The organism is Microbacterium croceum, from assembly GCF_023091245.1.
Lineage (GTDB): Bacteria > Actinomycetota > Actinomycetes > Actinomycetales > Microbacteriaceae > Microbacterium > Microbacterium croceum.
In genome coordinates, this window is record NZ_JAHWXN010000001.1 from 2435195 (window position 1) to 2550537 (window position 115343).

At 68.0% G+C, this 115343-nt stretch carries 102 protein-coding genes and 1 tRNA gene (2 of these 103 running past the window's edge); 23 read left to right on the top strand and 80 right to left on the bottom strand.

The genetic code is table 11. The annotated features are described in order from the left end of the window. Positions 1–162 carry the 3' portion of an HAAS signaling domain-containing protein gene (locus KZC51_RS11530; protein ID WP_247630109.1) on the top strand. 366 nt of this gene lie to the left of the window's left edge, so 162 of the gene's 528 nt are visible here — the last part of the coding sequence; its start codon lies beyond the left edge, outside the window; its stop codon occupies positions 160–162. A gap of 235 nt (positions 163–397) precedes the next feature. Continuing rightward, on the top strand, positions 398–1531 hold the full coding sequence (locus tag KZC51_RS11535; RefSeq protein WP_247630110.1) for a hypothetical protein: 1134 nt from the start codon (positions 398–400) through the stop codon (positions 1529–1531). Positions 1532–1721: 190 nt separating this feature from the next. Here KZC51_RS11535 and KZC51_RS11540 read toward each other — a convergent pair whose 3' ends face one another. From KZC51_RS11540 to polA, 5 genes are read right to left on the bottom strand one after another with little or no spacing between them, the layout of a single operon-like run. Next, on the bottom strand, positions 1722–2480 hold the full coding sequence (locus KZC51_RS11540) for an SGNH/GDSL hydrolase family protein (protein WP_247630111.1): 759 nt from the start codon (positions 2478–2480) through the stop codon (positions 1722–1724). A gap of 42 nt (positions 2481–2522) precedes the next feature. After that, on the bottom strand, positions 2523–3875 hold the full coding sequence (locus KZC51_RS11545; protein ID WP_247630112.1) for an MFS transporter: 1353 nt from the start codon (positions 3873–3875) through the stop codon (positions 2523–2525). Between the two features lie 41 nt (positions 3876–3916). Continuing rightward, the gene (locus tag KZC51_RS11550; RefSeq protein ID WP_247630113.1) at positions 3917–4951 is read right to left on the bottom strand and encodes an LLM class flavin-dependent oxidoreductase; all 1035 of its coding nucleotides are present in this window, start codon (positions 4949–4951) and stop codon (positions 3917–3919) included. A 54-nt stretch (positions 4952–5005) separates the two neighbouring features. Next, complete coding sequence (locus tag KZC51_RS11555; protein ID WP_247630114.1) at positions 5006–6682, bottom strand: DUF885 domain-containing protein; 1677 nt, start codon at positions 6680–6682, stop codon at positions 5006–5008. Between the two features lie 40 nt (positions 6683–6722). Further along, on the bottom strand, positions 6723–9356 hold the full coding sequence (polA, locus tag KZC51_RS11560) for a DNA polymerase I (protein ID WP_247630115.1): 2634 nt from the start codon (positions 9354–9356) through the stop codon (positions 6723–6725). A gap of 45 nt (positions 9357–9401) precedes the next feature. Here polA and KZC51_RS11565 point away from each other — a divergent pair, with 45 nt between their 5' ends. Beyond that, positions 9402–9827 (top strand): hotdog fold thioesterase, encoded by a 426-nt coding sequence (locus KZC51_RS11565; protein WP_247630116.1) that lies wholly within the window; start codon positions 9402–9404, stop codon positions 9825–9827. Between the two features lie 110 nt (positions 9828–9937). On the opposite strand, the gene KZC51_RS11570 is transcribed toward KZC51_RS11565, so the two are convergent. Continuing rightward, entirely contained in the window at positions 9938–10540 is a 603-nt protein-coding gene (locus KZC51_RS11570; RefSeq protein ID WP_141873184.1) for an ANTAR domain-containing response regulator, read from the bottom strand. 114 nt (positions 10541–10654) lie between these two features. Here KZC51_RS11570 and KZC51_RS11575 point away from each other — a divergent pair. Then, positions 10655–10737: transfer RNA gene (locus KZC51_RS11575), tRNA-Leu, on the top strand. Positions 10738–10770: 33 nt separating this feature from the next. Here the strand turns inward: KZC51_RS11575 and KZC51_RS11580 are convergent. Further along, a complete protein-coding gene (locus KZC51_RS11580) occupies positions 10771–11829 on the bottom strand; it encodes a zinc-dependent alcohol dehydrogenase (RefSeq protein WP_247630640.1) in 1059 nt (352 codons plus the stop codon). Between the two features lie 161 nt (positions 11830–11990). On the opposite strand from KZC51_RS11580, the gene KZC51_RS11585 reads away from it, so the two are divergent. Together KZC51_RS11585 and KZC51_RS11590 are read left to right on the top strand one after the other, a co-directional pair. Next, a complete protein-coding gene (locus KZC51_RS11585) occupies positions 11991–12680 on the top strand; it encodes a response regulator transcription factor (protein WP_247630117.1) in 690 nt (229 codons plus the stop codon). Then, positions 12677–13651 (top strand): sensor histidine kinase, encoded by a 975-nt coding sequence (locus tag KZC51_RS11590; protein ID WP_247630118.1) that lies wholly within the window; start codon positions 12677–12679, stop codon positions 13649–13651. The genes KZC51_RS11585 and KZC51_RS11590 overlap by 4 nt, the downstream gene beginning before the upstream one ends. Here the strand turns inward: KZC51_RS11590 and KZC51_RS11595 are convergent. From KZC51_RS11595 to KZC51_RS11625, 7 genes are all read right to left on the bottom strand, one after another. Continuing rightward, a complete protein-coding gene (locus tag KZC51_RS11595; protein WP_247630119.1) occupies positions 13629–14441 on the bottom strand; it encodes an FAD:protein FMN transferase in 813 nt (270 codons plus the stop codon). The genes KZC51_RS11590 and KZC51_RS11595 overlap by 23 nt on opposite strands. Next, entirely contained in the window at positions 14441–14923 is a 483-nt protein-coding gene (locus KZC51_RS11600) for an FMN-binding protein (protein ID WP_247630120.1), read from the bottom strand. The genes KZC51_RS11595 and KZC51_RS11600 overlap by 1 nt, the downstream gene beginning before the upstream one ends. Before the next feature lie 13 nt (positions 14924–14936). Further along, the gene (locus KZC51_RS11605; RefSeq protein ID WP_247630121.1) at positions 14937–16358 is read right to left on the bottom strand and encodes a ferredoxin reductase family protein; all 1422 of its coding nucleotides are present in this window, start codon (positions 16356–16358) and stop codon (positions 14937–14939) included. Positions 16359–16517: 159 nt separating this feature from the next. Continuing rightward, positions 16518–17909: an MBL fold metallo-hydrolase gene (locus KZC51_RS11610; RefSeq protein ID WP_247630122.1), complete on the bottom strand. Its 1392-nt coding sequence runs from the start codon at positions 17907–17909 to the stop codon at positions 16518–16520. Continuing rightward, positions 17906–18508, bottom strand: a complete 603-nt coding sequence (locus tag KZC51_RS11615; RefSeq protein ID WP_247630123.1) for a flavodoxin family protein — start codon at positions 18506–18508, stop codon at positions 17906–17908. The genes KZC51_RS11610 and KZC51_RS11615 overlap by 4 nt, the downstream gene beginning before the upstream one ends. A gap of 165 nt (positions 18509–18673) precedes the next feature. Further along, positions 18674–19333: a response regulator gene (locus tag KZC51_RS11620; protein ID WP_247630641.1), complete on the bottom strand. Its 660-nt coding sequence runs from the start codon at positions 19331–19333 to the stop codon at positions 18674–18676. After that, positions 19330–21027 carry a GAF domain-containing sensor histidine kinase gene (locus KZC51_RS11625; RefSeq protein WP_247630124.1) on the bottom strand — a complete coding sequence of 566 codons (1698 nt, stop codon included), beginning with the start codon at positions 21025–21027 and terminating at the stop codon, positions 19330–19332. The genes KZC51_RS11620 and KZC51_RS11625 overlap by 4 nt, the downstream gene beginning before the upstream one ends. Before the next feature lie 130 nt (positions 21028–21157). On the opposite strand from KZC51_RS11625, the gene KZC51_RS11630 reads away from it, so the two are divergent. The 8 genes from KZC51_RS11630 (at position 21158) to KZC51_RS11665 (ending at position 30476) form a co-directional block, all read left to right on the top strand. Beyond that, a complete protein-coding gene (locus KZC51_RS11630; RefSeq protein WP_247630125.1) occupies positions 21158–21916 on the top strand; it encodes a universal stress protein in 759 nt (252 codons plus the stop codon). A 64-nt stretch (positions 21917–21980) separates the two neighbouring features. Then, positions 21981–22478 (top strand): universal stress protein, encoded by a 498-nt coding sequence (locus KZC51_RS11635; RefSeq protein WP_247630126.1) that lies wholly within the window; start codon positions 21981–21983, stop codon positions 22476–22478. A 111-nt stretch (positions 22479–22589) separates the two neighbouring features. Next, positions 22590–23252, top strand: a complete 663-nt coding sequence (locus KZC51_RS11640) for a response regulator (protein ID WP_247630127.1) — start codon at positions 22590–22592, stop codon at positions 23250–23252. 25 nt (positions 23253–23277) lie between these two features. Further along, positions 23278–25923: a magnesium-translocating P-type ATPase gene (mgtA, locus tag KZC51_RS11645; protein ID WP_247630128.1), complete on the top strand. Its 2646-nt coding sequence runs from the start codon at positions 23278–23280 to the stop codon at positions 25921–25923. 110 nt (positions 25924–26033) lie between these two features. Beyond that, positions 26034–27446, top strand: a complete 1413-nt coding sequence (locus tag KZC51_RS11650; protein ID WP_247630129.1) for an amino acid permease — start codon at positions 26034–26036, stop codon at positions 27444–27446. 23 nt (positions 27447–27469) lie between these two features. Then, complete coding sequence (locus tag KZC51_RS11655; RefSeq protein ID WP_247630130.1) at positions 27470–27907, top strand: pyridoxamine 5'-phosphate oxidase family protein; 438 nt, start codon at positions 27470–27472, stop codon at positions 27905–27907. 99 nt (positions 27908–28006) lie between these two features. Then, positions 28007–28468 (top strand): universal stress protein, encoded by a 462-nt coding sequence (locus tag KZC51_RS11660; RefSeq protein ID WP_247630131.1) that lies wholly within the window; start codon positions 28007–28009, stop codon positions 28466–28468. A 76-nt stretch (positions 28469–28544) separates the two neighbouring features. Further along, a complete protein-coding gene (locus KZC51_RS11665) occupies positions 28545–30476 on the top strand; it encodes a heavy metal translocating P-type ATPase (RefSeq protein WP_247630132.1) in 1932 nt (643 codons plus the stop codon). On the opposite strand, the gene KZC51_RS11670 is transcribed toward KZC51_RS11665, so the two are convergent. The 45 genes from KZC51_RS11670 to KZC51_RS11890 form a co-directional block, all read right to left on the bottom strand. Further along, positions 30443–31360 carry an amino acid kinase family protein gene (locus KZC51_RS11670; protein ID WP_247630133.1) on the bottom strand — a complete coding sequence of 306 codons (918 nt, stop codon included), beginning with the start codon at positions 31358–31360 and terminating at the stop codon, positions 30443–30445. The two genes, KZC51_RS11665 and KZC51_RS11670, sit on opposite strands and share 34 nt — an antisense overlap. A gap of 1 nt (position 31361) precedes the next feature. After that, positions 31362–32387, bottom strand: coding sequence for an ornithine carbamoyltransferase (gene argF / locus KZC51_RS11675; RefSeq protein ID WP_247630134.1), 1026 nt, complete (start codon positions 32385–32387; stop codon positions 31362–31364). A gap of 13 nt (positions 32388–32400) precedes the next feature. After that, on the bottom strand, positions 32401–33663 hold the full coding sequence (locus tag KZC51_RS11680; protein WP_247630135.1) for an arginine deiminase: 1263 nt from the start codon (positions 33661–33663) through the stop codon (positions 32401–32403). A 164-nt stretch (positions 33664–33827) separates the two neighbouring features. Beyond that, entirely contained in the window at positions 33828–35279 is a 1452-nt protein-coding gene (pyk, locus tag KZC51_RS11685) for a pyruvate kinase (protein ID WP_247630136.1), read from the bottom strand. Positions 35280–35338: 59 nt separating this feature from the next. Beyond that, complete coding sequence (locus KZC51_RS11690) at positions 35339–36805, bottom strand: glutamate synthase subunit beta (protein WP_247630137.1); 1467 nt, start codon at positions 36803–36805, stop codon at positions 35339–35341. Continuing rightward, positions 36798–41321: a glutamate synthase large subunit gene (gene gltB, locus KZC51_RS11695; protein WP_247630138.1), complete on the bottom strand. Its 4524-nt coding sequence runs from the start codon at positions 41319–41321 to the stop codon at positions 36798–36800. Before gltB ends, KZC51_RS11690 begins: the two co-directional genes overlap by 8 nt. Positions 41322–41461: 140 nt before the next feature. After that, on the bottom strand, positions 41462–42499 hold the full coding sequence (gene lgt, locus KZC51_RS11700; protein ID WP_247630139.1) for a prolipoprotein diacylglyceryl transferase: 1038 nt from the start codon (positions 42497–42499) through the stop codon (positions 41462–41464). A 10-nt stretch (positions 42500–42509) separates the two neighbouring features. Continuing rightward, positions 42510–43313, bottom strand: a complete 804-nt coding sequence (trpA, locus tag KZC51_RS11705) for a tryptophan synthase subunit alpha (RefSeq protein WP_247630140.1) — start codon at positions 43311–43313, stop codon at positions 42510–42512. Then, positions 43310–44530: a tryptophan synthase subunit beta gene (gene trpB, locus KZC51_RS11710; protein ID WP_247630141.1), complete on the bottom strand. Its 1221-nt coding sequence runs from the start codon at positions 44528–44530 to the stop codon at positions 43310–43312. The genes trpA and trpB overlap by 4 nt, the downstream gene beginning before the upstream one ends. Next, a complete protein-coding gene (trpC, locus tag KZC51_RS11715; RefSeq protein WP_247630642.1) occupies positions 44527–45333 on the bottom strand; it encodes an indole-3-glycerol phosphate synthase TrpC in 807 nt (268 codons plus the stop codon). The genes trpB and trpC overlap by 4 nt, the downstream gene beginning before the upstream one ends. A 2-nt stretch (positions 45334–45335) precedes the next feature. Further along, entirely contained in the window at positions 45336–45581 is a 246-nt protein-coding gene (locus KZC51_RS11720; protein WP_141872003.1) for a DUF6704 family protein, read from the bottom strand. A gap of 46 nt (positions 45582–45627) precedes the next feature. Next, positions 45628–46218 carry a Trp biosynthesis-associated membrane protein gene (locus KZC51_RS11725; RefSeq protein ID WP_247630142.1) on the bottom strand — a complete coding sequence of 197 codons (591 nt, stop codon included), beginning with the start codon at positions 46216–46218 and terminating at the stop codon, positions 45628–45630. Beyond that, complete coding sequence (hisI, locus tag KZC51_RS11730) at positions 46215–46574, bottom strand: phosphoribosyl-AMP cyclohydrolase (RefSeq protein ID WP_372491774.1); 360 nt, start codon at positions 46572–46574, stop codon at positions 46215–46217. Before hisI ends, KZC51_RS11725 begins: the two co-directional genes overlap by 4 nt. Beyond that, on the bottom strand, positions 46571–47365 hold the full coding sequence (gene hisF, locus KZC51_RS11735) for an imidazole glycerol phosphate synthase subunit HisF (protein WP_247630143.1): 795 nt from the start codon (positions 47363–47365) through the stop codon (positions 46571–46573). Before hisF ends, hisI begins: the two co-directional genes overlap by 4 nt. Next, a complete protein-coding gene (gene hisG, locus KZC51_RS11740) occupies positions 47365–48207 on the bottom strand; it encodes an ATP phosphoribosyltransferase (protein WP_247630144.1) in 843 nt (280 codons plus the stop codon). The genes hisF and hisG overlap by 1 nt, the downstream gene beginning before the upstream one ends. 38 nt (positions 48208–48245) lie before the next feature. Continuing rightward, complete coding sequence (locus tag KZC51_RS11745) at positions 48246–48509, bottom strand: phosphoribosyl-ATP diphosphatase (protein ID WP_042536637.1); 264 nt, start codon at positions 48507–48509, stop codon at positions 48246–48248. Beyond that, positions 48506–49186 carry a ribulose-phosphate 3-epimerase gene (rpe, locus tag KZC51_RS11750; protein WP_247630145.1) on the bottom strand — a complete coding sequence of 227 codons (681 nt, stop codon included), beginning with the start codon at positions 49184–49186 and terminating at the stop codon, positions 48506–48508. Before rpe ends, KZC51_RS11745 begins: the two co-directional genes overlap by 4 nt. A 4-nt stretch (positions 49187–49190) precedes the next feature. After that, positions 49191–50558 carry an RsmB/NOP family class I SAM-dependent RNA methyltransferase gene (locus KZC51_RS11755; RefSeq protein ID WP_247630146.1) on the bottom strand — a complete coding sequence of 456 codons (1368 nt, stop codon included), beginning with the start codon at positions 50556–50558 and terminating at the stop codon, positions 49191–49193. 101 nt (positions 50559–50659) lie between these two features. After that, positions 50660–51580 (bottom strand): methionyl-tRNA formyltransferase, encoded by a 921-nt coding sequence (fmt, locus tag KZC51_RS11760; RefSeq protein ID WP_247630147.1) that lies wholly within the window; start codon positions 51578–51580, stop codon positions 50660–50662. A gap of 18 nt (positions 51581–51598) precedes the next feature. Further along, positions 51599–53557: a primosomal protein N' family DNA-binding protein gene (locus KZC51_RS11765; protein WP_247630148.1), complete on the bottom strand. Its 1959-nt coding sequence runs from the start codon at positions 53555–53557 to the stop codon at positions 51599–51601. 16 nt (positions 53558–53573) lie between these two features. Further along, on the bottom strand, positions 53574–54767 hold the full coding sequence (metK, locus tag KZC51_RS11770) for a methionine adenosyltransferase (protein ID WP_247630149.1): 1194 nt from the start codon (positions 54765–54767) through the stop codon (positions 53574–53576). Positions 54768–54858: 91 nt separating this feature from the next. Next, positions 54859–55116, bottom strand: coding sequence for a DNA-directed RNA polymerase subunit omega (rpoZ, locus tag KZC51_RS11775; protein ID WP_045280265.1), 258 nt, complete (start codon positions 55114–55116; stop codon positions 54859–54861). 121 nt (positions 55117–55237) lie between these two features. After that, a complete protein-coding gene (gene gmk / locus KZC51_RS11780) occupies positions 55238–56146 on the bottom strand; it encodes a guanylate kinase (protein ID WP_247630150.1) in 909 nt (302 codons plus the stop codon). Next, positions 56139–56981 (bottom strand): orotidine-5'-phosphate decarboxylase, encoded by an 843-nt coding sequence (pyrF, locus tag KZC51_RS11785; RefSeq protein WP_247630151.1) that lies wholly within the window; start codon positions 56979–56981, stop codon positions 56139–56141. Before pyrF ends, gmk begins: the two co-directional genes overlap by 8 nt. After that, positions 56978–60265: a carbamoyl-phosphate synthase large subunit gene (gene carB / locus KZC51_RS11790; RefSeq protein WP_247630152.1), complete on the bottom strand. Its 3288-nt coding sequence runs from the start codon at positions 60263–60265 to the stop codon at positions 56978–56980. The genes pyrF and carB overlap by 4 nt, the downstream gene beginning before the upstream one ends. Continuing rightward, on the bottom strand, positions 60265–61410 hold the full coding sequence (gene carA, locus KZC51_RS11795; protein ID WP_247630153.1) for a glutamine-hydrolyzing carbamoyl-phosphate synthase small subunit: 1146 nt from the start codon (positions 61408–61410) through the stop codon (positions 60265–60267). Before carA ends, carB begins: the two co-directional genes overlap by 1 nt. Further along, on the bottom strand, positions 61407–61919 hold the full coding sequence (locus KZC51_RS11800) for a PH-like domain-containing protein (protein ID WP_247630154.1): 513 nt from the start codon (positions 61917–61919) through the stop codon (positions 61407–61409). Before KZC51_RS11800 ends, carA begins: the two co-directional genes overlap by 4 nt. Continuing rightward, positions 61916–63220 carry a dihydroorotase gene (locus tag KZC51_RS11805; protein WP_247630155.1) on the bottom strand — a complete coding sequence of 435 codons (1305 nt, stop codon included), beginning with the start codon at positions 63218–63220 and terminating at the stop codon, positions 61916–61918. The genes KZC51_RS11800 and KZC51_RS11805 overlap by 4 nt, the downstream gene beginning before the upstream one ends. Next, positions 63217–64182 carry an aspartate carbamoyltransferase catalytic subunit gene (locus KZC51_RS11810; RefSeq protein ID WP_247630156.1) on the bottom strand — a complete coding sequence of 322 codons (966 nt, stop codon included), beginning with the start codon at positions 64180–64182 and terminating at the stop codon, positions 63217–63219. The genes KZC51_RS11805 and KZC51_RS11810 overlap by 4 nt, the downstream gene beginning before the upstream one ends. Continuing rightward, positions 64179–64709, bottom strand: a complete 531-nt coding sequence (pyrR, locus tag KZC51_RS11815; protein ID WP_247630157.1) for a bifunctional pyr operon transcriptional regulator/uracil phosphoribosyltransferase PyrR — start codon at positions 64707–64709, stop codon at positions 64179–64181. The genes KZC51_RS11810 and pyrR overlap by 4 nt, the downstream gene beginning before the upstream one ends. A 100-nt stretch (positions 64710–64809) precedes the next feature. After that, the gene (locus tag KZC51_RS11820) at positions 64810–66387 is read right to left on the bottom strand and encodes a Rieske 2Fe-2S domain-containing protein (protein WP_247630158.1); all 1578 of its coding nucleotides are present in this window, start codon (positions 66385–66387) and stop codon (positions 64810–64812) included. 112 nt (positions 66388–66499) lie between these two features. Then, the gene (locus tag KZC51_RS11825; protein ID WP_247630159.1) at positions 66500–69790 is read right to left on the bottom strand and encodes a DEAD/DEAH box helicase; all 3291 of its coding nucleotides are present in this window, start codon (positions 69788–69790) and stop codon (positions 66500–66502) included. Positions 69791–69845: 55 nt separating this feature from the next. Beyond that, complete coding sequence (gene nusB / locus KZC51_RS11830; protein ID WP_141871983.1) at positions 69846–70256, bottom strand: transcription antitermination factor NusB; 411 nt, start codon at positions 70254–70256, stop codon at positions 69846–69848. Positions 70257–70259: 3 nt separating this feature from the next. Further along, positions 70260–70820 (bottom strand): elongation factor P, encoded by a 561-nt coding sequence (gene efp / locus KZC51_RS11835; RefSeq protein WP_247630160.1) that lies wholly within the window; start codon positions 70818–70820, stop codon positions 70260–70262. A 74-nt stretch (positions 70821–70894) separates the two neighbouring features. Continuing rightward, positions 70895–71332 carry a type II 3-dehydroquinate dehydratase gene (gene aroQ / locus KZC51_RS11840; protein ID WP_247630161.1) on the bottom strand — a complete coding sequence of 146 codons (438 nt, stop codon included), beginning with the start codon at positions 71330–71332 and terminating at the stop codon, positions 70895–70897. Next, positions 71329–72417 (bottom strand): 3-dehydroquinate synthase, encoded by a 1089-nt coding sequence (gene aroB, locus KZC51_RS11845; RefSeq protein ID WP_247630162.1) that lies wholly within the window; start codon positions 72415–72417, stop codon positions 71329–71331. Before aroB ends, aroQ begins: the two co-directional genes overlap by 4 nt. Next, on the bottom strand, positions 72414–72932 hold the full coding sequence (locus KZC51_RS11850; protein WP_247630163.1) for a shikimate kinase: 519 nt from the start codon (positions 72930–72932) through the stop codon (positions 72414–72416). The genes aroB and KZC51_RS11850 overlap by 4 nt, the downstream gene beginning before the upstream one ends. Next, on the bottom strand, positions 72916–74145 hold the full coding sequence (gene aroC, locus KZC51_RS11855; protein WP_247630164.1) for a chorismate synthase: 1230 nt from the start codon (positions 74143–74145) through the stop codon (positions 72916–72918). The genes KZC51_RS11850 and aroC overlap by 17 nt, the downstream gene beginning before the upstream one ends. Before the next feature lie 84 nt (positions 74146–74229). After that, positions 74230–75042 (bottom strand): shikimate dehydrogenase, encoded by an 813-nt coding sequence (locus KZC51_RS11860; protein WP_247630165.1) that lies wholly within the window; start codon positions 75040–75042, stop codon positions 74230–74232. Positions 75043–75046: 4 nt separating this feature from the next. Next, positions 75047–76549 carry an endolytic transglycosylase MltG gene (gene mltG, locus KZC51_RS11865; RefSeq protein WP_247630166.1) on the bottom strand — a complete coding sequence of 501 codons (1503 nt, stop codon included), beginning with the start codon at positions 76547–76549 and terminating at the stop codon, positions 75047–75049. A gap of 2 nt (positions 76550–76551) precedes the next feature. Next, on the bottom strand, positions 76552–77025 hold the full coding sequence (gene ruvX / locus KZC51_RS11870; protein WP_247630167.1) for a Holliday junction resolvase RuvX: 474 nt from the start codon (positions 77023–77025) through the stop codon (positions 76552–76554). After that, entirely contained in the window at positions 77022–79682 is a 2661-nt protein-coding gene (alaS, locus tag KZC51_RS11875; protein WP_247630168.1) for an alanine--tRNA ligase, read from the bottom strand. The genes ruvX and alaS overlap by 4 nt, the downstream gene beginning before the upstream one ends. Before the next feature lie 52 nt (positions 79683–79734). Further along, a complete protein-coding gene (locus KZC51_RS11880; protein WP_017830547.1) occupies positions 79735–79923 on the bottom strand; it encodes a hypothetical protein in 189 nt (62 codons plus the stop codon). A gap of 108 nt (positions 79924–80031) precedes the next feature. Further along, a complete protein-coding gene (gene rpsD, locus KZC51_RS11885; protein ID WP_052492801.1) occupies positions 80032–80661 on the bottom strand; it encodes a 30S ribosomal protein S4 in 630 nt (209 codons plus the stop codon). A 171-nt stretch (positions 80662–80832) separates the two neighbouring features. Further along, positions 80833–82173 (bottom strand): replication-associated recombination protein A, encoded by a 1341-nt coding sequence (locus KZC51_RS11890; protein ID WP_281732076.1) that lies wholly within the window; start codon positions 82171–82173, stop codon positions 80833–80835. Between the two features lie 210 nt (positions 82174–82383). On the opposite strand from KZC51_RS11890, the gene KZC51_RS11895 reads away from it, so the two are divergent. Further along, positions 82384–82680 carry a hypothetical protein gene (locus KZC51_RS11895; protein ID WP_247630170.1) on the top strand — a complete coding sequence of 99 codons (297 nt, stop codon included), beginning with the start codon at positions 82384–82386 and terminating at the stop codon, positions 82678–82680. 144 nt (positions 82681–82824) lie between these two features. After that, entirely contained in the window at positions 82825–83757 is a 933-nt protein-coding gene (locus KZC51_RS11900) for a formate/nitrite transporter family protein (protein ID WP_247630171.1), read from the top strand. 61 nt (positions 83758–83818) lie between these two features. Here the strand turns inward: KZC51_RS11900 and KZC51_RS11905 are convergent, their stop codons facing one another. From KZC51_RS11905 to nirB, 4 genes are read right to left on the bottom strand one after another with little or no spacing between them, the layout of a single operon-like run. Next, on the bottom strand, positions 83819–84946 hold the full coding sequence (locus KZC51_RS11905; protein ID WP_308194298.1) for a uroporphyrinogen-III synthase: 1128 nt from the start codon (positions 84944–84946) through the stop codon (positions 83819–83821). Further along, the gene (gene cobA, locus KZC51_RS11910; protein ID WP_247630172.1) at positions 84943–85776 is read right to left on the bottom strand and encodes a uroporphyrinogen-III C-methyltransferase; all 834 of its coding nucleotides are present in this window, start codon (positions 85774–85776) and stop codon (positions 84943–84945) included. The genes KZC51_RS11905 and cobA overlap by 4 nt, the downstream gene beginning before the upstream one ends. Beyond that, positions 85773–86141, bottom strand: a complete 369-nt coding sequence (gene nirD / locus KZC51_RS11915; protein ID WP_247630173.1) for a nitrite reductase small subunit NirD — start codon at positions 86139–86141, stop codon at positions 85773–85775. Before nirD ends, cobA begins: the two co-directional genes overlap by 4 nt. After that, positions 86138–88711 (bottom strand): nitrite reductase large subunit NirB, encoded by a 2574-nt coding sequence (nirB, locus tag KZC51_RS11920; RefSeq protein WP_247630174.1) that lies wholly within the window; start codon positions 88709–88711, stop codon positions 86138–86140. Before nirB ends, nirD begins: the two co-directional genes overlap by 4 nt. A gap of 216 nt (positions 88712–88927) precedes the next feature. On the opposite strand from nirB, the gene KZC51_RS11925 reads away from it, so the two are divergent. Together KZC51_RS11925 and KZC51_RS11930 are read left to right on the top strand one after the other, a co-directional pair. After that, entirely contained in the window at positions 88928–90280 is a 1353-nt protein-coding gene (locus tag KZC51_RS11925; protein WP_247630175.1) for a DUF349 domain-containing protein, read from the top strand. 62 nt (positions 90281–90342) lie between these two features. After that, positions 90343–90894 carry a hypothetical protein gene (locus KZC51_RS11930; protein WP_247630176.1) on the top strand — a complete coding sequence of 184 codons (552 nt, stop codon included), beginning with the start codon at positions 90343–90345 and terminating at the stop codon, positions 90892–90894. Here KZC51_RS11930 and KZC51_RS11935 read toward each other — a convergent pair. From KZC51_RS11935 to pdxS, 13 genes are all read right to left on the bottom strand, one after another. Then, a complete protein-coding gene (locus KZC51_RS11935) occupies positions 90881–93133 on the bottom strand; it encodes a RelA/SpoT family protein (RefSeq protein WP_247630177.1) in 2253 nt (750 codons plus the stop codon). The two genes, KZC51_RS11930 and KZC51_RS11935, sit on opposite strands and share 14 nt — an antisense overlap. A 66-nt stretch (positions 93134–93199) precedes the next feature. After that, positions 93200–94189 carry a protein translocase subunit SecF gene (secF, locus tag KZC51_RS11940; RefSeq protein WP_247630178.1) on the bottom strand — a complete coding sequence of 330 codons (990 nt, stop codon included), beginning with the start codon at positions 94187–94189 and terminating at the stop codon, positions 93200–93202. After that, on the bottom strand, positions 94189–95937 hold the full coding sequence (gene secD / locus KZC51_RS11945) for a protein translocase subunit SecD (RefSeq protein WP_247630179.1): 1749 nt from the start codon (positions 95935–95937) through the stop codon (positions 94189–94191). Before secD ends, secF begins: the two co-directional genes overlap by 1 nt. Before the next feature lie 56 nt (positions 95938–95993). Then, on the bottom strand, positions 95994–96380 hold the full coding sequence (locus KZC51_RS11950) for a preprotein translocase subunit YajC (protein ID WP_372491775.1): 387 nt from the start codon (positions 96378–96380) through the stop codon (positions 95994–95996). Between the two features lie 72 nt (positions 96381–96452). Then, entirely contained in the window at positions 96453–97478 is a 1026-nt protein-coding gene (ruvB, locus tag KZC51_RS11955) for a Holliday junction branch migration DNA helicase RuvB (RefSeq protein WP_247630180.1), read from the bottom strand. Further along, the gene (gene ruvA / locus KZC51_RS11960) at positions 97471–98091 is read right to left on the bottom strand and encodes a Holliday junction branch migration protein RuvA (protein ID WP_247630181.1); all 621 of its coding nucleotides are present in this window, start codon (positions 98089–98091) and stop codon (positions 97471–97473) included. The genes ruvB and ruvA overlap by 8 nt, the downstream gene beginning before the upstream one ends. A 9-nt stretch (positions 98092–98100) precedes the next feature. Then, positions 98101–98682 carry a crossover junction endodeoxyribonuclease RuvC gene (ruvC, locus tag KZC51_RS11965; RefSeq protein WP_247630182.1) on the bottom strand — a complete coding sequence of 194 codons (582 nt, stop codon included), beginning with the start codon at positions 98680–98682 and terminating at the stop codon, positions 98101–98103. A gap of 45 nt (positions 98683–98727) precedes the next feature. Then, on the bottom strand, positions 98728–99489 hold the full coding sequence (locus KZC51_RS11970; RefSeq protein WP_247630183.1) for a YebC/PmpR family DNA-binding transcriptional regulator: 762 nt from the start codon (positions 99487–99489) through the stop codon (positions 98728–98730). Positions 99490–99702: 213 nt separating this feature from the next. After that, on the bottom strand, positions 99703–103065 hold the full coding sequence (locus KZC51_RS11975; protein WP_247630184.1) for an ATP-binding protein: 3363 nt from the start codon (positions 103063–103065) through the stop codon (positions 99703–99705). Then, complete coding sequence (locus KZC51_RS11980; protein ID WP_372491776.1) at positions 103062–103727, bottom strand: DUF4194 domain-containing protein; 666 nt, start codon at positions 103725–103727, stop codon at positions 103062–103064. The genes KZC51_RS11975 and KZC51_RS11980 overlap by 4 nt, the downstream gene beginning before the upstream one ends. Further along, positions 103714–105180 carry a DUF3375 domain-containing protein gene (locus KZC51_RS11985; RefSeq protein WP_247630186.1) on the bottom strand — a complete coding sequence of 489 codons (1467 nt, stop codon included), beginning with the start codon at positions 105178–105180 and terminating at the stop codon, positions 103714–103716. The genes KZC51_RS11980 and KZC51_RS11985 overlap by 14 nt, the downstream gene beginning before the upstream one ends. 75 nt (positions 105181–105255) lie before the next feature. Continuing rightward, positions 105256–105858, bottom strand: coding sequence for a pyridoxal 5'-phosphate synthase glutaminase subunit PdxT (gene pdxT, locus KZC51_RS11990; RefSeq protein WP_247630187.1), 603 nt, complete (start codon positions 105856–105858; stop codon positions 105256–105258). Next, positions 105848–106747, bottom strand: a complete 900-nt coding sequence (gene pdxS, locus KZC51_RS11995) for a pyridoxal 5'-phosphate synthase lyase subunit PdxS (RefSeq protein WP_247630188.1) — start codon at positions 106745–106747, stop codon at positions 105848–105850. The genes pdxT and pdxS overlap by 11 nt, the downstream gene beginning before the upstream one ends. Before the next feature lie 115 nt (positions 106748–106862). On the opposite strand from pdxS, the gene KZC51_RS12000 reads away from it, so the two are divergent. After that, positions 106863–108170 (top strand): aminotransferase class I/II-fold pyridoxal phosphate-dependent enzyme, encoded by a 1308-nt coding sequence (locus tag KZC51_RS12000; RefSeq protein WP_247630189.1) that lies wholly within the window; start codon positions 106863–106865, stop codon positions 108168–108170. 46 nt (positions 108171–108216) lie between these two features. Next, positions 108217–109068, top strand: coding sequence for a pyridoxal kinase PdxY (gene pdxY / locus KZC51_RS12005; protein WP_247630190.1), 852 nt, complete (start codon positions 108217–108219; stop codon positions 109066–109068). On the opposite strand, the gene KZC51_RS12010 is transcribed toward pdxY, so the two are convergent. The 4 genes from KZC51_RS12010 to KZC51_RS12025 all read right to left on the bottom strand — a co-directional run bounded on the left by KZC51_RS12010 (position 109046) and on the right by KZC51_RS12025 (position 113558). Next, positions 109046–109588, bottom strand: a complete 543-nt coding sequence (locus KZC51_RS12010; protein ID WP_247630646.1) for an HIT family protein — start codon at positions 109586–109588, stop codon at positions 109046–109048. The two genes, pdxY and KZC51_RS12010, sit on opposite strands and share 23 nt — an antisense overlap. 45 nt (positions 109589–109633) lie before the next feature. Next, positions 109634–111559 (bottom strand): threonine--tRNA ligase, encoded by a 1926-nt coding sequence (gene thrS, locus KZC51_RS12015; protein WP_247630647.1) that lies wholly within the window; start codon positions 111557–111559, stop codon positions 109634–109636. A gap of 170 nt (positions 111560–111729) precedes the next feature. Continuing rightward, positions 111730–112398 (bottom strand): response regulator transcription factor, encoded by a 669-nt coding sequence (locus KZC51_RS12020; protein WP_247630191.1) that lies wholly within the window; start codon positions 112396–112398, stop codon positions 111730–111732. Then, positions 112395–113558, bottom strand: a complete 1164-nt coding sequence (locus tag KZC51_RS12025) for a sensor histidine kinase (RefSeq protein ID WP_247630192.1) — start codon at positions 113556–113558, stop codon at positions 112395–112397. The genes KZC51_RS12020 and KZC51_RS12025 overlap by 4 nt, the downstream gene beginning before the upstream one ends. A gap of 164 nt (positions 113559–113722) precedes the next feature. On the opposite strand from KZC51_RS12025, the gene KZC51_RS12030 reads away from it, so the two are divergent. The 3 genes in view from KZC51_RS12030 to KZC51_RS12040 are tightly spaced (at most 37 nt apart) and all read left to right on the top strand, a layout consistent with a single transcriptional unit that may run on beyond the window. Continuing rightward, positions 113723–114673 (top strand): alpha/beta hydrolase, encoded by a 951-nt coding sequence (locus tag KZC51_RS12030; RefSeq protein WP_247630193.1) that lies wholly within the window; start codon positions 113723–113725, stop codon positions 114671–114673. Between the two features lie 29 nt (positions 114674–114702). After that, on the top strand, positions 114703–115113 hold the full coding sequence (locus KZC51_RS12035; RefSeq protein WP_247630194.1) for a DoxX family protein: 411 nt from the start codon (positions 114703–114705) through the stop codon (positions 115111–115113). A 37-nt stretch (positions 115114–115150) separates the two neighbouring features. Further along, positions 115151–115343: the beginning of a cryptochrome/photolyase family protein gene (locus KZC51_RS12040; protein WP_247630195.1), read on the top strand. Its footprint extends 1160 nt past the window's final position; only the first 193 of its 1353 coding nucleotides appear in the window; the start codon lies at positions 115151–115153; its stop codon lies beyond the right edge, outside the window.

The window sequence follows — 115343 nt, forward strand, 5'->3', positions numbered from 1 at the left end:
TTCGTTCCGGTCACCGCATTCTCCGACGACGAGAGTTTCGGTATCGGCTGGTCGGGCGGGTGGGCGTGGCTCGTCGTCCCCGCCGTGATCGCATTCCTCTCTCTGCTCGTCGGCGCGCGGACCTGGCGCCTCTTCCGCATCGACGAACTGGAAGCGGCGTGACCCATCCGTCGATCACGCCCCTGCCTTTCAGGCAGGGTGGACCTGCGTCGCCGGCCATGCGCGTGCCCTATCGTCGCGAAGATCATGACCCCTCGAACGGGTGGGTCGGGGTGGCGCGCCTGCCCGCCTACGCCTCTCCGACGGCCGGCCGGCATAGCCTCGGCATCATGCCTGTAGCTCCCGACCATCTCCACGTCCCGCTCGTGCTGGATGGGACGAGTACCCGAGGACAGTCATGACCGAGCCATCGCTGGCAACAAAGACACACACGCACGCCTCGCCACATGTCGAGCCGCCGATCGCTCGCTTCACGTGGGTGATCTGGCCGTGGATGAACTGGATCGTACCCGCGTTCGTCTGCCTTCACGGGCTGTCCGGCAACGGTGGCTGGGAGAGCCTGCTGCTCATCTACGGGGCCGTGCTGATCGTCCCCGCGTTCGCGTTGCTCGGCTCACTCCCCCGCTTCCTGCTCCGCAAGCGCGGCTACCGAAGTGCCCCCTTGACGACCGTCCCGCTCCTGTTCGTCATCTGGTGGGGGTGGACCTGCGTGGGTGCCGCGATGCCCGGCATCACGGACAGCTCCCCGCTGCCGTCGATCGCGAACTCATTAACCGGGGAGAGGCTCCCATCTGCCATCGAGCTGATGCTGATGGTCGGTGGGATGCTCGCAGGAACGATCGCGTGGATCGCTGTCGTCGCCATCTCCATCGCACTGTCGAACAGGGCACGCGCAGGGAGAGCGCCCAGCCGTCCGAGCCGTGCGGGGGTGATCGTCGCCTGGGGTGCGGCGGTTGCGATTCCGGCCGCGCTGATCGTGATCTGTGTGGTCGGTGTGCAGCTGGGCGTGTCGGCGACCGACGCGGACGGCGACACCCAGGCGGTCGCGGCGGCCAGGGGCGGCAGCGCCCGCGACGAGCTCGATCAGCAGCGGTATACGACCATGCAGGAAGCCCTCTCTGAGGTGCGCGGCCTCATTTCTGCCACTGACTGGACCGGCGCGCAATCAGGCACCGTGTCGGGCACGTGTCCGTGGGTGACGCAAGCAGCGGACTGCTACGCGCTCGATGCGAGGTTCGTGTTCAAAGCCGCCGAAGAACCGGACTTCACCGGCATCGCCGAGACGTTGCAGTCGTCGGGGTGGGCCACCGAGTCCGTCACCACCGATCAGTGGGGCGCGAGAGAACTCGACGTGCATAGCCCGGACGGCGTCTCCGTCACGATCCGGTACTCGACGGTTGACGGACAGGGCTTCATCAACACGAGGGCGAAGAGCTCGAGCTGGTGGGGTTCCCGGTATGACGTCCGCGTGCCCGATGGTGCCGTCGACGAGAAGCAGATGTGGGCAGCCGATGACTTCCCCCTGCGGTGAGAGGCGACTCTGGTCAGGGGGCGAGATGGCAGGCAGGCTGCGGTGCACGAACGCTAGCAACGTAGATCCTCCAGTGAGGGCCGCGGACGAACCGGCTCCGCCGCCGAGTGCCGCGAGCGTGGCGAGGGCGATCAGGAAGAGCCAGAGGTGTTCTTCGACGCTTCCCCGTTGGGTCCTGGACAGCCGGTCGTCACACCGTGGGCGCGATCTCGGTCCATGAGGGGTACTTCGGCATTCGGCCGTCGCCGGATGACGTTCCTGTCAGTCGGCGCTTGATCCACGGTCCGACGAACTGCCGGTAGTAAGCGAGGCCGGCGACTCCGGCGGCCGCAGGACCCGAGGGCGACCACCACGCCGGGTCGGGATCCATGCCCAGACCTTCGAGCACGCGCGCCGCCACTCTGTGGTGTCCGGCCGAGTTCATGTGCAAGCGGTCCTCCGACCAGAACTCGGGCTGACTCAACGTCCGATCCGGCCAGTTGAGAGCACGCACGACGTCGGGGCGGTCATCGACCCGACGCAGCACGGCCGCTGAGAGCAGGTCGCCGCGCTTCTGGAAGACGTCTCCGAGCGGGAGCTGCGCGCTGGGGTTCGCTCCGGAGAGAAGGATCAGCCTGACACCCTGCTCATCGCATCGACGCAGAACCCTGCTGAACGCGTCGGCGATGTGCTCCACGTCGGCACGCGGTCGGAGAATGTCATTTCCGCCGCCGTTGAACGCGAGAAAGGTCGGCTGGAGAGCGAGGGCAGGCTCCAGCTGTTGTTCGATGATCGGCCAGATGAGCTTCCCGCGTATGGCGAGGTTGGCATACTCGATGCTCTGCCCTCGAACATTCGCCCATCCCTGGGCCGCGAGGTCCGCCCACCCCCGTACGTGACCGTCGGGCAGCTCGTCGCCGACGCCCTCGGTGAATGAGTCCCCAATCGCAACGAAGCGCACATCAGCCATCGGACCAGCCTATTCCCGTCGCAGCGACCTCGGAGCCGGCGCTCACCGGTCGTCCAACGTCATGCCACGACGATCGGTGAGGCCCCAGGCAGCGGCGGCAGCGACCAGGAAGCAGGCGCCGAAGATCACGAAGAGGAGCGGGGCTCCTCCGGCGATCAGCAGCACCGGTACGGCGAGAGGCGCGATGATCGAGGCGATCCGACCGATGCCTGCGGCCCAGCCGGCGCCGGTTCCGCGCAACGACGTCGGGTAGATCTCCGGAGTGACGGCGTACAGAGCGCCCCAGGCACCGAGCGTGAAGAAGGACAGGGCCATTCCGGCGCCGATGATCGACGGCTCGGTCGTGGCCGTGCCGAAGAACACCGCAGAGACAGCGGCGCCCACGAGGAACACCGAGAGCGTTGACCGCCTCCCCCACACTTCGATCAGCCAGGCGGCGACCGCGTAGCCGGGAAGCTGGGCAAGTGTGATGATCAGCGTGAACCCGAAGGAGCGCACCAGATCGAAGCCGGCGTCGACGAGGATGCTGGGGATCCAGATGAATGCTCCGTAGTACGCGAAGTTCACGCACAGCCAGACCGCCCACAGGCAGAGCGTCCGCACCCGGAACTCGGCGTTCCACAGCGTCGCCAGCCGCGCCCGCACCGTCACGGCCATGGCGCGGGAAGGCGGCTCTTTCCGGATCGCCGGCCCGCGGAGCACACCGGCATCGATCTCGAAGGCGGACACGATCCGTTCGGCCTCGGCAACGCGCCCGCGGGAGGCGAGCCAGCGCGGCGACTCGGGAAGCCCCCACCGCACGATCAGCGCATAGACCGCCGGGATCGCCCCGAGCGCGAACGCCCAGCGCCACCCGTCGTCGGACGCCGGGATCACGAAGAAGCCGATCAGCGCGGCAGCCGTCCAGCCGACCGCCCAGAACGCCTCGAGGATCACGATCAGTCGACCACGGATGCGCGCGGGCGCGAACTCACTCACATACGTCGACGCGACGGGCAGCTCGGCGCCGAGGCCGAGACCGACCAGGAACCGCAGCACGAGGAGGGCCGCGATTCCGCTGACGAGCGCACTCGCACCGGTCGCGACGCCGTAGAGGAGCAGTGTCAGCGCGAACACCTGGCGGCGGCCGAAGCGGTCAGCGAGCAGGCCCCCGAGCGTCGCCCCCAACGCCATCCCGATGAAGCCCACCGAAGCGATCCAGCCCGCCTCCCCCTTCGTCAGATCCCACTGCTGCGTGAGCGCAGCCAGGATGAAGGAGATGAGACCGACATCCATCGCATCCAGCGCCCAGCCCACCCCTGAACCGCTCAGCAGTCGAAGGTGTCGCCTGGTGAAAGGCAGGTCGTCAAGACGCGCTGCGAGCGACGCACGGCTCGGCAGATCCTCGGAGGGCATGCTCTTCATCGTAGGGTGACGAGAACGACCGTGGCGCGCGCTCAGGACTCCTTGGCGAGCAGCGCCCGAACGCGCGGGATCACCTCGGTGCCGTACAGCTCGATGCTGCGCATCATCGCTTCGTGCGACAGGGTTCCGGTCGCGTACTTCAGATCGAAGCGACCGAGGCCCAGAGTGGTGATCGTCTCGGCGATCTTGGCCGCGACCCGATCCGGAGAACCGGCATAGATCGCGCCTTCGGGGCCGATGTCGTTCTGGAACCGTGCGCGGCTGTAGGTCGGCCACCCGCGCTCGCGGCCGATGGTGTTGTTCATCGCCTCGAACCCGGAGTACGCGGCGTCCCATGCCTCGGCATCCGTGTCGGCGATGTGCCCGGGCGAGTGCACCGAGATCGGATGCTCCGTGGTTCCGAACGACGCGACCGAGCGGTGGTAGAGGTCGACGAAGGGGCGGAAACGGGCCGCCGAACCGCCGATGATCGCCAGCATCAGGCCCAGCCCGTGACGGGCCACGCGGACGACTGACTCGGGACTTCCGCCGACGCCGACCCACGTGCGCAGGCCCTTCTCGGTCTTCGGGAACACGTTCGCATTGTCGAGCGGCGCCCGCATCGTGCCGGACCAGGTCACCGGCTCCTCCTTGAGGAGCTCGACGAAGAGCTCGAGTTTCTGCTCGAACAGGGCGTCGTAGTCGCGCAGGTCGTAGCCGAACAGCGGGAACGACTCGATGAAGGAGCCGCGACCGAGCACGACCTCCGCCCGCCCGTTCGAGACGGCATCCAAGGTTGAGAAGCGCTCGAACACGCGCACCGGGTCATCGGAGGACAGCACTGTGACCGCCGTACCCAATCGGATGTGCTCCGTGCGTGCGGCGATCGCTGCGAGCACCATCTCCGGCGCCGAGACGGCGAACTCGGAGCGGTGGTGCTCCCCCACGCCGAAGAAGTCGACGCCCACGGAGTCCGCGAGCTCTGCCTGCGCCACGATGTTGCGGATCGTCTGCGCGCCGGTGAGGAGCTCCCCGTCCGCGTCACGGGTGATGTCGCCGAACGTGTCCAGCCCGAATTCGATAGCCATGTCAGCCCTTCCTATTCAGGTGAATGAACACCGGGGGTCCGGCGGGCATTCCCGTCAGCGCGGAAGCAGGGCCGTGCGCAATGTGTCGAGGCCGACGCCGCCGAGGTCGAGGGCGCGCTTGTGGAAGTCCTTGAACGAGAACGCATCGCCCTGCGAGTCCTGCACCGCGTCGCGAACCTGCTCCCAGATACGCTGACCGACCTTGTACGACGGTGCCTGCCCGGGCCAGCCGAGGTAGCGGTTGACCTCGAACTGCACGAACTGGTCCGACATGTTGACGTTCTTGCGCATGAAGTCGAGTGCGTACTCCGCATCCCACACGCCTGTTCCGTCGAGGCGGGGCTTGCCCAGATGCACACCGATGTCGAGCACGACGCGTGCGGCGCGCATGCGCTGCCCGTCGAGCATGCCGAGCCGGTCTGCCGGGTCGTCGAGGTACCCGAGCTGCTGCATCAGTCGTTCCGCGTACAGCGCCCAGCCTTCGGCATGGCCAGACGTGCCGGCGAGCAGACGTCGCCAGGAGTTGAGTTCAGCGCGGTTGTACACCGCCTGCGCGATCTGCAGGTGATGGCCGGGGACACCCTCGTGGTACACGGTCGTGAGCTCGCGCCAGGTGTCGAACTCCGTCACGCCCTCGGGAACGGACCACCACATGCGTCCTGGACGCGAGAAGTCGTCTGTCGGGCCGGTGTAGTAGATCCCACCCTCCTGCGTAGGAGCGATCATGCATTCCAGCGTGCGGATGGCTTCAGGGATGTCGAAGTGCGAGGCTCCGAGTTCTGTAACCGCACGGTCGCTGGTCTCCTGCATCCAGCGCTGCAGCGCCTCCGTCCCCACCAGTTTGCGCGATGGGTCGGCCTCGAGGTGGGCGACGGCCTCCTCGACCGTGGCGCCGGGGAGGATCTCGTTCGCGATAGCGGTCTGCTCCGCCACCATGCGGGCGAGCTCTTCCCTGCCCCACTCATAGGTCTCGTCGAGATCGATCGTCGAGCCGAGGAAGCGACGGGAATTGAGCGCGTAGAGCTCACGGCCCACGGCATCGACTTCGTTCGCGGCCGGTGCCAGTTCCTCGGCCAGGAAACGGCGTAGGCCGTCGTAGGCGACACGCGCCGCGGCCGAGTTGTCCGCAAGGGTGCGAGCGAGGGATGCGGGCAGCTGACCCTCCTGAGGACCGCCCTCGGCGACGAACGCGGCGAAGAACCCGTCGTCAGCCGTGTAGCGATCGATCTGTGTCGCGACCTCGGTCACCTGACGGCGTGCCGGCGTCACACCTGCGGCGATCCCGGCGCGGAGCGTCTCGGTGTATCCGCGCAACGCATCGGGCACGGCCGCGAGGCGCGTCGCGATGACCGCCCAATCGTCGACGCTCGCTGTCGGCATGAGGTCGAAGGCCGCACGTACATCCTGCGCCGCTGAGGCGATCACGTTCAGGTCGCGCAGGTGCCACTGGGCGTCGTGGAGCTCGAGGTCGAGCCGCAGCTCCGAGGCGAGGTCCGCCTTCGTGACCTCGTCGATCGCGTCGACGGGCTCGAGGGCATCGAGCTGCTGGAGCGTTGTGCGCGTCGCCGCGGCGATCTCATCGTGCCCTTCCGGGCTCAGATCGCCGAAGCGATCATTCGCCTCCGTGCGTCCGATATAGGTGCCGAGCGTCGGTGCGAGCACCGCGATGGTGTCGACCCATTCATCGGCGACCTTGTCGATGGCAGAGGGAGTGCGGGGGGCTGAAGTCATACCTTTCAGCCTATCGCCGTCGCTCCCACGCCCGCAGGTCTCAGTGTGCGGCTTCATTCCAATCGCGACCACGGCCGACCTGTACGTCGAGAGGGACCGTGAGCTCCGCCGCGTCGCCCATACGGGCGCGGACGATCCGCTCTGCCGCGTCCCACTCCCCCGGTGCGACCTCGACCACGAGTTCGTCATGGATCTGCAGCAGCGCACGTGATGCAAGACCCTCAGACCGAAGGTCCTCGTGGATGTGGAGCAGCGCGATCTTCATGATGTCGGCCGCGCTGCCCTGGATCGGGGCGTTCAACGCCGCACGTTCGGCGTTCTCCCGCAGCACACGGTTGGGACTGGCGAGGTCGGGGAACGGGCGCCGACGGCCGAAGATCGTCTCGGTGTAGCCGACCTCCTTGGCCTTCATGACCGAGGCGCGCAGATAGTCGCGCACCGCACCGAACCGCGCGAAGTACTCCACCATCAGCTGCTTGGCCTCGGACTGCTCGATGCGCAGCTGCTTGGACAGGCCGAAGGCCGAAAGACCGTAGACGAGCCCGTACGACATCGCCTTGACCTTCGTGCGCATGGCCGGGGTGACCTCACTCGGCTCGACGCCGAATACTCGGGCACCGACGAACCGGTGCAGATCCTCGCCGCTGTTGAACGCTTCGATGAGACCTTCGTCGCCCGAGAGATGCGCCATGATGCGCATCTCGATCTGCGAGTAGTCGGCGGTGAGCAGCGACTCGTAGCCCTCCCCCACCTCGAACGCGCTGCGGATGCGCCGCGACTCCTCGGTGCGCACCGGGATGTTCTGGAGATTCGGGTCGGTGCTGGACAGACGCCCGGTCTGGCTGCCGGTCTGCACATATGTCGTGTGCACGCGGTGATCGTCGCCGATCGCGGTGTCGAGCGACTCGATGATCTGTCGGAGCTTCGTCGCTTCCCGGTGCTGCAGCAGCAGATTCAGGAAGGGGTGCGGGTTGGTCTCCTGCAGGTCGGCGAGCACCGCGGCATCCGTGGAGTACCCGGTCTTGGTCTTGCGTGTCTTGGGCAATTGGAGGTCTTCGAACAGCACTTCCTGCAGCTGTTTCGGCGATCCGAGGTTGAACTCGCGTCCGACCGTCGCGAACGCCTCCTGAGCGATGCTCTCCGCGCGGGCGGCGAGCTCACCGGAGAACGTCGACAGCACCTCGTGCGAGACGGCCACACCGGCGACCTCCATATCCGCCAGCGTCAGCAGCGTCGGCAGCTCGATGTCGACCAGCACCCTCGCCACCGGCTCCGGGATGTCCTCCCGCAGCGCCTCGGCCACTCGTCGAGCGAACCAGGCCTCCTGGGACGGAGTCGCGCCCTCCGTCTCGGGGACGAGCTGCGAAGGGTCGGCCTCGGGGAGCTTCTCGCCCAAGTAGCGCTCGACCAGGTCGCCCAGCGTTTTGTCGGGGAAGCTCGGGCGCAGCAGCCAGCCCGCCAGGCTGGTGTCGTATGCGAGACCGCCCAGCCGGACCCCCTGACGCAGGAGTGCCTTGACCTGGGGCTTCGCGTCGTGCAGCACCTTGGGGCTGTCTGACTCCAGCCAGGCGCGCAGCGTGTCGGCACCCTCCGAGGTCCAGTCGACTTCGCGCAGCTCGGTGGCCGACGAAGCTCCGAGACGCACAGGGACACCGCCCTGCGTTACGAGACGCACCGCGAGCTCCTGCTGCTGCGCGTCGGCCCACGCGACGAACTCCGCGGGACTCGTCTGCACGGGTTCGGGGAGCACGACCACGGAGGCCGGGTCGTCCGCGACCTCGCCCGCGCCCACGGCCTCGAACACCCGCGGCAGCAGCGTGCGGAACTCGAGCCGCGCGAAGATGTCGCGCACCGCCTGCGCATCGATGGGGGTCACGGCGAGATCGTCTGGCGCGACCGGAAGCTCCACATCCGTCAGCAGCCGGTTGAGCTGACGGTTGCGACGCACGTCATCCATGTGCTCACGCAGATTGCCGCCGACGACGCCCTTGATCTCCTCCGCACGGTCGAGCAGAGCGTCGAGCGAGCCGAACTGCGTCAGCCACTTCACGGCGGTCTTCTCGCCGACCTTCGGCACACCGGGGAGGTTGTCGCTGGTCTCGCCGACGAGGGCGGCGATGTCGGGGTACTGCTCGGGACGCACGCCGTAACGCTCCTGCACCGTGCCGGGGTCGTACCGCTTCAACTGAGAGACGCCCTGCACCGAGGGGTAGAGCAGTGTGACGTCGTCGGTCACGAGCTGGATCGTGTCGCGGTCTCCGGACACGACGAGCACGTCGTAGCCCTGATCCGCACCCTGGGAGGCGAGTGTCGCGAGGATGTCATCCGCCTCGATGCCCTCCTTCGTGAGCACGGGGATCGACATCGCAGCAAGGCAGTCCTGGAGCAGCGGGATCTGTCCGCGGAACTCCTGCGGTGTCTCGGAACGTGTCGCCTTGTATTCGGGGTACACATCCGTGCGGAACGAGTGACGAGAGGTGTCGAACGCGATCGCGAGGTGGGTGGGCTGCTCGGCCTTGATCAGGTTCACCAGCATCGACAGGAAGCCGTAGATGGCGTTCGTGTGCTGGTTGTCCTTGGTGGTGAAGTTCTCCACCGGAAGGGCGAAGAAGGCACGATAGGCGAGCGAATGGCCGTCGACGACCATGAGGGTAGGCTTTGCGGAGTCCGTCACCCTGTCAGCCTAACGAGGACGGCAGACACCCGCTGAGGAGGATTCATGAGCGACGTCGCCACGAGCGAAGGACTCGACTGGGCCACCGCCCGCGGAATGGGCGCACTGGCGCAGAAGATGGGCATGGAGTTCGTCGAGTTCAGCCTCGAACGCTGCGTCGCGACTCTTCCGGTGGAGGGGAACACGCAGCCTGTCGGCCTCATGCACGGGGGCGCCTACGTCGTGCTCGGAGAGTCGCTCGGGTCCATGGCCGCGAACCTGCACGCCGGACCCGGCCGTCTGGCAGTCGGCGTCGACATCAATGCGACGCACACTCGCTCTGCCACCTCCGGGGTCGTCACCGGCGTCTGCACGCCGGTGCACCTCGGCCGCAGCATCACGGTGCATGAGATCGTCGTGACCGATGATCAGGGCAGGCGCTGCTCCACGATCCGCATCACGAACATGATCAAGGACGCTCCGGCCGCGTAGCGAGCGGCTCCTCCCGCAGATGCGCGCGATCGCGCAGATGGGCCGTGCGAGGAGCACGCCGTCGCCGATGTCGACCGGACGCCGTGTGTGCGCCGCGTCGAGGCGATCCGCTACTTCTTGGGTGCGAGCTGCTCGATGATCGCCTTGGCGACATCTTGCATCGTCAGACGACGATCCATCGATGCCTTCTGGATCCAGCGGAACGCCTCGGGCTCGCTCAGGCCCATCTTCTCGTTGAGCAGGCCCTTCGCCCGGTCGACGAGCTTGCGGGTCTCGAAGCGCTCGACCATGTCGGCGACCTCGGCCTCGAGCGTGATGATCTGCTCGTGGCGGGCCAGCGCGATCTCGATCGCAGGAAGCAGGTCGTTCGGAGTGAACGGCTTGACGACGTAGGCCAATGCGCCGGCTTCGCTTGCCCGCTCGACGAGCTCCTTCTGGCTGAAGGCGGTGAGGAGCACGACGGGGGCGATGTTGCCCTTGTGGAGCTTCTCGGCGGCGCTGATGCCGTCGAGCTGCGGCATCTTCACGTCCATGATGACGAGGTCGGGGCGCAGCTCCGTGGCGAGTGCGACGGCCGTCTCACCGTCACCGGCCTCTCCGACGACGTCGAATCCGTTGTCGCGGAGGATCTCGACGATGTCGAGACGGATCAGCGATTCGTCTTCGGCGACGACGACGCGTCGCGGGGCGGATGCCGTGGGCTGTTCTGCCATTTCTTCCTCGGTCACAGCCCCATCCTAGTCGAGTGCCTCCCGCCGGCGGCCACGCACCGCGCCGCGGGGCCGCCGATCGCCGGGCTGCGCTAAGGTCGTAGACGCGACACACGAGCCGGCGTGGCGGAATGGCAGACGCGGAGCACTCAAAATGCTTTGTCCGAAAGGGCGTGTGGGTTCGAGTCCCACCGCCGGCACTCGAATCGCGTCTCTTGGCGGTCTGACGACGATCACCGCGACGCGGAGGAGCCGTCTTCGATCGGGACGATGTCGGCGGTGTGGTACTGGAATACGAGCCGAGCCGGGACGCTGCCCGCGAGCACCTCGTCGACGGATGCGTTGATCTGATCCAACTCCCGGGGTTCTGTGACGACTTTGGTGCGTCCTGCCGCATGCAGGTCGAAGACCTCGGCGAGATCCTGTCGGGTGCCGACGATCGAGCCGATGATGCTGATGCCTTTCAGCACCGTGTCGAAGATCGGCACCGTCAGTTCGCCTCCGGCGGGCAGCGATACGAGAATGAGTCTGCCTCCGCGATTCAGAGAGGCGAACGCCTGGCGGAACACGCTGGGCGCTACCGCGAGCACGATGACCACGTCGGCGCCGCCGAGCGCTTCGATCGCGGCGACCGGGTCGCTGTCGGCGGCGTTGACGACGTGGTCCGCCCCCAGTTCCTTCGCCAGCTCGAGCTTGTCGGCGGTGACGTCCACGGCGATGACCTTGGCCCCGACCAGACGTGCGTACTGCACAGCGAGATGTCCGAGCCCTCCGACGCCGAACACCGCGACCGTCTCCCCCGGAGTGACGCGCGCATTCTTCACGGCGGCATACGTCGTGACACCCGCGCATGTGAGCGGCGCGGCATCCATCGCGGTGATCCCGTCGGGGACGGGAACAGCGAATCGCGAATCCGACAGCATGTACTCGGCGTAGCCGCCGTCGACCGCGTAGCCGTTGTTGTACTGCTTCTCGCAGAGGTTCTCTCGACCGTCCACACAGTATCGGCACTCGCCGCACGCGTAGCCGAGCCAGGGCATCGCGACGCGCTGCCCGATGCTGCGGTTGGTGACGCCGTCGCCGAGCTGCTCCACGATCCCCACGCCTTCGTGCCCTGGGACCAGAGGGAGGTGTGCTTTGACCGGCCAGTCCCCCCGCATCGCATGGATGTCGGTGTGACACAGTCCGCACGTCTCCAGGCGGACCAGCACCTGCCCGGGGCCGGGGTGCGGGATATTACGCTCCTCCACCTTCGCCGGCGCACCGAACTCGGTCACGACTGCTGCTCGCATCATTCCTCCTCGACGGAATTGGTTGGTCCGTGAAGTCTGACGCCGCGAGCGCGTCTCCCGCGGGCCGAAGGTCCCTCCACTGCTGTTCTGCCGCGGGACGCTCCACGCGTCGTCTCGGCAGGAGCGTACGCTGATCACTCGAAGACGGAGGTGATGCGATGATGAGCGCCACGAGTGACCTTGCAGGCGGGCGCCGCAGCTCCGTCCTGTACGTGGAGGACGACGCGGAGATCGCCGCGTTGACCCGCGAGGTGCTGTCTGATGCGTACGACGTGGATCATGCGGCGGACGGAGAGAGCGCGCTGCGGCTGGCGCTGAGTCGGCGCTACGATGCCATGATCGTCGACAGACGCCTCCCTGGAATGGACGGAATCGCGTTCATCCGTGCTGTGCGCGCGGCGCATATCACCACGCCGATTCTGATGCTCACCGCCCTCGGGGCGGTCGATGACCGTGTGACAGGACTGGACGGCGGCGCGAACGACTACCTGGTGAAGCCGTTCGACTACGACGAGCTGCTGGCACGACTGCGGGCGCTTCGGCGCGCGTTCCGCGCGGAGGGTGCACGGAGAACTCTCGGCGAGTGGGTGTTCCTGCCCGATATCCAGACGGTCTACGGCCCGTCGGGTCTCCGCGTCACGTTGACCGCCACCGAGAGCGCCCTCCTCGAACTCTTGAGCGCCAGCCCCGAGCACGTATTCACCCGGGAGGAGATCCTCCGCGCCGTGTTCCACGACGGCGACACGACGAGCGCGGTCGACACCTACGTGCATTACGTGCGGCGCAAGACCACGGCCGAGATGATCGAGACGATCCGCGCGCGCGGCTACCGGGCGGGGACCCCCTCATGAGCGACGATGCGGTGCAGGTCCGGCGGGCTGCGCGCTCCATCGGGCTGTGGGTCGGTGTGGCGTCGGGAGTGATCGTCGGGATCGGCATCGGCATCCTTCTGCTCGTGATCCTCGCTACGTCACGCCGGGAAGGTGAGGAGCATGGCGGCGGTGGTCCCCTCGGTCCTGCCGCTGGGCGGGATGACTTCATCGTCGACATCGACGTGGTCGTGCCGACCGTGATCATCCTGGGCATCCTGGGCGTCGTGCTGCTGGGTGTCGTCGCCGCCATCGCCGCGCGGCGGTCGGTCGGTCCGCTGGGCGAAGCGCTGCGTCGGCAGCGCAACTTCGTCGCCGACGCGAGCCATGAGCTGCGTACGCCCCTGACCACCCTCACGAGTCGTATCCAGGTGCTGCAGCGGCGCCTCGATCGGGGTGCTGATGTGGCACCAGGGCTGGTCGAGCTGCGGCGCGACGCCGACACACTGAACGACGTGCTGAACGATCTCCTGATCACGGCCGAGGGCGCGTCGCACCCCGACTCCGAAGCCGACGTCGGCGATGCGGTTTCCACGGCAGCCGCGACGATGTCGGCGATCGCGCGTGAATCGGAGGTGGCGATCGACATCGCGGTCGACCAAGAGGTCGAAGCGCGGATCGCCCCCGTGACGCTGGTCCGCATCCTGGTCGCGCTCCTCGACAACGCCGTGCAGCACTCCCCTGCCGGTCGTCCCGTCACTGTGCGCATCGGGCGAGACGGCAGGTATGCGACGATCCGCGTGATCGACGAAGGGTCCGGCATCGACGGCATCCCGGCCGACCAGCTCTTCGAGCGTTTCGCGCGCCCTCGCGAGAGCGGACGCCCCCGCGGCTTCGGACTCGGACTGTCACTCGTACGCGACGTCGCTCAGCGGGCGGGCGGGTCGATCACGGTCGAGCACTCCACCTCAGCGGGGACGACCTTCCTTCTCAGGCTGCCTGCGGTCCGCTGACCTGCTGCACGTCGATCTTCGTCGAGCCGAGCCAACGCGTCACTGCGCCGTCGTCGTCCACGACGATGCCCGTGCGCGTCTTCGCCGAGCCGATCCACGCGTGATCGGCAGACCCCGCGACGACGGCTGCCGTCGCCCACAGGTCGGCGTGAGCGAGACTGTCGGAGACGATCGTGGCCGACGCGACGCCGGCCGCAGGCACTCCGGTGCGTGGATCGATGATGTGATGGCCGCGTTCGGCGGTGCCGGAGGTGGCGATTGCGCCGTCCGTGACCTCGAGCGTGGCGATCATGCCGCCTCGTCGGCGCGGGTCGGCGATCCCCACCTGCCAGCGCCAGTCCGTCTGCGCCGCTGTGAAGAGCTGAAGGTCGCCACCGGCGTTGATCCCCACTGCGACCGCGGAGTCCAGCAGCGGAGCGAGGTGCCGGCGGCTCGCCTCCTCCACAGCCCAGCCCTTCACCCAGCCGGTGGGATCGAACCACCCGCGCCAGTGCGCGGAGAACATGCCTCCGGTCTCACGCTCCGCCCGTTCGCAGGCCGTCCACACCCGCGCCACTCGGGGGTCGGCATCGGTGATCATCAGCTCTCCTCGGCGGATGCGGCTGATGTCGGAATCCTGGCGGTACGTGGAGAAGATGTGGTCGATCTCATGGAGTTCGTCGAAACAAGCCCGGGCGGCGCTGTCGGCCCGTTCCGGGTCCGGATCGCCCGCTGAGATGAGATGGATGCTCATCGGGATGCCCATGATCTCCTCGACCCAGACCGTCTTCGCCTCTCGTGCAGGACGCATCAGCTCTGCGCCTGATCGATCGCGCTCTGCAGCGATGACCGATAGCCGTCGCTCGTGTATGTCGCACCGGACACCATCTGGATCTGGGCGCTCTGTGACTGCAGGGTCTCCGACACCAGACGTGGGATCGCGGTGCCGTTGATCTGGCGATCACGGCCGTTGCCGTCCGGGTAGTCGATTGCTCGCACGTCGGTGATCCGACCGCCGGAGACCGTGAGCTGCACCTGCACCGGGCCGTAGCGTGTCTGTGAAGATGCGCCCGTGTACGCCCCGTCGGCGAGCCCGGTGGCGGCTTGCGCAGCGGTCGCGCTCGTGCTCCCCGTGCCCGCGTGCGCATCCGTGCCCGACGTGCCAGAGCTGTCGACAGTACCTGCCGCGGGAGTGCCGTCCGTCGGCGTCACGGCATCGAGCGAGGTGCGATAGCTGAACAGGAGCACGAGGCCGCTGATCGTCGCGAGTACCGCATACAAGATCTTCTTCATGGTGATCTCCTGATCAGATGGTGAAGGACTCGGAATGGACACGATGGTGAGAGAAGCCGGCGCTCGCCAGATCCCGCTCGAGATCGGTCATCCACGGTTGCGCGCCGCACACGAACACGTCGTATGTCTCGGGGTCGGGAATGAGATGGCGGAGCAGGTCTGGCCCGGCCCAGGCGCTGTGGCTGCTCGGAAGCCAGCTCGACGGTCCGGAGGAGCGCGGCCCGACGAGCGGCAGGTACCTCACCCCTCGACGAGAGACCAGGTCGGCGATCGCGTCCTGCCGCAGGGCGTCCTCGTCGAGCGACTCCCGCGTGATGAGGGTTGCCTCCCCGGGCTCGTAGTCCTCGTGCTCCAGCAATGCCAGAAGCGGAGCGACTCCCGCGCCTGCACCGATCATGAGCAGCTTCGACCCTGTGCGCAGATCCCCCGTCATCTCGCCGTAGGGGCCTTCGACGATCACACGAGTGCCGGGAACCAGCGACGTCAGACGGTGTGTGCCATCACCGACCACCCGGGCGGTCAGTGTGAGGTCCCTCCCCGGCACGCTGGACAGGGAGAACGGGTGCCCACGCGTCCACCCCGGTCCGTCGAGGAAACGCCATACGAAGAACTGCCCCGCACGGGCGCCCAGCGCCGCGAGGTCGCGACCACTGACGCGGATGGTCACACCCCGTGCTCCGTCCGGTTCGACACTCGCCACACGCAGCGCATGACGGGTGGAGCGCAGCAGGGGCACTCCGAATCGGAACACGAGGATCGACGCCGCCGCGAGCCCCCAGACCGACCACCAGTAGGCGGTCGCGAGCGGGGAGGAGAGGAAGTCCGCCCCCGTCCAGAGCTGATGCGGGAGAGCCAGACCCACACCGAGGTACGCATAGAGGTGCAGGAGGTGCCACGACTCGTAGCGCAGACGCCGTCGCGCCCCGCGGATGGAGGTGATCACCACGAGCAGGATCAGCAGCGCGCCGGCGGTGGCCAGGAGCATACCCGGATAGTCCCAGATGAAGCCCCACAGTTGGACGAACGGGTTGATGCCGGCGGTGATCGCGTAACCCAGCGCCAGCAGGACGATGTGCGCGCCCATCAACCAGAACGACCAGAACCCGACGAAGCGGTGCATGCGCGTGATGCCGTCGCGGCCGAATCCCCTTTCGAACAGCGGCACCCGCGCCATAAGCAGCACCTGGTAGAGCAGCAGGTTCGCGGCGACGAGCCCGGTCAACCGTCCCAGCGTCGTGACGGTCTCTCCGTCGGCCCCCAGCACAGCGCCTACTCCGCCCCCGGATACCCAGAGTGCGACGACGAACAGGCTCGTAGCCCAGATGACGGTGGTTGCCGCCGCACGCCATGCCTGCGCGCGGCGGCGCATCCTGCGCTGCAGCTCTCCGCGCGCCGGGTTGACGGATGCTCTGGATCTCGTCGTGAGTGTGGTCATGAGGCCATCGTGAAGGCCCGGCTCTGAGACAGCTCTAAGGAAGTGCGTCGCACAGCAGACTCATAGCAAAATCACGGTCTCGCACAGCCAACGGCTCCCACCGCCAACCGTGGGGTTGCGCGGCCGGCACCACGAGGTCGATCAGGCGACCGGCCGCCGTCAGCCGTCCAGTGCCACTTCTTCGCCGTGCTCGGGAACCCGCGCTCGCCAGCCCAGCTCCCGTTCGATCCGGAGGCGCAGAGTGTCGGCGGACACGGGTTCTCCGTGTGTCACGTACACGGCATCGGGTGCCGATGGTGCTGCCCGCATCCAGTTGAGGATCCCGTCCGCATCTGCGTGCGCCGACATCGAGTCGATCGCGACGACTTCGGCTTCCACCTCGACATCTCTGCCGAACACGCGAAGCGTACGCTCTCCCGACATCAAGCGCGCTCCTCGTGTGCCCCCGGCCTGGTAGCCGGTGAGGACGATGGCGTTGCGCTTGTCCGGCGCGTAGGCCTGAAGGTGATGGAGAATCCGCCCTCCGGCGAGCATTCCGCTCGCCGAGATGATGATCATCGGTCCTCCCCGCAGATTCAGGAGCTTGGAATCGTCGATGCTGTGGACCGGGATCGCGAGGTCGTACAGCCGCCGAACCTCTTCTGCGGAGAGACGATGCTCCTCGGGGTGCCCGCGGTACACCGCCTCGACGCTGATCGCCATCGGACTGTTCACGTAGATCGGCACGTCGGGGATCTCGCCACGCTCTCGCAGCCGGGACAGGTGGAGCAGCACGGTCTCGGTACGTCCGACAGCGAACGCGGGGATGAGGACCACCCCGTTACGGCGGACCGTGCGCCGGACGACGTCCCCGAGCTGCGATTCGGGGTGTGCCGAGCTGTGCGTGCGGTCTCCGTACGTCGATTCGGTGACGAGGATGTCCGCGCCCTCGAACGGATGCGGAGGCCGCATGAGGGGATCGTCGTCCCGGCCCAGGTCACCCGTGAAGCAGAGGCGCCGACCCGCGACCGTGATGTAGGCGCTCATCGCCCCCAGAATATGACCGGCAGGATGCAGCAGCGCGGTGATCTCGTCGGCAACGCGCTCCTCCTCCCCCTCCGGCACGACGACGAACCGTTCCAGCGCACGTTCGGCATCCGCTGTCGTATAGAGAGGTTTCGGATGCTCATGACGGGACCACTTGTGCTTCGCCGCGTGCCGTGCTTCCTCTTCGAGCAGACGTGCGCTGTCGAGCAGCATGATCCGGCACAGCGACGCGGTGCCTTCGCTCGTGTACACGTGGCCCCGGAAACCCGCACCGACGAGCGCAGGGAGATAACCGGAGTGGTCCAGGTGCGCGTGCGTGAGGACGACGGCGTCGATCGATTCGGGAGGAACGGCGAACGGCGAGCGGTTTCGCTCACGAAGCACCTTGTACCCCTGGAAGAGTCCGCAATCGACCAGTATCCGTGCGGACGACGTGGTGATCAGATAGCGGGAGCCCGTCACGGTGTCCGCAGCCCCGAGGAACCTCAGCGCCGCCGAACCCGGTTGCGTCGCTGTCGTCGTCATCGCGGCTCACGACCCACGGCAGGGAGCACTGAGGCAACGGCACGCGCGAGGGCGACGCCCCATGCCCGAGCCCGTTCGAGCTCACCGGGAATCAGATGGCTGTCCTTGTCGACGAGGAAGCTCTCCGGACCGACGAGCTCGCGAATCCCCCGCTTCCGGAGCTGTCTGCTGATCGTGGCCGCGGCGGAGCCGGTGAAGATCCTCGGCATATCGACCCGAGTATCGAACGAGGCGTAGCCCCACGCCGGTGTCGGATCGGTCTGAAGCCACTCCCGGATACCGGGCCCGAGGCTCTCGCGCTCGAGGGTCAGGTGCTTCCCCAGGTCCTTCGCCCAGGCCTCGGCTTCTCGCCGTGAGCTGGAACGACTCAACGAGTGCGCATGGGTGGGCGCTCCGAGCACCAGCACGTCACACACGGCGGAGGGCAGTGCATCGCTCACGCGGACCGGTGCGGGAACGATGGGGAGGTTCTCCCGCATGCCGTCGGCGATCGCCTCGGCGACGGCATGCGTGTTCCCGAAGAACGACTCGAAGACGATGCTGACGTCTGCCGGTCCGACGGTCAGCGGTGCGGGCCCTGCGAGGTTCGAGTCGGTCATGATGCTCCTCTGGCGGTCGTGGATTCTCCCCGGAGAAGAATGCTCCCCCCTGTTGCCGGTGTCGCCAGGGACGAACGTCCCGTGTACCCCCGCCGCCATAGCCGTGCCGGTCCGTGACGACGGCACAATCAACCGCGAGACGATCGAGCGCGCAGGGACTGCCGCTCACATACCGGCACGATCGAGCGCGTGGCCGGCTCGATCTGCTGCGCCGTAGACGGCCGCCTGCGTGCGACGCTGCATGCCGAGTTTCGCGAGAAGACCCGACACGTAGTTCTTGACCGTCTTCTCGGCCAGCCCGAGGCGGTCACCGATCTGACGATTGGTGAGCCCCGCAGAGATGAGCTGCAGAATCTGGCGCTCACGCAACGTCAGAGGCTCCTCTCTCACGGGAGCGCGCGATGCTCGGGCAGAGAGACCGGCTCGTACCCGATCAGTGACCGCCTGCGGCATCACGTCTGCCCCGCTCGCGACCTGGTGGATCGCATCGATGAGAGAAGTGCCTCGAATCGTCTTCAGCACGTAGCCCGAAGCCCCCGCGAGCACCGAGGCGGCACTGGCAGCGTCATCGTCGAACGCCGTCAGCATCAGGCATCGGATGCCAGGAAACTCCGATCGGATGCTCCGACAGAGATCCACGCCGCTGCCGTCAGGGAGGCGGATGTCCAGGACGACGACATCCGGTCTGGTCGCGGCGACTCTTCCCCGCGTGCCGCGTACCGCTCCCGATTCTCCGACCACCTCGAATCCGTCTTCGGCGTCCAGGAGCTGCGCGATCCCGCGACGAACGACGCTGTGATCGTCGACGAGGAACACCCGGATCATGGTGAGACCGCTGTCTCGGTCTCCAGCGGTACGCACCAGTGGACCCGTGTTCCGCCTTCGTCTCGAACCGAGATGGACGATGTGCCGCTGCGCGCCCTCGCGCGCGTCGCGATGTTCGCCGTCCCGCTGAGACGAGCGGGCGCCGGGGGCATTCCCACTCCGTCGTCGTCGACGATGACCGTGACGTGGGAGTCGGTCACCGAGACGTCGACTTCGGCCGTCGTCGCGTGGGCATGACGTGCGATGTTGCTGAGCGACTCACGGACCACCGCGACGACGTCCTCGCCGAGTGCCCGGGTGACGAGCAGATCGACGGGCCCGGAGAACGATAGTCGCGGAGCCTGGGCGAGTGACGGAGTGAACTCGGTCACCACGTCGAGCAGGCGGTGACGGACCGATTCAGGATCGCCTGTCTGGAGCGCGAAGATCGCGGTGCGGAAGTCGGAGATGGCCGCATCGATCTCGCCGACATGAGCAGAGATGGTCTCCGCATGCGCGGGAACCGCTGCGGCGAGGACCTGCAGGGCCAGCCCGGTTCCGAAGAGCCGTTGTATGACGTTGTCGTGCAGGTCTCGCGCGATACGCGCACGGTCCTCGACCAGGTCGAGGCGCTGACGGTCAGCGCGCGCCTGCGCGAGCGCGACGGCGATCCCGGCTTGCGCGGCGAACTCCGAGAGCACCGACAGATCCTCCGGCGAGAATCGTGGATCTGCAGCGTGCCTGACCACGCAGAGCACTCCTGCGGGCGTTCCCGCGACCACAAGAGGGACGGCGATCGTCGATCCTCCGGAGACATGTCCCACGAACGATGGCGCTTGAGTGGGCTCCGCATGCGAGACGACGCTCGCCCCCTTCGTCGCCTGCGCGATCAGCGAGTCGCCGTCCGGGATGTCCGTTCCCTCGATCCGCTCGGCACCGACTCCACGGGCTGTCTGCACGCGGTATGGCCCTCCGCCGTGCGCCGGGGCCGCGATCATCACCAGATCGGCATCGATCACGGAGGCGACCTTCTCCGCCACCACGCCGAACACGTCGCCGGCGTCCGGGGCGAGCAACGCGGCGGAGATCTCGGCAAGCGCACGGCTGAGGCGCTGAAGACGCCGGGATTCCTCATAGCGGCGGGCATTGTCGATCGCGATCCCGGCTGTCGTCGCAAGCGCGAGCACCAGTTCCTCGTCTTCAGCGGTGAACGCCCCGCCGGCACGGTTGGTGAGATACAGATTCCCGAAGATCTCGCCCCGAACCCGGATCGGAACCCCGAGGAAGGTCCGCATGGCCGGATGATGTTCCGGAAAGCCCGCCGACCGCGGATCGGCGCCGAGATCATCCAATCGGATCGGGTGCTCGCTCTCGATCACGGCCCCCAGGATTCCGTGCCCTTCCGGGAGATGACCGATCCGTGCGGCCACCTCATCCGGCATCCCCACGTGGATGAACTGTTCCAGACCGCCGGCGCGGTCGATGACTCCGAGGGCACCGAACTCCGCGTTCACCAGCTCCAACGCTGCGTCGGCGATGTGACGGAGAACCTGTCCGAGCTCGAGGTCCTCCACCACCATCTGGCTGGCGCGCAGCAGACTTCTCAGCCGTCCCTGAGCCTTGAGCACCCGGTGAGCTCGATCCACGAGTTCTCCGATCGTGCTCTCCAGCTCGGAGCGGCGCTGGTCGGGGAATCGAAGTTCCTCTTCGGTCATCGCCCACACCTTCCGCGGCAGTTGGTGCCGAGGATACTCCCGAAGGCACCCGCATGGGACCTTCGACTCTTCACGCCCGGGCCGCTGCGACAGGACGATGGCAATCCGCGCAAGAGAGGATGGCCCACCGATGCCCGCTCGATATGTCCTGGGGCTCAAAGGAGTCGAGGCCGAAGACGCTGCCACCACCTGGGCCGATTCCCGCGGCGCAGAGGCCGGGGTGCCCGTCGTCCATGTGCACGTGACGGCGGGAGACGATGCTGCGCACGACCGGCTGAATCCGGCGACGAGGATCGATGCCGTGCTCCCCCGGGGCCCGGTGGCCGAGGAGCTGGCACGCTTCGTGCATGATGACGACGTCCTCGTCATCAGCACGGGCAAGACGGGGTTCGTCCACAGCCGTATCTTCGGAACCACGGGGCTCCGGATCGCGGCGGCGGTACGGTGCCCGGTTGCCGTGATACCGCAGGTGGACCTGCGATTCAGGTCCGGGATCATCGCGGGTGTGAAGAATGACGACCTGCTCGAGACCGTCATCCGTGTCGCGTCAGAGGAGGCGAGCCAAACCGGCGCACCTCTCCAGATCGTGCACTCGTCGTTCTCCGGGGTCGTTCCCGCTCCTGCTGACACCCGGCCGACGGCGATGGAGCGGGCGAGGACCCTCATCGAGCGACTCGCCCCGCAGGCCACGCTGCGGATCAGGGAGTCCGCACGGCCACCGGCCGAGGCATTGCTCGATGCTTCGCGGAATGCCGCGCTGCTCGTGGTCGGTGCGGGCAGGGGGCATCGCACCGGACAGGGACTCGGCCCCGTGGTCCAGGACATCCTTCTGAACATCAATGCGCCGGTCATCGTCGTGCCGGCACGGCCGAGCGCATCGTCGTCATGACGCTCAGCCACGGCATGGGACGTTCGACTCTGCGCAGCGGCACGGGTGAGAGAATCCTGGACGCATGACAGCTCACGAGGAGTCCCTTCCCATCATCGTCGGCGTCGATGGGTCGCCCGCATCCGTTGAGGCGCTGGCTTTCGCAGCCAGACTCGCGCTCGCGTTCGACACTGCGCTCACGGCGGTGACGACATGGACGTACCCGGTCATGGCGGTCCCTTTCGATCCGGGGACCGAATGGTCACCGCAACAGGAAGCACAGAGGTGCCTCGACGATGCCGTGCTCGAAGCGTTCCAAGGATCGCCGCCGGTGAGATTCACTTCCGCGACCATGCCCGGCCGAGCGGCAGAAGTGCTGATCGAGCGCAGCGCGCACGCGTCGACGCTCGTCGTCGGCAGTCGTGGACATGGGGGTTTCGCGGGGCTGCTCCTCGGATCGGTCAGCGCGGCGTGCGCTGCCCACGCGCACTGCCCCGTCCTCGTCGTGCATAGCCCCACACCGCCGGTGCCCGCGACAGGACCGAGCCGCGGGTCAGCGGTCGGCGTCAACCCAACGAGCTGACAGCCCCCGTGGACCTCGGTGATCGCCCTCCCCTGCCCTGTACCGTATGTTCCACCCACAACCGTCTGACGGTCCGATCCCGGCGCCGTCGGTGAGTGAGGAGAGCAACCAGTGCATCGAGTGTTCCTAGTCGATGACCACGAGATCGTGCGTCGCGGGATCGCGGCGCTGCTCGAGGCGCACGCCGATCTGACGGTGGTCGGAGAGGCGGCGACATGCGGTGACGCGGTGATCGGGATCGCCGAGATGCTCCCGGACGTCGCCGTGCTGGATGTCCATCTCCCCGACGGCAGCGGCATCGATCTGTGCCGCCAGATCCGCCAGACGCATCCGGGCGTGCGTTGCCTGATGCTGACCGCGTTCGACGATGACGATGCACTCGTCGCGGCGATGATGGGGGACGCTGCAGGCTACCTGTTGAAAGAACTGCACTCCGACGAGATCGTTCGATCCGTGCGTGCCGTGGCCGAGGGCCGATCGCTTCTGAATCCCTCGATGATTCGGCAGGTCACCCACCGGGTGCGAGAAGCCGCCGCCGAGGACCCTCGATACGGATCTTTGAACATGCGAGAGAAGCAGACGCTCGCACTGATCGCCGAGGGATTGACGAACAGTCAGATCGGCGAGCGGCTGGGACTTGCGGAGAAGACCGTGAAGAACTACGTCTCCTCTCTTCTCAGCAAGCTCGGCCTCGAACGCAGGACGCAGGCGGCAGTGCTCGAAGCGGAACGGGCAGCCCGCCTCGGCTCTCCGGGGGCGCCGCCCGCTCGATAGCGCGCGACGTCGTGTGGAGAAGCCCGTGATCCCTCGCATTCGAGCTGAACGTCCGACGCCGCCGCCGATGTCGCTGCGCACGGCGGCGACGCAGACGAGCGAGGCCGTACTCTCCGACCTGGGATCAGGACCAGGCGGCCTCTCGTCCGCAGACGTTGATGAGCGACGGGCAGCACAAGGCCCCAACGTGCTCCGGCCGCGTCGAGCGAAGCCATGGGGTGTGCTGTGGCGTCAGCTGCGCAGTCCGATTCTGGTGCTCCTCTCCGTCACCGCCGCTGTATCGGTGTTTCTCGGAGAGGGGGCCAACGCGGTCATCATCGGTGTGATCCTCGCCGCGAGCATCGGACTCGGGTTCGTGAACGAGTTCCGCGCGGAGCTCACTGCCGATGCGCTGCACGATCAATTGCGACACACGGTTCCTGTGCGGCGCGACGGCACGCCGACCGACGTCGACGTGGCCGATCTCGTGCCCGGCGACGTCGTCGATCTCCGGGTCGGCACCCTGATCCCGGCGGACATGCGTCTGCTCTCGATCCAGAACCTGTCGTGCGACGAGAGCATCGTGACGGGAGAATCCCTGCCGGCCGAGAAGAACACGGATCCGGTGAGCCCGGACGCAGGTATCGGTGACCTCACCTGCTGCGTACTGATGGGAACCGTGGTGCAGTCCGGCAGCGCCTCTGCCGTCGTGATCGCGACCGGCCAGAAGACGGAATTCGGACAGATCGCTGCCGGCCTCTCCGTGCCGCAACCACAGACCGAGTTCCAGCGTGGTCTGGGCAGGTTCTCCGAGATGCTGCTGATCGTCGCGATCGTTTTGACCGCGGCGATCTTCCTCGCCAACGTGCTGCTGCAACGCCCGCTCCTCGATTCACTGCTGTTCTCCCTCGCCATTGCCGTGGGGATCACGCCCCAGCTCCTTCCCGCTGTGATCAGCACAAGTCTCGCCGCGGGGTCACGCGCCCTGGCCAGGCGTCGGGTCCTGGTCAAGCGGCTGGTGTGCATCGAAGACCTGGGCGACATGGACATCCTGCTCACCGACAAGACCGGAACCCTCACGGAGGGGGCGATCCGATTCGACGAGGTGCTCTCCGCCGACGGCGAGTCCGCGTCCGATCAGGTCCTGCTCTGGGGTCTGCTGGCCACGGAAGCCGACTACGGTTCGCACCGAGCCGGAACCGAACGACTCAATGCGCTCGATTCCGCGCTCTGGGAGACGGCGCGTCCTCCGGGATGTCGCCCGGAGACGTTCCAGCGGATCGCTCTGCTTCCCTTCGACCACCACCGGCGGATGACCTCCGCGCTGGTGGAATCGCCGGAGGGCGTGCGCACGCTGATCACGAAGGGCTCTCCGGAAGACGTCATGCAGGCGTGCGGGCACGTCCCACCCGCTGCGCATGGCATCCTGTCCGCGCAGTACGCCGTCGGCGCGCGCGTCATCGCCGTCGCCGGCCGTGCAGCCCCCGGAGTCCGAGAGCTGACGACGGACGATGAGCACGGGCTGAACCTGATCGGCTTCCTCACGTTCATCGACCGTCCCAAGTCGGATGCACGCGCCTCGCTGACGAGGCTCGCGGACCTCGGTGTCACGGTCAAGATCGCCACCGGCGACAGCGCGGAGGTCGCCGAGAAGGTCCTCGCCGACCTCGGCTTCACCTCGCAAGGCACTCTCACAGGCGCAGGGATCGAAGCGATGAGCGACGCCGAACTGCGCGTCGCGGCACCGGGGACCTCGATCTTCGCGAGAGTCTCCCCTGAGCAGAAAGGACGCATCGTCACGATGCTGCGCCATGAGGGACGATCAGTGGGGTTCCTCGGTGATGGCGTGAACGATGCGCTCGCCCTTCACCAGGCCGACATCGGAGTCTCGGTCGAGACTGCGGCGGACGTCGCGAAAGATGCCGCAGACGTGCTTCTCCTGGACAAGGACCTCGGCGTCCTCGCCGATGGGGTGGCAGAGGGGCGCCGCATCTTCGCGAACACCATCAAGTACGTGCTGATGGGGACATCCAGCAACTTCGGAAACATGTTCAGCGCAGCGGTCGCTTCTGTGATGCTGCCGTTCCTGCCGATGCTTCCCGGACAGATCCTGCTCAACAACCTCCTCTATGACAGCGGACAGCTGGCGATTCCCGGCGACCGCGTCGATCCTCAGCAGCTCGAGCGACCTTCGCATTGGGACATCGGCCTCATCCGCAGATTCATGTTGGTGTTCGGGCCGATCAGCTCGGCTTTCGACTTCACGACGTTCGCGTTGATGCTCTTCGTCTTCCACGCACGCGAGGCGGAGTTCCAGGCGGGCTGGTTCATCGAGTCGATGGCAACGCAGTCGCTCATCATCCTCGCCATCCGCACCCGCCGGGTCCCCTTCTTCCGCAGCCGTCCCTCGCTCCCCCTCACGCTCACCACGATCGGGGTCGTGATCGTCGGCGTGTGGTTGCCCTTTTCCCCGCTCGCAGGAGTGCTCGGCTTCGACCCGCTGCCGGCTCCGTTCTTCCTCGCGCTCGTGGGCATGGTCGTCAGCTACCTGCTGTGCATCGAGATCGCCAAGGCCTGGTTCTTCCGCAGGCCGGCGACGCAGCATCGCCCCGCGCCGCCGGTTCGCACCCGCGGATACCCTCATCGTGTGCACCGTCGGTCGGCGGCGTTCAGTCCGCGCGCACGGAAGTGACCGCTGCCACGTCGAGGTGTGCCCGATCCGGAGCGACAGCGTCCGGCGTGTGCGCGTGCGGCGGGACCTTCGACCTGAACCACGAAGCCCTCAGCGCGCATGATGTCACCATGTCCGCATCCATGAAACCCCAGGGAAGCACTCTCGGTCTGCCCGCAGCATCCGCGCTCGTCGTCGGATCCGTGATCGGCACCGGCGTGTTCGGGTTGCCGTCCGCGCTCGCCGCCTTCGGGCCGATCAGCCTGGTCGCGTTCCTGCTCGTCACCATCGGAGCCGTGGCGCTCGCGATCGTGTTCGGTGCGCTCGCCGCGCGCGTGCCGGGCTCGGGAGGCCCCTATCTCTATGCGCGGGACGCCTTCGGAGAGTTCCCCGGATTTCTCAATGCGTGGTCATACTGGCTCACGGCCTGGGCTGGTAACGCGGCGATCGTGGTCGCGCTCACCGGCTACGTCGAGGTGTTCATCAACACCGACCACAACGTGGTCGGCTCCATGATCATCGCCATCGTGTGTCTCTGGATCCCCGTCCTGATCAATGTGCTCGGTCTGCGCAGCATGGGTGGCGCCCAGGTGGTCTTCACGATCCTGAAGATCGTCCCGCTCGCTGCCATCGCGATCATCGGCCTGTTCTTCCTCGACCCCGCGAACTTCGGCCCCTTCAATTCTTCGGGAACCGACGGATGGACCGCTCTCGCCGGCGCTGGTGCCGTGGCCCTGTTCGCCTATCTGGGAATCGAGACAGCCTCCGTTGCGGCCGGGCGGGTTCGCAACGCGGAACGAAACGTCTCCCGCGCCACCGTCTACGGAACCATCGCGTGCGGGGCGGTGTACATCCTCGGCACTCTCGCGGTCTTCGGCACCGTGAGCAACACGGACCTGCGATCGTCCACCGCACCGTTCAGTGATGCAGCGAACGCGATCTTCTCCGGAACATGGGCTGGACAGGCCGTCGCCGTCGTCGCCGTGATCTCGGGGCTGGGCTGCCTCGTCGGGTGGACCTTCATCGTCGGTGAGATGCCGCAGGCGGCCGCCAAGGACGGCATGTTCCCGCGTGCATTCGCACGCGAGTCGCGAGGCATGCCGATCATCGGGATGCTCGCATCGACGATCCTCGCCACCCTGCTGACGGTACTCGCCTATACGAGCTTCGAGCAGGTCTTCACGATGGTCGTGCTGCTCACCGTGTTCACCTCAGTCATCCCATTCCTGTTCTCCGCGGCGGCACAGATCTACTGGCTCGTCAGCCGGAGTGGCCCCACCTCATGGCCGCATTTCGCTCGCGACATCTTCGTGGCCGTACTCGCTTTGGTGTTCAGCTTCTGGGCTCTCGTCGGCACCGGAGCGGAAGCCGCGTTCTACGGTGCGATCGCATTCCTGCTCGGTGTCCCGCTGTACGTCTGGATGAAGGCGTCGAACCGGCGTCATGGCCTCCCGGCGCCCACGCCCTGGGATGTCGCGCCCGCAGCGGGCACGGGCGCCTCGATCACCGCATCCGAACCCGCCCCCCACGGAACCGTGGCTTAGCCCACTATCGGGAGGAATCCGCCATGCACGACAGCGAACGCTCACCGACGCGGCTGCTGACACCGAGCGAATGCTGGGAACGTCTGGCCCACGCGCCCTACGGTCGCATCGCCGCCGCCGCCGCAGGGCAGGTCGACATCTTCCCCGTCAATCACAAAGTCGACGATGGCATCATCGTGTTCCGAACCGCAGCCGGCACGAAACTCCTGGAGCTGACGATCCGCAACGGCATCGCGTTCGAAGTCGATGGCCTCGATGGGGACGAGGCCTTCAGCGTGGTCGTGAAGGGAACGGCGGAAGAGTTCGACCGAGACGCCGACGTGCGCGAGGCCGAGGGGCTCGGAGTCCAGCCGTGGGCACCGGAGGAGAAGGATCGCTGGGTGCGAATCGTGCCCGAATCCATCCAGGGTCGATCCTTCACGCTCGCCAGCTCGACAGGCACACCAGACATCTCCGCGTGAACTGCGTCCCCGGCGGGGGTGCCGATGGGATGATCCCGTCCTCCGGACCGTATGACCTTCGTCCCGAGGCTCAGGCGAGGAATCCGGGATGGTGGCGCTATGGAACACACACAGAGTGACCGCATCATCGTCGGCGTGGATGGCTCGGCGTCGTCGATCGACGCACTACGTCAGGCCGCGCGTATCGCCGCCGCATTCGACAAACCTCTCGAGGTCGTGACGACGTGGACCGCGCCGCCCGTCGATCCGTATGTCGCCATCGAATGGTCGCCCGAAGAGGATGCCGAACAGATCCTCGACAACAGCATTCGAAAGGCTTTCGGAGAGGCACCGCCCGAAGGGCTGATCAGCCGCACGCTGCTCGGACCTGCGGCGCGCACCATCATCGGGCTGAGCGAGAACTGCTTCATGCTCGTCCTCGGCAGTCGTGGACACGGAGGCTTCGTCGGAATGCTCCTGGGCTCCGTCAGCGCCGCCTGCGCGGAACATGCGCACTGCCCTGTGCTGATCGTCCACCACTCCAGGAAGCCTCGCGTCGCCGGTAGCTCGGCCGATGTCTGAGTCGTCGTCGACGGTGCATCTCGCGGGCGCGAGCGATCGTCGTGGCGCATCGTCCCCAGACGCGGGAAGCTGAGGTATGAGGTATCTCCGCGTGGTGTGGCGCTATCCGGCGATCACCAGCACCGTCCTGGTGCTCGGCAGCGTGCTGCTGCTCCTCGCCCTCGGCTCTCCGACCGTCGGACAAGTGATCGCCATCGGCTACGTGGCCGTGTTCGTCACGTGGACCCTCGCGAGGATGGTGCGCGATGTGCTCAGGGGCCATGTGGGGCTCGACATCCTCGCGGTGGTCGCGATGGTCGCGACCCTGGCCGTCGGCGAGTACATCGCATCTCTCATCATCGTGCTCATGCTCTCGGGCGGAGAAGCTCTCGAGGACTTCGCCGGCCGCCGGGCACGGCGCGATCTGTCGGCTCTGCTCGATCGCTCACCCCGCATCGCACACGTGCTCGTGGCCGCACAGCTCGCGGAGTCCGACGAGGTCACGGATCTTCCCGTGGATGAGGTCACGGTCGGGGATGTGCTGCTTATCCGCCCCGCGGAGATCGTGCCCGTCGATGGCGTGCTTCTCACCGAGAGCGGCACGTTCGACGAGTCCTCCCTCACCGGCGAGAGCATGCCCGTCACGCGTGAAGCCGGCGGCGAGGTTCTCTCCGGAGCGATCAACGGCAGCCGCGCCGTGCGGATCCGGGCTGTCCGCAGGAGCGCCGACAGCCAGTACCAGCAGATCGTCGCCCTCGTCCACGCCGCTGAGGACTCCCATGCCCCGGTGGTGCGGCTCGCCGACCGATTCGCGGTCCCGTTCACCGCGGTGTCGCTCGTGCTGGCGAGCACCGCGTGGGCGATCTCCGGTGAGGCGACGCGTTTCGCGGAGGTCCTCGTCCTCGCCACGCCCTGCCCACTTCTGATCGCCGCGCCTGTCGCGTTCCTGGGTGGTCTCTCGCGTGCGGCGAAAGCAGGCGTCATCATGAAGGGCGGCGCGGTCATCGAACAGATCGCTCGCGTGCGGGCGGCCGCGTTCGACAAGACGGGCACCCTCACGCAGGGGCGACCGGAACTCGTCGACATCCGCACCGCGAACGCATTCGCCCCCGATGAACTCCTGCAGCTCGCCGCGTCAGCCGAGCAGTACTCGACGCACGTGCTCGCCGAGGGTATCCGCCGCGCTGCGGAATCGCGTGGACTGGAGCTCCGCGGCGCGACGGAGGCGCGCGAGGAGGCGACGAACGGCGTCGTGGCCGATATCGACGGACGAGAAGTCGTCGTCGGCAAACCCGCTTACGTGGCCGCTCTTGCGCCGGATACCGTCAGGGCGACCCTCGACTCGAGCCAGGCCGCCGCCTACGTCGCGGTCGATGGTCGTTTCGCCGGCGTGCTCGTGCTTGCCGACCATCCGCGTCGTGAGGCTGCCGCTGTCGTCTCGTGGTTGCGCGCCCACGAGGTGGATCGCATTGTCATGCTCACCGGAGATGTCGGAACGACGGCACAGTCTGTGGGTCATCAGGTCGGCATCGCCGAGGTGCACGCCGAGCTGCTTCCGCCTGAGAAGGTCGCGCTGGCCGCGACGTTGCAGCCACGACCGATCATGATGGTGGGTGATGGTGTCAACGATGCTCCCGTGCTCGCCGCGGCCGACATCGGGGTCGCGATGGGTGCGAAGGGTGCGACGGCGGCCGGCGACGCGGCGGACATCGTCATCCTCGTGGACTCGCTGGAGAAGCTCGTCGAGGCCGTATCGATCGGTCGCCACACGCTGCGGGTGGCGCTCGCTGCGATCTGGATCGGTATCGGTTTGAGCGTGGGGCTCATGCTCGTCGCGATGACCGGGTTGATCCCGTCTCTGGTCGGGGCGCTCGTGCAGGAGGCCGTCGATCTCGCCACCATTCTGTATGCGCTCCGCGCCCTGAACGGGCCCTCGTCACCGCTTCGCACAGAGACGTCTGATCTGTCAGGTGACGCAGACCCCGATCGCGCGCGTCAGCCTGGTCCGAGAGCGTCCGGCGTGACCTGAGTCCCGACCGTCCCCAGGACCACCTCCTCCGCGTGTTCCAGTGCGCCGATCGCCGCGGTGCACCTCGTCGACGAGACGAAATCGCAGACTGCCGTCACCTTCGGCCCCATGGAGCCGTCGGGAAAGACCCACTGCCTCAGTGCTGCGGGGGTGCTCGCCGCGATCACCGTGGCGTCCGGCGTTCCGTAGTCGGCGATGACGCCGGGGACATCGGTGAGGATGACCAGTCTGTCGGCGCGCAGGGTGCGGGCGATGAGAGCAGCAGCGTGGTCTTTGTCCACGACCGCGTCGATCGTGTGGAGCCCGTCGTGATCATCGACGGCCACGCCTCCTCCCCCCGCCAGGACCACCGTCATCCCGGATTTCAGGAGAGTCCTCGCAGCGTCGATCTCCAGGATGCGCTGCGGGCGCGGTGAGGGTACGACACGACGCCATGCCTCCCCGTCCTCCGCGATATCCCATCCGTGCTCGGCGGCGAGATGCCGGGCACGCCGTCGGTCATAGGACGGCCCGATGAACTTCGAGGGAACGTCGCCCCGCGGATCATCCGCGTCGATCACCGTGTGAGTGATCACGGTCGCGATCATGCCGGCCAGGCCGGCGTTGCGCAGGGCGAGCGAGAGCTGCGACCCGATGAGTCCCTGCGTCTCTGCGACCAGCGCGCCCAACGGATAGGGCGCAGAGAGTGCGGCATCAGCCGCAGATTCCTCGGCGAGCATCCCCACCTGGGGACCATTGCCATGGACGAGCACGAGCTCGTGCTCGTCGGCGAGGCGGGCGAGGCCGGGCGCGGCGAGGGTGAGCCTGGCCGTCTGGATGGCAGCGTCGGGTCGCTCTCCCCGATGCAGCAGCGCGTTGCCACCGAGTGCGATGACGAGACGCATCTCACCCCTCTCCGGCCGGGGCGGAATCGTCGCCGAGGCTGCCGAGGAGCACAGCCTTGATGGTGTGCATCCTGTTCTCTGCCTGGTCGAAGACGAGAGAGCCCTCGGATCGGAAGACCTCATCGGCGACCTCGGCCCCGTCGAGGCCATAGCCGTCGAAGAGCTCACGACCGATGGCCGATCGACGATCATGGATCGCCGGCAGGCAGTGGAGCAGCTTGACCGCGGGGTTCCCGGTCCGTCGGATCATCGTGGGATCCACTCGATACGGAAGCAATGAGGGGATGCGAGCGGCCCATGCCTCACGCGGCTCGCCCATGCTCACCCAGACGTCGGTGTAGAGGAAGTCCGCTCCGTGCACGGCACGGTCGACGTCGTCTGTGATGAGGAGCGCGCCACCGGAGGCTGCGGCCAGCCGCTCCGCCGCATGTATGACGGCGCTCTCCGGTCGTAGCGAGTCAGGACAGGCGACGCGTACGTCCATCCCCATGATGGCCCCGGAGGTGAGGAGACTGTTCGCGACGTTGTCACGCGCGTCACCGAGGAAGCAGACGCTCCGGTCGTTCAAAGGCGCCGCGCTGTGCTCGCGCATGGTCAGCAGATCTGCCAGCGCCTGCGTGGGATGCCACCTGTCGGTCAACGCGTTCCACACCGGTACATCCGCGTGGCGCGCGAGAGCTTCGACATCGGCGTGTGCGTACCCGCGGAACGCGATGCCGTCATAGAGACGTCCGAGGACGATCGCCGTATCCTCGATCGACTCCGTCACCCCGACGTGACTCGACGCAGGATCGATGTACGTCAGGTGTCCGCCCTGCTCATAGATCGCGACCTCGAACGCCGCGCGAGTCCTGGTCGACGGCTTCTCGAACAGCACCGCGATACGGCGACCCGTCAACTGTTGCCGCTCGGTCCCGCTCCGGCGCGCCGCCTTCGCCTCCGCGGCGACTCCCAGAAGACGTTCGAACTGGTCGCGCGTTAGATCTTCGTCCTTCAGGAGATGCGGGATCCAGGTGCTGTGCGTCATGGTGCATCCTCCGTCAGGCCGGATCTCGTTGAATCGGACAGGACATGCATCGTGATCCGCCGCGTCCTCGCCCGAGTTCGCTGCCCGCGATCGTGATGACCTCGATCCCGTTCTTGCGGAGCATGGTGTTGGTCGCGACGTTGCGGTCGTACCCCACGACGACGCCCGGTGCGATCGCCAGGAAGTTGTTGGCGTCGTCCCATTGCTCGCGCGCCGCGGCGCGTCGATCCTCGATGGTCGTCAGAATCCGGATGCCGTCGATATCCAGAGCCTCTTCGAGGATCGGCACCAGGTCGCCGGCATCGCTGATCGCGAGGGAGGTCGCATCCTCACTCCGCGTGATCACGTGAGCGCGCAACGGCTCACCCTTCAGCGAGGGCGAGAGGACGAACGTCTTCCGGTCGAGCATCGTCATCACCGTGTCCAAGTGCATCATCGCGTGTGAACGCGGCAGGGGGACGGCGATGACGCGTTCGGCCTGCCCGCTGCGGAACAGCGCCTGAGCGAGGATCTCGATCGCCATCGCGGTCGTCCGCTCCCCCATTCCGACCAGCACCGTTCCTCGCCCCAGCACGTGGATGTCTCCACCCTCGATCGCTGAGGATCGCCGATCCTCATCGGTGTTGTATCTCACCGCGTTCGCCGTCGCGAACAACGGGTGATGGTCGTAGATCGCCCGAACGTGCGACGTCTCCCGCACACGTGCGTGCTTCGCCATCACGTTCACATTGACTCCGCCGAACACCCAGGCTGAGCTGTCGCGCGGAAACAGCGTGTTCGGGAGGGGACGCAGCACGAAGCCGTCAGGATCGCGGGTGCGCCACGTCAGGCTGCCCCTCGACGGAGTGCGGAAGTCATCCACGGTGATGCCGGCGATCAGCGCCTCGGCCAGATCCGCCGGCTCCTTCTCGTCCAGCAGTCCCCGTACCGCCGGGGCGAGAACGGGTCCGTACTCGTCGCGGGTGCACAACCGGTCGAGGACGAACGCGCGAGCGTCGGGAATGGCGAGGGTCTCGGCCAGGAGGTCGGTGAAGTAGTGCACCACGATGCCATGCGAGCGCAGCACCTCCACGAACGCGTCATGCTCTGCTCGCGCTCGCGCGCTCCAGAGGACGTCGTCGAAGAGCATCGCCTCGCAGTTGTCGGGTGTGAGCCGATCGAGTTCGCCGCCGGGGCGATGCACCATCACCTGTCGAAGGGTCCCGACCTCGGAGTGCACGCCGACGGACTCGACGTACCCGGCGATCTGAGAGGATCTCCCGCGCGTTTCGGTCATGGAGCAATGATCCCGACCACGGTGCCGCTGTCCTGGGGCGAAGGTCCTACGCTCTCGGTCGACGCATTCGACCGTGCGACATCGACAGGTCGCTCGCGTTCACCCCTCCGGCGCACAGCGAAGGGGCGGGGCACATGGCCCCGCCCCTTCGTCATTCCGTCGGATCAGACGGTCGCTTCCTTGTAGATCGGAGCGGCACCGTTGACGGCGTCTCCGACCTTGTGGACGCGGATGTCGTTCGTCGAGCCCACGATTCCGGGAGGGGATCCGGAGATCACCACCACCTTGTCGCCTTCCTCGGCCAGACCGCTGCCGAGCAGGTAGTCATCCACCTGCAGGTACATGAGGTCGGTGTGCTGCACCATCTCGACGAGCTTCGAGCTCACGCCCCACGTCAGCGCCATGCGACGACGGATGTCGGGGTCCGGCGTGAAGGCGATCATCGGAATGCGCGAGCGCAGACGCGAGAGGCGACGCGCCGAGTCTCCGGACTGCGTGAAGACGCAGAGGAACTTCGCGTCGACGAACTCCGCGACCTCCAGTGCCGCCAGCGTGATGGCTCCACCCTGGGTGCGCGGTTTCGTGGTGAGCGGCGCGATGCGCTCGAGGCCGTGCTCCTCGGTGGACTCGATGATGCGAGCCATCGTCTCGACGACGACGACCGGGTAGTCGCCGACGCTCGTCTCGCCGGAGAGCATCACGGCGTCCGCACCGTCGAGCACCGCGTTCGCGACATCCGAGGTCTCGGCGCGCGTGGGCACGGGGCTGCTGATCATCGACTCGAGCATCTGGGTCGCGACGATGACGGGCTTGGCATTGCGACGAGCGAGCTCGACCGCGCGCTTCTGCACGATCGGCACCGCTTCGAGCGGCAGCTCGACGCCCAGGTCGCCACGGGCCACCATGATCGCGTCGAACGCGTCGACGATGCCCTCGAGGGCATCCACGGCCTGCGGCTTCTCGACCTTGGCGATCACGGGGAGCTTGACGCCCTCCTCGGCCATGATCTCGTGCACACGGGTGATGTCCTGCGCGTTGCGCACGAAGGACAGCGCGATCAGGTCGGCCCCGATGCGCAGAGCCCAACGGAGGTCGTCCTCGTCCTTCTCGCTGAGCGCGGGGACGTTGACGGCGACGCCGGGCAGGTTGATGCCCTTGTTGTTCGAGACGGCGCCCGCGACGATGACCTTGGTGGTCACGGTGACGCCGTCGGACTCTACGACCTCGACACGCACCTTGCCGTCGTCGATCAGCAGGAAGTCGCCGGGCTTGACGTCCTGCGGCAGACCCTTGAAGGTCGTGCCGCAGATGTCCTTGTTGCCGATGATGTCCTCGGTCGTGATCTTGAAGATGTCGCCTTCGGCGAGCTCGTAGGGACCGTCCTCGAACTTGCCGAGGCGGATCTTCGGTCCCTGCAGGTCGACCAGGATCGCGACGGCGCGGCCGGAGTCGTCGGCGGCGCGACGGACGTTCGCATAGTTGTTCTCGTGCACGGAGTAGTCACCGTGGCTGAGGTTCAGGCGTGCGACATCCACACCCGCATCGATCAGTGCGCGGACAGTCTCATAGGTGGATGTGGCAGGGCCCAGGGTGGCGACGATTTTCGCGCGTCTCAACAGATACTCCAGGGTTGTGGTGGGGGAAGGTGCTACCGGCGCAAGCGCCGCGGCTCAGCCTACGCGGGCTGGAGGCCCAGCGCGACATCGCTCGGTCGCACCGGCTCGGGCAGCACGGTGCTGCCCATCAGGAAACGATCGACATTCGCCGCGGCTGCGCGGCCCTCGGCGATCGCCCAGACGATGAGCGACTGGCCGCGACCGGCGTCGCCCGCCACGAAGACACCGGGGATGGTCGACTCGTACGAGGAATCGCGCACGAAAGCGCCGCGGTCTGTCGTCTGCGGTCGGGTCTCCTCGGTGTAGCCGTCCTGCTCCGGTCCGGTGAAGCCCATCGCGATGAGCACGAGATCGGCAGGGATCTCCCGCTCGGTGCCGCTCTTGGGCACACGGCGTCCGTCGATGTACTCGGTCTCGGCGACCCGGAGAGCCCGGACCTCTCCGACCTCGTTCGAGAGGAACTCGACGGTCGACGCCAGGAAGACCCGCTCTCCGCCCTCTTCGTGCGCAGAGGACACCTCGAACACGGTCGGCATCATCGGCCACGGCTGGTGGTCGGGGCGCTCGGTGCCCGGCTGCTTGCCGATCGCGAGGTTGGTGACGCTCAGAGCGCCCTGACGATGTGCGGTGCCGATGCAGTCCGCGCCGGTGTCACCGCCACCGATCACGATGACGTGCTTGCCCTCGGCAGTGATCTGGTCGGTGACCTTGTCGCCGGCGACAGCATGGTTGGACTCGACCAGGTACTCCATGGCGAAGTGCACGCCATCGAGATCACGGCCGGGGATGGCGAGGTCGCGCGGCACCGTGGAACCTGTCGCGATGACGACCGCGTCGTACCGGGCGCGCAGGTCGGGCCAGGAGATGTCCTTGCCGATCTCGACTCCGGCGCGGAAGCGCGTGCCCTCCTCCTGCATCTGGCGCAGACGGGATTCGAGCTGTCCCTTCTCCATCTTGAAGTCGGGGATGCCGTAACGCAGCAGACCGCCGATGCGGTCGTCGCGCTCGAAGACCGCGACCGTGTGTCCGGCACGCGTCAGCTGCTGGGCCGCAGCGAGTCCGGCGGGCCCCGATCCGACCACGGCGACCGTCTTGCCGGTCAGGCGGGCCGGCGGCTGCGGCTCGACCCATCCCTTGGCGAAGGCCTCGTCGATGATCGAGACCTCGATCTGCTTGATCGTGACCGCCGGCTGGTTGATGCCGAGCACGCAAGAGCTCTCGCAGGGCGCCGGGCACAGACGGCCCGTGAACTCCGGGAAGTTGTTCGTGGCGTGCAGGCGATCGATCGCCGCACGGCCCTCGCCACGCCACGTCAGATCGTTCCACTCCGGAATCAGGTTCCCCAGGGGGCACCCCGCGTGGCAGAACGGCACGCCGCAGTCCATGCACCGACTGGCCTGACGGCGCAGCACTGCCTGGTCCCCCGGCTCGTAGACCTCTTTCCAGTCCATGATGCGGACCGGGACGGGACGCCGTGCGGGGAGCTCCCGCTCGGTGACCTTCAGAAAACCTTTGGGATCAGCCACCGGTCACCTCCAGGATGCGGTTCCAGACGATATCGCCATCCGGGTCGATCCCCTCGGCGACTGCTTCCTCCCGCATGCTCCGCACAGCGGCGAAGTCACGCGGAAGCACCTTCACGAACTCGGTCGCCGCGACCTCGAACCGCGAGAGCAGCTCAGACGCCAGCGGCGACGCGGTGCGCTCGACATGCTCGACCAGCAGGCTGCGGAGCACCTCGAGGTCGGCGCGGTCCAGTTGCTCGAGGAGGAGCTCTCCGCTGCCGAGCGACTGGGAGTTGACCTTGGCGGTGTCGAGGGCGTGCACGTAGGCCACTCCCCCGGACATGCCGGCGCCGAAGTTGCGACCGGTCGAGCCGAGGATGACGGCGAGACCACCCGTCATGTACTCGAGCGCGTGGTCGCCCACGCCCTCCACGACCGCGGTGGCGCCGGAGTTGCGCACCAGGAACCGCTCGCCGACCACACCGGAGATGAACATGGTGCCCGACGTCGCGCCGTAGCCGATCACGTTACCCGCGATCACGTTCTCCTGCGGGGTGATGGACGAGCCGCGCGGGGGACGGATGGTGATGTCGCCACCGGAGAGGCCCTTGCCGACGTAGTCGTTCGCATCGCCCTCCAGCCGCAGGATGATGCCCGGCGGCAGGAACGCTCCCAGCGACTGCCCGGCGGTGCCATGCAGCGTGACATCGATGGTTCCGCGCGGTAGGCCGGAGGCTCCGTGGCGCGAGGTCACCTGATGACCGAGCATGGTGCCCACGGCGCGCTCGGTGTTGGCGATCGGCAGCTCGACGACGACGGGCTCTCCGTTCAGGAGCGAACCCTTCGCGATGTCGATCAGCTGCACGTCGAAGTGCTTCTCGAGCTCGTGATCCTGCGTGCGTCCGCTGCGGCGGGGCTCGCCGGCCGGGAACGCGGGTCCGTCGAGGATCGGGCTCAGGTCGAGTCCGTCGGCCTTCCAGTGCTCCACCGCCGCGTTGACCTCGATCAGGTCGGCGCGACCGACGATCTCGTCGATCGACCGGAAGCCGAGCTCTGCGAGCAGCTCGCGCACCTCTTCGGCGATGAACTCCATGAAGTTCACGACGAACTCGGGCTTGCCCGTGAAGCGTTCGCGCAGCGCAGGGTTCTGCGTGGCGACGCCGACCGGGCAGGTGTCGAGGTGGCATACGCGCATCATGATGCAGCCGCTGACCACCAGAGGAGCCGTGGCGAACCCGAACTCCTCCGCACCGAGCAGAGCCCCGATGATCACGTCGCGCCCGGTCTTCAGCTGACCGTCGACCTGCACGACCACGCGGTCGCGCATGCCGTTGAGCATCAGCGTCTGCTGGGTCTCGGCGAGACCGAGCTCCCACGGCGTGCCGGCGTGCTTGAGCGAGTTGAGCGGGCTCGCGCCGGTTCCGCCATCGTGGCCGGAGACCAGGATGACGTCACTGAGAGCCTTGGCCACACCGGCCGAGACCGCACCGATTCCCGACTGGCTGACCAGCTTGGTGTGGATACGTGCCTCGGGGTTCGCCCGCTTCAGGTCGAAGATGAGCTGCTTGAGGTCTTCGATCGAGTAGATGTCGTGATGCGGAGGCGGCGAGATGAGACCGACACCCGCGGTCGCATGACGTGTGCGGGCCACCCACGGGTACACCTTGGTCGGGGGCAGCTGTCCGCCTTCGCCGGGCTTGGCACCCTGCGCCAGCTTGATCTGGATGTCGTCCGCCTCGGTGAGGTACAGGCTCGTGACACCGAATCGGCCGGAGGCGACCTGCTTGATCGAGCTGCGACGCTCAGGGTCGACCAGCCGGTCGGGGTCCTCACCGCCCTCACCGGTGTTCGACTTGCCGCCGATGCGGTTCATCGCGATCGCCAGCGTCTCGTGCGCCTCGCGCGAGATCGAGCCGTAGCTCATCGCCCCCGTCGAGAAGCGCTTCACGATGTCGGACACCGACTCGACCTCGTCGAGCGGCACGGGCTTGCGCGTCCCGGTGCGCAGCGTGAAGAGTCCGCGCAGCGTCTTGAGCTCCGCGGCCTGATCGTCGACGAGCTTGGTGTACTCGCGGAAGATGTCGTACCGCCGCGTGCGGGTCGCGTGCTGCAGCTTGAACACCGTCTCCGGGCTGAACAGATGCGGGGAGCCGTCGCGCCGCCACTGGTACTCGCCACCGGTCCACAGACGCTCATGCGCGCGCGCCGCCTCATCCTCGGGGTACGCGTAGTCGTGCCGGGCCTGGTTCTCGGCGAAGATCTCCTTGATGCCGATACCGCCAAGCTTGGACTCGGTGCGGGTGAAGTAGGCGTCGATGAACTCCTGGCTGAGTCCCACCGCCTCGAAGACCTGCGCACCGGCGTAGGACGAGACGGTGGAGATGCCCATCTTCGACATGATCTTGAGCACGCCCTTGCCGAGCGCATAGATCAGGTTGCGGACGGCCTTCTCGGGCGAGATGCCGGTGATGTAACCGGTGCGCACCAGGTGCTCCACGGTCTCCATCGCCAGGTACGGGTTGATCGCCGAGGCGCCGTAGCCGATCAGCGTGGCCACATGGTGCACCTCGCGGACGTCACCGGCCTCCACGATCAGACCGACCTTCATACGGTTCTCACGACGGATCAGGTGGTGGTGGATCGCCGAGACCATGAGCAGCGACGGGATCGGCGTCAGATCCTTGTTCGAGTCGCGGTCCGACAGGATGATGAACTCGGCACCGCTCTCGATGGCGGCGTCGACCTCGGCGCACATCTCGGTGAGGCGGTCCTCGAGCGTCTCGGGGCCGGCATCGAAGTGGTAGAGACCGCGGATCGTGACACTGGACCGGTCAGGCAGCGCCTTGTCGATGTGCCGGATCTTCGCAAGCTCGTCGTTGTCGATCACCGGGAAGTCGAGCGACACCGTGCGGGTGTGCTCCGGCCCCCAGGACAGCAGGTTGCTCTCCGGACCCAGACCGAGCTTGAGGCTGGTGACGACCTCTTCGCGGATCGAGTCCAGCGGCGGGTTCGTGACCTGAGCGAACTGCTGGGTGAAGTAGTCGAAAAGCAGGCGGGGACGCTTGCTGAGCACCGCGATCGGCGTGTCGGATCCCATGGCGCCGAGCGGTTCGACACCGTTCTGCCCCATCGGGGTCAGCAGGATCCGCACCTCCTCCTCGGTGTAGCCGAAGGTGCGCTGACGACGGGTGATCGACGCCGGCGGGTGCACGATGTGCTCGCGCTCGGGCAGGTCGGCGAGGCGCACGGCACCCGCATCCAACCACTCCTGCCAGGGGTGCATGGTGGCCAGGTCCTGCTTGAGCTCCTGGTCGCTGATGATGCGGCGCTGCGCCGTGTCGACGAGGAACATCTTGCCGGGCTGCAGACGGCCGCGGCGCTTGATGCGCTCCGGCTCGAACTTCAGCACACCGGTCTCGGAGCCGATGACGATCAGGCCGTCGGTCGTCTCGGTCCAGCGTCCGGGGCGCAGACCGTTGCGGTCGAGAGTCGCGCCGACCAGCGTGCCGTCCGTGAAGATGAGGGCGGCGGGACCGTCCCACGGCTCCATCTGGTTCGAGTGGTACTCGTAGAAAGAGCGCAGCTCCGGCGAGATGTCGGACTGCTTCTCGTAGGCCTCGGGGATCATCATCATGATGGCGTGCGGCAGGCTGCGGCCGGTGAGCGTCAACAGCTCCAGCACCTCGTCGAAGGATGCGGAGTCGCTGGCGCCGTCCGTGCAGATCGGGAGCAGCGGGGCCACGTCGCCCAGCAGCTCGGACTCGAGCTGCGACTGGCGCGCGCGCATCCAGTTGCGGTTGCCGCCGACCGTGTTGATCTCGCCGTTGTGCGCGAGCATGCGCAGCGGCTGAGCCAGCGGCCAGGACGGGAAGGTGTTGGTCGAGTAGCGCGAGTGCACGACCGCCAGCTCGGAGGCGAAGCGCTCGTCCTGCAGGTCCGGATAGAACGGCTCCAGCTGCAGGGTCGTGACCATGCCCTTGTAGCCGAGCGTGCGGCTCGACAGCGAGACGAAGTACGCGCCGAGTTCGTGACCCGCGCGCTTGCGCAGACGATACGCGACCCGGTCGAGGGCGATGCCCGTGAGCGGCGCGTCGGAGTGGGTGGCGCCACCGGCGCTGACGAAGAGCTGCTCGAACGCAGGGCGTGCCTCATCGGCCAGCTTGCCGAGGTGCTCGTTGACCGTCGGGACCTCGCGCCAGCCGAGGACGCGCAGGCCTTCGGAGCGGGCGATCTTCTCGATGCCGGCCTTCTGCTGGCGGCGCTCGCTGGAATCACGCGGGAGGAACGCCAGACCTGCGGCGTACTCCCCCACCGGAGGCAGCTCGAAGCCGGTGACCGCGCGCAGGAACTCGTCGGGCATCTGCGTCAGGATGCCCGCGCCATCACCGGTGCCGGCATCCGAACCGATCGCACCGCGGTGCTCCAGGTTTCGCAGCGCTTCGAGGGCGAGCGCGATGATGTCGTGCCCGGCAGTGCCGCGCAGCGTCGCCACCATGGCGAGGCCACAGGCGTCCTTCTCGAACGCGGGGTTGTACATGCCCTGCTTCGGGGGGTAAGCGCCGGATGCGCCATAGGGTGGCTGGAAGTACACCAGTTACCGTCCTCAGATACTCAAATGACACCGGGGACGACGTTGGCCCGCTCGTTCAATACATGGTCTCCCGCCACGAGGGCGGCTTATCGAGCGCCTGCCTCGCTCGTGGGAGCGGTGCTTGTGGGAGCAGTGCTTGTGGCAGTGGCTCCTGCTGACGTTTCTTCGGACGGAGGCTCGCTCACATCCACGAAATCAGAGGGATTGTCCTGTGATTGTACATCAGCGTCCAGATCCTTCCGTCCGCGACCCGGCTGGTACGGCGAAGGCTCCAGTCCGGGGTGACGACGTGTCTGCACGACGAGGATCGCGAGACCCACGATGATGCCGATGATGGCGGCCCAGACGTTGCTGCGCAGGCCGAGGATGATCTCGCTGGGATCGATGCGGATCGACTCCCAGACGACGCGTCCGGCGCTGTACCAGATCAGGTAGATCGCGAACAGGCGACCCCACTGGAAGAACAGTTTGCGGCCGAGCCACAGCAGCACCAGCACACCCAGACCGTTCCACAGCACCTCGTAGAGGAACGTCGGGTGGAACAGGGTGCCTTCAGGCAGGCCGGGAGGGAACGCCGAGTTCGACGATTCGATCTCCAGGCCCCACGGGAGGTCGGTCGGCAGTCCGAAGAGCTCGTGGTTGAACCAGTTCCCGAAGCGTCCCATCGCCTGCGCGAGCAGGAGTCCGGGTGCGAGCGCGTCGGCGAACGTCCAGAAGCGGATGCCCGTCCACTTGCAGCCGAGGTAGGCTCCGACGGCGCCGCCGATGAGCGCGCCGAAGATCGCGATGCCGCCTTCCCAGATGGCCCAGACGGAACCGGGCTCGAAGGGGTTCCAGGTGTTCTTGCCCTCGCCGAAATAGAAGTTCGGGTGGGTGAGCACGTGGAAGATGCGCGCTCCGATGATCGCCAGCGGTACCGCGAGGATCGAGATGTCGATCACGACCCACGGCTCCGCACCGCGCTTGGTGAGGCGGTGGTTCGTGATCAGCGCAGCGGCGATGATGCCGGCGATGATGCAGAGCGCGTAGAAGTGGATGCGGATCGGGCCCAGGTCGATATAGGAGACAGGAGGGCTCGGGATGCTGGCGAGCACGCCGTTGACGGTGTGGAGCGCAAGGGACATGAGTGCGATTCTAGTTCTCGTGTACGGGCCGTGCCGACGACGTGCCGGAGGCCAGGTTTCGGGTGACTTCCGCGAGGGCGGGGATTCCGCCGTCGCGGAGGGCGCGGACCAGCGCGGTGCCGACGATGGCGCCGTCTGCGTACTCCGACACCCCGGCGATCTGCTCGGCCGTCGAGATGCCGATGCCGACGCAGGCGCGGGTCGCCCCGTGCGCGCGCAGCCGACCGACGAGGGTGCGCGCGGCGCGGTCGAGCTCGGCGCGCTCGCCCGTGATGCCCATGGTCGAGACCGTGTACACGAAGCCGGTCGACGCCTTCACGACGAGCTCGAGACGCGCATCCGACGAGGTGGGCGCGGCGAGGAACACGCGGTCGAGGCCGGTGCGCTCGCTGGCGGCGATCCACTCCCCCGCCTCTTCGGGCGTGATGTCGGGCGTGATGAGCCCGGCACCCCCGGCGGCGAGGAGGTCATCGGCGTAGCGGTCGATACCGTACTGCAGCACCGGGTTCCAGTACGTCATCACGAGCACGGGAGCATCCACGGCTGCGGTGATCGAACGCAGGGCGGTGAAGAGATCGGCGGTCTTGAATCCGGCAGCCAGCGCCTGAGTCGTCGCCTCCTGGATCACGGCGCCGTCCATCACCGGGTCGCTGTAGGGCGGGCCGAGCTCGATGATGTCGACGCCGTTCTGCGCGAGGGCGATCGCGGCGTCGATGCTCGTCTGCAGGTCGGGGAAACCGACGGGCAGGTAGCCGACGAACACGCTGCGGCCTTCAGCCTCGGCCTTGAGGATCGCGGCTTCGACGCGGCTCATGCGTTGCCGCCGTCGGTCGTCGTGGCGTCGTACAGGTCGAAGTACTTTGCTGCCGTATCCATGTCCTTGTCACCGCGGCCGGAGAGGCAGACCGCGATCACGGCGTCAGGGCCGAGCTCACGGCCGATGCGCAGCGCGCCGGCCAGGGCGTGCGCCGATTCGATGGCGGGGATGATCCCCTCGGTCCGACTCAGCAGACGCAGGGCCTGCATGGCCTCGTCGTCGGTCGCGGGGATGTACTCGGCGCGACCGATGTCGGCGAGCCAGGAATGCTCGGGACCCACTCCCGGGTAGTCGAGACCTGCGGAGATGGAGTGCGATTCGACGGTCTGCCCGTCCTCGTCCTGCAGCACGTAGGTGCGTGAGCCGTGCAGCACCCCAGGACGACCGCGCTCGATCGATGCCGCGTGCCTCGGAGTGTCCACGCCGTCGCCTGCTGCCTCGACGCCGTAGAGCTTCACGCCTTCGTCGTCGAGGAACGCGTCGAACATCCCGATGGCGTTGGAGCCACCACCGACGCACGCGACCACGGCATCCGGGAGGCGTCCCACCTCCGCGAGGAGCTGCTCGCGTGCCTCTTCGCCGATGATCTTCTGGAAGTCGCGCACCATCGCGGGGAACGGGTGGGGGCCTGCGGCTGTGCCGAAGATGTAGTTGGTGGTCTCGACCGACGCCACCCAGTCGCGGTACGCGTCGTTGATCGCGTCCTTGAGCGTGCGCGACCCGGACGTCACGGCCACGACCTCGGCGCCGAGCAGGCGCATCCGGGCGACGTTGAGCGCCTGGCGCTCGGTGTCGACCTCGCCCATGTAGATGGTGCAATCGAGGCCGAACAGCGCGGCGGCGGTCGCTGTGGCCACCCCGTGCTGACCCGCACCGGTCTCGGCGATCACACGCGTCTTGCCGAGCCGCTTGGTGAGCAGGGCCTGTCCGAGCACGTTGTTGATCTTGTGCGAGCCGGTGTGGTTGAGGTCTTCGCGCTTCAGGAAGACGCGCGCGCCGCCGGCGTGCTCGGCGAACCGGACGACCTCGGTGATCGCAGAGGGCCGACCGGCGTAGGAGTTCAGCAGATGAGCGAGCTCGGCGCGGAACTCGGGATCGGCGACGGCAGCCGTGTACGCGGCCGCCAGCTCGTCGATCGCGGCGATGAGGGATTCCGGCATGAAGCGGCCCCCGAAATCGCCGAAATAGGGACCATGCTGGTCGCGCAGGCTCACGGGGTCTTCTTCCTGCCGGGCAGTGCAACGGATCCGGCGTCGAGGAATCGCGCCAGCGTGGCGACCGGGTCGCCCGTGACGAGGGCTTCGCCGATCAGCACCACGTCGGCGCCGGCGGAACGGTAGTGGGTGACGTCTTCCGGGCTCAGCACCGCGGACTCGGCGATCTTGATCGCGGTCTCGGGAATGCGGTCGGAGAGGCGGCTGAAGAGGTCGCGGTCCAGCTCGAGCGTCGTGAGGTCGCGGGCGTTCACGCCGATCAGAGGCGCTCCGAGGTCGATCGCGACCTCCAGCTCCTCTGCGGAGTGGGTCTCGACCAGCGGGGTCATGCCCAGCGCGGTGATGAAGCCGTACAGCTCCTCCAGCACCGACCGGTCGAGGCCGGCGACGATGAGCAGCACGAGGTCGGCACCGGCGGCACGCGCCTCGAGCACCTGGTAGCGGGTCGCGATGAAGTCCTTGCGCAGCACGGGAAGAGAGACCCGCGCCGTCACTGCATCCAGATCGGCCAGGCTGCCGCCGAAACGGCGCTCCTCGGTGAGCACGCTGATCGCGGACGCGCCGCCGGTCTCATACAGCGAGGCCTGGAGCGCCGGATCGGGGATCGACGCGAGCGCACCCCGAGACGGGCTCGCCCGCTTCACCTCGGCGATGATCTTCACGCGGTCCGCCGGCGCGAGGGACGAGAGGGCATCCTTGGCCGCAGGACGCGCGAGAGCCTCGCGTTCGACCTGCGCCAGCGGGCGCGACTGAGCGCGACGCTCGGCGTCGGCGACTGCGCCGGCCGTCAGGTCGGCGAGCACCACTAGTGCGCCTTCGGCGAGTACTTGGGGCCCTTCACGCCGTAGCCGGCGCGTGCGAGCACCCAGCCCACGAGCGCGCCGATCGGGATGAGTGCCGCAGACACCCAGATGAGGGCGACCCAGACGGGGCTGAACTCCGCCAGGCAGAACGCCAGCGTGCCGACCGTGAAGCCGACGAGCATGATGATCACGGCGGTCCAGGCCGCCGGCGAGTGTCCGTGGCCGGGGTCGGCGATCGGGTTGGTCATGTTCTCCTCCGGGGACGACTACGGGATCGGGTTCAGTCTATCGGTGTCAACGAGTGGGGTCGGTTCCGCGGGACAGGTCGTCCCAGGAATCGACCGCGTCGATCGGACCATCGTGCACCGGCGCATCCGAGGATGCCGTGCGATAGCGCCGACCGCCCGCCTTCCACCTGCTCCATGTGGCGAGCACCAGGAGCGAGGCGCACAGCAGGATCACCCAGCCGACCAGTGCGATGACGGGCCACGCTGTCGGCACGGCGGACTGCACGATGTCGGCCAGCGCGGCACTGCCGGCGAGTCCTGTCGCCTCAGTGACCGTCGGGCCGATCGCCGACTCCGGGACGGAGATCAGCAGTTGCAACGTCGTCCAGCCGAGGAAGGCCGCGCACGCGGCGGCGAGCACCCCGAACACCAGACGCACAGGGCGCCCCGCGATCGACAACGCCGCTCCGAGAGCGAGCACCGCGAGACTGAGCGGGGCGAGCAGCACCAGGGCGGATGCGCCGGGGACGAGGATCGCCTCGCCGGCATCCGCTCGCTCCACTGTGACCCAGGTCTGCGTGGAGGAGATGATCCCGATCGCTCCGGCGAGCAGGAATCCGGACACCGAGAGCGAACGGCCGCGACGCGCGATGTTCATGCCGTGGCGCTCCCGGCGACGGCTTCGAGGTCCGTCGTGTCGAAGCAGGTGCGCGTGCCGGTGTGACAGGCGGGTCCGGTCTGATCGACGCGGAGCAGGATGGCGTCTCCGTCGCAGTCGAGTCGGGCGTTGTGCACGACCTGGATGTTGCCGGAGGTGTCGCCCTTGCGCCAGTACTCCTGGCGCGAGCGCGACCAGTACGTGACGCGGCCGGTGGTCAGCGTTCGACGCAGCGCTTCGGCGTCGACCCATGCCAGCATCAGCACCTCGAGCGTGTCCCACTGCTGCACGATCACCGGGGCCAGGCCGTCCGAGTTCCAGGCGACCTGCGCGATCCGCGTCTCGATGTCACTCACTTCGTCTCGCTCCGCTCGCTCAGTGCGCCGCCCCGGACGACCACTCCCGCCGCGCGCAGCGCGTTCTTGACATCGCCGACCGTGAGTGCGCCGGTGTGGAACACGCTGGCCGCGAGCACGGCATCTGCACCCGCCTTGATGGCCGGGGCGAAGTGCGAGACGTCGCCTGCGCCGCCCGAGGCGATCACCGGAACCGATGCGGCTTCCCGCATGAGCCTGACCAGCTCGAGGTCGAAGCCGTCACGGGTGCCGTCCGCGTCGATCGAGTTCACGAGCAGCTCTCCGGCCCCGCGCTCCGTCGCCTCGCGCGCCCATTCCACGGCGTCCAAGGTCGTCTGCGTGCGGCCGCCGTGCGTCGTGACGACGAACCCGGACGGCGTGGTGTCCGCCCGCTTGACGTCGAGTGAGAGCACGAGCACCTGCGCGCCGAACCGATCGGCGATCTCTCCGATCAGCGCCGGGCGCGCGATCGCCGCGGAGTTGACGCCCACCTTGTCGGCGCCGACCGCGAGCAGACGGGCGACGTCGTCGACGCTGCGCACTCCCCCGCCGACGGTCAGCGGCACGAAGACCTGCTCGGCGGTGCGCTGCACCACGTCGTAGGTCGTGGCGCGGGCGTCGACCGTGGCGGTGACATCGAGGAACGTGATCTCATCGGCGCCCTGTGCGGCGTAGTGCCTGGCGAGCTCGACGGGGTCGCCCATGTCGCGGAGGTTCTCGAAGTTGACGCCCTTGACCACGCGGCCCTCGGCCACGTCGAGGCACGGGATGACCCGGCTGGCGAGAGTCATCAGAGCCTCGCGTTGTGGATGGCGGTGACCAGGATGGCCCGCGCGCCGAGCGCGTACAGCGCATCCATCACCGGATTGACGCGTGCCCGCGCCACCATGACGCGCACGGCGACCCAGTCGGGGTCGCGCAGCGGAGAGACGGTCGGCGACTCGACGCCACCCGCGATCTTCACGGCGTCGTCGAGCAGGGCGAGTGGGAGGTCGTAGTCGATCATCACGAAGCGGCGGGCGACCATGACTCCGCGCAGACGGCGCAACAGCGTCTCCGCGCCATCGGCGTCGACGGGACCGGCGATGAGGACGGCCTCGGACTGCAGGATCACAGGACCGAACACGTCGAGTCCGGCCTGGCGCAGCGTGGTGCCGGTCTCGACCACGTCGGCGACGGCATCCGCCACGCCGAGACGCACGGCCGACTCGACCGCGCCATCGAGCGGAACGAGGTCGACCGCGATCCCGCGTTCATCGAGGAATGCGTCGACGAGACCCGGGTAGGACGTGGCGATGCGCAGCCCGTCGAGCTCGGACACGTCCGTGTAGCGGCCGGACGGCGCGGCGAAGCGGAACGTGGAGCCGGCGAAGCCCAGCGCCTCGATCTCGCGGGCACCGGGCATCCGCGCGTCGAGCAGCAGGTCGCGACCGGTGATGCCGACGTCGATGGCACCGGAGCCGACGTAGGTGGCGATGTCCTTCGGGCGCAGGAAGAAGAACTCGACGTCGTTGTCCGCGTCGACGACGTGGAGGGTCTTGGGGTCGCGACGACCGGCGTAGCCGGCTTCCGCGAGCATCTCAGCGGCGGTCTCGGAGAGAGAGCCCTTGTTGGGAACGGCGATGCGCAGCATGAACAGCTTTCAGTTCGAAGGAGAAGGAACGGAGCGCGTCACAGATGTCGGTAGACGTCCTGCAGGCTGAGACCCTTCGCGATCATCATCACCTGCACGTGGTACAGCAGCTGGGAGATCTCCTCAGCGGCTGCCTCATCGGACTCGTACTCGGATGCCATCCAGACCTCGGCGGCCTCTTCGACGATCTTCTTGCCGATCGTGTGCACACCGCCGTCGAGCTCGGCGACCGTGCCGGATCCCTCAGGGCGGGTCTCGGCCTTGACGCTGAGCTCAGCGAACAGCTCGTCGAAAGTCTTCACCCCTCCAGGCTAGCGGCTCGCGCGCGGTCCCTGAGCCGAGTGACGGCCGCCTCGATGTCGTCGGCGCCGTAGATCGCGGATCCGGCGACGAAGGTATCCGCGCCGGCCGCGGCGGCCTGCTCGATCGTGGCGTCTGAGATGCCGCCGTCGACCTGCAGCCAGACCTGGGATCCGCGGCGCCGGACCTCGTCGGCCAGCGCGCGCAGCTTCGGCATGGTCTCGGGCAGGAACCCCTGCCCGCCGAAGCCCGGTTCCACCGTCATCACCAGGATCTGGTCGAACTCCTCCAGCACGCTGTACAGTCCCTCGACAGGGGTGCCCGGCTTGATGGCGACACCGGCACGCGCTCCGATGTCACGCAGACGCCGGGCCAGCGACACCGGGTCGGCCGCGGCCTCGAGATGGAAGGTGACACTCGCCGCGCCGATCTCCGCATACTCCGGTGCCCAGCGGTCCGGATCGGTGATCATCAGATGCACGTCGAGCGGGATAGGGCTGGTCGCCTGGATGCGCTCGACCATCTGCGGCCCGAACGTCAGATTCGGCACGAAATGGTTGTCCATGACGTCGACGTGAGCGAAGTCCGCCGTCGCGATGCGGGCGAGTTCCGCCTGCATGTTGACGAAGTCCGCAGCGAGGATGCTGGGGTTGATGCGGGGCGCGCGGGGCAGATCCATGGTTCTACTCTCCCAGTGGTGTGCGCTGCAGCAGCGCGAGGAACATGGCGTCGGTGCCATGGCGGTGCGGCCAGAGCTGCACGGTGCCGGACTCGGAACGGCCGTCGCCGGCCAGATCGATGGGGGCGAGTCCCACCTCGGAAACCACCGCGCGCGCGTCGATGACACGCAGGTCGTCGCGGGAGCGGAGCACGTCCTGCACGACTCCCGTGGTCTCCGCCAGATGAGGAGAGCACGTCACGTAGGCGACGATACCGCCCGGCGCCAATGCGTCGACCGCGGCGGACAGGAGCTCCCCCTGCAACGGCACGAGCTCGGCGACGTCGGCCGGGCTCTTCCGCCACCGGGCTTCCGGACGTCGACGCAGCGCGCCGAGACCCGTGCAGGGCGCATCGACCAGGATGCGATCGAACTCCCCCGGTCGCGACGCCGCGAGCTCCCGCCCGTCCGCCTCGTGCACGATCACGTCGCCCGGAACCGCGCGCAGCGCATTGCGCACCAGTCGCGCACGCGTCGGGACGACCTCGTTCGCCTCGACGGTCACGCCGTGCTGGTGTGCGATCGCCGCGAGCAGCGCGGTCTTGCCTCCGGGCCCCGCGCAGAGGTCGAGCCACCGCTCGCCCTCGCCGATCGGGGCTGCGGCGGCGAGAGCGAGCGCCACGAGCTGGGACCCCTCGTCCTGCACCCGCACCGCGCCACCGGATCCGGCGACGATGCGATGCGGGTCTCCGCCGGGCGATCCGTACGCCGTGGCGGCGTAGGGGCGTCGCGGTTCTCCCGGTTCCGCGAGACCGGGCAGCGCAACGAGCGTGACCTCGGGAGAGACGTTGTCGGCTTCGAGGAGCGCGTCGAGCTCATCGACCCGGTCCTCAGCGGCCAGGGCACGTCGGAGCGCGCGGATGATCCAGACCGGGTGCGCCGACCGCAGCGCGAGCCGCTCGTCGTCGGAGCGGGCCTCGCGTTCGATCTGCTCCTGCCACTCCTCCGCACTCTGTCGGGTGACGCGCCGGAGCACCGCGTTCGCGAAGCTCGACGCCCCACGACCGACCTCCAGCGCGACGAGGTTCACGGACTCGTTCACTGCGGCGTGCGAGGCGACCCGCGTCGCGAGCAGCTGATGCACCCCGAGGCGCAGCGCATCCCGCACGGCCGGGTCGATGTCGTCCGTGCTGCGGTCGGCGGCCGCGGCGATGATCGCGTCGTAGGTGCCCCGGCGGCGCAGCGTGCCGTAGGTGAGCTCGGTCGCGAGCGCCGCGTCCTGGGGATCGAGACCCGCGTCCGCGATCGCGATGGGCAGCACGAGGTTCGCGTACGCGTCGGAGTCCGAGACGGCCCGCAGCACGTCGAAGGCGACGCGGCGTGCGGCCTGCACCGTGCGCACGGGACCGCGCGGGCCCCGAGACGGCGACGGACGCCGGTTGCCGCCGGGGCGCCCCTGCGGACGCCTGTTCGACCGATTCTGCTGGCCATCGCTCATGAGCCGGCACGCACCCCTTCAGCTCCGCGCTGACCGCGCCACCAGTCCGTGGCGTTCATCGCGCCCTTGCCCGCCGGCTGCACGCGGGTGACCGCGAGCGGCGTGGTCGCCGTGCCGATCAGCACCGCCGTCTTGGTGGCGACGATGGCGCCCGGATCGATCGCCTCGGTATCGCTCGCGGGTGCGGCCTCGATGATCTTGAGGCGCTGTCCGTCGATCGTGGTGTGCGCGCCGGGTTCCGGAGTCACTCCGCGGAACCGCGCGTACACTTGCGCGACGGGTAGCGACCAGTCCAGGAGGCCGTCGGGCAGCGTCAGCTTGGGCGCGAACGTCGGCTCGCCCCGCTGCGGGATGGCTCGTGCGGTACCCGCGGCGATCCCGGCCACGACCTCGGCGGTCAGCTCCGCACCGTCCACGGCGAGAGCCTCCAGCGCGATGTCGGCTGTCGCGCCTGCGGGTACCTCGACCACCCGGGAGGCGAACACCGCGCCCGCATCGAGCTCCGCGACGAGCTGGAAGACGCTCGCGCCGAGTTGCGCATCACCGGCGATCAGCGCGCGCTGCACGGGTGCCGCGCCGCGCCACTGCGGAAGCAGCGAGAAGTGCAGGTTGATCCATCCGGCATCCGGTGCCGACAGCAACGGTTCACGGACCAGTCCGCCGTAGGCGACGATCACGCCCAGTTCGGGACGGAGGGCCGCGATGCGCTGCGTCGCCTCCTCATCCAGACGGGCGGCGCGGATCACCGGGATGCCGAGCTCGACGGCCGCCTGCGCCACCGGAGAAGGCGTGAGCACCTTCTTGCGTCCGAGCGGAGCATCGGGCCGGGTGACGACCGCGACGATGTCGTGGTCGCGCGCCAGACGGTGCAGGGTGGGAACGGCCGCGGATGGCGTGCCGGCGAAGACGAGGCGCATGAAGGTACTCCGGAAGGATCAAAGCTCTGGATCGAGGATATCGAGGCGAACCGAGAGTGCGCTCCTCGGGTTGCGCCCCCTCCCTCGACGGCTGGCGACTGCCTCCGCCACGACCGCGGCGCGGAGCACCGTCGCGACTCGGGTTCCTGCCCCGTACTCGAAGCGCACGAGCGCACGCACGCGCGCGGGCACGTCGTCCGCGTCGACCGGGACCGGCCCCAGGACCGCGTCCGGCGGCAGGGGGATCTCGCCCAAGGCGACGAGTGCACGGGAGACCGCCGCTGCCGTCCCCTCGACCAGGGCGACACGTGTGGTGGGCGGCATGTGCAGCGGGGCTCGGCTCTCGAGCTCGCTGCGGGCGTAGCCGGCCTGATTCCAGGTCGCGAGCGCGCGTGCCGTGCCCCCGTCGACACCGACCAGGTGCACGGGCGCGCCAGGTGCAGCGAGCGCCGCCGCGTTCGACCACCAGCGCAGGCACGATTCCCCGACGCGCAGATCGGGGGCCTGCAGCATGCGCGGTCCGTCCAGGAGCACGACCGCGCGATAGCCCCCATCCGCGAGAGGTTCAGCGCCACGCGTGGCGACCACGAGCGCCGGCTTCGCGTCGACGCGCTCCACCGGATGGGCGCTGTCGGCGACGATGACCCGCACGCCGGGGAATGCACGCCCGAGCTCATCCGCCGTCCGTTCGCTCCCGGAAGAGGCGAGTCGTAGCTTCGTCGAGGAGCAGGACGGGCAGCTCCATGCGCGCGCTCCCCTGCCGCACCAGCCGCATACCGGGACCGCGCCGCGATGCGTGGCACCGAGAGGACCGCCGCAGTGCGGGCACCGCGCCGGGGCGCGGCACTCGGCGCATACCAGCGATGGCGAGAACCCCGGTCGCGACACCTGCACGAGCACCGGCCCCTCGGCGGCTGCCGTCCTGGCCGCGAGGAAGGCGGACGACGGCAGACGCTGAGCGGTCGGCTGCTCCATCTCCTGGGGGGTGCTGAGCACGACCCGAGGGAGCACACGACGGGTCGCCCGCACATCGTGCAGATACCCGTGCGCGACGAGGCGCTCGATATCGGTGGTGCGAGTGTGTCCGACGAACAGCAGCGCGCTGTCCTCCTCCCCCTGTCGCAGCAGCGCGGCATCGCGGGCGTTGACGTACGGCGCCAGCGGCTCGCCGAGCAGCGGGTCTCCGTCGTCCCAGATCACGACGAGGCCGGCACGGACAGGAGCGTAGACCGCGGACCGGTTGCCGACGACGATGCAGGGCGCGTCCTCGAGCGTGCGGAGGAAGGAGCGGTACCGGGCAGGGTTCGTCTGCCGCGAGTCGAAGCGGACGATCGCCTCTTCCGGAGCGATCTGTGCGAGCGCCGCGAGCAGTCGATCGAGGTCACGATGGTCCGGAACGATCAAGACCGACGACTCCCCCGCTGCCAGCTGCCGCACCGCCGTGGCGGCGAGCAACGCTGCCCAGGCCGGTCCGTCTTCGCGGAGTCCCGGGATCGCCTCCACCGCGGCGCGCCCATGATTCTCGAGCACGCCATGCAGGCCGTCGTAGGCAGCGATCACGCCTTCGGCGCGCTCCCGGGCCGCGTCGTCCGGTGCGATGACAGGCGAGTCCGCGGTCCACGCCTTCTCGACGCGCACCTGGCGCTTGGGGATCACGAGACGGAGGATGTCGGATGCCGACCCTGCTGCCCGGTCGGCAACGCGCCTGGCGAGGAGGTACAGCCGCTCCGGCAGCACCGATACCGGCGAGACGACGCTGTCGACCTCGGAGAGGGGACGATCCGCATCGTCTTCCACGGCGAGCTCGACGACATAGCCGTCGATCACGCGTCCTGCCGTACGCAGCGGTACCTTGATCCGCGCTCCCCTCGGCACGTCGCCGAGCTCGGCCGGAAGCGAATAGTCGAAGAGGCGGTCGAGCTGTGGCAGCGGGGAATCGAGGAGCACCCGCGCGATGCGACGGCTCTCCGCTGTCATGGGAACCGTGGTCCCATCAGAGACCGGCAGCGCGACGCAGCTCTTCGACGCGGTCGGTGCGTTCCCAGGTGAACTCGGCACGCTCGCGTCCGAAATGACCGTAGGCGGCAGTCTGCGCATAGATCGGGCGCAGCAGGTCGAGCTGATCGATGATCGCCTGCGGCCGCAGATCGAAGACCTCGTTGATCGCGCGCGTGATGATCTCGTCTGACACCTTGCCGGTGCCGAAGGTCTCGACGTACAGGCCGACCGGGCGGGCGACACCGATCGCGTAGGCGACCTGCACCTCGAGCCGATCAGCGAGCCCCGCGGCGACGGCGTTCTTGGCGACCCAGCGCGTCGCGTATGCACCGGAGCGATCGACCTTCGACGGGTCCTTGCCGCTGAACGCGCCCCCGCCGTGCCGGGCCGCTCCCCCGTAGGTGTCGATGATGATCTTGCGGCCGGTGAGTCCGGCATCGCCCTTGGGGCCACCCGTGACGAAGGGGCCGGCCGGGTTGATGTAGAAGGTGACGTCGTCGAGGTCGAGTCCTGTGCTCTCGAGGACCGGTGCGATCACCTGCTCGCGCACCTGGTGCTGCAGATCTTCCTGCGTGATGTCGGGGTTGTGCTGCGTCGAGACCACGACGGCGTCGACCGTCTTCGGGGTGAAGCCGTCGTAGCCGAGCGTGACCTGGGTCTTGCCGTCGGGCCGCAGGAACGGGAGAAGCCCGCTGCGTCGCACCTCGGTGAGGCGTTCGGCGATGCGGTGCGCCGTCCAGGCCGCCATCGGCATGAGTTGCGGCGTCTCGTTGGTGGCGAATCCGAACATGATGCCCTGGTCGCCCGCGCCGAGGCCGTCGAGCGGGTCGACGGATGATCCGTCGCGGTGCTCTTGAGCGTTGTCGACGCCGTGCGCGATATCGGTGGACTGCTCTCCCACCGAGACGCTCACGCCGCACGAGTCACCGTCGAAGCCGGTGTCGCTGGACGTGTAGCCGATGCCGTTCACGACCTGACGGACGATCGTGGGGATGTCGACGTACGCCTCGGTGCGGATCTCTCCCGCGACATGGACGAGTCCGGTGGTGACGAGCGTCTCCACGGCCACGCGGGACTCCGGGTCCTTGGCGATGAGGCCGTCGAGGATGCTGTCCGAGATCTGGTCGCAGATCTTGTCCGGATGTCCCTCGGTGACGGACTCGGACGTGAACAGACGCAGGGCGCTCATCGATACTCCAGAACGGGGTGGGTGAGAAGAAGGGGCGGTACACCCATTCTGAACCGCGCCTCGGACAGAGTGCGAGGCGCGGTCTGGAATATCACTCCGCGTGACGCAGGCGGAGCTTGTCCTCGTTGATCTCGTGCAGAGCGATGGTGAGCGGCTTGTCCTCGACCGAGGAGTCGACGAGCGGGCCCACGTTGTCGAAGAGGTTCCCCTCGTGCAGGTCGGAGTAGTAGTCGTTGATCTGACGTGCGCGCTTGGACGCGTAGATCACGAGTTCGTACTTCGAGTCGACTCGATCCAGCAGGTTGTCGATGGGGGGATCGATGATGCCCTTGTTGTGGTGTCCGGCCATGGTGGACCTCCTGATCAGGCGACGGGATCGTCGCGAAGACGGTGCTGCGGGCACGCGACCCTTCGACAAGCTCAGGGACCCGGATGGCCCTTCGACAGGCTCAGGGACCCCGCTCAGCGGGTCAGCGTGCAGAGCTTGAAGACAATTCTACGACCTCGGCGGCGGCGTCGGCGACGTTCTCGTTCACGATGAGGTGATCGAACTCGTTCTGGGCGGCCAATTCGACCTTCGCTGTGCGCAGCCGTCTGGCGCGTTCCTCGGCACCTTCGGTGCCTCGGCCGACCAGTCGCTGCACGAGCTCGTCCCAGCTCGGCGGGAGCAGGAAGATCAGCGTGGCGGCCGGTTCAGCCGCCCGCACCTGGCGCGCACCCTGCAGGTCGATCTCGAGGAGCACCGTCTTGCCCTCGGCCAGTGCGGCATCGATCGGCGGCCGCGGCGTGCCGTAGCGCGAGCGGTTGTGAACGACCGCGTACTCGAGCAGTTCGCCGTCGGCGATGAGCCGGTCGAACTCGGCATCGTCGACGAAGTAGTAGTGCACGCCGTCGATCTCGCCCGGGCGCGGCGGCCGCGTGGTCGCCGAGACGGACAGATGGATCTCGGGGTGGTTCTCGCGGATGTGCGCCGCCACGGTGCCCTTGCCGACGGCGGTGGGGCCGGCGAGCACGAGAAGCCGGCTGCGGGCTCCCCGCGGGGACAGCGGGGGGAATCGACCGTCGAGCCACTGCTCGAGTACGACCCGCTGGCGGGCCCCGAGTCCGCCGAGACGCTTGACCGGTGAGATCTGCAGCTCTTCCAGCACCCGGTCGCGCTTGCCCGCGCCGATCGCCGGCAGAGCGAGCAGGAAGTCGGTGATCCGCATGGATCCCTCGACGGAGTCCGGATCGTCGATCGCGCGTCGCAGCACGGCCTGTGGCGTGATGACGCGCATGGTGAGGTCGCGCTTGAGCGATGCGCGGGCACGTCGGCGTTCGACGGCCTTGCGCGCCGCGGCGGCGCGATCGACCTCGGGGATGACTCGTGTCTCAGCCACGTGTGGCCTCCTGGTACTGCGCGACGCGCGTCTCGATCGCTGCGGCGATCCTGTCGGGTCCGGCGCCGAGGATGCTGCGGCTCTCGCTGGCGATGACGCACGCCGCCATGGAGCCGAAACGGTCAGCGAGGTCGGCGGGTTCCGCGCCCTGTGCACCGAACCCGGGGGCGAGGATGGGTGCCGACGGCGCAAAGGTCGCGATTCCGGCAGACGACCAGTCGACGGTGGCGCCGATGACGACACCGATGCTCCCCCATTCCCCGGAGGCGACCGCTGCCGCGTTCCTGGTCGACACCTCGGTGAGCACTCCCGCTGCGACCGAGCCATCGCCGCCGCGCGAGCGCTGCAGCGGCTCGGCTTCGGGATTGCTGGTGGCGGCGAGCACGAAGATGCCCTTGCCATGCTCCGCCGCCAGCGAGAAGGCGCCGTCGAGCGCGCCGACGCCGAGATACGGACTGACGGTCAGCGCATCGGCTTCAAGAGGAGACCCCGGGGTGAGCCAGGCAGCGGCGTACGCATCCATCGTCGACCCGATGTCACCACGCTTGGCGTCGGCGATCACGATGAGCCCGGCTGCACGCGCGGCCGCGAGCACCTCCTCGAGTGCGATGAACCCCGCGGATCCGAAACGCTCGAAGAACGACACCTGCGGCTTCACGATAGCCACCCGCCCGGACGCCGCATCCACGGTGCGCAGCCCGAACTCCCGCACACCAGCCGCGTCCTGCGTCAGCCCCCAGGAATCGAGAAGAGCCGCATGCGGATCGATCCCGACGCAGAGCGGTCCGGACGAGCGGAGTACCGCCCGGACGCGCTCACCGAAACCTGCGCTCACACCGCGGCCTTCCGGTCGAGCGCATACTCCTGAAGGCTCTTGACGTCGAAGCCTTCGTGCGCGGCATCCATACCGCTGACCGCGGCACCGAGCACCGCCATCGTGGTGAACAGCGCCTTGTCGGCCGCCACCGCTGCGGCACGGATCTCGTAGCCGTCTGCACGCGCCGCACCGCCCGAAGGCGTGTTCACGACGATGTCGATCGACCCCTCGTTGATCAGATCGACGACGTTCTGCGCGCCGCTCTCCTGCGTCTCGCTGTACTTCTCGACGACCGTGACCGCGATGCCGTTGCGCGAGAGGATCTCCGCTGTCCCCTCGGTCGCGACGATCGTGAAGCCGAGCTGCTGCAGACGGTGCGCGGGCAGGATGACCGCACGCTTGTCCGAATCCGCGACCGAGATGAAGACGGTGCCCGAGGTGGGCATCCCCCCGTAGGCTGCGGCCTGGCTCTTCGCGAAGGCGGTCGGGAAGTCCTTGTCGATTCCCATGACCTCACCCGTGGAGCGCATCTCCGGGCCGAGCACGGAGTCGACGATCTTGCCGTCCTTCGTGCGGAAACGCTTGAACGGCAGCACCGCTTCCTTCACAGCGACCGGCGCGCCCAGGGGCACCCGCGAGCCGTCGTCCTCGGGCAGCAGGCCCTCGGCCTTGAGCTCGGCGACCGTGGACCCTGCCATGATGCGGCTGGCGGCCTTCGCGAGCGGGATGCCCAGTGCCTTCGAGACGAACGGCACCGTGCGGCTCGCGCGCGGGTTGGCCTCGATCACGTAGAGCACTCCGGCGCTGATCGCGAACTGCACGTTCAGCAGTCCGCGCACACCGACGCCCTCGGCGATCGCAAGAGTCGCGATGCGTACCCGGTCGATGTCGGAGCGTCCGAGCGAGATCGGCGGGAGCGTGCAGCTGGAGTCGCCGGAGTGGATGCCCGCCTCCTCCAGGTGCTCCATGACGCCGCCGATGTAGAGCTCGCTGCCGTCGTAGAGCGCGTCGACGTCGAGCTCGATCGCGTCGTCGAGGAAGCGGTCGACCAGCAGCGGCTTACCGGGCTCGATGACGACCTCGCCGGCCGTGCGCACGAAGTAGTCACGCAGGCTGGGCGAGTCGTAGACGATCTCCATGCCGCGTCCGCCGAGCACGAAGCTCGGACGCACGAGCACCGGGTACCCGATGTCCTCGGCGATGCCCACGGCGCCGTCGACGTCGATCGCCGTGCCGTGACGCGGGGCGACGAGGCCGGCGGCGTCGAGGATGCCGCTGAAGAGCTCGCGCTCCTCGGCGAGGTCGATCGCCTCGGGGCTGGTGCCGAGCACCGTGTAACCGGCGTCCTGGATGCCCTTGGCGAGTCCGAGCGGCGTCTGTCCGCCCAGCTGGCACACGACGCCGAGGATGGTGCCGCTCGCCGCCTCGGCATCGAGCACCTCGAGCACGTCCTCCAAGGTGAGCGGCTCGAAGTAGAGCCGGTCGGAGGTGTCGTAGTCGGTCGAGACGGTCTCGGGGTTGCAGTTGACCATGATGGTCTCGAACCCGGCGTCCGACAGCGCAAATGAGGCGTGCACGCAGGAGTAGTCGAACTCGACGCCCTGGCCGATGCGGTTCGGGCCGGAGCCGATGATGACGACCTTCGTGCGCTCGGAGGGCGTGACCTCGGTCTCGACGTCGTAGCTCGAGTAGTGGTACGGCGTGAGAGCGGGGAACTCCCCTGCGCAGGTGTCGACCGTCTTGTAGACCGGGCGGATGCTCAGGCCGTGACGGAGTCCGCGGACCTCGACCTCGCTGATACCGCGGATCTCGGCCAGCTGGGCATCGGAGAAGCCGTGCTCCTTGGCGTAGCGGAGCGTCGGCGCATCGAGCTCAGGGGCAGTGCGCACGATCTCGGCGACCTCGTTGATGAGAACGATCTGGTCGAGGAACCAGGGATCGATCGCCGTGGCATCGAACGCCTGCTCCACGGTCGCGCCCTTGCGCAGCGCCTGCTGCAGCACCACGATGCGACCGTCGGTCGGAGTCTTCGACACCTCGAGCAGCTCCTCCACGGAGCGCTCCTCCGTCCCCCAGTGGAAGCTGGACCCGCGCTTCTCCAGCGAACGCAGCGCCTTCTGCAGGGCCGTCGCATAGTTGCGGCCGATCGCCATCGCCTCGCCGACCGACTTCATGGTGGTCGTCAGAGTCGTGTCTGCGGCGGGGAACTTCTCGAAGGCGAAACGCGGAACCTTCACCACGACGTAGTCGAGCGTGGGCTCGAAGCTCGCCGGGGTGACGCCCGTGATGTCGTTGGGGATCTCGTCGAGACGGTAGCCGAGCGCGAGCTTGGCCGCGAGCTTCGCGATCGGGAAACCCGTCGCCTTCGAGGCCAGGGCGCTCGAACGCGAGACGCGCGGGTTCATCTCGATCACGATGATGCGACCGTTCTCGGGGTTGACAGCGAACTGGATGTTGCAGCCACCCGTGTCCACGCCCACGGCGCGGATGATGTCGATGCCGATGTCCCGCAGCTTCTGGTACTCGCGGTCCGTGAGCGTGAGCGCCGGCGCCACGGTGATCGAGTCTCCCGTGTGCACACCCACCGGGTCGACGTTCTCGATCGAGCAGACCACGACCGTGTTGTCGGCCGTGTCGCGCATGAGCTCCAGCTCGTACTCCTTCCATCCGAGGATCGACTCCTCCAGGAGCACCTCGTTGGTCGGCGAGTCGTGCAGTCCGGCGCCGGCGATACGGCGCAGGTCCTCTTCGTCGTAGGCGAATCCGGAACCCAGGCCGCCCATCGTGAAGCTGGGGCGCACCACCAGCGGGTAGCCGAGCTCGCTCGCCGCGGCGAGCACCTCGTCCATGGTGTGCGCGATGCGGGAGTCGGCGACGTCGGCACCGGCATCGAGCACCAGCTGCTTGAAGATCTGGCGGTCCTCGCCCTTGTTGATCGCCTCGAAGCTGGCGCCGATGAGCTCGACGTCGTACTTCTCCAGGATGCCGTGGTTGTGCAGCTGGATCGCCGCGTTCAGCGCAGTCTGGCCGCCGAGCGTCGGAAGGATCGCGTCTGGGCGCTCCTTCGCGATGATCGACTCGATGACCTGCCAGGTGATCGGCTCCACGTACGTCGCGTCCGCGAAGTCGGGATCGGTCATGATCGTGGCGGGGTTGGAGTTCACCAGGATCACGCGCACGCCCTCCTCACGGAGGACGCGGCACGCCTGGGTGCCGGAGTAGTCGAACTCGCAGGCCTGACCGATGACGATCGGGCCGGAGCCGATGACGAGGACGGAGCGGATGTCGTCGCGCTTGGGCATTACTTGGCGTCCTTCTTGGTGGCCACGACCAGGTCGCGGAACCGGTCGAAGAGGTAGTTGGCGTCGTGGGGGCCGGCGGCGGCCTCGGGGTGGTACTGCACAGAGAAGGCCGGAATCTCGAGGGCTCGCAGTCCCTCCACCACGTTGTCGTTCAGACCGACGTGGCTGACCTCGACCTTGCCGTAGCCGTTCGGGCTGTCGAAGGATCCCTCGAGCGGAGCCTCGACGGCGAACCCGTGGTTATGCGCGGTGATCTCGACTCGACCGGTGGATTTGTCGAGCACCGGCTGGTTGATCCCCCGATGTCCGAACGGCAGCTTGTAGGTGCCGAGTCCGAGCGCACGACCGAGCAGCTGGTTTCCGAAGCAGATCCCGAAGAAGGGCAGTCCGTCGTCGAGCACCGCACGCAGCAGCGCCACATGCCCGTCGGAAGCGGCGGGGTCGCCGGGGCCGTTGGAGTAGAAGACGGCGACGGGGTCGATCGCGCGGATCTCATCGATCGTGACGTTCTGCGGCAGCACGTGCACGTCGAACCCGCGTGCAGCGAGGTTGTCGATGGTCGCCTGCTTCACGCCGAGGTCCAGCACGGCGAGGTTGCCCACGCGCTCGCCGATTCCCGTGGTGATGGTGGCGACGTCCACCGAGACCTCGGAGGACAGATTGCGACCCGCCATCTGCGGGGCCTCGCGCACGATGCGCACCTGCTCCTCGGCTTCCAACGCCGCGGCGTCGCCCGAGAAGATCCCCCCGCGCATCGACCCGGCCGAGCGGATGTGACGCGTGATGGCACGGGTGTCGATGCCGCTGATCCCGACGATGCCGTCCTGTACGAGGATCTCGTCCAGCGAGGCCTTCGCCCGCCAGTTCGACACCACGCGCGAAGGATCGCGCACGATGTAGCCGGCGACCCAGATGCGTCGGGACTCGGTGTCCTCGTCGTTCATGCCGGTGTTGCCGATGTGCGGTGCGGTCTGCAGCACGATCTGGCCGGCATAGGACGGGTCGGTCAGCGTCTCCTGATACCCGGACATTCCGGTGGCGAAGACGACCTCGCCGAGGGTGGTTCCCCGGGCGCCGTAGGCGCGGCCGACGTGGCGGGTACCGTCCTCGAGAACGAGTACGGCGGGTTCGGGCAGAGCGGTCATCGTGTGGCTCCTGTGTCGGGGGCAGCGGGGACGAGCCGCTGCAGATCAGAGATGAGGGATCGGGGATCGCCCGTGGCGAGGCGGAGGTACGAGTCGACGATCGTCTCGTCGTCCGCGTTCCAGGCGATGCGGATGAGTCCGCCGGGTTCGACCACCCGGTCGATCGTGACCGTGGCGCGATCCACGGTCACGAGCCGCGAGGAGGCCAGGAACACGGTGGGCGCTCCGTCGAGGCAGAGCGCGACACCGCGGTCGGTCACGGCCAGCTCACCGCGGGCACGGTACTCCAGCGGCGACACCGTCACGCGCTCCAACGGCTGCTCGTGCCGGGTGGTCGAGACGTACAGCACCTCGTCACGGCGGGCGACCTCGGCATGCTCGGGCACTCCCAGCGGAGCGCTGAGCGCGGAGTCGCGTCGGAGTCTTCGTCGCCAGGCGAACAGCATCGTCAGCAGCACCAAGAGCGCCACGGCGATGGTGATCGCGATCGCGAGATCGCGTGTGCTCATGCGTTCAGCTCCTCGACGACGGAACCGGAGTCGACCGTGACGACGCCGCCGTGCACGGTGAACTCCACCCGTCCGGGCAGCGCGCGCCCGAGGTACGGCGAGTTCACGCTGCGTCCGTGCAGGTCGGCCTCGGTGAAGACACCGTCGACCGAGGCGTCGTAGAGCGCGAGGTGGCCGGGCTGTCCGACCGCGAGCGGGGTACCGTGCCCGGCGAGCTGACCGATCCGGGCGGGAGCGGCGCTCATGACGCGGGCGACGTCCTCCCAGCCGATCAGGCCGGTCTGCACCATCGACTGGTGCACCACCCGCAGCGCGCTCTCCAGGCCCACCATGCCGTTCGCCGCGGCCTGCCACTCGCAGGCCTTGTGCTCGCTGGGGTGCGGGGCGTGATCCGTGGCGACGATGTCGATGGTGCCGTCGGCGAGGCCCTCGCGCACGGCGAGCACGTCTTCCTCGCGGCGCAGCGGCGGGTTCACCTTGAAGCGGGCGTCGTAGCCGCGCACGAGCTCGTCCGTCAGCAGCAGGTGGTGCGGGGTGACCTCGGCCGTGACGGCGATCCCGCGCTTCTTCGCCCACCGGATGATGTCCACCGAACCGGCGGTGGACAGGTGGCACACGTGCAGCTTCGAGCCCACGTGCTCTGCCAGCAGCACATCACGGGCGATGATCGACTCCTCGGCGACGGCCGGCCATCCGGTCAGGCCGAGCTCGGCCGACACGATGCCCTCGTTCATCTGGGCGCCCTCGGTCAGGCGGGGGTCCTGCGCGTGCTGGGCGATCACGCCGCCGAACGACTTGACGTACTCGAGGGCTCGGCGCATGATCAGCGGGTCGAACACGCAGAAGCCGTCGTCGCTGAAGACGCGCACCTTCGCCCGAGACGACGCCATCGCGCCCAGCTCCGCGAGACGTTCACCCTTCTGCCCGACCGTCACGGCGCCGATCGGCTGCACGGTCGCGTACCCCGCTGCCTCGCCGAGTGCGAGCTCCTGCTCCACGACACCGGCCGTGTCGGCGACGGGCGAGGTGTTCGGCATCGCGAACACGGCGGTGAATCCACCGGCCGCAGCGGCCCTGGTGCCGGTGAGGATCGTCTCCGACGCCTCGTACCCCGGCTCGCGCAGATGCGTGTGCAGGTCGACCAGTCCAGGCAGCGCGACGAGGCCGTTCGCGTCGATGACGCGGGCACCCGCCCTGCTGAGTCCGGTGCCGATCTCGGCGATCACTCCGTTCTCGATGATGATGTCGGCGCTCTGCGCACCCACCAGCTGTGCACCGGTGATCACGAGGGTCTCGCTCACAGGTCTCCCCCTCGTTCGTCGTCTCGTTCTCCTGCCAGCAGCAGGTACAGCACCGCCATGCGGACGGAGACCCCGTTCGCGACCTGTTCCAGCACCGTGGAGCGGGCGGAATCGGCAGCTGCGGAGGAGATCTCCAGCCCGCGGTTCATGGGTCCGGGGTGCATCACAATGCTACCGTCCGGCAGACCGGCCACACGCAGTGCGTCGAGACCCCAGCGCCGTGAATACTCCCGCTCAGTAGGGAAATACGCCGCGTTCATCCGCTCGAGCTGGATACGCAGCATCATCACGGCGTCCGGCGCGTCCGCCAGGGCGACGTCGAGGTCGTAGAGCACCCGCACCGGCCACTGCGACACGTTCTGCGGCACGAGCGTGGGCGGGGAGACGAGGGTGACCTCGGCGCCGAGCGTCGTCAGCAGCCAGACATTGGAACGCGCGACCCGCGAGTGCAGCACATCGCCGACGATCACGACGCGCACGCCGCTGAGGTCCTTGCCCCGGCTGTCCGCTCCGAAACGGCGCTTGCGGATCGTGAATGCGTCGAGGAGCGCCTGTGTGGGGTGCTCGTGCGTGCCGTCTCCGGCGTTCACCACGCCGGCCGAGATCCAGCCGCTCGTCGCGAGCGTCTGGGGGGCTCCGGAACTCGGGTGACGGACGACGACAGCGTCGGCGCCGATCGCCTCGAGCGTCTGAGCCGTGTCCTTCAGGCTCTCGCCCTTGGAGACGCTTGAGCCCTTCGCCGCGAAGTTGATCACGTCGGCGGAGAGACGCTTGGCTGCCGCCTCGAACGAGATGCGCGTGCGCGTCGAGTCCTCGAAGAAGAGGTTGACGACGGTCTTGCCCCGGAGCGTGGGGAGCTTCTTGACCTCGCGCGACTGGGTGTCGGCCATGTCCTCGGCGACGTCGAGGATGCGCAGGGCGGTGTCCTTGTCGAGCGTGTGGGTGTCGAGAAGGTGCCTCATGCGCCGATGGTCACCTCCTCGGTGCCGTCGTTCTCGAAGAGGCGCACGTTGACCCGCTCGGTGCGGGCAGAGGGGATGTTCTTGCCGACGAAGTCGGGGCGGATCGGCAGCTCGCGGTGGCCGCGATCGACCAGGATCGCGAGACGCACGACCGCGGGGCGACCGATCGACTGGATCGCGTCGAGGGCGGCACGGATGCTGCGTCCGGAGAAGAGCACGTCGTCGACCAGAACCACGGTCTTCCCGTCGATCCCGCCGACCGGGATCTCCGTCGGCCGAGGCGAGCGCGTCGGGTGCTTCGAGAGGTCGTCGCGGAACAGCGTGACATCGAGTGCTCCGACGGGCACGGACTGCTGGGCGATCTCACTGATCAACGTGCCCAACCGGTGGGCGAGAGTCACGCCGCGCGTCGGAATGCCCAGCAGGACGAGGTTCTCAGCGCCGCGATTCGACTCGAGGATCTCGTGGGCGATGCGGGTCAATCCCCGCGAGATATCGGCTTCGTGTAGCACAGTGCGCGTGCTCATCTGCCGCTCCCTTCTCCGCCTCACAGGACGGTGTTAAAGGTTGCTTGTGGATCGAGTCTATCGGAGACGCCGCGTCGGCGACGACCTCGGCACCTGTCGGTCAGCTCGCCTGCTCGAGGACCTCGTCGTCGACCTGCTCCGCCTTCGTCGCCCGGATGGGGTGACCGCTCGTCGACAGGCAGCTGCCCGTCTTCAGGTCCCACTTCCAGTCGTGCATGCTGCAGGTGAGCACACCGTCCTCGTCGACCTTTCCGGTCTTGGTGAGGTCGGCACGCAGGTGCGGGCAGCGGCGCTGCACCACCCAGTCGCCGATCACGGCATCCTCGGTCTGGTCGGTCTGCTCCTGATACCAGTTCTCGACGTACTCGATGCGATCCACGGACAGGCACTTGAGGAACGTGGTGAGGAACTCGTTGAACTTGCCGCTGCGGCCCACTTGGAACTGCATCGACAGGAAGATCGAGTTCGACCAGTCGATCTCGTGATCACGGATGTTCGTCGAGACCAGGTCGGCGGGGATCGTGTACCAGTACACGCACTCCTCCCCCGCGTACTCGCGCACCTTGGCCCGAGGGAAGTCCACGACCATGTCGAGTTCGCCGATGCGGAACCGTACGTTGCCGCCGACGCCGAGGCGGATGGTGCGCGACTTCTTGAGCAGCGGCTCCCACCAGGCCTTGATCGCCGCGAGCATCTCCTCCGGGGGCATGATCTCCGCGCGCGACGCCTCCTCGTCGAGGATCTCCTGCTGACGGCTGGCCCGCTGCTCCTCGAGGTACTCCCACTTCTCGTCGAAGATGTGGCTGAGCTCGGCCTCGCTGTACAGCGTCTGCTCCGTCGTCACCTCGCCGCCCTCGACCGTGACGAGCGTGCCGGGGACGAACAGATGGCCGTCGTACTGCGGAGACAGCTCGTTCATGTGCGCGAGGAACTGCTTCTGATCCGTGAAGATCGACTCGCCGTTTCTTCCCAGCCCGTTGAAGTCGAACAGGTCATCGCGCAGGAACATCGGCGGCCCGGCCATCGGGAACACGTGCGGCGCATCGACCTTGTCGATGTAGTACATGGCGCGCTTGTTCTGCGAGTCGCGCTTGAGCTGGGCGAAGTTCTGCTTCGCATCGAGGGGGAGGTCGTAGACCATGGGCCACCAGATGGCGCCGGAGACCTGGGTGAAGTAGGCGTCTGGCTTCCCGAAGTGCAGGAGCGTATCGAGATCGAGCGGGTGGGAGTCGTTCTGATTCAGCATCGAACCGGTGCCGTCGTCGACGCTGAGCGACGAGTCGCCGATCGGTCCGTCGCTGGGTGCGCGCAGCGGCGTGATCATGATCTTGAGCTCACCGCGCTGGATGATCTCGCCGGCGGGCGCATAGGTGATGTTCTCGAATCCGAGGGCGCGGATATCGCGCTCGAGATCGTCGATCGGGTACTCGGGCAGGAGCACCTCGATGTCCTTCGAGATGTAGCGCTCCAGGAGCGTCGGGTCGAAGTGGTCGCGGTGCCGATGCGAGATGTAGAGGAAGTCCGCGTCGCGTCCGAAGCGCTCCCAGTCGAGACCGCGATTGTCGGGGAACGGGAACCAGGAGCCGAAGAAGGACGGTCCGAGCACGGGGTCGCAGATGATGTTCCCGCCGACCGTCTCGATGAACATCCCGGCGTGGCCGAGTCCCGTGATCCGCATTGTGCTCCTCCTGTGCATCCCGGGCACCCGGTCCGGGGTGCCTCGTAGGGACGCGCTCGATTCTACCGGCGGCATTCTGGACGAGCCGTCGGACCGGCCGTGAGAAAGACCCTCAATCGTCGAAGAGACCGCGGATGTCGTCGGCCGTGAGCGACTGCGCGAACAGCGCCTCATCGTCCATCACGGCGGTGAACAGGCGGGCCTTGCGCTGCTGCAGCTCGCGGACCTTCTCCTCGATCGTGCCCGCGGCGATCATGCGGTAGACGAAGACCTGACTGGTCTGACCGATGCGATGCGTGCGGTCGATCGCCTGCGCCTCAGCGGCCGGGTTCCACCAGGGGTCGAGCAGGAAGACGTAGTCGGCCTCGGTCAGCGTGAGTCCGAACCCGCCCGCCTTCAGGCTGATCAGGAACACCGGCTGCTCCCCTGCCTTGAAGCCCTCCACGACGTCCTGCCGCCGCCGTGTCGTGCCATCGAGGTGGGCGTAGGGAATCCCGGCTTCCTCCAGCCGCGCGGCAGCCAGGTCGAGGAACGACGTGAACTGGCTGAACACCAGCGCGCGGTGTCCCTCGGCCTGCAACTCCGCCACCCGCTCGAGGAGCGTGTCGAGCTTGCTGGAGCCGATGGCGGCGTCGTTCTCGTCGACGAGCCCCGGCGCGAGGCTCAGCATCCGCAGCAGGGTCAGGGAGCGGAACACGATGAAGCGGTTGCGGTCGAGATCGTCCAGCAGACCGAGCACCTTCTGCCGCTCGCGCTGGAGCACCACGTCATAGAGCGCCCGATGGGCAGCGCTCAGCTCGACCTCGAGCACCTGTTCCTGCTTCGGCGGCAGCTCGGGCGCGACGAGTTCCTTCGTGCGACGCAGCATGAGCGGTCGGATACGGCGACGCAGCTGCGCGAGACGGCGCTGGCGGTACTCCCCGCCCTCTTCGTTCTCGGGGACCTTGCCCTTCTCGATCGGCTGGATGTAGCGATCACGGAACTTCCGCGCTGAGGGGAACAGGCCGGGAGCAGCCAGTTTCAGCAGCGACCACAGGTCCGAGAGGCTGTTCTCCATCGGCGTGCCGGTCACGGCGTATGTCACATCCGCATTGAAAGTGGAGATCGCGCGATGCAGCTTCGTCTTCGGATTCTTCACGAACTGCGCCTCGTCCAGGATGAGGCCCGCCCACTCGACTGCTGCGAACTGCTTCTCATCGAGTCGCGCCACCGTGTACGAGCTCACGACGATGTCAGCGCCGGCCGCGGCATCCGCCATGGTTCCGCGGCGCGTGCCGCTCGTGCTCTCGACGAGGGCCACCCGGAGCTCGGGGGTGAAGCGCGCGGCCTCGGTGCGCCACGTGCTGAGCACGGAGGTCGGGGCGAGCACCAGGAACGGTCGCTGCTCCCCCGCGTCCCGCGTGTGCTGCACGAAGGTCAGCAGCTGCAGCGTCTTGCCGAGTCCCATGTCGTCGGCCAGGATGCCTCCGAGCCGGTGCCGCCACAGGAAGGCGAGCCAGTCGAATCCGGCCTTCTGATACGGGCGCAGCTCGGCGTGAACCCTCGACGGCACCGGCGTCGACGGAACACCCGTCGCCGCACGCAGACCCTCTGCGGTGGAGCGCCAGCTCACCGCGGGCTCCGCTTCATCCGCGAGGTCTTCGAACTCCTCCCAGAGATCGGTCTGATAACGACTGATGCGCGGACCGGTCTCCCATTCGTCGAGTTCGCCCGCTTCCTCGATCAGCTCGCGCAGCCGGTCGAGCGCGGGGTGGTTCAGTGTGAAGTACCCGCCGTCCGAGAGCAGGAGCTTCTTCTTGCCCTTGCTGAGCGCGGAGAAGAGCGGGCCGAAGGGGATGCTCCTGCCGTCGATCTTCACGATGATGCCGAGATCGAACCAGTCCGCGTCCGTGGTCTCGACCGTCGTCACGGCCACCTCCGGCGTCCCGGTGAGTTCGCGGTACTCCTTGCGCGTGCCGGTCGTGACCACCGTGACGCCCGTGCGTTCGAAGGCTGGCACGACCTGGGCGATGAAGGCCGCCGCGTCGATGTCGTGGAACGAGCCGGACGGCCGGAACCGGGTCGACATGTGCTCCTGCCACACGGTCTCGAGCTCCGCGCCGCGCACCTCCTCGGCCTCAGGATCGCGCACTGCGGCCTGGCTGGGCAGGAACGGCACCGTGCCGAATCCGCGATACGACCACACGAACGAATAGCTGACCACGTCGCCGCGTTCGAAGGCGACGTTCAGCACCGGTTCCGGCGACGGAATGGCAGGCAGAGCGACATCGCCGACCGTCTGCACGGCGGTGCGGCGCGCGAGCAGCGGATAGGCCTCGGCGACGAAGGCCTCCTCCTCCTGCGCCGGCACGATGATCGGGCGCCGCGCCTCGAGCAGTGCCCGCACCTGCGCACTCAGTGGTACCTCTGCGAGTGTGATCTGGATCCTGCTGCCGAACAGCGCGGCCGTATACACCCCGGAGCGACCGATCGGATGCACGTCGGCCGCGGCCACATCCGTGCCATCGATGGACGCGATGGCGGCGACAGCCAGCGCGCTCTCGTCATCCCGGGTGATGCGCGCGGAGATCTCCGCCGAGTCGGCGAGGCGCACGGTGGAACTCTTCTGACTGGCCACCAGCGGGATGCCGAGAGCCGCACCGGCGCGCAGATGCCCCCACAGCAGCCCGGACTCGATCTGGTCGAGCACCAGCCAGTCGCCGGCGTTGCCCGAGAGCAGCGAGTCGCGCGAGATGCTGAGCAGGTCGCCGAACCAGCGGTTCTGCACGCGGCCGAACTGCGTCGCATCGCGCCTCACGAGATCCCATGTGGCGTGTCCCTGGATCCACGCTCCGCTCTGATGGCTGCGCATCAGCGGGCGGATGGCCAGGAAGAGATCGCCCGACGCTCTGGCGAGGTCGCGGGGCGTCGCCGGTCGGACGGCCCGGGGCCCCCAGTGGTTGTCGCCGCGTGGCTCGCGATGACGCAGTTCGACGCCCAGAGCCAGAGGGCGCGTCTGGACGGTGGCGCTCTGATCGACCAGTGCACGCCACGACGGCGCGGCGGGGGGCTCGGCCGGCGGGGCTGCGGCGGCGCGCTCTGCCGTCATCGCGCCGTTCTGCTGCGAATACTCCTGCACGTTCGAGGCCAGGAGCGCCGCGACGACGTGTTTGCATCCGGAACGGACCGGGCACGTACACCGCGTGGAGCGTGCGTGGCTCTTGCCATTCGACGACACGAATCCGACCTCGACCAGGTAGGTCGCATCGTGGCTGCCACGGACATGGGCTTCGAGCTCGTGTCGCTCCTCGTCCCAGACGATGTCCAGGACGTTTCCCTCACGGAAGTACGCCAGCCCTCGTGCGTAGCCTCCGGCATCCGTGATCTGCATGAGATGACGGAGGTCGACGTGAGGTGCGGGCATGCCACCATCCTTCCCGCGGTGTCCGACAGGGGCGCGAGGGCCCGCACGAGAAGCGTCAGGCGGAGCGGGAGACGCGCGCGAGCACGCCGTGCACGAACGCGCCCGAATCGTCGGTCGAGAACTCCTTGGCGAGTTCGACCGCCTCGTCGATGGCTACGGCCGTGGGCACCTCGTCGTTGTAGAGGATCTCCCACACGCCGATGCGCAGCAGGGCGCGATCGACCGCAGGCATGCGCTCGAGCTTCCAATCGCGACTGTGCGTCGTGATCTGCTCATCGATCTCGTCGCGGTGGTCGACGATGCCGTCGACAACCTCGCGGGCATACAGCCAGGAGGCCTCACGGGCGGGTTCGCTCGCGGCGCGCTTCGCCTCCGCCGCGAGGGCCACAGTGACCTCGTCGCCACGGACATCGGCGGAGAACAGGATGTCGAGAGCGCGCTTGCGCGCCTTCGTGCGGGCGCCCACGCCTTACTTCTCGCGGCCGAGGTAGCCACCCGTACGCGTGTCGACCTTGACCTTGGTGCCGGCCTCGAGGAACAGCGGAACCTGCATCTCGTAGCCGGTCTCCAGCGTCGCGGGCTTCGTTCCTGCGGACGAGCGGTCGCCCTGCAGGCCGGGCTCGGTGTAGGTCACCTCGAGCACGACGGAGGCAGGAAGGTCGATGTAGAGCGGGTTGCCGTTGTTGAGCGCGATCGTGACCTGCTGGTTCTCCAGCAGGAAGTTCTTCGCGTCGCCGACGGTGGCCGCGCCGACAGTGATCTGGTCGAAGTCCGTGGCGTCCATGAAGACGTAGCCGTCGCCGTCCGTGTACAGGTAGGTGTAGTCGCGACGGTCGACGTTCTCGATGTCGACCTTCGCCCCAGCGTTGTAGGTGCGGTCGACGACCTTGCCCGAGACGACGTTCTTGAGCTTCGTCCGCACGAAGGCTCCGCCCTTACCAGGCTTGACGTGCTGGAACTCGATGACGCTCCAGAGCTGACCGTCGATGCTGAGGACGACGCCGTTCTTGATGTCTGCGGTAGATGCCATGCGCTGCGGGTTCCGTTCGTGTGTGGTTTCTCGGTCGTCCCTTCCCTGAGGACAGGGAGGACCGACAGTCGATTCTACGGGATGAGCGCGAGCAGCTGTCGCACGGCGTTCGCGTAGCCGTCGACACCCTCACCGCTCACGCGCACCGCGGCGACGTCGTGCAGGTAGGAATGGTGCCGGAACTCTTCGCGGGCGTAGACGTCGGAGATGTGCACCTCCGCGAACGGCAGGCTCACCCCGGTGAGTGCGTCACGCAGCACGACCGAGGTGTGCGTGAGCCCCCCGGGGTTGATCACGATGCCTGCGCAGTCCGCGCGGGCCTCATGGATCGCGTCGATCAGCACGCCCTCGTGGTTGCTCTGCACCGCACGCACCTCGAAGCCGCCCTCGGCCGCCGCTTCCGCGGTGATCCGTTCGACATCCGACAGCGTCGCCGTGCCGTACACCTCCGGCTCCCTGGTGCCGAGCAGGTTGAGGTTGGGGCCGTTCACGAGCAGGAGGCGGCGCGTCATTCCCCGACCTCCTGGTAGGCCGCGAACAGCAGCGACTCGTCCGGAGCCTGCAGCACGGTGGGCTTGGCGATGTCATCGAGCAGGATGAAGCGCAGCATGCCGCCTCGGCTCTTCTTGTCGCGCTGCATGGTGGCCAGCAGCGCCGGCCATGCGCCCGCGCGGTACGAGGTGGGAAGGCCGAGCGACTCGAGGATCGAGCGGTGTCGGAGGGCCGCCTCATCCGGAAGCCGACCGGCGAGACGCGAGAGCTCTGCGGCGAACAGCATGCCGACGGAGATCGCCGCGCCGTGACGCCACTTGTAGCGCTCGGAGTGCTCGATCGCGTGCCCGAGCGTGTGTCCGTAGTTGAGGATCTCGCGCTGGCCCGCCTCGCGGAAGTCGTCGGAGACGACCTTGGCCTTCATATCGATCGCGAGCTCGACCGCGCGGCGGAACTCCTCCGTGGCGGTGTCGATCGCGCGCGCAGGGTCGGCCTCGATGATGTCGAGGATCTCCGGCGCCCAGATGAAGCCTGCCTTGACCACCTCGGCGAATCCGGCGGTGGCCTCGTTCGGGCTCAGACTGGCGAGCTCGTCGAGGTCGCCGATCACGGCGCGGGGAGCCCAGAAGGCGCCGACGAGATTCTTCCCCTCGGCGGTGTTCACACCGGTCTTACCGCCGACGGAGGCGTCGACGAGTCCGAGGACCGTGGTGGGCACCTGCACGATCTCGATACCGCGCAGCCAGGTCGCGGCGACGAATCCGGCGAGGTCGGTGACCGCGCCTCCGCCGTATCCGATGACCGCGTCGGTGCGGGTGAAGTCGGCCTGACCCATGACCTGCCAGCAGAAGGCCGCGACCTCGATGCGCTTGCCCTGCTCGGCATCGGGGATCTCGGCGAGCAGCACCTCGCGGGGGCCGTTCGCGGTGTCGGCGAGCAGGCGATCGCGCAGTTCGCCCGCGCGCGCAGCCAGCGTGGGCGGGTGCACGACCAGGATCTTGCGCACTGTCGGCGAGAGCGCCGCGGAGACGCGGTCCAGGATGTCCCGTCCGATGGTGATGTCGTAGGGATCGTTCCCGGTGACGCTGATGGTCGTCGTGCTCATCGCTGCTCTCTCCTCCATGCCACGATCTCGTCCGCGATCCTCTGCATCGGCCTGCGGGACGTGTCGAATGTCGTCGACGAGACCTCGTCGTACCAGCCGCGACGCTCCTCGAAGATCGCCTGCCAGCGCGCCAGCGGGTCTTCTCCGGCGAGCAGCGGCCTGCTGCTGCCACGGATCCGATCCGCGACCGCGTCGGCGGAGACCGTCAGGAACACCACGGGGTGCGCGCGCAGCAGTTCGCGCGTGCCTGCATCGGTGACTGCTCCCCCGCCGAGCGAGATCACGCCGCCCTCCGTGAGGGCGGCGGCCACGGCCGCACGCTCCAGGTCGCGGAAGTACTCTTCGCCGTGCTCCGCGAAGATCGCCGGGATCGGACCATGCTCCGCCACGACACGCTTGTCGGTATCGATGAAGGCCACGCGCAGCCGTCGGGCCACGCGCCGACCCACGCTGGTCTTGCCCGCGGCCATCGGGCCGACGAGGACCAGCGTGAGGGGCTCAGCCTCGCTCGTCATGCGCGATGAGCGCCGCCTCGGACGCCGGGGTCGTACGCAACTCCTCCGGGATGCCGGCAAGGTAGCCCTCGAGGTTGCGTCGCGTCTCGCGGATGCTGTCGCCGCCGAACTTCTCGAGCACCGCGCGCGCCAGCTCGACCGCGACCATGGCCTCGGCCACGACACCGGCCGCGGGGACAGCGCAGACGTCGGAACGCTGGTGGTGCGCCGTGGCGTCGTCGCCCGTCGCGATGTCGATCGTGCGCAGCGCGTGCGGCACCGTGGCGATCGGCTTCATGCCGGCGCGCACGCGCAGCACGGTGCCGGTCGACATGCCGCCCTCGGTGCCACCGGCACGGTCGGAGCCGCGGGTGATGCCGTCGGCGGTGGCGAAGAGCTCATCGTGGGCCGCCGAGCCGCGGCGACGAGTGGTCTCGAATCCGTCGCCCACCTCGACGCCCTTGATGGCCTGGATGCTCATGAGGGCCTGTGCCAGGCGCGCGTCCAGGCGGCGGTCCCAGTGCACGTGCGAACCGAGCCCCGGGGGCAGGCCGTAGGCGAGTACCTCGACGATGCCGCCGAGCGTGTCGCCGTCCTTCTTGGCGTCGTCGACCTCGGCCACCATGAGAGCCGAGGTGGCGGGGTCGAAGCAGCGCAGCGGATCGGCGTCGAGCAGATCGACGTCATCCGGCGTCGGCAGCGCGGATCCGTCGGGCACGCGCACGGGCCCGATCGACAGCGTGTGGCTCACGAGGCGGATGCCCAGCTCACCGAGGAACGACCGCGCGATCGCGCCGAGGGCGACGCGGGCGGCGGTCTCGCGGGCGCTCGCGCGCTCGAGGATCGGACGGGCCTCGTCGAAGTCGTACTTCTGCATGCCGACCAGATCGGCGTGGCCAGGACGGGGGCGGGTCAACGGCGCACCGCGACCGCGCGACTTGTCGGTGAGCTCGACGGGCTCGGGGTTCATGACCTCGATCCACTTCGGCCACTCGGTGTTGCCGATGCGCAGGGCGATGGGGCTGCCGAGCGTCTTGCCGTGGCGCACGCCACCGGAGATGCTGAGCTCGTCCTGCTCGAACTTCATCCGGGAACCTCGTCCATAGCCGAGCTTGCGGCGGGCGAGATCGGCCTGGATGGCCTCGGAGGACACCGGGACGCCCGAGGGCAGTCCTTCCATCACAGCGATGAGTTCTGGGCCGTGCGATTCGCCGGCAGTGAGCACGCGGAGCATTGCTCCAGTCTCCCACGGGTTGCGCCCCCTCACGCGCCGCGTGTCACCGAGCGGCGGTGTACGCGGAGCGAACCGGGTACGGAGTCAGAGCGCCGCGCGCATCGCGGCGAGCACTCGTCCCTCGTCAGGCAGCGGCTCCCGCGGGTCACCGTGATGGAAGATGCGGATCTGGCGCACGGCCTGATGCAGCAGCATCCCGAGCCCGGAGATGACGGGCCGCTCGCCCCACACCGCGGCCAGGGCAGACGGCCAGGGCGCGTATGCGGCGTCGAACAGCGCTCCCCCGTCGTCGGCCAGTCGTGCCGCGACCGACGCATCGAGATCGGTCCCGCTGGGGAGCGTCGCGAGGGTGAGGTCCACACGTTCGGCGGGAGCATCGAGGAGGCCGGTCGTGATGCGCACACCGAGCGACTCGCCCAGGGTCACGAGCCCGGCGGCACGCTCGGGCCGTCGCGCCCGCACGTCAGCCCGGGTCGCGCCGAGTTCGTGAGCCGCGAGCAGGGCGGATGCCGCTGTCGCTCCCGCACCGAGGATGCGCACGGTCTCCACAGCCGTGACGCCGTTCTCGGCGAGAGCATCGACGATGCCACCCACATCCGTGTTGAATCCGGCCGGCTCGGCACCGAGCAACAGCGTGTTCACGGCGCCGCTGATCTCGGCATGGCGATCGCGCGTCGCCGCAGCGCGAAACGCCTCCTCCTTCAACGGCATCGTGAGCGACAGGCCACGCCACGACGCGTCGAGCGCATCGATCGCGGACGAGAAATCGGGCGCGGAGACCTGACGGCGCCCGTACTCCCAGTCCAGCCCAAGCACCGCGTAGGCGGCGGAATGAAGAGCGGGCGACTTCGAGTGCGCGATCGGGTCGCCCCAGACCGCGAGATGCGACACCGTCATGACGTCAGCATCCGGCATCGGGATTGTCCCGGCACCACGCCTGCCACTTCTCGATACCCGCCTGGTGCTCCTCGTACGTCTCGGAGAACTGCGTCTCGCCCGTCGCCAGGTTGATGGTCACGAAGTAGAGCCATGGACCGTCGGCCGGATGCATCGCCGCATCGATGGCGGCGAAGCTCGGGCTCGCGATCGGCGTGGCAGGAAGACCCGTGATGACGTACGTGTTCCAGTCGTTCTGGTCCGCGAGGGCCTCGGCGGAGCTGGACACCACGCCTTCGTGCAGCGAGCCGTAGCCGTACTGCGCGGTCGAGTCCATCTGCAGCTTCATGTCGATGTCGAGACGGTTCTGGATGACCCGCGACACCTTGGCGAAATCGTCGGTGCGTCCCTCGCGCTGGATGATCGACGCGATCGTGAGGACCCGCTCGGCGTCCGCATCGGGCACACCGGCCTCCGTCAGCGCCTGGCGGGTGCGATCCACCATCCTCTGGATGACCTGCACGGCGGTGACCTCGGGATCGAAGGTGTAGACGGCGGGGAACAGCCACCCCTCCAGGTTCTGTGCATCGACCCCATAGGCCGAGGGATCCTTCACCGCAGCCTCGAAGTCGGCGAGCGGCAGTCCGAGGGACTCCGCCATCGACGGCAGCGACGAGACGATCGTCCCGCCCTCCGACATCGAGACCGTGTTCTCCATCTTGTTGTCCGGGTTCTGCAGCGCCTCTGCGGCCGCTGCGGCCGTCATCTTCTTCTGCAGCTTGTAGACGCCGGGGTAGAACGTGAGGTCGGGTGCCTCGGCGACGAGGTAGTCGTAGAAGACACCATCGGTCTTGGTGACTCCTGCTTCGAACAGCTTCGTGGACACCGGCGCACCCGTGTCGCCCTCGCTGATCGTCACGAGCGCCTCTCCCGTGGCGAGCCCGTCTTCCCAGTCCTTGGGCTCGCCCCACCCCATGGCCTCGGTGATCTTGTCGCCGTAGGTACTCATGACCCAGACGCCCGTCGCCGCGATACCGCCGACGATCACGAGCACGATGATCAGCGCCACCAGGCATCCGGTCCGGCGCTTCTTCTTGGGCGTGCGCGAGGCAGAGTGCTCGTCCTCATGCGGAGCGAAGAGATCGTCGAGCCCTCCGCCCAGCGGAGGCTGCGACTCACCCGACGCCGGAAGGACCTTCGGAAGCGCGCGCGTGGGTGTGTCACCGAGGTCGGAGGCATCAGCGGAGTCGCGGACGGGAGTGCTCGACGGCACTCCGGCTCCGACATCGTCGGCGGACGCCCGCACCGGAGCCGTGGCGGGCTCGGACGACTCGGTGGAACTACCGCCTGGCGCAGCGCCCTGTCCGGTGGCAGATGCCGCTTCGCGCGCGGCACGGCGCGACCCTGGTGCAGGTGCGTTATTGTCCACCGTCGGGAGCTGCTGCGTCGGATCGGGAAGGTTCTCGAACAGGTCGCCCAACCGGGCGTCCGGATCGTGCTGGGGGGAAGCACTCTCGCGTTCGGACATGTTCAGACGGGCTCCTCGTCAAGCGGAATCGTGGCACCGGCCGGGTTTCCGGTGCTCTTCTCCATATCGATCGCCTGCTGCAGAAGGACGACGGCGGCGATCTGATCCACAATGCTACGAGAGTTCTTCTGGGATCTCCCGGAAGAACGCAGCGCCGCGTGTGCCGTGACCGTGCTCAAGCGTTCGTCGACGAGCCGCACGGGCGTACCGGTGCGGGCTTGCAGCGCTGCGGCGAAGTCCCGCGCGTCGACGGTCGAGGCCGTGTCACTCCCCTGCATGTTGACAGGGAGACCGACCACGAACTCGAGCGGCTCGTACTCGCCTGCGAGCTCTGCGAGTCGATCGAGCGACGCCTCCGAGCGGGCGACCGTCTCGACCGGCACGGCGAGCATCCCGTCGGGATCGCAGCGCGCGACCCCGATCCGGGCGCGCCCGACATCGATTCCGAGCCGCACGCCGCGGCGGAACCCGCTCACGCTGCGTGCAGCTCCTGAGAGATGGCCTCCAGCGCCGCGGGCAGAGCCGCAGCATCCGTCCCACCGCCCTGTGCGACGTCGTCGCGTCCGCCACCGCCACCGCCGAGCACCCCGGCGGCGCGCTTCGCGAGCGCTCCAGCCTTGGCTCCGGCCTGGCGTGCCGCGTCGTTGGTCGACACGACCACCACCGGACGGCCGTTCACGACGGCGCCGAGCGCGACGACCGCGGCCGCGGACCCGAGGCGCTCGCGCACGCCGAGCACGAGATCACGGACGTCGTCAGCCGAAGCGACGTCTCCGAGCGACTGCGCGGCGACGAGGAACGCCCCGACGCGCACGGCAGCATCGGCGATCGCGGGTACCTGACCCGCCCGCTCCTTGGCCTCGAACTGGGCGATGCGCTTCTCGGCGGCCTTGAGGCTCGCAGCGAGGTCGGCGATGCGCTCGGGGAGCTGCTCCCTGGGCGTCTTGAGCGAGCTGGTGAGCTGCGACACGATCGCCCGCTCCGCCGCGAGCTCACGGAACGCGTCGACGCCGACGAGGGCTTCGATGCGCCGGTTCGAGGCCCCGACGGAGGACTCGCCCACGACGCTGACGAGACCGATCTCGGCGCTCGAGTTCACGTGCGTACCCGCGCAGAGCTCACGGGACCAGGGACCGCCGATGTCGACCATCCGCACGACGTCGCCGTACTTCTCGCCGAACAGAGCCATCGCTCCGGCTTCCTTGGCCTCGTCGAGCGAGAGGACGCGCGTGGTGACCTCCAGCGCATCCTGCACGGCCCGGTTGGTGATCTCCTCGATCTCCGAGCGCGTCTCACCGGACAGCGCCTGCGACCAGGCGAAGTCGAAGCGCATGTAGCCGGCACGGTTCAGCGAACCGGCCTGCGTGGCGGTCGGTCCCAGCGTGTCGCGCAGCGCGGCGTGCACGAGGTGCGTCGCGGAGTGCGCCTGACGGGCCGCACGACGGTTCGCCGCATCGACGACCGTGGTGGCGGCGTCGTCGACCGCGACGCTGCCGCGGACGACTTCGACGGTGTGGCTGATGAGCCCCGGCACCGGACGCTGGACGTCGAGCACCTCGAGCTCGAAGCCCGGTCCGACGATCGTGCCCTTGTCAGCGACCTGGCCGCCGGATTCCGCGTACAGCGTGGTCTCGGCGAGGACGACCTCGGCGATCTGCCCCTCTGCGGCGCTGCGGACGGGCTGACCGTCGACCAGCAGGCCCAGGATGCGCGATTCGACCTCGAGGGCGGTATAGCCGTCGAAACCGGTCTCGCCGAGCGCGCGGAGGTCACGGTACACCGAGACGTCGGCGAGCTGGCGCTTGCGGTTGCGGGCGTCGTCCTTGGCGCGCTGGCGCTGCTCCTGCATGAGCGTGTCGAAAGCCGCGCGGTCGACGCTGAGCCCGGCCTCCTCCGCGACTTCGAGCGTGAGGTCGATCGGGAAGCCATAGGTGTCGTGCAGCAGGAACGCCTCAGGACCGCTGAGGGTCGCTCCGCCGCTCTTCTTGGTCTCGTCGAGCGCGAGGTCGAGGATCGTGGAGCCCGAGGCCAGCGTCCGTCGGAAAGTCTCCTCCTCGGCGAAGGCGGAGGCGGACAGCGTCGACCACTCCGTCTCGAGCACCGGGTAGACGGCCTTCATCGCATCGCGCGACGAGGCGAAGAGCTCGGGGAACACCGGCTCGTCGACGCCGAGCAGACGCATCGAACGCACCGTCCGACGCATCAGGCGGCGCAGGATGTAGCCGCGTCCCTCGTTCGACGGACGCACGCCGTCGGAGAGGAGCATGAGCGAGGAGCGCACGTGGTCGGCGACGACGCGGAAGCGCACATCGTCTTCGTGCACGGCGCCGTAGCGACGACCGGAGAGCTCGATCGCACGATCCAGGACCGGGCGCACCTGGTCGGACTCGTACATGTTCTCGACGCCCTGCTTGAGGAATGCGACGCGCTCCAGGCCCATGCCGGTGTCGATGTTCTTCATCGGCAGCTCGCCGACGATGTCGAACTCCGTCTTGCCGCGGATGTTCTCGATGAAGTCCTGCATGAACACGAGGTTCCAGATCTCCGTGAAGCGCGTGTCATCGACGGCCGGTCCGCCGTCCTTGCCGTAGGACGGGCCGCGGTCGAAGAAGATCTCGGAGTCGGGGCCGCCGGGGCCGGGCTGGCCGGTGTTCCAGTAGTTGTCCGCACGGCCGAGACGCTGGATGCGCTCCGGCTTCAGTCCGATGATGTCGCGCCAGATGGCCTCGGCCTCGTCGTCGGTCTCATAGACGGTGACCCACAGGTCCTTCTCGTCGAAACCGAGCCCGCCGTCGGACTCGGACGACGTCAGCAGCTCCCAGGCGTAGCGGATCGCGCCCTCTTTGAAGTAGTCGCCGAACGACCAGTTGCCCAGCATCTGGAAGAACGTTCCGTGCCGGGCGGTGCGACCGACCTCTTCGATGTCGTTGGTGCGGATGCACTTCTGCAGATCCGCGATGCGCGGGTGCGGAGCGGGTACGACGCCCGTGAGATACGGGATCATCGGCACCATTCCGGCGACCGTGAACAGCAACGAGGGGTCGTCGCTGACCAGGGAGGCCGAGGGGACGATGAGGTGGTCGTTCTTCTCGAAGAAGTCGAGGTAACGCTGCGCGATCTCCGCAGTTTTCATGAGGTGCCGGGTGTCCTTGCGTGAAGATGCTGCGCCGAGGCGCGGCGATGGTTCAGTTCTTGCCCGGCTCCGTGAGCCGTGCCTCCTGCTCGCGGTAGGCGTCGCCGATGATCGCGGTGAACCCGTTGATCCGGGCATCGACCTCGGCGAGGATGTCGTGGCCACGAGGGTCCTTGTTCATGAAGTGCGCGGCGACGAAGCCACCGATCACACCGATCAGGAACCACTGCATGCTCTTCATGACGTCATCCTTGCCCTTTACCCGCGAAGGCGCGGTGTACCTATCGTAGGCGGAAACGACAAGAGGCGTCGGGAACCCCCGACGCCTCTTGCGTGAAAAACGGTTCGCTCAGCGAGCCGCGTAGTACTCGACGACGAGCTGCACTTCGCAGGTCACGGGGACCTCGGCGCGCTTCGGGCGACGAACCAGGCGAGCCTGGAGCTTGTCGAGCTCGACCTCGAGGTAGCCGGGAACGGGAGGCAGGACCTCGGCGTGACCGCCGGCTGCTGCGACCTGGAAGGGCTCGGTGCCCTCGCTCTTGGCCTTGACGTGGATGAGCTGACCCGGCTTCACGCGGAACGACGGGCGATCGACGAGCTGGCCGTCGACGAGGATGTGACGGTGCACGACGAGCTGGCGAGCCTGAGCCGTGGTGCGAGCGAAGCCCGAACGCACGACGAGAGCGTCGAGACGCATCTCGAGGAGCTCGACCAGGTTCTCACCGGTCAGACCCTCCTGGCGGCGAGCCTCGTTGAACGTGTTGCGCATCTGCTTCTCGCGGATGCCGTACTGCTCGCGCAGACGCTGCTTCTCACGCAGACGAACCGCGTAGTCGCTGTCAGCCTTGCGCTTGGTGCGGCCGTGCTCACCCGGAGCGTAGGGACGCTTCTCGAGGTAGCGGGCGGCCTTCGGGGTGAGCGGGATGCCGAGGGCACGGCTCAGACGCACCTTGCGGCGGTCCTGGGACTTCGTGGTCACGAAGCTGTCCTTCCGATGACGTGGTCGCGACTTTCACGACTCACGGACGTATCGTCCGCGTTCTGCCTGAGCAGCGCACGCCGGGGCGCCGACAAAGGTGGGGTGTGAACGAGGAGATGCCCGAAAACTCGGTTTCGAGCCGGTCAATTCTAACAGATCGCCCTGCGCGGCTCAGCGATCGTCGAGAATGCGGCGGATCCGCTCGAGTCGCGCCGAGATGTCGCGCTCGGAACCGAGCGTCTTCGGCTGGTAATAGCGGCGTCCTCGGAGCTCGTCCGGAAGATACTGCTGAGGCACGATTCCGTACTCTGCGTCGTGCGGATACACGTACCCCCGGCCATGTCCCAGTCGCTTGGCGCCCGGATAGTGCGCGTCGCGCAGGTGCAGGGGCACACGTCCGAAACCGCCCTTGCGGATGTCTGCGATCGCCGCGTCGATCCCGGCGTAGGCGGCGTTCGACTTCGCGGTGGTCGCCAGATACACGGTCGCCTCTGCCAGCGGGATGCGTCCTTCCGGCATTCCGATGAAGGCGACCGCGTCGGCCGCAGCGACGGCGATCACCAGCCCCTGCGGGTCGGCGAGTCCCACATCCTCCGACGCCGAGATCACCAGGCGGCGTGCGATGAAGCGCGGGTCCTCCCCTGCTTCGATCATCCGGGCGAGGTAGTGCAGCGCCGCATCGGGGTCGGAGCCGCGGATCGACTTGATGAACGCGCTGATCACGTCATAGTGCTCATCGCCCTGCCGGTCGTAGCGGAGCAGCGCACGGTCGACGGCCTGCGCGATGTCGTCGGCGGAGATCACGGGAGCACCGGCGGGCTTCTTCGCAGCGCTTTCGTCCTCGTCCTCCCCGTCATCAGCGTCGTCGTCTTCGCTCTCGGTCGCATGCGAGAGCGCGACCGCAGCGCCGGCTTCGAGACCCGTCAGCGCGCGCCGCGCATCGCCGGATGCGAGTCGGATGAGCGCGGATCTTGCCTCGTCGCTGAGCGTCACGGCTCCGTTGAGACCGCGGGCATCGCTCACCGCACGATCGACGAGCAGCCCGATGTCGTCATCCGTCAGCGCCTGCAGGGTCAACAGCAGCGAGCGGGACAGCAGCGGGGAGATCACCGAGAACGACGGATTCTCGGTGGTCGCGGCGATCAGGATCACCCAGCCGTTCTCGACGCCGGGGAGCAACGCGTCTTGCTGGGCCTTCGTGAAGCGGTGGATCTCGTCGAGGAACAGGATGGTCGTCTGACCGTAGAGATCGCGCTGAGTGACGGCCTCCTGCATGACCTCGCGCACGTCCTTGACCCCGGCCGTGATCGCGGAGAGTTCGACGAAGCGGCGCCCGGACGAGCGCGCGATCGCCTGCGCCAGCGTCGTCTTTCCCGTGCCGGGGGGACCCCACAGGATGATCGAGACGGCTCCCGGAGATGTGGCATCCGGATCGGCGAGAGCGACGATCGGCGATCCCGCACGCAAGAGGTGCCGTTGCCCGGCCACCTCTTCGAGCGATACCGGTCGCATGCGCACGGCGAGGGGCGTCTGCCCGGAGAGCAGTGGCGCAGAAGGGATCACCCGCCAAGGCTACTCGGGGCTGGCGACATCGTCGTCACCGGAAGCGGGCGGCGAACGCGAGCCGTCGGACCGCCGCGGATGAGCATCAGGGCGATGTCATGACGGCGGTAGGCTCTGAGGCGACGTCGAACGGCGACGGAGTGAGGGGTAGCAGGGCAGATGGCGGCACGTGGTTCCAAGAACGCACAGCAGCGCGCACAGGCGGAGCGCGCGCGACTGCACGCAGCACGGATCGACTGGCACCAGGGACAGATCCGTCGTCGCATCCGCGACAACACCATCGCCGGCGTCGTGGGCGGACTGCTCGTCGTCGCCGCGATCGCCAGCCAGGTCGTGCACGCCCAGGTGACCGCCCCCGAGCCGACCCCCACCCCCACGGTCGAACCGTCGAGCACGCCGACGCCGAGCGACGGCCCGTCCGCTGAGCCGACGCCGTCGGAGACCCCTGCGGAGTGAGCTGCGGCCCTCACATGCGCCCGACGACGATGTGAGAGCTTCGCACCACAGCCGTAACGCATCGCACCACTGACCGAAACCCACGTGGACGACTCTGGGCGCAGAGAGCACCAGCTCTCTCGAGTCCCCCTGTGGAGGTCGCCTGTGTCCTACATCAAGCCCGCCGAGCTCGTCACCCGAATGGTGGATGCCGGCGCCTACAAGATCCAGATGTCCACACGCGACACTCTGATCCGCTCCTTCATGGGGGCGGCGTTCCTGACCATCGCCGCGGCCTTCGCTGTCACGGTCTCCACCAACACCGGACAACCGCTTCTGGGCGCGATCCTGTTCCCGGTCGGATTCGTGATGCTGTACCTGCTCGGCTACGACCTGTTGACCGGGGTGTTCACGCTCGCTCCCCTCGCCGTGCTCGACAAGCGGCCGGGGGCGACGGTCGGCGGCGTCCTCCGCAACTGGGGACTCGTGTTCCTGGGCAACTTCGGCGGCGCCTTCCTGGTCGCCGTGCTGATGGCGATCTACTTCACCTACGGCTTCACGACCGAACCCAGCGCCGTCGGCCAGGCCATCGCCGAGATCGGCCACGGACGCACCGTCGGCTACGCGGACCATGGCGCCGGTGGCATGCTGACCCTCTTCATCCGTGGCGTCCTGTGCAACTGGATGGTGTCCACCGGTGTCGTGCTGGCGATGATCTCCGAGAACGTGCTCGGCAAGATCATCGCGATGTGGCTGCCCATCATGCTCTTCTTCTACATGGGGTTCGAGCACTCGATCGTGAACATGTTCCTGTTCCCCTCCGGGCTGCTCCTCGGCGCGGACTTCACGATCATGGACTACCTGATCTGGAACGAGGTCCCGACGGTCGTCGGGAACCTGATCGGCGGACTGCTCTTCGTCGGGCTGCCGTTGTACTTCACCTACGGCCGCACCGCGACGCGCAAGGTGCGGACGCGTCGGGGCACCACGACGGCGAAGACGCACGATACTGCTACGCGCACGATGTCGCCTGCGGACGAGAGCGCGGTCGTTCCGGTCTCCGTCGGCCGCGCGGCGGAGCCGGCGAACGCGCGCTGAGCATGACGGAATCCGGCCTGGTGAGCTTCCTCATCGGGCCGGATCCGTGTGCTGCGCGCGCTCAGTCCTCGGACACGGCGAGACGATAGCCCCGCTTCACGACGGTCTGCACCAGCTCCGCTCCCCCGAGCGATTCGCGCAGTCGTGCCACCGCGACCTCCACCGCGTGGCCGTTGCGCTCGGCACCGGGAAGGACCCGAGCGATGTCGGTCCGCGACAGCACGCGTCCCTGCGCGCTGCTGAGTGCCTCCAAGAGGCCGGCAGACGTGCGGGAGAGCGGCAGGAAACGCCCGTCGAGCACGGCCCCGCCGCTGCGCACTTCGAGCCGACCGAGATCCGTGCGCACCGCCGGCGCGCGGCCCCCACCGAAGTGCGCGATCACACAGCGCGCCAAGGAGCCCAGACGTCCGCGATCGGCGACGACGGTGTGCAGATCCTGCGCGAACAGGGGCGCTGCCGTGATCGGTCCGACGGCGGCGAGGAGCAGTCGACCGGATGCCGCGCGACGGCGGATACCCTCGAGCGCCCCCGCCGACGCGGCCACGTCGAGCCAGGATGCGGCACCGGGCGCCGAGGTGAACAGGACGGCGTCGGCTTCTCCTCCGCCGGCCTGCAGCGTCGAACGCCGCACGACCTCGGGGTCCGGCGGCGGGCCCCAGCGATACACCGTGACACTCAGCACCTCGGCGCCGGCGCGCGACAGCATCTCGTCGAGCCCATCGGAGCCGGCGCCATGGTGCTGGATGACGATCCTCTTGCCGGTCACACCGGACGCCAGAAGATACTCCCCGACCTCCGCCGAGGTCTCCGAGTGCGCCACCCAGTCCGCCATGAAGCCCGCCTGCTGGATCGCGCCGTGGGCTTTCGGGCCGCGGGCGACGAAATGCGCATCACGCAGAGCGGTGTCGAGCTCTTCGGCGAGACCGTGCTCGTGCGCAGCATCCATCCATCCCCGAAAGCCGACTCCCGTGGTCGCCACCACGATGTCGGGAGGCGTCTCGATGAGCCGAGCGGTACGAGCAAGGAGCTCGGTGTCGTCCGCGTTCGCGACGATGCTGAGCGCAGGTGCACGATGGACGGACGCTCCCCGTCGTTCCAGCGCAGTGGCGAGGTCCATCGAACGGCGGTCGGCAGCGACGATGATCGCGCATCCGGCAAGTGCCGGATCGAGCACAGCGGGCCCGCTCACGCGAGACTCTCGGCGAATCGTGACGTCGTGTGCGACGGCAGGAGCAGCCCCGCTCGCGCGACCTCGCCGAACACGAGGACGGCGGGGTTCTGCACCTGCGCGTCGAGGGCGTCGACGACGACCCGACCGAGAGTGCTGCGGAGAGTGCGCTGCTGCGGCGTGTGCCCGTTCTCCACCACGGCGACGGGCAGGCTGTCCGGCACCCCGTGCGCGAGCGCGCTGGCGGCGATGCGCGGGAGCGTGGTGACCCCCATCAGCACGACGGTCGTCACCTCCGGATCTGCAAGCGCCGCCAGGGCGCTCGCCGACAGCGGGCGGTGCCCGTTCACGACGTGCAGCGCGGCTGCCGTCCCCCGGTGGGTGACCGGGATCCCGGCGGCCTGGGGCACGGCGATCGCGCTGCTGACACCCGGCGTCACACTGACGGGAATGCCTGCCGCCTCGCAGGCGATCACCTCTTCCCCGCCACGTCCGAACACGAACGGGTCCCCGCCCTTCACCCGGACGACGCGCTTGCCCGCTCTCGCATGGGCCACCAAGAGCTCGTTGATCTCCTCCTGCGGCACCGGGTGATGTCCTGGGCTCTTCCCGACGTCGATGATCAGGACGTGCGCGCCGAGTTCGGCGCGCAGCTCGTCTCCTGGACCCAGACGATCGACGATGACGACATCCGCCTGCAGGAGCAGCCGGTGTGCGCGCACCGTCATGAGGTCCGCGGGGCCGGGCCCACCGCCGATCAGGTCGACACGACCGACCAGCGCCGGCGCGGGAGTCCCCGCATCCGCCGGCGCGCTCCACCAGTGTCCGAGGAGTCCGCGCGCGCTGATCATGACTGCTCCTGCGCGTCCAGGTCGAGAAACACGGAGCCGTCTTCGACCGTGACCTGCCACACCTGGAGCGCCGCATCCGGCTTGCCCTGGGTGTCGAGGCACTCGCCGGTGCGCAGATCGAACACCTGCTTGTGGAGCGGTGAGGCGACGGTCGGAGCCTCACCGCGCGTACCCACTATCCCCCGCGAGATCACATGGGCGCCGCTGTAGGGGTCGAGGTTGGACACCGCGTGGATCCGTCCGTCGGCGAGGAGGAAGAGGGCGATCTGCACCGTTCCGAACAGCGCCGCGCGCCCGCGCTCCACCTCGAGGTCCGACACCGCGCACGCGCGCACCCTCGTCGTCACCGCGGCGGTGCCGCTCATCGGCGCACCTCCAACGCGGTGCCGGCGATGAGCACGGAGCGATCGCCCCGCTCCTCCGCCGTCGCAGGACGGATCTGCCCGCGTTCGGCGACGTACGCGAGCGACGGGTCCGGCGTATCCGCCGCGTTCACGAACGATTCGAAGCGCCTGAGCTTCTCGGGGTCGCGGAGCGTGGCCGCCCACTCGTCCTCGTACCGCTCGACATGCGTGCGCATGGCGGCGTCGAGGTCAGCGCAGATGCCGAGGCTGTCGTCCAGGATGACCGCGCGGAGGCCGTCGAGTCCCCCTTCGAACTCCACGCACCACGGTGCCGTGCGCTGCAGCCGATCGGCCGTGCGGATGTAGTACATGAAGAAGCGGTCGATCGCCCGGATCAGACCGGCGTCGTCCAGACCGGATGCCAAGAGCTCCGCGTGCCGCGGAGAGAACCCGCCGTTCCCGCCGACGTACATGTTCCATCCGTTCTCGGTGGCGATCACGCCGACGTCCTTCGAACGGGCCTCCGCGCACTCGCGCGCACACCCCGAGACCCCGAGCTTCAGCTTGTGAGGAGCGCGCAGTCCGCGATAGCGCAGTTCCAGCTTGACCGCCATCCCGACCGCGTCGAGGACTCCGAACCGACACCAGGTCGATCCGACGCAGGACTTGACCGTCCGCAGCGACTTCCCGTAGGCGTGCCCCGACTCGAAGCCGGCTTCGACCAGACGCGCCCAGATCAGCGGAAGCTGCTCCAGCCGAGCGCCGAACATGTCGATCCGCTGACCGCCGGTGATCTTGGTATACAGCGCGAAGTCCTTCGCGACCTGCCCGATCGCGAGGAGACCGTCCGGGGTCACCTCTCCCCCCGGCATGCGCGGGACGACCGAGTAGGTGCCGTCCTTCTGCATGTTCGCCATGACGTGGTCATTGGTGTCCTGGAGGGTGGCGTTCTCCCCCTCCAGCACGTGTGTGCCGACCAGGACCGACAGGATGCTGGCGATCGCCGGCTTGCAGATGTCGCAGCCGCGGCCCTTGCCGAAGCGGTCGATGATCGCGCTGAAGGTCGTCATCTCGGCGACGCGCACCGCATCGAACAGCTGACGCCGCGACATCTCGAAGTGCTCGCACAGCGCGTGCGAGACCGTCTGTCCGAGCTTCGTCAGCTCCTTTCCGGCGACCTTCTTCACCATGAGCACGCAGGACCCGCAGGTCGCGCCGGCCCTGGTGCATCCCTTGACCGCCGCAGCATCGGTGCATCCCTCGTCATGCACGGCGCTGCGGATGCGTCCCGCCGTGACATTCGAGCACGAGCACACCACGGCGTCGTCGGGGAGCTCTCCGCCAGGCGCCTCGACACCGCCTTCGGGCAGCAGATAGGCAGCCGGATCGGTTCCCAGACGGGTGCCGACCAGTGGTCGCAGCGCACCGTATGCCGAGGCGTCACCGACCAGGATGCCGCCGAGCAGGATCTGGGCGTCATCGGAGAGCACGAGCTTCTTGTAGACACCGGCCACGGGGTCGGTGTAGACCACGTCGAGCGCGTTCGGTGTGAGCGCCATCGCGTCGCCGAAGCTGGCCACGTCGACACCCGAGAGCTTGAGCTTGGCCGACTCGTCATACCCGGGGAAGCTGGCATCGCCGCCGAGCAACCGGGTCGCGACGACCTCTGCCATCGCGAATCCGGGAGCCACCAGCCCGACGCAGCGGCCGTCGTAGTTCGCGACCTCGCCGATCGCCAGGATGCACGGGTCGGAGGTGGAGCAGCGTTCGTCGATGATGACACCGCCGCGCGGGTGCACGTCGAGTCCCGCGTTGCGGGCAAGCTCGTCACGCGGCCGCACACCGACGGTGAAGACGACCACGTCGGCGCGCTGGAAGGAGCCATCCTGGAACTCCAGGGCGGTGACCGCGCCGGATTCGTCGGGGTCGAGTCGGGTCGTGCGGGCGTCGGTGCGCACCGCGATGCCGCGCGCTTCCAACAGCCTCTTCAGCATCCCGCCACCCGCAGGGTCGAGTTGCGCCGACATCAGTCGATCCGAGTACTGCACGACGGTCGCGTCCACGTCCATGTCCTGAAGCGCTCCCGCCGCCTCCAGGCCGAGCAGTCCCCCACCGATCACCGCGCCGCGGAGCGGCCGACCGAGCATCTGGGAGCGTCGCTGCACGAATGCGCGCAGCGACTCCACGTCGTCCAGGGTGCGGTAGACGAAGCACCCTGGAAGATCGGCTCCGTCGACGACGACCCGCGCCGCATAGGATCCGGTCGCGAGCACGAGCGTGTCGTAGTCCAGCGTGCGCCGGGAACGTGTCGTCACGGTCCGTGCACTGCGATCGATGCGCAGTACCCGGTCGTTCCGCAGCAGCCGCACGCGATCGTCGTCGAAGACCGTGAGGTCCAGCGTGAGATCTTCGGCCGTCGCGCCGGAGAAGTAGCCCGTCAGGCCCACCCGGTCGTAGGGAGCTCGATCTTCGTCACCCACCACCGTGACACGCACGGGCGTGCCGCCGCGGCTCAACAGACTCTCCACGAAGCGATGCGCCACCATTCCCGCACCGACGACAAGGATCTCGTGAGGTACAGCGTGGTTCATGGAGACTCCCGTCGACAGCAGATGTAGCGTGCTGGCGACGATAGGAGCGGCGTGTTAACCGAACGTCACGCGATGTGTTTCCGCCGTCGAACTTTCTCCTCACAGATCGATAACGGCGTCGTGAACTCGCTCGACCCCACCGGAAGTGTGCGGTCGTACTAGGCTGAACCTCGTCCCTTCCGCCTCCCGCGGCCCTTCCGCGCAAGGAGAATCACTGTGTCTGCCACCGATCCCTCGAAGCCGACTCCGCCCGTTCCCGCTCCCCCGGCTGTGCCACTGCCGCGCAAGGTCCCGAACCCTGCCGCCGTCGCACCCGTCGTCGCAGCGGCACCCACGACGTCCGACGCCGCCGAATGGGGCCGCGTCGCCGAAGACGGCACGGTCGAGGTACGCGAAGGCGACGCCTGGCGCGTCGTCGGCCAGTACCCCGACGGCACCCCCGACGAGGCTCTCGCCTATTTCGTGCGCAAGTTCGATGACATCGCCTTCAAGGTGCACGCCCTCGAGCAGCGCCATCAGGCAGGCGGCGCCGCCGCGAGCGACCTCGTCAAGCAGGCAGGACACGTCCTCGACGAGGTGACCGATGCGGCAGCGGTCGGCGACCTCGCCGGACTCCGCGAACGGTTGAACGCACTGACCTCGTCGCTCTCCGAGGCCACGGCTCAGGAAGCTCAGCAGGCGAAGGAGCTGATCGACCAGGCCATCGCCGAGCGCACGGCTCTCGTCGAGCGCGCAGAGGCGATCGCCGCACGCGACCTCAGCAAGGTGCAGTGGAAGCAGGTGACCGCAGAGCTGGGCGAGCTGTTCGACGCGTGGCAGGCCCAGCAGCAGAACGGCCCCCGCCTGTCCAAGGGGATCTCGCAGCAGCTCTGGAAGCGATTCCGCGATGCCCGCGCCATCGTGGACAAGCACCGCCGCGCGTTCTACTCCGAGCTCGATGACGCCCACAAGGCCGCCCGCGACGCCAAGACGCGTCTCGTGGAGCGCGCCGAAGCCCTCGCCCCGCGTGGCACCGACGGCATCCCCGCCTACCGCACCCTTCTCGACGAGTGGAAGGCCGCGGGGCGCGCCGGTCGCAAGGCCGATGATGCGCTCTGGGCACGATTCAAGGCTGCCGGCGACGCGCTCTACGCAGCACGGGCCGAGCAGTCCGCCGCAGAGGAAGCCGAGTCGGCCCCCAAGATCGAGGCACGCCAGGCTCTCCTCGAAGAGGCCAAGGCCGTCGCCGATGAGCCCAACATCAAGCGTGCGCGCTCGTTGCTCACGAACATCCAGCGTCAGTGGGATGAGCAGGGTCGGATCTTCCCACGCGAGAAGGAGCGCGCCCTCGATGACCGCCTCCGCGTCATCGAGAACGCTCTGAAGGCGCGCGAAGAGGTCGACTGGAAGAAGAACAATCCCGAGACCAAGGCACGAGCCAACGACATGAGCTCGCAGCTTCTCGAGGCGATCGAGAAGCTCGAAGCCGAGCTCGCCGCTGCGGAGAAGTCGGGCGACAAGAAGGCGGCGAAGGCCGCCGCCGATGCCCTCGAGGCGCGCCGCACCTGGCTCAACGCGCTCGGCGGCTGACCTCTCTCCACAGGTCTCGCGAGAGATCCCGAGCGCGGGGTGCGCTACGCCACACTGGCGTGATGCATCCCGCGCTCCTGTATGTCCCCGGCCGACGACTCAGTCTCTCCGAGCTCAGCGCGGCGCGGCTCGACGGGCATGTCGTGGAACTGGGAGATGCGTACATCCCCGCGGATCTCACCGAGAGCGCCGACGTGCGCGCCAGCTCGATCGCCGCGCTCGTGCGGCCGGGGACCGCCGCCGCCGGCCCCACCGCTGCCTGGATTCACGGCGCCGGCGATACGCCGCCGGCCGTGCACCACATCCGCCGTTCGGTGCCGCGTCGGGTGCGGCCTCAGCTCAGTAGACGGGTGATCTTCCATGACGGACCGCTGCGTGAGGGCGAAGTCATCCGCCTCGGCGACATCGACGTCGCAACGCCGCTGCGCACGATGCTCGATCTCGCCACGGGCGTGCACCGGGACCCGCGGTTGCGCGAGTGGATCGAACGTCTCGCTCTCAGCGACCCCGCTCTTGTGACCGAGAGCATCGACGCCATGACGACGTGGAACCGGGTGCCGGGCAGTCGCATCGGCAGAGCGGTCCTGGAGCGGCTCGCTCTCAGGAGGTCGTGACGCGGTACACGTCGTAGACCGCGTCGATCCGGCGCACCGCGTTCAGCACGCGATCCAGGTGCACGGCGTCACCCATCTCGAAGACGAATCGGCTGAGTGCCAGACGCTCGTCGTTCGTGTTGACCGTCGCCGAGAGGATGTTCACGTGATGCTCGCTGAGCACTCGCGTGACATCGGAGAGCAGGCCGGAGCGGTCCAGGGCCTCGACCTGGATCTGCACCCGGAACACGCTCTTGGTCGTGGGCGCCCACGACACGTCGACGAAGCGGTCCTGTTCAGCGCTGAGAGCCTTGACGTTGACACAGTCGGAGCGATGCACCGAGACGCCGCTCCCCCTGGTCACGAAACCGACGATCGCGTCACCGGGAACCGGAGTACAGCACTTCGCGAGCTTCACGAGGATGTCGGATGCTCCGCGCACGAGCACGCCGGAGTCGCCGGCGCGCGGCTCCCTGGTGGGGATGCTGCCGGGCAGATCGATCGCGCCTGTCGTCGGGTCATTGGCTGCGACGAGCGCCGTGACCTTCTCGAGCACGGACTGCGTGGACACGTGCCCTTCGCCGACAGCGGCGTAGAGCGCGGAGACGTCTTCGTAGCGGAGCTGCTGAGCGACCTCGGCGAACGAATCCTGGCTCATCAGCTTCTGCAGCGGGAGGTTCTGGCGGCGCATCGCACGGGCGATGGCTTCCTTGCCCTGTTCGATCGCCTCCTCGCGGCGCTCCTTTGTGAACCACCCGCGGATCTTGTTGCGGGCACGCGTGCTGGCGACGAATCCGAGCCAGTCCTGACTCGGACCGGCATCCGGGTTCTTCGAGGTGAAGACCTCGACCACATCACCGCTCTTGAGTTCCGATTCCAGCGGCACCAGACGACCGTTGACCTTCGCGCCCATCGTGCGATGGCCGATCTCGGTGTGGACCGCGTAGGCGAAGTCGACCGGAGTCGCACCGGCGGGGAGACCGATCACCCGGCCCTTCGGTGTGAAGACGTAGACCTCCTTCGCACCGATCTCGAAGCGGAGGGAATCGAGGAACTCGCCAGGATCTGCGGTCTCGGCCTGCCAGTCCGAGATGTGCGCCAGCCATGCCATGTCGTTATCGGACGCCCGCAGCTCGGTCTTGCCGCCGCCGTTCATCCGCTCCTTGTACATCCAATGCGCAGCGACACCGTACTCCGCCTGCTGGTGCATCTCATGCGTGCGGATCTGGATCTCCACCGTGCGCCCCGCCGGCCCGATGACCGTGGTGTGCAGCGACTGGTAGAGATTGAACTTCGGCGTGGCGATGTAGTCCTTGAAGCGACCGGGCAGCGGAGTCCACCGCGCGTGGATCGCACCCAGCACCGCGTAGCAGTCGCGAACGGAGCCGACCAGCACGCGGATGCCGATGAGGTCGTAGATGTCGTCGAACTCGCGACCGCGGATGACCATCTTCTGGTACACCGAGTACAGCTGCTTCGGGCGCCCCACGACCTTGCCGCGGATGCGGAGATCGCGGAGGTCCTCGTCGATCTCCTCGACGACCTGGTTCAGGTACTTCTCGCGCTGCGGGGTGCGCTGAGCGATGAGGCTGTGGATCTCGTTGTAGATCTTCGGGTGCAGCACCGCGAAGGAGAGGTCCTCCAGCTCGGACTTGATCGCCTGGATGCCGAGCCGATTCGCCAGGGGCGCATAGATCTCGAGCGTCTCCTTGGCCTTCTTCGCCGCCTTCTCCGGCGGCACGAAGCCCCAGGTGCGCGCGTTGTGCAGTCGGTCAGCCAGCTTGATCAGCAGCACGCGGATGTCTTTGGACATCGCGACGATCATCTTGCGGACGGTCTCGGCTTGGGCGCTCTCCCCGTACTTGACCTTGTCGAGCTTCGTGACGCCGTCGACGAGCATGGCGACCTCGTCGCCGAACTCGGCGGTCAGGTCGGTGAGGGCGTACCCGGTGTCCTCGACGGTGTCGTGGAGCAGCGCGGCGGCGATCGCCCGGGGGCCGAGGCCCATCTCGGCGAGGATCTGGGCGACCGCGAGCGGGTGCGTGATGTACGGCTCACCGCTCTGGCGCTGCTGCCCGGTGTGCTTCTCCTTGGCGACGGCGTACGCGCGCTCGATGACGGAGAAGTCGCCACGCGGGTGGTTGGCGCGGACAGTGCGGATCAGATTGTCGAGGTCGTTGACCCTGGATGCGCGCGAGAAGATGCGGGGAACCAGACGTCGCAGGCTGGACCCCTGCGAAGACGACTGCGTATCCGCCATCCACTCACCTCCGAACTACATCATCTTACGCGTGCCTGCGGGGCGTCGGCTCCGCCGGAGGAAGGCTCAGGCCTCGACGGCGGCCTTGTCGCGCGCCGCACGGATGCGCGCGTCGCGCTCCTTGAGCTGCGGCTCGTTTTCGCGGAACAGCGAGTACAGCGGAGCTGCGACGAACAGCGTCGAGTAGGTCGCGACCAGGATGCCGACGAAGATCGACAGCGAGATGTCGGTGAGCGACTCGGCACCGAGCCAGAAGGCGCCGATGAAGAGGACCGCGCCGACCGGCAGCGCAGCGACGACAGACGTGTTGATCGATCGGATGAGCGTCTGGTTCACCGCGAGGTTGACCGACTCGCCGAAGAGGCGGGCGGACTTCTCCCCGTCCTCCGAGGTGTTCTCCCTGATCTTGTCGAAGACGACCGTGGTGTCGTACAGCGAGTACGCGAGGATCGTGAGGAAGCCGATCACCGCCGCCGGGGAGATCTCGAATCCGGCGAGGGCGTAGACGCCGACCGTGATCACGAGGACGTCGAGCAGGCCGATGATCGCGGCCGCCGACATCTTCCAGGTGCGGAAGTAGATCGCGAGGATGAGGAAGGTCAGCGCCAGGAAGATCGCGAGACCCCAGAGGGACTGGCGAGTGACGTTCTCGCCCCAGGCCGGGCCGATGAACGACGAGGTCACGGCGTCGGGCTCGACGTCGTAGGCCTTGGCGAGGGCGTTGGCGACCTGCTGGGTCTCGGCGGCGCTCATCTGGTCGGTCTGGACGCGCACGTCCTTGTCGCTGACGATGACGACCTTGGTCGCCGCTCCCGGCACCACCGAACGCACGGCTTCGGAGGCGATGTCCTGGTCGCGGCTGTCCGGCGCCTGCACGGTGAACTGTGAGCCGCCGGTGAACTCGATCGAGAACTGGATCGGGCGGATCAGCGGCACGAGTGCAGAGCCCACCACGAGGATGATCGCGATGATGAACCACAGGCGACGCTTGCCGACGAACGGGAAGGAGGTCTTTCCGCTGTAGAGGTTGTTGCCGAACTCATTCATGGAAGGCATCAGTTGTCTCCCTCACTTCCGGCTGTCGTCGATCTGTCATTCGAGAGTGCCTCTGCGCGCTTGCGCTCGGCGATGGTCTGCCGACGATCGGCCTCGCCGCGCGAGCGGGCGTTCTTCGCCCCACGCCCGGCCGACGCGGTCGCCACCTCACGGTACGCGGAACGGCTGCGGTAGACCGCTCCCAGGGCCTCGGGGTCGAGACCGGACAACTTGTGGCCACCGCCGAAGAACCTCGTGCGGGCGAGCAGCTGCATGACCGGGTGCGTGAAGATCACGAAGATGAAGACGTCGATCAGGGTCGTCAAGCCCAGAGTGAACGCGAAGCCCTTCACCGTGGCATCGGCCAGGATGTACAACACGACCGCGGCCAGGATGTTGATCGACTTGGAGATGTAGATCGTGCGCTTCGCGCGACCCCAGCCGTCCTCGACCGCCGCCGTGATCGACTTGCCGTCACGCAACTCATCTCGGATTCTCTCGAAGTACACGATGAACGAGTCCGCCGTGAATCCGATCGACACGATGAGACCGGCCACACCCGCGAGCGACAGGCGGAAGCCGAGTCGCCAGGCCAGGATGCAGATGATGATGTAGGTGAGCACAGCCATCACTGTGATCGACGCGATGATCACCGACCCGAGCGCCCGATACACGATCAGCGAATAGAGGGCGACCAGCGCGAGACCGATCAGACCCGCGATCAGACCGATCTGCAGCTGCTGAGTGCCGAGGGTCGCCGAGATCGTGTCCGAGCTCTGCACCGTGAAGCTGAGGGGAAGCGCGCCGAATTTGAGCTGGTCGGCGAGAGTCGTCGCCGACTCCTGGGTGAACGATCCGGAGATGCTGGGGCGTCCGTCGAGGATCACGCCGTTCATCCGCGGCGCAGAGATGACACTGCCATCGAGCACGAACGCGAACTGATCGCGCGGGGCCAGGCCGTCGATGCGGTTCTGATTCAGGCGCGTGCTGACCTTGCCGAAGGCGTCGGCGCCCTCGCCGTTCATGGTGAGCTGCACCAGCCACGCACCCGACTTGGGGTCTCGGCCGCTGGTCGCGTCTTCGATCGCCGTGCCGGTGAGCTCGGTCGGGCCGAGGAGGTACTTGGTCTGTCCGCTGGGGTCGCACGCGATCAGCGGCTGCTCCTTCGGCGCGTTCGAGGCGTCGTTCGCGGGGTCGCTGCAGTCATAGGCGAGGAACTCCGCCTGCAGCTTCGGCGTGACCCAGGAGAGGTCGCTGCCGTCGGTCGGCTCCGGTGAAGGCGTCGACTCGAGGGTGGGATCCGGGGTCGGGAACGGCGTCGCCACGCCGTCCTCGCCGGTGAACTCCGTGGCTGCCCCGGTCGTGGCCAACACCGCGCGGAACTCGAGCTGCGCGCTCGACTGGATCCGCTCGCGGGTCTGCTCATCGGCCGGTCCGGGGATCTGGACGACGATGTTCCGCCCGCCCTCGGTGGTGATGTCCGCCTCCGCGACGCCCGAGGCGTCGACGCGCTGACGGATGATGGCTGCCGCCTGGTTGAGCTGTTCCGCCGAAGGGTCTGCGCCGTCTTCCGTCTCGGCGCTCAGCACGATCTGCGTGCCGCCCTGCAGGTCGAGTGCGAGCTCCGGCGCCCAGGAGCTCGCCGGATCGCCGTTGCTGTCCGTGAAGACGTAGACGCCGAGTGAGTTGATGCCGAACAGCACGCCCGTCACGAGGAGCAGGCCGAGGAGGACCCGCCAGGCGTGACGGACCGGAGAGGATGAAGCCACGTGTGTTCAGCTTTCTGAGATGCCGGAATTACGAAGTAGCGCGCGGAGGCGGAGGATTACTTGTCGTCTGAGTCGCGCTCGAGACGCGCACGCGTCTCTTCCGGCGTCTCGACATCGACGGCCGGGGCGGCAGCATCGTCGGCCACGACCTCGTCGACGACGACGTCCTTGGGCTCGACGATGCGCAGGATCGCCTGGCTGTGCACCTCGATGATGGTTCCGGGAGCGATCTCGACGAGTGCCGGGGAGTCGAGGTCTTCGGGGTCGTAGGCCACGATCGTGCCGTAGATGCCGCCCTGGAGGAGCACCTTCACGCCGGGAACGGTCTTGGTGGCCTTCTCCTCCTGCTCCGCCTTCATCGCCTTCGTGCGCTTGCGCGTGTTGAAGATCATGAAGACGAGGAGGACGGCGAGAAGACCGAAGAGGAGGAATTCCATGGGCATGGGTGCAGCGCCTTTCTCAGGTGCGCACTCCAGCCATTGGGCGCGCAGAGGTATCCGGGAAGTCTTCAGCGATTATAGGTCATCAAGGCGGAGCGTCCCGTCGGGGTGCGGCACCCCGAGGTGCGCGTATGCCTCCGGCATGGCCACCCGACCCCGCGGAGTACGCCCGAGGAAACCGATCCGCACGAGATACGGCTCTACGACGCTCTCGACCGTCTCGCCCTCCTCGCCGACGGCGACGGCGAGCGTGCTGAGTCCGACTGGACCGCCGCGGAACCGGCGCACGAGCGCTTCCAGCACCGCGCGGTCGAGCCTGTCGAGCCCGATCGGGTCGACATCGTACAGCTCGAGAGCCGCACGCACATCGGAGATGGTGGCGGCTCCCCCGCCGTGCACCAGCGCGTAATCGCGCACGCGGCGCAGCAATCTGTTCGCGATGCGCGGAGTTCCTCGGGATCGACGCGCGATCTCCGACAGCGCGTCCGTCGGCACGTCCACGCCGAGCACGGCAGCCGATCGCGCGATGACCTGTTCGAGCTCGAACTCCTCGTAGAACTCCAGATGGCCGGTGAAGCCGAAGCGGTCGCGCAGCGGGTTCGGGAGCAGGCCGGATCGGGTCGTCGCGCCGACGAGCGTGAACGGTGCCAGCTCGAGAGGGATGCTCGTGGCACCCGCACCTTTGCCCACCATGATGTCGATGCGGTAGTCCTCCATCGCGAGGTACAACATCTCCTCGGCCGAGCGCGCCATCCGGTGGATCTCATCGATGAACAGGACCTCGCCGGGCACCAGGCTCGACAGCAGCGCGGCGAGGTCGCCAGCGTGCTGGATGGCGGGGCCGCTCGACAGGCGCAGCGGTCGCTCGCTCTCGTGCGCGACGATCATCGCCAGCGTGGTCTTGCCGAGCCCCGGAGGGCCGGCGAGCAGGATGTGATCTGCGGGGCGGCTTTGGATGCGGGCCGCGTCGAGCAGCAGCTGCAGCTGTCCTCGTACCTTCTGCTGACCCACGAACTCACCGAGATTCGACGGACGCAAGGCGCCCTCGATCGCGAGCTCGGTCTCGTCGACCGGCTCAGTGGCGTCCAGGGCGTCAGCCACGCGTCTGACCTGCCTGCGCGGGACCGAGCAGGGCGAGCGTACGGCGCAGAAGCGCAGACACCGAGTCCCGCTCGGCATCGGTCGCCTCGGCCGCGGTCTGCGCCGCAGCCTCCGTCGCGACCTTGTCGGACCAGCCGAGTCCGACCAGCGCCGCGGCGACCTGGGTGACGACGTCGGTCGATCCTGCGCCGGTCGCCTTCGAGCTGGGAGCCACCGGCTGCACCTTTCCTGCCAGCTGCAGCACGATGAGCTTCGCGGTCTTCGGGCCGATGCCCGAGACGCGCCGGAACGGCGCATCGTCCTCCGCCGTCACCGCTTCGGCGATCTGGTCCACTGTCATGTGCGAGAGCACGCCGAGCGCGGACTTCGGCCCCACACCGGTGACGCTGATCAGCAGGCCGAAGATCTCGAGCTCGCTCCGGTCCGCGAAACCGTAGAGCGAGAGGGCATCCTCGCGCACGATGAGGCTGGTGTGCAGGAGCAGGCGCTCGCCGACGGTCGCCGTGTGCGGGATGTCGGCGGGCACGGAGACGGAGAACCCGACGCCGCCCACGTCGATGACGACCTGGTCGGCCGCCGTGTGCAGGACGACGCCGTGCAGGGAAGAGATCATCCCCTCAGCCTACGACCCCGATCGTAGGTATGTTCGAGCGACACGCTCCGCATCGGCCCACGCGCGCTGGGCCGGCGTCAGCGACGTCTGACCGGAGGCGCCGGCGGTCCCCCGCCGCCACGCGTGACACAGCGCGATCGCAAGGGCGTCCGCCGCGTCCGCCGGCTGCGGCGGGGCGTCCAGGCGCAGGATGCGGGCGATCATCGCCTGCACCTGGCGCTTGTCTGCCGCACCGTATCCGGTGACCGCTGCCTTGACCTCGCTCGGCGTGTGCGTCGCCGCGGGTAGACCGGCCTCCGCGGCGACCAGGAGCGCGACCCCACTCGCCTGGGCCGTCCCCATCACCGTGTGCGTGTTCTGCTGCGCGAACACGCGCTCGACCGCGACGGCGTCGGGACGATGTGCGGCGATCGCCTCGCGGATGCCCGCAGCGACGATCGCGAGACGATCGCCGATCTCGGCATCCGGCGACGAGCGGATGACGCTCACATGCACGAGGGTGCCGCGGCGGGTGCGGTCGACGTCGACGATGCCGACACCGCAGCGGGTGAGGCCGGGGTCGATGCCGAGCACGCGCAGAGAGGAGGTCACTCCCCCAGGCTAGGCCGGAGGGAGTGCACGAGCCGTTCGGCGCGCCTAGGCCTCGTCGTTCTCCAGCTCGGCCTGCACCTCAGGGGTGAGGTCGAAGTTGGTGAACACGTTCTGCACGTCTTCGCTGTCTTCGAGAGCGTCGATCAGGCGGAAGATCTTGCGCGCCGTGTCGGCGTCGATCTCGACCTTGAGGTTCGGGACGAACTCGACGTCAGCCGACTCGTAGTCGATGCCGGCCTCCTGCAGCGCACTGCGCACCGTGACCAGGTCAGTCGCCTCGGTGATGATCTCGAAGCCCTCGGCGTGCGGCTCGATCTCCTCGGCGCCTGCCTCGAGCGCGGCCATCATGACGTCGTCCTCGGTGGTGCCTTCGGAGCCGACGACGATGACGCCCTTGCGGCTGAAGTTGTATGCCACGCTCCCCGGGTCGGCGAGCGTGCCGCCGTTGCGGCTCAGAGCCGTGCGGACCTCGGCGGCGGCACGGTTCTTGTTGTCGGTCAGACACTCGATCATGAGGGCGACGCCGTTGGGACCGTAGCCTTCGTACATGATCGAGAGGTATTCGACGGCTTCTCCGCCGATGCCCGCGCCACGCTTCACCGCGCGGTCGATGTTGTCCTTGGGGACGGACGTCTTCTTCGCCTTCTGCACCGCGTCGAACAGCGTCGGGTTGCCCTGCAGATCAGGCCCGCCGAGCTTCGCCGCGACCTCGATGTTCTTGATGAGCTTGGCCCAGGACTTGGCGCGCCTGGAGTCGATGATGGCCTTCTTGTGCTTCGTGGTCGCCCACTTGGAATGCCCGGACATTAGTCTCCGCTCGTCGTGTCCGCCCCAGAGCTCGCGCCCAGGGCATCGTCTATTCTAACGAACTGCCGTGGCCGGACATGCGTACGGGATCAGCCGGGCGTCAGAGATGCGTCTTGCATCGCGAACATGAGGATCAGGACCGCACCCGCGCGGCCGTGCGGCGCCCTTTCCCCGCTCACCTGGATCGCATCCCCCGGCGTGAGACACGTCTGATCAGACGCCTCCCCCGGCAGGCAGCCCCACCTTCGGTCGGGCCCACGAACGACCGCGGGTGTCCTTCAGGATGTCGTACTCGACGTCGACGTGCGGTTCGATCGCGCTGTACTTGTCGTTCGGCGCACCGATCACGAGCTGGAAACCCAGACCCCGCCATGCTCCGATCGCGCGCTTCGTGAAATGCGCGTCCGCCTTGATCAGCGCCTCGTCCATGAACACCGGCGCATACCGTGGACGCACAGCGCCCGCATCGCCGAGCTGGTACCGCAACGCTGCACCCACGATGAAGGCCACGAGTTCCTGCGACTCTCCCCCGGACTTCTCACCGATGTGGTCGTAGAGTGCCACATGCTCCCGCGTCGTGGCGTGGATCCGCTCGGCACTCACCCTGACGTGGTTGCGCACATCGATGAGCTCCGCGAAGTCCGGCGCCGTCCGGCGCATCCGAGAGATCAGACGGCTCATCCTGCGGTACACGCTCTCGCGCTCTGCGTCGGTCGCTGCTGCGTCGATGAGACCGCGCACCTCGCGCAGCTCCTTGCGGAACCGTCTGCGTGCCTCCGACTGATTCTCCCGCGGCGTGATCTGCAGGCGGTGCTCATCGTCGTAGAACGGCAATGCCTCCATGATCGTGTTGATCGGGTCGATGCGGTTCTTGATCTCTCGCAGGGATCGGCTGAGGTTCGAGTCCAGACTCGTCAGATCGTTGCCGGACAGCTTGAGGAGGCTGTCCCGCCATTCAGACTCCAGCTCGTGCAGGCCGCTGGTCTCCAGCGCGTCGAGGATCCCCACGAACTCGGCGACCGATTCGTCGGGGTCGGGCAGGAGGGTGAGGGTGTCCCAACGCTCGAGGAAACTCGTCATCAGTCGTCGCATCTGCTCGCGCTGGTCGGCGTGCGCGGCGGCCGCGGAGGTGCGGTCTTCCAGAAGCCTGGTCGCCGCGCTGCGCAGAGCGGAGTCGAGGTGGGCCAGGCGCTCCGATGCACTGACGCTGACGGCCATATCGGCGCCGAGGAAGCGCGCATCGAGGAAGGAGCGGTGGCGCTCCTCGACGGTGAGCTCTGCGGCCTCCGCGGCATCCACGATCCGCTGGCAGGCGTCGACCTGCTCGGTCACCTCCACCCACCGGTCCTCTGCGACCATGAGCTCACCACCGAGACGAGCGTTCTCGTCACGAAGGCTCCCCACCCGGACTCTGAGGTCCTCGGCGCGGCGCCGCATCTCCGCGATGTGCGGATTCGCGTCGGCGACCTCCGCCTCGACGGCCAGCCACCTGTCCCGCTCGGCTGCCACGGCGTCGACATCGACATGCTCCCAGCTCAGATCCTCGATCTTGGCCTGAGCCTTCGATCGCGATTCGATCCGGTCGAGTGCGGCCTCCGCGTCCGCTGCCGCCGACCGCGCCGTCTCGAGCGCGCGCTCGGCGCTGCCGATCAGCTCGTCCAGTTCCCGTAGGCGACGCTCGTTCGAGAACCCCAGCACGTTGGTTCGCCCATGCCCACCGTGAGACCCGCCGCTGCCCCGTGAGACCTGCCCTGCGATGGTGAGCGCCTTCGAGTGCGCGGACAGGTCAGCGGTCGAGTCGACGCACACGAAACCGAAGCGTTCCTCGAGGCGCTGCTGCAGCCACCCGGTGAAGACGGTCGACCGATGATCCAGGCGTCCGGGAAGCGTCCGCGGGTCGGCGTTGCGGGTTTCGGGCAGGCCGGTGTGCACGCCTTCGTACGTGATCCGCTCCGGAGTGCGCACGGAGTCGATCGCGGCGCGGAAACGAGCGAGATGGGCCTCGTCGATCAGGAGGGTTCTCGCGAATCCGCCGAGGGCGAGATTGAACGCCTCTCGCCACGGCTCGAACTCCGTGCGCACTTCCACGAGCTCGCCGACGAAGGGCAGGTCCGTGATGTCGAGGGAGGCTGCCTCTGCGAGCAGCGCGCGCGATTCGTGCAGGCGCGCGGGGATGCTGCCGCGGACGCCGTCCGCTTCCGCGCGTTCGGTCCGCAGCGCACGCAGCTCCGTCTCGGCCGTGCGCCGGGCGGACTCTGCCTCGGCGAAGGTCGCTCTGGCTGCGCGTATGCCGCCATCCGGCGCGGAACTGCGGAATTCGGCGAGAAGGCCGTCGAACTCTTCTGCTGTCCTCACCTCGACGCCCAGCTCGCCGATGATAGCGTCGAAGCGCTCGCGCTCCCGCTGCACGTCCTCCCAGCGACGGGTGACGGCGCGCAGTTCGCGCTGCGCCGTCTCGAGACGGTCGCCGCCCGACTGCCGCGCGACGTCCAGGAGCCCGTCCCGCTCGGACTCCGCCGCGTCGATGAGCGCGCGCTTCTCACGCACGGCGAGTTGGAGGGCACGAGTTCGTTCGCGCAGCTCGGTCTCGACCTCGCGCAGCAGATCGAGCCGACGCTCGGCACTCCACAGCGCCGCGAGCGACGTCGGCTCGGAGAAGACCCCGACCTCGTCCACGACCCGCATGCGCTCCGCGGCGGCCTCGATGCGCTGCGAGATCCCGCGGATCGGCTCCAGGGCTGCCACCTGCTGCTTGGCGACCAGCATGCGTGTGCGCGTGCTCTCCAGCTCATCGAAGTGCGCGACCACCGCATCGGCGGTCGCCATCGTCTCGGGCTCATCGAGCACGAGCTTCTTGTAGAGGTCGTCGACCGTGGTGATCTGCTGACCGGCCTGGATGCGGGCCAGCAGACTGATGGCCTTCGCGCCGGAGCCGGCAGCGCCGATGCCGAGCACGGCGTGCAGGCGTGCCGAGAACTCGCGGTCGGTCGACACCGGCTCGAGCCCCGTCGCGCGCACCGACGCGTCGCTGAGCCGTTGCACCGCCGTCTGCTCGAGCCGCGCGAGGTCGAAGGCGCCGTCGATCGTGGCGCGCAGCCTCGTGGTGTCCTCCAACGTCCGAGCATCCGCGGGGATGTACCAGCCGCGGACAGCGGTGAAGCGCGAACCGTCGTGGTCCAGCCAGGTCATCGAGACCGCGCTCCAGGTATCTTCCCCGTCGCCGCGCAGGACACGCAGCTTCGTGCCTTCGTCGGTACGGGACTCGTCGATCTTGCCTCGCCCGTACGAGAGGATGTTCCGCTGCTCCTCTCCGCGGGGACGCCCCGTGACACCGCCGTTGGACGCACCGTTGAACGGAGTCGTGTGCGGCATCATCAGCGCGATGTAGCCGTCCATGAGCGTGGACTTCCCCGATCCCGATCCCCCGCACAGCAGGGTCGCGTCCGGCGAGAAGCGCACTCGATGGGGACCGCCGTCGTAACCGCCCCAGTTGATGAGCTGCAGTTCTTCGGCGATCCACTGCTGTCCGCGAGAGCTCGCGGGGATCAGCCCGAAGAGCGTGTCCATCATCGTCATCGCGCCTCCACCGCCTGGGCACGAAGCCACTCCCGCAACTCCCTGAGCGTCTCGGCGCTGAGCACGATCTCGACGAGCGCAGTGATGCGATACCGCCCGCTGGTCTCTTCCTGCACGATGCCCTCTCGGTCCAACCGATCCAGTGCGCTGCGGATCGCCCGCTGCTGTTTCGCGGTTCCGCCGTCGACATCGGCGAAGTAGCTGAGCACGGTCTGCTCGATGTCCTCGATGTCGATCCGCACGGACCCTTCGCCCGACGCGGACTCGCGCTGATAGACCGTCCGCAGGTGCACGAGCACCAGCGTCTCGGTGCGCGAGTACGGCGAGTCCTTCAGCAGCACGGGCATCTCCACCTCATCCGAGCGCAACTGCTGCTTGTAGGCGAATCCTCGAGCGTGGTCGATGATCAGCCGCAGGTAGATGTCATTGAGTCGGGATTCGATCACCTGCTGGTGCTCGATGAGCAGGGTCCACTCGCGGCGGTTGCGCTCCATCGAGATGAACCGGCGCTGCAGGAGATGCACGAGCACGCGCCTGATCTCCGGGTCGAGCGTGCCACGGTCCCCCGGGAAATGCGCCTCGAGGTCCTCCTCCATCGCCGTCGGATCGATGAACCCTTCGTCTCCACCGGCCGGGGTGAGATCGTCGTCACTCAACTGCATCCTCCTTCGTGCTGCGCGCCGTGACCGCACCGAACGCGAAGCGGCGAGTCGTGCCGTCCGGTCGCAGCGTGTCGACGGTCGAGATCCCTGCACCGTCCGTGAGTCCGTTGCGGTGAGCGATCTCGAGCAGACCGAGAAGGTCGACAGGGCGTCGAGTCGAGTCGGGAACCGCGCGGAACGCGTCGGCGAGATCGAACTCCGCTTCGAGCCCGGAGACGTACTCCTCGAGCTCGGCATACCTCGGCCCACCCCACGCGCGTGTGTCGTGATCGAGGAAGTCGATCTCGTCGGCGTCGACGAGGGGCGCGGGGGCGCGCGGTGGACGGACGTCACCGGCCGTCTGACGCAGATGCCCCAGGTCGACCAGCGGCATGCTGCGCACCGGGTCGACGATCGTGCCCGGCCCCGACCACCCGTGGAGCCCGGCGATCACGTCGCGCAGGAGATCGTCGATCTGACGATCGCGCAGCGGATCGTGCGTCTTCACCTGACCGGTGATGACGTGTGAGGCACGTCGCTGTGCCGACAGCACCTCTTCCACGCCCAGTTCGACCCGTCGGCCGATCGCATCGAGCTCGGCCCGCTGCGTGCCGTCCAGCATGCGCGCGAAACGCTGGCCCAGGAGTCCGCGAAGCTGCTCGGTGAGGGCGTCGATGCGATCGGGGTCGCCGATCAGTCGCAGTGCTCCGGCGAACGCGCGCCCCTCGGGTGTCGACTGCATCACGTCCTGCGCACGCTGGAGGTACTCGCGCAGGACCTCGCTCGTCGGCCGCTCGTCCCGCCGGAGATGCGCGACGACGTCGCGCTGCATGGATCTGAGCGACTCGGCCACCCGCGTGAAGTCGGCCGGGAGCTCGCGAGCGAGATGCAGGACGTTCTCCGCCTCCTCGAGGAGCTCTTCGTCGTCTGCCGGAGCCGAGAGTCCGGTCTGCTCGATGCGAGCGATCTCGGCATCGACCGCCTCACGCTCCGCGCGCAGTCTCGACAACCGGCGAACCGGGTCGACCTCCGCGTTCACCGAAAGACGCTCCACAGCCTCGAGCAGCGTGCGCACACGTGAGTTCGACACCCGCGTACGACCTCCGCCGGTGCGGCCCGATATCTCGAGTGCTGCGACGGCATGTGCCGACAGCCGGTAGACCTCGGTGTCGTCGTCGATCTGCTGGATCAGCCAGCCCAGACGCACCCAGTTGCGGCACACGTCGCGCGCGCTCCCCGAAGGCAAGCGCCGGTCGTCCTCGTCGTCATACCCTGCCGCGCGGAGCTCGTCGAGCACCTCCGCGAGTTCCGCATGCGCATCCGCGACCGCGACCGATGCCCGGTCGGCGCTGAACAGCAGCGTGAGAGACGCCACGACGAACGGAGCGAAACGACCGTGAAGCAGATCGAGCGTCGGAGTGCTGAAAGCGGTGACGGCACGTGCATACGCTGCCTCAGCCCTGGATCCCGTCACTCACAAGAGAATAGTCCGAGCTCGGCCACCTGCCGGTCGCGCGCAGACGCACGGCGGGTCGCTCCGCACCCTGTGTCAACCGGCGACGCGACCCCGAACGGTCTCGAGGAAGCGGGCGTGGAAGCGTGTCTCGCCATCGACCTCCGGGTGGAAGCTGGTACCGAGCAGGGCGCCCTGCTGCACGGCGACGATCGTGCCGTCCGCCAGCGACGCCAGCACGTCGACGTCTGCCCCGACGCGCTCCACGATCGGCGCCCGGATGAAGGTCGCGTGCACCGGGGGGTCACCGAGGACGGGTACAGCGATCTCGGTCTCGAACGACTCGGTCTGGCGTCCGAAGGCGTTGCGCCGCACGGCGATGTCCATCCCGCCGAACGACTGCTGTCCGTCGATGCCGTCGAGCACCGTGTCGGCGAGCAGGATCAGGCCGGCACAGGTCCCGTACACGGGCAGTCCGGCCGTGATCGCGGCTCTGATGGGCTCGCGCATGCCGAAGATGCGCGAGAGCTTGTCGATCACGCTCGATTCGCCGCCGGGGATGACCAGCCCATCGACCGCGGCGAGCTCCTGCGGGCGCCGGACGAGCACGACGTCGGCGCCCAGGCCCGCGAGCAGGGCGGCATGCTCGCGCACATCGCCCTGCAGCGCCAGGACGCCGACGCGAGTGCTACCAGCCACGCTCGGCCAGGCGGTGCGGCGCCGGCAGGTCGGACACGTTGATGCCGACCATCGCTTCGCCGAGTCCGCGGGAGACCTCGGCGATGACCTTCGCGTCGTCGTAGAAGGTGGTGGCCTTGACGATGGCCTTGGCGCGTTCCACCGGGTTGCCCGACTTGAAGATGCCGGAGCCGACGAACACGCCGTCGGCGCCGAGCTGCATCATCATCGCCGCGTCTGCGGGCGTCGCGACGCCGCCGGCGACGAACAGCACGACCGGGAGCTTGCCGGTCTCCGCGATCTCCGCGACCAGCTCGTAGGGCGCCTGCAGCTCCTTCGCGGCGACGAACAGCTCGTCCTTCGTCAGAGCCGTCAGGGCGGCGATCTCGCCGCGGATCTTGCGGATGTGCTTCATCGCCTCCGAGACGTCGCCCGTCCCTGCCTCACCCTTGGAGCGGATCATCGCGGCACCCTCGTTGATGCGACGGAGCGCCTCGCCCAGGTTGGTCGCGCCGCAGACGAAGGGCACGGTGAAGCCGTACTTGTCGATGTGGTTGACGTAGTCGGCGGGCGAGAGCACCTCGGACTCGTCGATGTAGTCGACGCCGAGCTCCTGCAGCACCTGGGCTTCGACGAAGTGCCCGATGCGCGCCTTCGCCATGACCGGGATCGAGACGGCGTCGATGATGCTGTCGATCATGTCGGGGTCGCTCATCCGCGAGACGCCGCCCTGCGCCCGGATGTCGGCGGGTACACGCTCGAGCGCCATAACGGCGACGGCACCGGCGTCCTCGGCGATCTTCGCCTGCTCGGCGGTCACGACGTCCATGATGACGCCGCCCTTGAGCATCTCTGCGAGCCCGCGCTTGACGCGCGCGGATCCGGTGGTGGCCTGTTCGGTGCTGGACATGACGTTCCTCTCGGTGAGCCGATCGACGCAGCTCTTGGCGTGATCCGAAGATAACTTTGATCTATGTCAAAAGATAGCATCGTCCGACACGACCTAGAATCGGTCCTGAGGACACATGAGCGACGACATCCGAGGGACCACCGCAGCCGACATCGCCGACAGCGTGCGCGCCCTCCGTGAACGTGGTGTGCTGCGGCCGGGGAGCGTGCTCCCTCCGGTGCGCGAGCTCGCCGCGACGCTCGGGGTCAATCGGAACACGGCCGTATCCGCATACCGCCAGCTCGCGCAAGCGGGGCTCGTGGTGTCGCGCGGACGGGCCGGCACCGTCATCGCCGGTGTGGATGCCGTGGCACAGGAGGGCTACGCCTCCGACACGGTGCTCCGGGACGTCGCGACCGGCAACCCCGATCCCGCATTGATCCCCGATCCCACCCCGGCGCTCGCCACCGTCGCCGGGCGACCCGTGCTCTACGGTGAGCCCGTGATCGACCGCGGACTCGATGCGTGGGCACGCGAGTGGGTCGCGCCCGACCTCAGTGACACCGACTTCCGGATCACCGTGACCAGTGGCGCGGTCGATGCGGTCGAGCGGCTGCTCGCCCAGGCGCTGACCCGCGACGACGCGGTCGCGCTGGAGGACCCGTGCTTCCTCGCCAGCATCCACACTGTGCGTCTCGGCGGCTATCGCGCGGTGCCGGTGCCCGTCGACGCGGAGGGAATGACCGTCGAGGGTCTGCGCGCCGCGCTCGCCGCCGGGGTCCGCGCCGTCATCTGCACGCCGCGGGCGCAGAACCCCACGGGCGCCAGCCTGTCGGCGCAGCGCGCCGCCGAGCTGCGTGAGGTGCTCGTCGATCACCCGTACGTGCTCCTGATCGAGGACGACCACTTCTCGATGCTGTCGCAGCGGCCCTACGAGTCGCTCATCGGACCGGGACACCGCCGCTACGCCCTGGTGCGTTCGGTGTCGAAGTTCCTCGGACCCGACATGTGCCTCGCCATCGCGGCGACGGATTCCGAGACCGCAGACCGGCTCGCGATGCGCCTGAGCCCCGGCACGACGTGGGTGAGCCATCTGCTGCAGCGCCTCGCGCTCGCGCAGCTGACAGACGCCGACGTCTCCGCCCGCGTCGCCGCTGCCGGCGTGCACTACGCCACCCGCAACGCGGCGTTCACCGCCCGTCTGCGCGAACACGGGATCGACGCACCTGTCACCGACGGGCTCAGCCTCTGGATCGAGCTCCCGCGCCCGGCTCGCGTCGTCGTGGAGCGACTGATGCGTCGCGGGTGGCTCGCCCGGACCGGCGACGAATTCGCGCTCGGTGACCGGGCGGAGCCGTCCCACCACCTGCGCCTCACCGTGCACGACCTCTCCGACGACGATGCGGCCACGCTCGTCACCGATCTCGTCGCGGCAGTGCGATGACCCCTCGACGCGCACAGCAGTGCGCCCTGAATGAAAGGATCGGGAGATGAAGATCCTCTCCATCCAGTCCGCCGTCGCCTACGGCCATGTCGGGAACTCGGCAGCGGTCTTCCCGCTGCAGCGCATCGGGGTGGAGGTGCTCCCGGTCTACACCGTGAACTTCTCCAACCACACCGGCTACGGCGCCTGGCGCGGCCCTCTGATCGCTCCCGACGACGTGCGGGAGGTCATCACCGGTATCGAGGAGCGCGGGGTCTTCGGCCAGATCGACGCGATCCTCAGCGGCTACCAGGGCGGCGAGGGCATCGGCGATGTGATCATCGAGGCCGTCGCGAGGGTGAAGGCAGCGAACCCCGCGGCGCTCTACGCCTGCGACCCGGTGATGGGCAACGCCAAGTCCGGGTGCTTCGTCGCTCCCGCCATCCCGGTGCTGCTGCGCGAGAAAGTCGTGCCGGTGGCCGACATCATCACACCGAACCAGTTCGAGCTGGGCTTCCTCACCGACACCGAACCCGACACGCTGGAGTCCACCCTGGCCTCCGTCGATCTCGCGCATGCGATGGGCCCACGCACCGTCCTGGTGACCAGTGTCGAACGGCCCGATCGCGAAGAGGGCACGATCGAGATGCTGGCCGCCGACGAGCACGGCGCCTGGATCGTGCAGACCCCTCATCTGCCGATGAAGGCGAACGGCTCGGGCGACGTCACCGCGGCACTGTTCACCGCCCACTATGTCGAGACCGGCAGCGCGAAGACCGCACTCGAGCGCACCGCGTCGAGCGTGTACGACCTGCTCAAGGCCACGCTCGAATCAGGAGAGCGCGAGCTCCTCCTCGTCGAGGCGCAGGAATTCTACGCGAACCCGCAGATGCAGTTCACCGCGCGTCAGGTTCGCTAGGCCACGCGTTCGCCACGGCCTCCCGCACCTCACCGAGGAGCTGCGGGAGCGCCTTGGTCTTGGCGATGATCGGGAAGAAGTTCGCATCCGACGTCCACCGCGGCACGATGTGCTGGTGCAGATGCCCATCGACACCCGCGCCGGCGACCGCTCCCTGATTCATGCCCAGGTTGAAGCCGTCGCAGTGCGACACCTCGCGCAGCACACGCATGCCGATCTGGGTGAGCGCACCGATCTCGGCGACCTCCTCCGGCGTCGCCTGATCGTACGTGGCGATGTGCCGATACGGACACACCAGCAGATGACCCGAGTTGTACGGGAACAGATTCAGCAGCACGTAGGCCGTCTCGCCACGCGCGACGATCAGACGCTCGGCGTCCGGGTGCTTCGGGGCCTCGCAGAACGGGCACTCCTCGCGCAGCGGCTCGGGCCCCGCCTGGATGTACGCCATCCGATGCGGGGTCCACAGCCGCTGGAACTCGTCGGGCACACCGGCGAGATGGCCGGCGTCCTCGACCATCTCAGACACCGGCCGGTCCCTGAGCGAGCGGAGCGAGACGAAGGGTCACACCAGATCCCCTGCGGTCTGCACGAGCGCATGCGTGTCGATCGCCGCGCGGATGCGGGCCACGGCATCCGCGATCGGCACACCGTTCTCCTGCGTGCCGTCGCGGTAGCGGAACGAGACGGTGCCGGCAGCGCGGTCCTGTTCGCCGGCGATCAGCAGCAGCGGAACCTTGCCGGTCGTGTGCGTGCGGATCTTCTTCTGCATCCGGTCATCCGACGTGTCGAGCTCGGCGCGCACCCCGGAGTCCCGCAGCGTGCGGATGACATCGCCGAGGTAGTCGGCGAAGTCGTCTGCGACCGGGATGCCGACGACCTGCACCGGCGACAGCCACACCGGGAAGTCACCGGCGTAGTGCTCGAGCAGGATCGCGAAGAACCGTTCGATCGAGCCGAACAGCGCGCGGTGGATCATGATCGGACGCTTCTTCTGCCCGTCCTTGTCCATGAACTCGAGGTCGAAGCGCTCTGGCAGGTTGGGATCGACCTGCACGGTAGACAGCTGCCACGTGCGGCCGATCGCATCGCGCGTCTTCAGGTCGATCTTGGGTCCGTAGAACGCGGCCTCGCCCGGCACCTCGGTGAGCTTCAGCCCGGACGCGACGGCGACGCGGCGGAGAGCGTCGGTCGACGACTCCCAGAACTCGTCGGAGCCGATCCACTTCGATTTCTCGTCGTCCTTCATCGACAGCTCGAGCTCGAAATCGGTGAGGCCGAAGTCGCGGAGCATCGAGAGGATGAAATCGAGCACCTTCGCGACCTCGCCCTCCAGCTGGTCGGGCGTGACGAACAGGTGCGAGTCATCCTGAGTGAAGCCGCGCACACGGGTCAGTCCGTGCAGCGCACCGGAGAGCTCGTTGCGGTACACCGTGCCGTTCTCGGCGAAACGCAGCGGCAGGTCGCGGTAGCTGCGTGCACGTTCCTTGTAGATCAGGATGTGCATCGGGCAGTTCATGGGCTTGAGGTAGTAGTCCTGGCCCTGCTTGGTGATGTGGCCCTCGTCGTCGCGCTCCTCGTCCATGACGATCGGCGGGAACATGCCGTCCTTGTAGGTGACGAGGTGGTTCGAGGTGAGGAAGAGGTCCTCCTTCGAGATGTGCGGCGTGTACACGTAGGTGTAGCCGCCCTCGATGTGGCGCTTGCGCGCGTGCTGCTCCATCTCGCCGCGGATCATGCCACCGCGCGGGTGCCACACCGACAGTCCGGAACCGATCTCCTCGGGGAACGAGAACAGGTCGAGTTCCTTGCCCAGGCGACGGTGATCACGCTTGGCCGCCTCTTCGAGGCGGTGCTGATAGGCGCGCAGCTCGTCCTTGGTGGGCCAGGCCGTACCGTAGATGCGCTGCAGCTGCGGGTTCTTCTCACTGCCGCGCCAGTAGGCCGCGGCGATGCGCGTGAGGTCCCAGCCGTTGCCGATCATGCGCGTGTTGGGCAGGTGCGGTCCGCGGCAGAGGTCCTTCCAGACGACCTCGCCGTCGCGCGTGGTGTTGTCGTAGATCGTCAGCTCGCCCTCGCCGACCTCGACGGAAGCGCCCTCGGCGGCCTCCTTCCCGCCCTTCAGGCCGATCAGCTCGAGCTTGAACGGCTCGTCGGCGAGCTCGGCGCGGGCCTCGTCATCCGTGACGACGCGGCGCACGAAGCGCTGGCCCTCGCGGACGATACGCTGCATCTCCTTGGTGATCGCCTTGAGGTCATCCGGAGTGAACGGCGAGTCGACACCGAAGTCGTAGTAGAAGCCGTCGGTGATGGGAGGGCCGATGCCGAGGTTCGCCTGCGGGTTGATCCGCTGCACCGCCTGCGCCAGCACGTGTGCCGTCGAGTGGCGAAGGATGCTCAGTCCGTCGGGGCTGTCGATCGTGACCGCCTCGACCTCGTCGGTGTCGGTCACTGTGGTCGCGAGGTCCTTGAGAATGCCGTTGACGCGCATGGCGACGACGGATCGGTCAGAGAACAGGGCGAAGCCGTCTGTCGGCTGGGCGTTTTCAGGCACTGATCACTCCATCTGGGTCTGGAACTAGGCTACTCGCATGCCCGGGGCATCCTGACCGCTGCGGCACCGGTTCAACCCGCTGTTCGATCGCCGCTGATCACGAGTCCTCAGGCACCGGCGATGATGAGCCCGGATTCATAGGCGAGGATCACGAGCTGCGCACGGTCGCGCGCGTCGACCTTCGCCATGATGCGGTTCACATGCGTCTTGGCCGTGTGCGGTGAGATCGTGAGTTCCGCCGCGAGCTCCTGATTCGTGCGCCCGCCCGCGACGAGGAGGAGCACCTCCCGCTCCCGTGCCGTGAGCCGCGCGAGTACCTCGCCCTGCGCGGGGGACATCGTCGGAGCGGCCGCCCGCGTCGATCTCTCGATGAGAGCACGCGTAGCCGCGGATGACAGCAGCGCCTCCCCCGCATGGATGGTCCGGACGGCGTGCGCGATCTCGTCGGGCTCCGCACCCTTGCCGATGAAGCCGCTCGCGCCCGCCCGCAGCGCCGCCACCACGTACTCGTCTTCTTCGAAGGTGGTCAGGATCAGCACGCGCACCTGTCCACCGGGGTGCTCTGCGCAGATCGATGCGGTCGCGGCGATACCGTCCATCTCGGGCATCCGGATGTCCATCAGCACGACTTCGGGCTGGTGCGCGGCCACCATCTCGACAGCCTGGCGCCCATTGGCCGCTTCCGCGACCACCCGGAGTCCTCCGTCGGTCAGGATGTCGCGCACGGCCTGGCGCACCAGCGGCTGGTCGTCGACGACGAGCACGGCGATGCTCATCGGCTGCTCCGCTCTGTGGGTATCCGCACGGAGAGGACGAACCGTCCGCCCGCGTCGTCGGTGGAGACCTGTCCTCGGACCGCGGTGACGCGTTCGCGCAGGCCCCGGAGGCCGTGACCGCTCACCGCCCGGTCGGAGGGCGCCTCGCGCCGTGCGTTGACGAGCGTGAGCACGAGAGCATCGGCATCGGTGCCGATCGACACGAAGACAGCCGCGTCCGCACCGTGCTTGTGCGCGTTCGTCAGCCCCTCGAGTAGGGCGAGGTAGGCGACGTGATCGCTCGCTGGAGACAGCGCGACGGCGGTCCGCTCTCGATCTACCTCGACGTGCAGGCCGACAGCGGTGAACCGCGCGATGAGCGCGTCCAGTTCGGCGAGACCGCTCTGCGGGCGCAGTGATCGTGCGTCCTCCGCGTCATCCGCGTCATCCGCGCGGAGCAGCGCCATGAGCCCGCCGATATCGGTGAGGACCGTGCGTGACGCGCTGCGGATGGTGGTCAGCGCCTCGCGCGCACGCTCGGGTCTCGTCTCCAACGCCGACGACGCGACGCCGGCGTTCAGGCTGATCACCGAGATCTGGTGCGCGACGACATCGTGCAGATCGCGGGCGATGCGCACCCGCTCCTCGGCGACGCGACGACGCGCTTCCTCGTCGCGCCCCTGCTCTGCACGTTCCGCGCGCTCGGTGATGGCGGACACCACCTCCCGTCGAGACCGCGTGGCATCGCCGAGGGCGCCGCCGAGAAGAATGAGCACCACGAACTGGAACGCCGTGGAGTCGAACAGGTCGCCTCCCAGGGCGACGCCGTTCGAGAGGTAGGCGACAAGGGCCGCGCTCGCCACCGCGATCAGTCCGATGAGTCGGCCGCGTTGATCGACGACCGCGAACGCTCCGACCGCAGCGGCCACGAGTGCGCTCGGGGCGATGGTCCCGGCGGTGGCGATGAGGAGAGCGCACAGCAGGCTCACCGCGAGGGCGAGCAGCGGCCACTTCCGGCGAACAAGCATCACCCCGGCAGGGAGCAGTGCCGGAATCACGAGCAGTCCCCGCGCTCGATAGAGATCATCCGGGATCGGGAGCACCGCGAATGCCACGATCACCACGACGACGATCACATCTCGCACGCGGCGCGCGATCTCCGGGTCGCGTGAGGACAGCATCGTCCCAGTATTCCGCGGCGACCATCTCGACGGATCCCCCGCTGGGGTGAATCCGTGTACCGCGAACGCGGTAGAAGACTGTCAGCGCTGGTGCGACGCGGCGCCCGACCGCACCGACCACGCTGGAAGACAGGAGCGCACCGCGCGCTGCAAGAGAGGCACCTGTGAAGAAGTTCGCGAAGAGAGCAGTGTTCGTCCTGTCCGGTATCGCCGCCGTCCTGGCGGTCGGGTTGGCGACGACGACGCTCGTCAACGTCATGGCGAGCGGCGCCGAGGCGGATCAGATCGAGCCGTACGGGCAGCGCGTGACGGTGAACGGCCACGAGATGAACGTGCTCGTGACGGGGAGCGGCCCGGAGACGATCGTGCTCCTCCCGGGATACGGCACCGCATCACCCGTGCTCGACTTCGCACCGCTCGTCCACGATCTGGCTCAGGATCACCGGGTCGTCGTGGTCGAGCCGTTCGGCTACGGCCTGAGCGACGGCACAGACCGCCCTCGCACCACCGAGAACATCGTGACCGAGGTGCACGCCGCGCTGCAGGAGCTCGATATCGACCGGTACATCCTCGCGGGGCACTCCATCGCCGGGATCTACGGCATCGAGTACACGAACCGCTACCGCGACGAGGTGTCCGCGTTCGTCGGGATCGACACCAGCGTGCCGGGACAGCCGAACATGGACATCGTGTTCCCGATCGGGCTCCTGTCCGCCGCGAAGAACCTCGGCCTCATCCGAGTGGTCAAGGCGGTCGACGGGATCGGCTACGACGAGCCGGCATACACGGACGACGCCCGCGAGCAGATCATGCTGATCAGCAATCGCAACGCGCTCACGCCCACGATCCTCGATGAGATGGACCGCATCCGCACGAACTTCGCGGATGCGAAGGATGCACGCTTCCCCACGGATCTGCCCCTGCTGCTGTTCGTCGTGGCGCACAATGCCGTCACTCCGGAGTGGCTGTCACTGCACGAGTACCAGGCCGCCACCGTCAACGACGGCACCGTCATCCCGCTCGATGGCGAGCACTATCTGCACCACACCCACTCCCCCGAGATCGCCGACGGACTCCGCGCCTGGGAGCAGACGCGCACGACGGCGACCGAGTAGCGGATGCGGGGGCGAGGTAGCGTGAGCGGATGAGCAGAGCAATCGCACGGTGGGTCCTCGCCCTCGCTCTCGGCGCGATCGGCGTGTTCCACTTCGTCGGCACACGCGGGTTCCGGGTGGTGGTGCCGGACTGGGCGACCCGGATCACACGCCTGGACAAGAGCGACATCGTGATCGCCTCGGGGGCGGCCGAGATCGCGCTCGCCGCAGGGCTTCTCGCTCTTCCTCGGGAACGCCGACGCATCGGATGGGCGACCGCGGCGTTCTTCGTCGCCGTGCTGCCCGGCAACATCCACCAGTGGCGCACGCGGCGCTCGACGCCCGGGCTCGACACCGACGCCCGGCGCTTCGGACGCCTGTTCCTGCAGCCCGTGCTGGTCATCTGGGCTCTCTGGGCCACCGACGAACCGCCACGTCGCTCGACTCGTCGCAGACGGTGAACGGCACGACGTCGTCCGCCTCCGCGAGAATGGTGCCATGTCCTCCCCTACGATCGTCTGGTTCCGCGACGACCTCCGCCTCGCCGACAATCCAGCGCTGAGGGCGGCGATCGATCGAGGGGAACCCGTCATCGCACTGTTCGTGCTCGATGAGGAATCGCCCGGGATCCGCCCGCACGGCGGAGCTGCGCGCTGGTGGCTGCATCACTCCCTCGCCTCGCTGAGCGAGC

Coding starts and splice junctions, on each gene's coding strand:
- KZC51_RS11535 (WP_247630110.1), top strand. CDS start 398: ATGACCGAGCCATCGCTGGCAACAAAGACACACACGCACGCCTCGCCA.
- KZC51_RS11540 (WP_247630111.1), bottom strand. CDS start 2,480: ATGGCTGATGTGCGCTTCGTTGCGATTGGGGACTCATTCACCGAGGGC.
- KZC51_RS11545 (WP_247630112.1), bottom strand. CDS start 3,875: ATGCCCTCCGAGGATCTGCCGAGCCGTGCGTCGCTCGCAGCGCGTCTT.
- KZC51_RS11550 (WP_247630113.1), bottom strand. CDS start 4,951: ATGGCTATCGAATTCGGGCTGGACACGTTCGGCGACATCACCCGTGAC.
- KZC51_RS11555 (WP_247630114.1), bottom strand. CDS start 6,682: ATGACTTCAGCCCCCCGCACTCCCTCTGCCATCGACAAGGTCGCCGAT.
- KZC51_RS11565 (WP_247630116.1), top strand. CDS start 9,402: ATGAGCGACGTCGCCACGAGCGAAGGACTCGACTGGGCCACCGCCCGC.
- KZC51_RS11570 (WP_141873184.1), bottom strand. CDS start 10,540: ATGGCAGAACAGCCCACGGCATCCGCCCCGCGACGCGTCGTCGTCGCC.
- KZC51_RS11580 (WP_247630640.1), bottom strand. CDS start 11,829: ATGCGAGCAGCAGTCGTGACCGAGTTCGGTGCGCCGGCGAAGGTGGAG.
- KZC51_RS11585 (WP_247630117.1), top strand. CDS start 11,991: ATGAGCGCCACGAGTGACCTTGCAGGCGGGCGCCGCAGCTCCGTCCTG.
- KZC51_RS11590 (WP_247630118.1), top strand. CDS start 12,677: ATGAGCGACGATGCGGTGCAGGTCCGGCGGGCTGCGCGCTCCATCGGG.
- KZC51_RS11595 (WP_247630119.1), bottom strand. CDS start 14,441: ATGCGTCCTGCACGAGAGGCGAAGACGGTCTGGGTCGAGGAGATCATG.
- KZC51_RS11600 (WP_247630120.1), bottom strand. CDS start 14,923: ATGAAGAAGATCTTGTATGCGGTACTCGCGACGATCAGCGGCCTCGTG.
- KZC51_RS11605 (WP_247630121.1), bottom strand. CDS start 16,358: ATGACCACACTCACGACGAGATCCAGAGCATCCGTCAACCCGGCGCGC.
- KZC51_RS11610 (WP_247630122.1), bottom strand. CDS start 17,909: ATGACGACGACAGCGACGCAACCGGGTTCGGCGGCGCTGAGGTTCCTC.
- KZC51_RS11615 (WP_247630123.1), bottom strand. CDS start 18,508: ATGACCGACTCGAACCTCGCAGGGCCCGCACCGCTGACCGTCGGACCG.
- KZC51_RS11620 (WP_247630641.1), bottom strand. CDS start 19,333: ATGATCCGGGTGTTCCTCGTCGACGATCACAGCGTCGTTCGTCGCGGG.
- KZC51_RS11625 (WP_247630124.1), bottom strand. CDS start 21,027: ATGACCGAAGAGGAACTTCGATTCCCCGACCAGCGCCGCTCCGAGCTG.
- KZC51_RS11630 (WP_247630125.1), top strand. CDS start 21,158: ATGCCCGCTCGATATGTCCTGGGGCTCAAAGGAGTCGAGGCCGAAGAC.
- KZC51_RS11635 (WP_247630126.1), top strand. CDS start 21,981: ATGACAGCTCACGAGGAGTCCCTTCCCATCATCGTCGGCGTCGATGGG.
- KZC51_RS11650 (WP_247630129.1), top strand. CDS start 26,034: ATGTCCGCATCCATGAAACCCCAGGGAAGCACTCTCGGTCTGCCCGCA.
- KZC51_RS11655 (WP_247630130.1), top strand. CDS start 27,470: ATGCACGACAGCGAACGCTCACCGACGCGGCTGCTGACACCGAGCGAA.
- KZC51_RS11660 (WP_247630131.1), top strand. CDS start 28,007: ATGGAACACACACAGAGTGACCGCATCATCGTCGGCGTGGATGGCTCG.
- KZC51_RS11665 (WP_247630132.1), top strand. CDS start 28,545: ATGAGGTATCTCCGCGTGGTGTGGCGCTATCCGGCGATCACCAGCACC.
- KZC51_RS11670 (WP_247630133.1), bottom strand. CDS start 31,360: ATGCGTCTCGTCATCGCACTCGGTGGCAACGCGCTGCTGCATCGGGGA.
- argF (WP_247630134.1), bottom strand. CDS start 32,387: ATGACGCACAGCACCTGGATCCCGCATCTCCTGAAGGACGAAGATCTA.
- KZC51_RS11680 (WP_247630135.1), bottom strand. CDS start 33,663: ATGACCGAAACGCGCGGGAGATCCTCTCAGATCGCCGGGTACGTCGAG.
- gltB (WP_247630138.1), bottom strand. CDS start 41,321: ATGTACAACCCCGCGTTCGAGAAGGACGCCTGTGGCCTCGCCATGGTG.
- lgt (WP_247630139.1), bottom strand. CDS start 42,499: ATGTCCCTTGCGCTCCACACCGTCAACGGCGTGCTCGCCAGCATCCCG.
- trpA (WP_247630140.1), bottom strand. CDS start 43,313: ATGAGCCGCGTCGAAGCCGCGATCCTCAAGGCCGAGGCTGAAGGCCGC.
- KZC51_RS11720 (WP_141872003.1), bottom strand. CDS start 45,581: ATGACCAACCCGATCGCCGACCCCGGCCACGGACACTCGCCGGCGGCC.
- KZC51_RS11725 (WP_247630142.1), bottom strand. CDS start 46,218: ATGAACATCGCGCGTCGCGGCCGTTCGCTCTCGGTGTCCGGATTCCTG.
- hisF (WP_247630143.1), bottom strand. CDS start 47,365: ATGACTCTCGCCAGCCGGGTCATCCCGTGCCTCGACGTGGCCGAGGGC.
- hisG (WP_247630144.1), bottom strand. CDS start 48,207: ATGCTGCGCATCGCCGTTCCCAACAAGGGCTCTCTCTCCGAGACCGCC.
- rpe (WP_247630145.1), bottom strand. CDS start 49,186: ATGGATCTGCCCCGCGCGCCCCGCATCAACCCCAGCATCCTCGCTGCG.
- fmt (WP_247630147.1), bottom strand. CDS start 51,580: ATGCGCCTCGTCTTCGCCGGCACGCCATCCGCGGCCGTTCCCACCCTG.
- KZC51_RS11765 (WP_247630148.1), bottom strand. CDS start 53,557: ATGACAGCGGAGAGCCGTCGCATCGCGCGGGTGCTCCTCGATTCCCCG.
- metK (WP_247630149.1), bottom strand. CDS start 54,767: ATGAGCGCCCTGCGTCTGTTCACGTCCGAGTCCGTCACCGAGGGACAT.
- rpoZ (WP_045280265.1), bottom strand. CDS start 55,116: ATGGCCGGACACCACAACAAGGGCATCATCGATCCCCCCATCGACAAC.
- carB (WP_247630152.1), bottom strand. CDS start 60,265: ATGCCCAAGCGCGACGACATCCGCTCCGTCCTCGTCATCGGCTCCGGC.
- carA (WP_247630153.1), bottom strand. CDS start 61,410: ATGACCGCTCTGCCCGAACCCGCCGTACTCGTTCTCGAGGACGGTACC.
- KZC51_RS11800 (WP_247630154.1), bottom strand. CDS start 61,919: ATGAGCACACGCGATCTCGCGATCGCGATCACCATCGCCGTGGCGCTC.
- KZC51_RS11810 (WP_247630156.1), bottom strand. CDS start 64,182: ATGAGGCACCTTCTCGACACCCACACGCTCGACAAGGACACCGCCCTG.
- pyrR (WP_247630157.1), bottom strand. CDS start 64,709: ATGAGCACGCGCACTGTGCTACACGAAGCCGATATCTCGCGGGGATTG.
- KZC51_RS11820 (WP_247630158.1), bottom strand. CDS start 66,387: ATGCGGATCACGGGACTCGGCCACGCCGGGATGTTCATCGAGACGGTC.
- KZC51_RS11825 (WP_247630159.1), bottom strand. CDS start 69,790: ATGCCCGCACCTCACGTCGACCTCCGTCATCTCATGCAGATCACGGAT.
- efp (WP_247630160.1), bottom strand. CDS start 70,820: ATGGCATCTACCGCAGACATCAAGAACGGCGTCGTCCTCAGCATCGAC.
- aroQ (WP_247630161.1), bottom strand. CDS start 71,332: ATGACGCGCCGCCTCCTGCTCGTGAACGGCCCCAACCTCAACCTGCTC.
- aroB (WP_247630162.1), bottom strand. CDS start 72,417: ATGAGCACGACGACCATCAGCGTCACCGGGAACGATCCCTACGACATC.
- KZC51_RS11850 (WP_247630163.1), bottom strand. CDS start 72,932: ATGACGAGCGAGGCTGAGCCCCTCACGCTGGTCCTCGTCGGCCCGATG.
- aroC (WP_247630164.1), bottom strand. CDS start 74,145: ATGCTCCGCGTGCTCACTGCCGGCGAATCGCACGGCCCAGAACTCATC.
- KZC51_RS11860 (WP_247630165.1), bottom strand. CDS start 75,042: ATGACGGTGTCGCATCTCGCGGTCTGGGGCGACCCGATCGCGCACTCG.
- mltG (WP_247630166.1), bottom strand. CDS start 76,549: ATGTCCGAACGCGAGAGTGCTTCCCCCCAGCACGATCCGGACGCCCGG.
- alaS (WP_247630168.1), bottom strand. CDS start 79,682: ATGAAAACTGCGGAGATCGCGCAGCGTTACCTCGACTTCTTCGAGAAG.
- KZC51_RS11880 (WP_017830547.1), bottom strand. CDS start 79,923: ATGAAGAGCATGCAGTGGTTCCTGATCGGTGTGATCGGTGGCTTCGTC.
- KZC51_RS11890 (WP_281732076.1), bottom strand. CDS start 82,173: ATGCGACCGGTATCGCTCGAAGAGGTGGCCGGGCAACGGCACCTCTTG.
- KZC51_RS11895 (WP_247630170.1), top strand. CDS start 82,384: ATGGCGGCACGTGGTTCCAAGAACGCACAGCAGCGCGCACAGGCGGAG.
- cobA (WP_247630172.1), bottom strand. CDS start 85,776: ATGATCAGCGCGCGCGGACTCCTCGGACACTGGTGGAGCGCGCCGGCG.
- nirD (WP_247630173.1), bottom strand. CDS start 86,141: ATGAGCGGCACCGCCGCGGTGACGACGAGGGTGCGCGCGTGCGCGGTG.
- nirB (WP_247630174.1), bottom strand. CDS start 88,711: ATGAACCACGCTGTACCTCACGAGATCCTTGTCGTCGGTGCGGGAATG.
- KZC51_RS11930 (WP_247630176.1), top strand. CDS start 90,343: ATGCATCCCGCGCTCCTGTATGTCCCCGGCCGACGACTCAGTCTCTCC.
- KZC51_RS11935 (WP_247630177.1), bottom strand. CDS start 93,133: ATGGCGGATACGCAGTCGTCTTCGCAGGGGTCCAGCCTGCGACGTCTG.
- secF (WP_247630178.1), bottom strand. CDS start 94,189: ATGCCTTCCATGAATGAGTTCGGCAACAACCTCTACAGCGGAAAGACC.
- KZC51_RS11950 (WP_372491775.1), bottom strand. CDS start 96,380: ATGCCCATGGAATTCCTCCTCTTCGGTCTTCTCGCCGTCCTCCTCGTC.
- ruvA (WP_247630181.1), bottom strand. CDS start 98,091: ATGATCTCTTCCCTGCACGGCGTCGTCCTGCACACGGCGGCCGACCAG.
- KZC51_RS11970 (WP_247630183.1), bottom strand. CDS start 99,489: ATGTCCGGGCATTCCAAGTGGGCGACCACGAAGCACAAGAAGGCCATC.
- KZC51_RS11975 (WP_247630184.1), bottom strand. CDS start 103,065: ATGACGATGATGGACACGCTCTTCGGGCTGATCCCCGCGAGCTCTCGC.
- KZC51_RS11980 (WP_372491776.1), bottom strand. CDS start 103,727: ATGCAGTTGAGTGACGACGATCTCACCCCGGCCGGTGGAGACGAAGGG.
- pdxS (WP_247630188.1), bottom strand. CDS start 106,747: ATGTCCAGCACCGAACAGGCCACCACCGGATCCGCGCGCGTCAAGCGC.
- KZC51_RS12000 (WP_247630189.1), top strand. CDS start 106,863: ATGAGCGACGACATCCGAGGGACCACCGCAGCCGACATCGCCGACAGC.
- pdxY (WP_247630190.1), top strand. CDS start 108,217: ATGAAGATCCTCTCCATCCAGTCCGCCGTCGCCTACGGCCATGTCGGG.
- KZC51_RS12010 (WP_247630646.1), bottom strand. CDS start 109,588: ATGGTCGAGGACGCCGGCCATCTCGCCGGTGTGCCCGACGAGTTCCAG.
- thrS (WP_247630647.1), bottom strand. CDS start 111,559: ATGCGCGTCAACGGCATTCTCAAGGACCTCGCGACCACAGTGACCGAC.
- KZC51_RS12020 (WP_247630191.1), bottom strand. CDS start 112,398: ATGAGCATCGCCGTGCTCGTCGTCGACGACCAGCCGCTGGTGCGCCAG.
- KZC51_RS12025 (WP_247630192.1), bottom strand. CDS start 113,558: ATGCTGTCCTCACGCGACCCGGAGATCGCGCGCCGCGTGCGAGATGTG.
- KZC51_RS12035 (WP_247630194.1), top strand. CDS start 114,703: ATGAGCAGAGCAATCGCACGGTGGGTCCTCGCCCTCGCTCTCGGCGCG.